This window comes from Ruoffia sp. FAM 20857, from assembly GCF_045528645.1.
GTDB lineage: Bacteria > Bacillota > Bacilli > Lactobacillales > Aerococcaceae > Ruoffia > Ruoffia halotolerans.
In genome coordinates, this window is the sequence record NZ_JBGQRB010000002.1 from 1 (window position 1) to 115,343 (window position 115,343).

104 protein-coding genes, 7 pseudogenes, 2 riboswitches and 1 other annotated feature (1 of these 114 running past the window's edge) are annotated in these 115,343 nt (G+C 37.9%); of the genes and pseudogenes, 39 read left to right on the top strand and 72 right to left on the bottom strand.

Going from position 1 to position 115,343, the window contains the following annotated elements; translation table 11 throughout:
• Nucleotides 1-151 (top strand): transposase (locus ACEN4N_RS00600; protein WP_138405300.1); only part of this gene is annotated, 151 nt, incomplete at its 5' end.
• Between the two features lie 407 nt (nucleotides 152-558).
• On the opposite strand, the gene ACEN4N_RS00605 is transcribed toward ACEN4N_RS00600, so the two are convergent.
• The 3 genes from ACEN4N_RS00605 to ACEN4N_RS00615 all read right to left on the bottom strand — a co-directional run bounded on the left by ACEN4N_RS00605 (nucleotide 559) and on the right by ACEN4N_RS00615 (nucleotide 3,648).
• Nucleotides 559-1,557, bottom strand: coding sequence for a D-2-hydroxyacid dehydrogenase (locus ACEN4N_RS00605; protein WP_407093485.1), 999 nt, complete (start codon nucleotides 1,555-1,557; stop codon nucleotides 559-561).
• A gap of 192 nt (nucleotides 1,558-1,749) precedes the next feature.
• Nucleotides 1,750-2,421, bottom strand: a complete 672-nt coding sequence (locus ACEN4N_RS00610) for a vancomycin high temperature exclusion protein (protein ID WP_407090438.1) — start codon at nucleotides 2,419-2,421, stop codon at nucleotides 1,750-1,752.
• A 186-nt stretch (nucleotides 2,422-2,607) separates the two neighbouring features.
• Entirely contained in the window at nucleotides 2,608-3,648 is a 1,041-nt protein-coding gene (locus ACEN4N_RS00615) for a branched-chain amino acid aminotransferase (RefSeq protein ID WP_407090437.1), read from the bottom strand.
• Nucleotides 3,649-3,867: 219 nt separating this feature from the next.
• Here ACEN4N_RS00615 and ACEN4N_RS00620 point away from each other — a divergent pair, with 219 nt between their 5' ends.
• Complete coding sequence (locus tag ACEN4N_RS00620; RefSeq protein ID WP_138404287.1) at nucleotides 3,868-4,536, top strand: hypothetical protein; 669 nt, start codon at nucleotides 3,868-3,870, stop codon at nucleotides 4,534-4,536.
• 55 nt (nucleotides 4,537-4,591) lie between these two features.
• Here ACEN4N_RS00620 and ACEN4N_RS00625 read toward each other — a convergent pair whose 3' ends face one another.
• The 4 genes and pseudogenes from ACEN4N_RS00625 to cls all read right to left on the bottom strand — a co-directional run bounded on the left by ACEN4N_RS00625 (nucleotide 4,592) and on the right by cls (nucleotide 9,923).
• Nucleotides 4,592-5,893 carry an RNA polymerase subunit sigma-54 gene (locus tag ACEN4N_RS00625; RefSeq protein WP_407093486.1) on the bottom strand — a complete coding sequence of 434 codons (1,302 nt, stop codon included), beginning with the start codon at nucleotides 5,891-5,893 and terminating at the stop codon, nucleotides 4,592-4,594.
• A 118-nt stretch (nucleotides 5,894-6,011) separates the two neighbouring features.
• Nucleotides 6,012-7,358 carry a polysaccharide deacetylase family protein gene (locus tag ACEN4N_RS00630; protein WP_407093487.1) on the bottom strand — a complete coding sequence of 449 codons (1,347 nt, stop codon included), beginning with the start codon at nucleotides 7,356-7,358 and terminating at the stop codon, nucleotides 6,012-6,014.
• 34 nt (nucleotides 7,359-7,392) lie between these two features.
• Nucleotides 7,393-8,336, bottom strand: a pseudogene (locus tag ACEN4N_RS00635) (neutral zinc metallopeptidase).
• Nucleotides 8,337-8,363: 27 nt separating this feature from the next.
• Nucleotides 8,364-9,923 (bottom strand): cardiolipin synthase, encoded by a 1,560-nt coding sequence (gene cls, locus ACEN4N_RS00640; RefSeq protein ID WP_407093488.1) that lies wholly within the window; start codon nucleotides 9,921-9,923, stop codon nucleotides 8,364-8,366.
• A 170-nt stretch (nucleotides 9,924-10,093) separates the two neighbouring features.
• Here cls and ACEN4N_RS00645 point away from each other — a divergent pair, with 170 nt between their 5' ends.
• Nucleotides 10,094-10,537, top strand: coding sequence for a YaiI/YqxD family protein (locus ACEN4N_RS00645; protein WP_407093539.1), 444 nt, complete (start codon nucleotides 10,094-10,096; stop codon nucleotides 10,535-10,537).
• A 77-nt stretch (nucleotides 10,538-10,614) separates the two neighbouring features.
• Here the strand turns inward: ACEN4N_RS00645 and ACEN4N_RS00650 are convergent, their stop codons facing one another.
• The 6 genes from ACEN4N_RS00650 to ACEN4N_RS00675 form a co-directional block, all read right to left on the bottom strand.
• The gene (locus tag ACEN4N_RS00650; RefSeq protein WP_380706379.1) at nucleotides 10,615-11,232 is read right to left on the bottom strand and encodes a hydrolase; all 618 of its coding nucleotides are present in this window, start codon (nucleotides 11,230-11,232) and stop codon (nucleotides 10,615-10,617) included.
• A gap of 308 nt (nucleotides 11,233-11,540) precedes the next feature.
• Nucleotides 11,541-11,903, bottom strand: a complete 363-nt coding sequence (locus tag ACEN4N_RS00655) for a metalloregulator ArsR/SmtB family transcription factor (protein ID WP_138404293.1) — start codon at nucleotides 11,901-11,903, stop codon at nucleotides 11,541-11,543.
• Nucleotides 11,904-11,953: 50 nt separating this feature from the next.
• Nucleotides 11,954-12,703 carry a CPBP family intramembrane glutamic endopeptidase gene (locus ACEN4N_RS00660; protein WP_407093489.1) on the bottom strand — a complete coding sequence of 250 codons (750 nt, stop codon included), beginning with the start codon at nucleotides 12,701-12,703 and terminating at the stop codon, nucleotides 11,954-11,956.
• Between the two features lie 9 nt (nucleotides 12,704-12,712).
• Entirely contained in the window at nucleotides 12,713-13,864 is a 1,152-nt protein-coding gene (locus ACEN4N_RS00665) for a hypothetical protein (protein ID WP_407093490.1), read from the bottom strand.
• A 26-nt stretch (nucleotides 13,865-13,890) separates the two neighbouring features.
• A complete protein-coding gene (locus tag ACEN4N_RS00670) occupies nucleotides 13,891-14,598 on the bottom strand; it encodes an HAD family hydrolase (protein ID WP_407093491.1) in 708 nt (235 codons plus the stop codon).
• 103 nt (nucleotides 14,599-14,701) lie between these two features.
• On the bottom strand, nucleotides 14,702-15,409 hold the full coding sequence (locus tag ACEN4N_RS00675; RefSeq protein WP_407093492.1) for a hypothetical protein: 708 nt from the start codon (nucleotides 15,407-15,409) through the stop codon (nucleotides 14,702-14,704).
• A gap of 211 nt (nucleotides 15,410-15,620) precedes the next feature.
• Here ACEN4N_RS00675 and ACEN4N_RS00680 point away from each other — a divergent pair, with 211 nt between their 5' ends.
• From ACEN4N_RS00680 to mgtA, 4 genes are all read left to right on the top strand, one after another.
• Nucleotides 15,621-16,349 carry a glucosamine-6-phosphate deaminase gene (locus tag ACEN4N_RS00680; protein WP_407093493.1) on the top strand — a complete coding sequence of 243 codons (729 nt, stop codon included), beginning with the start codon at nucleotides 15,621-15,623 and terminating at the stop codon, nucleotides 16,347-16,349.
• 14 nt (nucleotides 16,350-16,363) lie between these two features.
• Entirely contained in the window at nucleotides 16,364-17,176 is an 813-nt protein-coding gene (locus ACEN4N_RS00685) for a helix-turn-helix transcriptional regulator (RefSeq protein WP_407093494.1), read from the top strand.
• Between the two features lie 218 nt (nucleotides 17,177-17,394).
• Complete coding sequence (locus ACEN4N_RS00690) at nucleotides 17,395-18,204, top strand: helix-turn-helix domain-containing protein (protein ID WP_407093495.1); 810 nt, start codon at nucleotides 17,395-17,397, stop codon at nucleotides 18,202-18,204.
• A gap of 114 nt (nucleotides 18,205-18,318) precedes the next feature.
• Nucleotides 18,319-18,485, top strand: a riboswitch (M-box (ykoK) riboswitch).
• A gap of 242 nt (nucleotides 18,486-18,727) precedes the next feature.
• A complete protein-coding gene (mgtA, locus tag ACEN4N_RS00695; protein ID WP_407093496.1) occupies nucleotides 18,728-21,370 on the top strand; it encodes a magnesium-translocating P-type ATPase in 2,643 nt (880 codons plus the stop codon).
• A 90-nt stretch (nucleotides 21,371-21,460) separates the two neighbouring features.
• On the opposite strand, the gene ACEN4N_RS00700 is transcribed toward mgtA, so the two are convergent.
• From ACEN4N_RS00700 to ACEN4N_RS00740, 9 genes are all read right to left on the bottom strand, one after another.
• A complete protein-coding gene (locus tag ACEN4N_RS00700; RefSeq protein WP_407089621.1) occupies nucleotides 21,461-22,285 on the bottom strand; it encodes a helix-turn-helix domain-containing protein in 825 nt (274 codons plus the stop codon).
• Nucleotides 22,286-22,542: 257 nt separating this feature from the next.
• Complete coding sequence (locus ACEN4N_RS00705) at nucleotides 22,543-23,427, bottom strand: methyltransferase domain-containing protein (RefSeq protein WP_407089622.1); 885 nt, start codon at nucleotides 23,425-23,427, stop codon at nucleotides 22,543-22,545.
• Between the two features lie 97 nt (nucleotides 23,428-23,524).
• Nucleotides 23,525-24,877: a phosphoglucosamine mutase gene (gene glmM, locus ACEN4N_RS00710; RefSeq protein WP_407089623.1), complete on the bottom strand. Its 1,353-nt coding sequence runs from the start codon at nucleotides 24,875-24,877 to the stop codon at nucleotides 23,525-23,527.
• A gap of 27 nt (nucleotides 24,878-24,904) precedes the next feature.
• Complete coding sequence (locus tag ACEN4N_RS00715) at nucleotides 24,905-26,068, bottom strand: YbbR-like domain-containing protein (protein ID WP_407089624.1); 1,164 nt, start codon at nucleotides 26,066-26,068, stop codon at nucleotides 24,905-24,907.
• Nucleotides 26,068-26,898: a diadenylate cyclase CdaA gene (gene cdaA, locus ACEN4N_RS00720; protein ID WP_338490249.1), complete on the bottom strand. Its 831-nt coding sequence runs from the start codon at nucleotides 26,896-26,898 to the stop codon at nucleotides 26,068-26,070. Before cdaA ends, ACEN4N_RS00715 begins: the two co-directional genes overlap by 1 nt.
• 252 nt (nucleotides 26,899-27,150) lie before the next feature.
• Nucleotides 27,151-27,513, bottom strand: coding sequence for a hypothetical protein (locus ACEN4N_RS00725; RefSeq protein ID WP_407089625.1), 363 nt, complete (start codon nucleotides 27,511-27,513; stop codon nucleotides 27,151-27,153).
• 33 nt (nucleotides 27,514-27,546) lie between these two features.
• A complete protein-coding gene (locus ACEN4N_RS00730) occupies nucleotides 27,547-27,699 on the bottom strand; it encodes a hypothetical protein (protein ID WP_407093497.1) in 153 nt (50 codons plus the stop codon).
• A gap of 149 nt (nucleotides 27,700-27,848) precedes the next feature.
• A complete protein-coding gene (gene yidD / locus ACEN4N_RS00735; RefSeq protein WP_138404757.1) occupies nucleotides 27,849-28,121 on the bottom strand; it encodes a membrane protein insertion efficiency factor YidD in 273 nt (90 codons plus the stop codon).
• 15 nt (nucleotides 28,122-28,136) lie between these two features.
• A complete protein-coding gene (locus ACEN4N_RS00740) occupies nucleotides 28,137-28,739 on the bottom strand; it encodes a TVP38/TMEM64 family protein (RefSeq protein WP_407089626.1) in 603 nt (200 codons plus the stop codon).
• A gap of 113 nt (nucleotides 28,740-28,852) precedes the next feature.
• Here ACEN4N_RS00740 and ACEN4N_RS00745 point away from each other — a divergent pair, with 113 nt between their 5' ends.
• Nucleotides 28,853-29,929 carry a M24 family metallopeptidase gene (locus tag ACEN4N_RS00745; RefSeq protein ID WP_407089627.1) on the top strand — a complete coding sequence of 359 codons (1,077 nt, stop codon included), beginning with the start codon at nucleotides 28,853-28,855 and terminating at the stop codon, nucleotides 29,927-29,929.
• A gap of 45 nt (nucleotides 29,930-29,974) precedes the next feature.
• Here the strand turns inward: ACEN4N_RS00745 and ACEN4N_RS00750 are convergent, their stop codons facing one another.
• Together ACEN4N_RS00750 and ACEN4N_RS00755 are read right to left on the bottom strand one after the other, a co-directional pair.
• Entirely contained in the window at nucleotides 29,975-31,471 is a 1,497-nt protein-coding gene (locus ACEN4N_RS00750) for an amidase (RefSeq protein WP_407093498.1), read from the bottom strand.
• Nucleotides 31,472-31,534: 63 nt separating this feature from the next.
• On the bottom strand, nucleotides 31,535-32,344 hold the full coding sequence (locus ACEN4N_RS00755; RefSeq protein ID WP_407089629.1) for an aldo/keto reductase family protein: 810 nt from the start codon (nucleotides 32,342-32,344) through the stop codon (nucleotides 31,535-31,537).
• A 229-nt stretch (nucleotides 32,345-32,573) separates the two neighbouring features.
• Between ACEN4N_RS00755 and ACEN4N_RS00760 the strand changes: the two genes are divergently transcribed.
• On the top strand, nucleotides 32,574-36,008 hold the full coding sequence (locus ACEN4N_RS00760) for an LPXTG cell wall anchor domain-containing protein (protein ID WP_407093499.1): 3,435 nt from the start codon (nucleotides 32,574-32,576) through the stop codon (nucleotides 36,006-36,008).
• 256 nt (nucleotides 36,009-36,264) lie between these two features.
• On the opposite strand, the gene ACEN4N_RS00765 is transcribed toward ACEN4N_RS00760, so the two are convergent.
• Nucleotides 36,265-37,137: a helix-turn-helix domain-containing protein gene (locus tag ACEN4N_RS00765; protein WP_407093500.1), complete on the bottom strand. Its 873-nt coding sequence runs from the start codon at nucleotides 37,135-37,137 to the stop codon at nucleotides 36,265-36,267.
• 23 nt (nucleotides 37,138-37,160) lie between these two features.
• The gene (locus ACEN4N_RS00770) at nucleotides 37,161-37,703 is read right to left on the bottom strand and encodes a cysteine hydrolase family protein (protein ID WP_218930996.1); all 543 of its coding nucleotides are present in this window, start codon (nucleotides 37,701-37,703) and stop codon (nucleotides 37,161-37,163) included.
• 205 nt (nucleotides 37,704-37,908) lie between these two features.
• On the opposite strand from ACEN4N_RS00770, the gene ACEN4N_RS00775 reads away from it, so the two are divergent.
• A complete protein-coding gene (locus ACEN4N_RS00775) occupies nucleotides 37,909-39,606 on the top strand; it encodes an aryl-sulfate sulfotransferase (protein ID WP_407089632.1) in 1,698 nt (565 codons plus the stop codon).
• Between the two features lie 45 nt (nucleotides 39,607-39,651).
• Here ACEN4N_RS00775 and ACEN4N_RS00780 read toward each other — a convergent pair whose 3' ends face one another.
• Nucleotides 39,652-40,551, bottom strand: coding sequence for an acetamidase/formamidase family protein (locus ACEN4N_RS00780; protein WP_407089633.1), 900 nt, complete (start codon nucleotides 40,549-40,551; stop codon nucleotides 39,652-39,654).
• A gap of 237 nt (nucleotides 40,552-40,788) precedes the next feature.
• Here ACEN4N_RS00780 and ACEN4N_RS00785 point away from each other — a divergent pair, with 237 nt between their 5' ends.
• The gene (locus ACEN4N_RS00785) at nucleotides 40,789-41,412 is read left to right on the top strand and encodes a hypothetical protein (RefSeq protein ID WP_407089634.1); all 624 of its coding nucleotides are present in this window, start codon (nucleotides 40,789-40,791) and stop codon (nucleotides 41,410-41,412) included.
• Between the two features lie 108 nt (nucleotides 41,413-41,520).
• On the opposite strand, the gene ACEN4N_RS00790 is transcribed toward ACEN4N_RS00785, so the two are convergent.
• The 4 genes from ACEN4N_RS00790 to ACEN4N_RS00805 all read right to left on the bottom strand — a co-directional run bounded on the left by ACEN4N_RS00790 (nucleotide 41,521) and on the right by ACEN4N_RS00805 (nucleotide 45,279).
• A complete protein-coding gene (locus ACEN4N_RS00790; protein WP_407093501.1) occupies nucleotides 41,521-42,501 on the bottom strand; it encodes an ROK family glucokinase in 981 nt (326 codons plus the stop codon).
• 152 nt (nucleotides 42,502-42,653) lie between these two features.
• Nucleotides 42,654-43,220 (bottom strand): chromate transporter, encoded by a 567-nt coding sequence (locus ACEN4N_RS00795; RefSeq protein WP_338490283.1) that lies wholly within the window; start codon nucleotides 43,218-43,220, stop codon nucleotides 42,654-42,656.
• Entirely contained in the window at nucleotides 43,217-43,804 is a 588-nt protein-coding gene (locus ACEN4N_RS00800) for a chromate transporter (RefSeq protein ID WP_407093502.1), read from the bottom strand. The genes ACEN4N_RS00795 and ACEN4N_RS00800 overlap by 4 nt, the downstream gene beginning before the upstream one ends.
• Before the next feature lie 122 nt (nucleotides 43,805-43,926).
• The gene (locus tag ACEN4N_RS00805; RefSeq protein ID WP_407089638.1) at nucleotides 43,927-45,279 is read right to left on the bottom strand and encodes a LysM peptidoglycan-binding domain-containing protein; all 1,353 of its coding nucleotides are present in this window, start codon (nucleotides 45,277-45,279) and stop codon (nucleotides 43,927-43,929) included.
• A 228-nt stretch (nucleotides 45,280-45,507) separates the two neighbouring features.
• Nucleotides 45,508-45,610, top strand: a riboswitch (TPP riboswitch).
• 76 nt (nucleotides 45,611-45,686) lie between these two features.
• Between ACEN4N_RS00805 and thiW the strand changes: the two genes are divergently transcribed.
• From thiW to ACEN4N_RS00835, 6 genes and pseudogenes are all read left to right on the top strand, one after another.
• Nucleotides 45,687-46,217, top strand: coding sequence for an energy coupling factor transporter S component ThiW (gene thiW / locus ACEN4N_RS00810; RefSeq protein ID WP_407089639.1), 531 nt, complete (start codon nucleotides 45,687-45,689; stop codon nucleotides 46,215-46,217).
• A complete protein-coding gene (gene thiM / locus ACEN4N_RS00815) occupies nucleotides 46,204-47,025 on the top strand; it encodes a hydroxyethylthiazole kinase (protein WP_407089640.1) in 822 nt (273 codons plus the stop codon). Before thiW ends, thiM begins: the two co-directional genes overlap by 14 nt.
• Complete coding sequence (thiE, locus tag ACEN4N_RS00820; RefSeq protein WP_407089641.1) at nucleotides 47,015-47,650, top strand: thiamine phosphate synthase; 636 nt, start codon at nucleotides 47,015-47,017, stop codon at nucleotides 47,648-47,650. Before thiM ends, thiE begins: the two co-directional genes overlap by 11 nt.
• Nucleotides 47,651-47,663: 13 nt before the next feature.
• The gene (gene thiD, locus ACEN4N_RS00825; RefSeq protein WP_407089642.1) at nucleotides 47,664-48,482 is read left to right on the top strand and encodes a bifunctional hydroxymethylpyrimidine kinase/phosphomethylpyrimidine kinase; all 819 of its coding nucleotides are present in this window, start codon (nucleotides 47,664-47,666) and stop codon (nucleotides 48,480-48,482) included.
• A gap of 31 nt (nucleotides 48,483-48,513) precedes the next feature.
• A pseudogene (locus tag ACEN4N_RS00830) lies at nucleotides 48,514-48,828 on the top strand (RNA-binding protein).
• Between the two features lie 63 nt (nucleotides 48,829-48,891).
• Nucleotides 48,892-49,344, top strand: coding sequence for a hypothetical protein (locus ACEN4N_RS00835; protein WP_407093503.1), 453 nt, complete (start codon nucleotides 48,892-48,894; stop codon nucleotides 49,342-49,344).
• A 26-nt stretch (nucleotides 49,345-49,370) separates the two neighbouring features.
• On the opposite strand, the gene ACEN4N_RS00840 is transcribed toward ACEN4N_RS00835, so the two are convergent.
• Nucleotides 49,371-49,997 carry a TVP38/TMEM64 family protein gene (locus tag ACEN4N_RS00840; protein WP_407089645.1) on the bottom strand — a complete coding sequence of 209 codons (627 nt, stop codon included), beginning with the start codon at nucleotides 49,995-49,997 and terminating at the stop codon, nucleotides 49,371-49,373.
• A gap of 236 nt (nucleotides 49,998-50,233) precedes the next feature.
• Nucleotides 50,234-50,785, bottom strand: coding sequence for a 3'-5' exonuclease (locus tag ACEN4N_RS00845; protein WP_407089646.1), 552 nt, complete (start codon nucleotides 50,783-50,785; stop codon nucleotides 50,234-50,236).
• Between the two features lie 150 nt (nucleotides 50,786-50,935).
• Here ACEN4N_RS00845 and ACEN4N_RS00850 point away from each other — a divergent pair, with 150 nt between their 5' ends.
• The 4 genes from ACEN4N_RS00850 to ACEN4N_RS00865 all read left to right on the top strand — a co-directional run bounded on the left by ACEN4N_RS00850 (nucleotide 50,936) and on the right by ACEN4N_RS00865 (nucleotide 54,532).
• Nucleotides 50,936-52,360 carry a Y-family DNA polymerase gene (locus ACEN4N_RS00850; RefSeq protein WP_407089647.1) on the top strand — a complete coding sequence of 475 codons (1,425 nt, stop codon included), beginning with the start codon at nucleotides 50,936-50,938 and terminating at the stop codon, nucleotides 52,358-52,360.
• Nucleotides 52,357-52,725 (top strand): DUF2642 domain-containing protein, encoded by a 369-nt coding sequence (locus ACEN4N_RS00855; RefSeq protein WP_407089648.1) that lies wholly within the window; start codon nucleotides 52,357-52,359, stop codon nucleotides 52,723-52,725. Before ACEN4N_RS00850 ends, ACEN4N_RS00855 begins: the two co-directional genes overlap by 4 nt.
• Nucleotides 52,715-53,005 carry a DUF5960 family protein gene (locus tag ACEN4N_RS00860; protein ID WP_138404755.1) on the top strand — a complete coding sequence of 97 codons (291 nt, stop codon included), beginning with the start codon at nucleotides 52,715-52,717 and terminating at the stop codon, nucleotides 53,003-53,005. Before ACEN4N_RS00855 ends, ACEN4N_RS00860 begins: the two co-directional genes overlap by 11 nt.
• Nucleotides 53,006-53,422: 417 nt before the next feature.
• Nucleotides 53,423-54,532, top strand: coding sequence for an Ldh family oxidoreductase (locus tag ACEN4N_RS00865; RefSeq protein ID WP_338490316.1), 1,110 nt, complete (start codon nucleotides 53,423-53,425; stop codon nucleotides 54,530-54,532).
• Between the two features lie 37 nt (nucleotides 54,533-54,569).
• Here ACEN4N_RS00865 and aroD read toward each other — a convergent pair.
• From aroD to ACEN4N_RS00905, 8 genes and pseudogenes are all read right to left on the bottom strand, one after another.
• Nucleotides 54,570-55,318 (bottom strand): annotated as a pseudogene (gene aroD / locus ACEN4N_RS00870) (type I 3-dehydroquinate dehydratase).
• A 121-nt stretch (nucleotides 55,319-55,439) separates the two neighbouring features.
• Nucleotides 55,440-56,591, bottom strand: a complete 1,152-nt coding sequence (locus tag ACEN4N_RS00875) for an NADP-dependent malic enzyme (RefSeq protein ID WP_407093504.1) — start codon at nucleotides 56,589-56,591, stop codon at nucleotides 55,440-55,442.
• Nucleotides 56,592-56,627: 36 nt separating this feature from the next.
• Entirely contained in the window at nucleotides 56,628-56,879 is a 252-nt protein-coding gene (locus tag ACEN4N_RS00880; RefSeq protein WP_407093505.1) for a hypothetical protein, read from the bottom strand.
• Between the two features lie 882 nt (nucleotides 56,880-57,761).
• Nucleotides 57,762-59,114, bottom strand: coding sequence for a CHAP domain-containing protein (locus ACEN4N_RS00885; RefSeq protein ID WP_407089652.1), 1,353 nt, complete (start codon nucleotides 59,112-59,114; stop codon nucleotides 57,762-57,764).
• The gene (locus ACEN4N_RS00890; RefSeq protein WP_235956391.1) at nucleotides 59,089-59,319 is read right to left on the bottom strand and encodes a phage holin; all 231 of its coding nucleotides are present in this window, start codon (nucleotides 59,317-59,319) and stop codon (nucleotides 59,089-59,091) included. The genes ACEN4N_RS00885 and ACEN4N_RS00890 overlap by 26 nt, the downstream gene beginning before the upstream one ends.
• A complete protein-coding gene (locus ACEN4N_RS00895) occupies nucleotides 59,306-59,572 on the bottom strand; it encodes a hypothetical protein (protein WP_138405217.1) in 267 nt (88 codons plus the stop codon). Before ACEN4N_RS00895 ends, ACEN4N_RS00890 begins: the two co-directional genes overlap by 14 nt.
• Nucleotides 59,573-59,645: 73 nt before the next feature.
• A complete protein-coding gene (locus tag ACEN4N_RS00900) occupies nucleotides 59,646-59,873 on the bottom strand; it encodes a DUF2922 domain-containing protein (RefSeq protein WP_138405218.1) in 228 nt (75 codons plus the stop codon).
• 48 nt (nucleotides 59,874-59,921) lie between these two features.
• Nucleotides 59,922-60,122, bottom strand: coding sequence for a hypothetical protein (locus ACEN4N_RS00905; RefSeq protein WP_138405219.1), 201 nt, complete (start codon nucleotides 60,120-60,122; stop codon nucleotides 59,922-59,924).
• Nucleotides 60,123-60,346: 224 nt separating this feature from the next.
• Between ACEN4N_RS00905 and ACEN4N_RS00910 the strand changes: the two genes are divergently transcribed.
• The gene (locus tag ACEN4N_RS00910) at nucleotides 60,347-61,990 is read left to right on the top strand and encodes a peptide ABC transporter substrate-binding protein (RefSeq protein ID WP_407089653.1); all 1,644 of its coding nucleotides are present in this window, start codon (nucleotides 60,347-60,349) and stop codon (nucleotides 61,988-61,990) included.
• A 61-nt stretch (nucleotides 61,991-62,051) separates the two neighbouring features.
• On the opposite strand, the gene pepT is transcribed toward ACEN4N_RS00910, so the two are convergent.
• On the bottom strand, nucleotides 62,052-63,305 hold the full coding sequence (gene pepT / locus ACEN4N_RS00915; protein ID WP_407089671.1) for a peptidase T: 1,254 nt from the start codon (nucleotides 63,303-63,305) through the stop codon (nucleotides 62,052-62,054).
• 160 nt (nucleotides 63,306-63,465) lie between these two features.
• Nucleotides 63,466-63,697 (top strand) — a binding site (T-box leader).
• Nucleotides 63,698-64,185: 488 nt separating this feature from the next.
• On the opposite strand from pepT, the gene ACEN4N_RS00920 reads away from it, so the two are divergent.
• From ACEN4N_RS00920 to ACEN4N_RS00940, 5 genes are all read left to right on the top strand, one after another.
• Complete coding sequence (locus ACEN4N_RS00920; protein ID WP_407093506.1) at nucleotides 64,186-64,449, top strand: hypothetical protein; 264 nt, start codon at nucleotides 64,186-64,188, stop codon at nucleotides 64,447-64,449.
• A gap of 93 nt (nucleotides 64,450-64,542) precedes the next feature.
• Nucleotides 64,543-65,484: an ABC transporter permease gene (locus tag ACEN4N_RS00925; RefSeq protein WP_407093507.1), complete on the top strand. Its 942-nt coding sequence runs from the start codon at nucleotides 64,543-64,545 to the stop codon at nucleotides 65,482-65,484.
• A complete protein-coding gene (gene opp3C, locus ACEN4N_RS00930; RefSeq protein WP_407093508.1) occupies nucleotides 65,485-66,558 on the top strand; it encodes an oligopeptide ABC transporter permease in 1,074 nt (357 codons plus the stop codon).
• 8 nt (nucleotides 66,559-66,566) lie between these two features.
• Nucleotides 66,567-67,616 (top strand): ABC transporter ATP-binding protein, encoded by a 1,050-nt coding sequence (locus ACEN4N_RS00935; protein WP_407093509.1) that lies wholly within the window; start codon nucleotides 66,567-66,569, stop codon nucleotides 67,614-67,616.
• Nucleotides 67,613-68,518 carry an ABC transporter ATP-binding protein gene (locus tag ACEN4N_RS00940; protein WP_407093510.1) on the top strand — a complete coding sequence of 302 codons (906 nt, stop codon included), beginning with the start codon at nucleotides 67,613-67,615 and terminating at the stop codon, nucleotides 68,516-68,518. Before ACEN4N_RS00935 ends, ACEN4N_RS00940 begins: the two co-directional genes overlap by 4 nt.
• A gap of 111 nt (nucleotides 68,519-68,629) precedes the next feature.
• Here ACEN4N_RS00940 and ACEN4N_RS00945 read toward each other — a convergent pair whose 3' ends face one another.
• The 5 genes and pseudogenes from ACEN4N_RS00945 to ACEN4N_RS00965 form a co-directional block, all read right to left on the bottom strand.
• Nucleotides 68,630-70,360 (bottom strand): DUF1002 domain-containing protein, encoded by a 1,731-nt coding sequence (locus ACEN4N_RS00945; protein ID WP_407093511.1) that lies wholly within the window; start codon nucleotides 70,358-70,360, stop codon nucleotides 68,630-68,632.
• Nucleotides 70,361-70,535: 175 nt separating this feature from the next.
• Complete coding sequence (locus ACEN4N_RS00950) at nucleotides 70,536-70,874, bottom strand: nuclear transport factor 2 family protein (RefSeq protein WP_407093512.1); 339 nt, start codon at nucleotides 70,872-70,874, stop codon at nucleotides 70,536-70,538.
• A 2-nt stretch (nucleotides 70,875-70,876) separates the two neighbouring features.
• Nucleotides 70,877-71,296, bottom strand: a complete 420-nt coding sequence (locus ACEN4N_RS00955; RefSeq protein WP_407093513.1) for a nucleoside 2-deoxyribosyltransferase — start codon at nucleotides 71,294-71,296, stop codon at nucleotides 70,877-70,879.
• Nucleotides 71,297-71,535: 239 nt separating this feature from the next.
• Nucleotides 71,536-72,459: pseudogene (locus ACEN4N_RS00960) on the bottom strand (glucose PTS transporter subunit IIA); the annotation flags it as partial.
• A 409-nt stretch (nucleotides 72,460-72,868) separates the two neighbouring features.
• Nucleotides 72,869-73,078 (bottom strand): annotated as a pseudogene (locus ACEN4N_RS00965) (kinase); the annotation flags it as partial.
• 10 nt (nucleotides 73,079-73,088) lie between these two features.
• On the opposite strand from ACEN4N_RS00965, the gene ACEN4N_RS00970 reads away from it, so the two are divergent.
• On the top strand, nucleotides 73,089-73,409 hold the full coding sequence (locus ACEN4N_RS00970) for a hypothetical protein (RefSeq protein ID WP_407093514.1): 321 nt from the start codon (nucleotides 73,089-73,091) through the stop codon (nucleotides 73,407-73,409).
• Nucleotides 73,410-73,508: 99 nt separating this feature from the next.
• On the opposite strand, the gene ACEN4N_RS00975 is transcribed toward ACEN4N_RS00970, so the two are convergent.
• The 4 genes from ACEN4N_RS00975 to ACEN4N_RS00990 form a co-directional block, all read right to left on the bottom strand.
• Nucleotides 73,509-73,655, bottom strand: coding sequence for a hypothetical protein (locus tag ACEN4N_RS00975; protein WP_407093515.1), 147 nt, complete (start codon nucleotides 73,653-73,655; stop codon nucleotides 73,509-73,511).
• Nucleotides 73,656-73,820: 165 nt separating this feature from the next.
• Nucleotides 73,821-76,673 carry a DUF3427 domain-containing protein gene (locus tag ACEN4N_RS00980; protein WP_407093516.1) on the bottom strand — a complete coding sequence of 951 codons (2,853 nt, stop codon included), beginning with the start codon at nucleotides 76,671-76,673 and terminating at the stop codon, nucleotides 73,821-73,823.
• A 10-nt stretch (nucleotides 76,674-76,683) separates the two neighbouring features.
• Complete coding sequence (locus ACEN4N_RS00985) at nucleotides 76,684-77,085, bottom strand: (deoxy)nucleoside triphosphate pyrophosphohydrolase (protein ID WP_407093517.1); 402 nt, start codon at nucleotides 77,083-77,085, stop codon at nucleotides 76,684-76,686.
• Nucleotides 77,086-77,166: 81 nt separating this feature from the next.
• Nucleotides 77,167-77,808 carry a pentapeptide repeat-containing protein gene (locus tag ACEN4N_RS00990; RefSeq protein ID WP_407093518.1) on the bottom strand — a complete coding sequence of 214 codons (642 nt, stop codon included), beginning with the start codon at nucleotides 77,806-77,808 and terminating at the stop codon, nucleotides 77,167-77,169.
• A 136-nt stretch (nucleotides 77,809-77,944) separates the two neighbouring features.
• Between ACEN4N_RS00990 and ACEN4N_RS00995 the strand changes: the two genes are divergently transcribed.
• The gene (locus ACEN4N_RS00995; protein ID WP_407093519.1) at nucleotides 77,945-78,379 is read left to right on the top strand and encodes a GNAT family N-acetyltransferase; all 435 of its coding nucleotides are present in this window, start codon (nucleotides 77,945-77,947) and stop codon (nucleotides 78,377-78,379) included.
• A 139-nt stretch (nucleotides 78,380-78,518) separates the two neighbouring features.
• On the opposite strand, the gene ACEN4N_RS01000 is transcribed toward ACEN4N_RS00995, so the two are convergent.
• Both ACEN4N_RS01000 and ACEN4N_RS01005 read right to left on the bottom strand, forming a co-directional pair.
• Nucleotides 78,519-78,632: a transposase gene (locus ACEN4N_RS01000; RefSeq protein ID WP_407093520.1), complete on the bottom strand. Its 114-nt coding sequence runs from the start codon at nucleotides 78,630-78,632 to the stop codon at nucleotides 78,519-78,521.
• A 102-nt stretch (nucleotides 78,633-78,734) separates the two neighbouring features.
• Nucleotides 78,735-79,139 carry a hypothetical protein gene (locus tag ACEN4N_RS01005; RefSeq protein ID WP_407093521.1) on the bottom strand — a complete coding sequence of 135 codons (405 nt, stop codon included), beginning with the start codon at nucleotides 79,137-79,139 and terminating at the stop codon, nucleotides 78,735-78,737.
• A 1,054-nt stretch (nucleotides 79,140-80,193) separates the two neighbouring features.
• On the opposite strand from ACEN4N_RS01005, the gene glnA reads away from it, so the two are divergent.
• The 3 genes from glnA to ACEN4N_RS01020 all read left to right on the top strand — a co-directional run bounded on the left by glnA (nucleotide 80,194) and on the right by ACEN4N_RS01020 (nucleotide 83,937).
• Nucleotides 80,194-81,540, top strand: a complete 1,347-nt coding sequence (glnA, locus tag ACEN4N_RS01010; protein WP_407093522.1) for a type I glutamate--ammonia ligase — start codon at nucleotides 80,194-80,196, stop codon at nucleotides 81,538-81,540.
• Between the two features lie 289 nt (nucleotides 81,541-81,829).
• Nucleotides 81,830-82,705 carry a diaminopimelate epimerase gene (dapF, locus tag ACEN4N_RS01015; protein WP_407093523.1) on the top strand — a complete coding sequence of 292 codons (876 nt, stop codon included), beginning with the start codon at nucleotides 81,830-81,832 and terminating at the stop codon, nucleotides 82,703-82,705.
• Between the two features lie 11 nt (nucleotides 82,706-82,716).
• Nucleotides 82,717-83,937, top strand: a complete 1,221-nt coding sequence (locus tag ACEN4N_RS01020; protein WP_407093524.1) for an LL-diaminopimelate aminotransferase — start codon at nucleotides 82,717-82,719, stop codon at nucleotides 83,935-83,937.
• 433 nt (nucleotides 83,938-84,370) lie between these two features.
• Here ACEN4N_RS01020 and ACEN4N_RS01025 read toward each other — a convergent pair whose 3' ends face one another.
• The 18 genes and pseudogenes from ACEN4N_RS01025 to ACEN4N_RS01110 all read right to left on the bottom strand — a co-directional run.
• Nucleotides 84,371-85,111 (bottom strand): helix-turn-helix domain-containing protein, encoded by a 741-nt coding sequence (locus tag ACEN4N_RS01025; protein WP_407093525.1) that lies wholly within the window; start codon nucleotides 85,109-85,111, stop codon nucleotides 84,371-84,373.
• Between the two features lie 304 nt (nucleotides 85,112-85,415).
• On the bottom strand, nucleotides 85,416-86,789 hold the full coding sequence (locus ACEN4N_RS01030; protein ID WP_407093526.1) for an NAD-dependent succinate-semialdehyde dehydrogenase: 1,374 nt from the start codon (nucleotides 86,787-86,789) through the stop codon (nucleotides 85,416-85,418).
• Nucleotides 86,790-87,287: 498 nt separating this feature from the next.
• On the bottom strand, nucleotides 87,288-88,517 hold the full coding sequence (locus ACEN4N_RS01035) for a dihydrolipoamide acetyltransferase family protein (RefSeq protein ID WP_197105125.1): 1,230 nt from the start codon (nucleotides 88,515-88,517) through the stop codon (nucleotides 87,288-87,290).
• A gap of 13 nt (nucleotides 88,518-88,530) precedes the next feature.
• Complete coding sequence (locus tag ACEN4N_RS01040) at nucleotides 88,531-89,568, bottom strand: alpha-ketoacid dehydrogenase subunit beta (RefSeq protein WP_407093527.1); 1,038 nt, start codon at nucleotides 89,566-89,568, stop codon at nucleotides 88,531-88,533.
• A 26-nt stretch (nucleotides 89,569-89,594) separates the two neighbouring features.
• The gene (locus ACEN4N_RS01045) at nucleotides 89,595-90,665 is read right to left on the bottom strand and encodes a thiamine pyrophosphate-dependent dehydrogenase E1 component subunit alpha (protein ID WP_138405293.1); all 1,071 of its coding nucleotides are present in this window, start codon (nucleotides 90,663-90,665) and stop codon (nucleotides 89,595-89,597) included.
• A gap of 13 nt (nucleotides 90,666-90,678) precedes the next feature.
• Entirely contained in the window at nucleotides 90,679-92,022 is a 1,344-nt protein-coding gene (lpdA, locus tag ACEN4N_RS01050; protein ID WP_407093528.1) for a dihydrolipoyl dehydrogenase, read from the bottom strand.
• A gap of 35 nt (nucleotides 92,023-92,057) precedes the next feature.
• Nucleotides 92,058-94,655 (bottom strand): ATP-dependent Clp protease ATP-binding subunit, encoded by a 2,598-nt coding sequence (locus tag ACEN4N_RS01055; RefSeq protein WP_407093529.1) that lies wholly within the window; start codon nucleotides 94,653-94,655, stop codon nucleotides 92,058-92,060.
• A 234-nt stretch (nucleotides 94,656-94,889) separates the two neighbouring features.
• Nucleotides 94,890-96,692, bottom strand: a complete 1,803-nt coding sequence (locus ACEN4N_RS01060; protein WP_407090748.1) for a sigma-54-dependent Fis family transcriptional regulator — start codon at nucleotides 96,690-96,692, stop codon at nucleotides 94,890-94,892.
• Between the two features lie 93 nt (nucleotides 96,693-96,785).
• Nucleotides 96,786-98,174: an RNA polymerase factor sigma-54 gene (rpoN, locus tag ACEN4N_RS01065; RefSeq protein ID WP_407090749.1), complete on the bottom strand. Its 1,389-nt coding sequence runs from the start codon at nucleotides 98,172-98,174 to the stop codon at nucleotides 96,786-96,788.
• Nucleotides 98,175-98,541: 367 nt separating this feature from the next.
• Nucleotides 98,542-98,880 (bottom strand): hypothetical protein, encoded by a 339-nt coding sequence (locus tag ACEN4N_RS01070; protein WP_197105118.1) that lies wholly within the window; start codon nucleotides 98,878-98,880, stop codon nucleotides 98,542-98,544.
• Nucleotides 98,881-99,181: 301 nt separating this feature from the next.
• Entirely contained in the window at nucleotides 99,182-100,531 is a 1,350-nt protein-coding gene (locus tag ACEN4N_RS01075; RefSeq protein ID WP_407093530.1) for an FGGY family carbohydrate kinase, read from the bottom strand.
• A complete protein-coding gene (locus ACEN4N_RS01080) occupies nucleotides 100,528-101,421 on the bottom strand; it encodes an NADP-dependent phosphogluconate dehydrogenase (protein ID WP_407093531.1) in 894 nt (297 codons plus the stop codon). Before ACEN4N_RS01080 ends, ACEN4N_RS01075 begins: the two co-directional genes overlap by 4 nt.
• A gap of 10 nt (nucleotides 101,422-101,431) precedes the next feature.
• The gene (locus ACEN4N_RS01085; protein WP_407089812.1) at nucleotides 101,432-102,757 is read right to left on the bottom strand and encodes a 6-phospho-alpha-glucosidase; all 1,326 of its coding nucleotides are present in this window, start codon (nucleotides 102,755-102,757) and stop codon (nucleotides 101,432-101,434) included.
• A 26-nt stretch (nucleotides 102,758-102,783) separates the two neighbouring features.
• Nucleotides 102,784-104,400 carry a PTS transporter subunit EIIC gene (locus ACEN4N_RS01090; RefSeq protein WP_407093532.1) on the bottom strand — a complete coding sequence of 539 codons (1,617 nt, stop codon included), beginning with the start codon at nucleotides 104,398-104,400 and terminating at the stop codon, nucleotides 102,784-102,786.
• Nucleotides 104,401-104,513: 113 nt separating this feature from the next.
• Complete coding sequence (locus ACEN4N_RS01095) at nucleotides 104,514-105,245, bottom strand: MurR/RpiR family transcriptional regulator (RefSeq protein ID WP_407093533.1); 732 nt, start codon at nucleotides 105,243-105,245, stop codon at nucleotides 104,514-104,516.
• A gap of 512 nt (nucleotides 105,246-105,757) precedes the next feature.
• Nucleotides 105,758-106,197, bottom strand: a pseudogene (locus ACEN4N_RS01100) ((deoxy)nucleoside triphosphate pyrophosphohydrolase).
• A 177-nt stretch (nucleotides 106,198-106,374) separates the two neighbouring features.
• Entirely contained in the window at nucleotides 106,375-106,533 is a 159-nt protein-coding gene (locus tag ACEN4N_RS01105; protein WP_407093534.1) for a hypothetical protein, read from the bottom strand.
• A gap of 1 nt (nucleotide 106,534) precedes the next feature.
• Nucleotides 106,535-106,840: pseudogene (locus ACEN4N_RS01110) on the bottom strand (PTS sugar transporter subunit IIC); the annotation flags it as partial.
• Between the two features lie 87 nt (nucleotides 106,841-106,927).
• Here ACEN4N_RS01110 and ACEN4N_RS01115 point away from each other — a divergent pair.
• A complete protein-coding gene (locus ACEN4N_RS01115) occupies nucleotides 106,928-107,092 on the top strand; it encodes a hypothetical protein (protein ID WP_407089808.1) in 165 nt (54 codons plus the stop codon).
• A gap of 27 nt (nucleotides 107,093-107,119) precedes the next feature.
• Here ACEN4N_RS01115 and ACEN4N_RS01120 read toward each other — a convergent pair whose 3' ends face one another.
• Entirely contained in the window at nucleotides 107,120-109,036 is a 1,917-nt protein-coding gene (locus ACEN4N_RS01120) for a heavy metal translocating P-type ATPase (protein ID WP_407089807.1), read from the bottom strand.
• Between the two features lie 337 nt (nucleotides 109,037-109,373).
• Here ACEN4N_RS01120 and ACEN4N_RS01125 point away from each other — a divergent pair, with 337 nt between their 5' ends.
• From ACEN4N_RS01125 to ACEN4N_RS01150, 6 genes are all read left to right on the top strand, one after another.
• Nucleotides 109,374-110,213, top strand: coding sequence for an ABC transporter permease (locus ACEN4N_RS01125; protein ID WP_407089806.1), 840 nt, complete (start codon nucleotides 109,374-109,376; stop codon nucleotides 110,211-110,213).
• The gene (locus ACEN4N_RS01130) at nucleotides 110,206-110,985 is read left to right on the top strand and encodes an ABC transporter permease (protein ID WP_407089805.1); all 780 of its coding nucleotides are present in this window, start codon (nucleotides 110,206-110,208) and stop codon (nucleotides 110,983-110,985) included. Before ACEN4N_RS01125 ends, ACEN4N_RS01130 begins: the two co-directional genes overlap by 8 nt.
• A 19-nt stretch (nucleotides 110,986-111,004) precedes the next feature.
• The gene (locus tag ACEN4N_RS01135) at nucleotides 111,005-112,045 is read left to right on the top strand and encodes an ABC transporter ATP-binding protein (protein WP_407089804.1); all 1,041 of its coding nucleotides are present in this window, start codon (nucleotides 111,005-111,007) and stop codon (nucleotides 112,043-112,045) included.
• A gap of 24 nt (nucleotides 112,046-112,069) precedes the next feature.
• Nucleotides 112,070-113,137, top strand: a complete 1,068-nt coding sequence (locus tag ACEN4N_RS01140; protein ID WP_197103003.1) for a PotD/PotF family extracellular solute-binding protein — start codon at nucleotides 112,070-112,072, stop codon at nucleotides 113,135-113,137.
• Between the two features lie 79 nt (nucleotides 113,138-113,216).
• Complete coding sequence (locus tag ACEN4N_RS01145) at nucleotides 113,217-114,929, top strand: adenine deaminase C-terminal domain-containing protein (RefSeq protein WP_407093535.1); 1,713 nt, start codon at nucleotides 113,217-113,219, stop codon at nucleotides 114,927-114,929.
• A gap of 2 nt (nucleotides 114,930-114,931) precedes the next feature.
• A protein-coding gene (locus ACEN4N_RS01150) for an amidohydrolase (protein ID WP_407093536.1) crosses the window boundary here: on the top strand, nucleotides 114,932-115,343 show its beginning. 911 nt of this gene lie beyond the right edge of the window; 412 of the gene's 1,323 nt are visible here — the first part of the coding sequence; it begins with the start codon at nucleotides 114,932-114,934; the stop codon falls past the right edge of the window.

Consider the following 115,343-nt stretch of genomic DNA (forward strand, 5'->3'; position numbering starts at 1 on the left):
CGAAGGTATTAATAATAAAATTAAAGTATTGAAACGAACAGCCTACGGCTATCGAAATTACAGTCATTTTAGAGACCGTATTTTACTTATGACGCGATTATATGTCCCTCAGACAAATAAAAAAGATCAAGCAACAACCTATGCTGCTTGATCTTGATTAAAATGAGTCATCAACCCTATTTGACAAAGAGCCATAACAAAAAACCCCTGTCAGATTTGATTAAAATCTAACAGGGGTAAAGAACTTCTCTTATCCTCTATATAGGTGAACCTCTTTGATACACCCGCTTTAGATTTTAATCTTTCGATTAGTTATCTATGCGGGCATCATAATTGACAGCTCCTCATAGATACAAACGTTAACGTTTACGGTTTGTATCTATCGTTGTCAGATACAAACACTATCTAAAGTAGCTGTAAAAATATGATGATAATTGTATGCAAAGAAGTTTAGTCATCGAGAATGTTCCTTTCAGTACGTTTTTGTTGTATCTAATATAACTGACTCATTATTATAAGTCAACACATATTTCAATTTTATTTTAATCTTTTTATCATTTAATTCACACGATGTTGATCTGTCCCCGTTTTAATTACTTCTAAAGCTGAGTTTAATCCGCCTTCAACTAAATTTTGAACAGCAATATCTGTATAGTAAGCAATGTGTGGCGTGTAATGTATGTTTGGATGATTCAGAATTTGAAGGAAAACTTCATCTTTAATTGTCTTTCCTTCCCAATTTTGAGGAATAAACGGCCCTTCATCTTCATAAACATCTAAGGCAGCATTTTTAATTTGTCCACGATCAATCGCTTCAATTAAGTCTTGAGTCTTCACAATCTTACCGCGGGCTGCATTAATTAACGTTGTGCCCGGCTTCATCTGATTGAATAAATCATGGTTAAACTGATGATAATTGTCTTCAGTCAATGGCATGTGGATGGTCACAATATCAGCATCTTTGATCGCTGTTTGCAAGTCAGGTTGATAAACTACATGCTCTTTGAACTCTTCGTGTTCGACAATATCATACCCAACCACTTCAGCGCCAAAGCCATGTTTATATATTTTTGCGACTCTTGATCCAATTCGACCGACACCGATAACAGCTACTTTTAAGCTTTGAATCGAATGACTTCGAATGCTTGGCTCCCAGGTGAAGTTTTGTGACGCCACCCTTTGGTCGATTTCATCACTGTTTCGAATCAGACGCATGGCAGCGTAGACGGCAAACTCTGCGATTGATTCTGGAGAGTAACTTGGGACATTTGTAATGATGACATCATTGTCACTCGCTGCTTTTAAATCATACATTTCATAGCCGGCGCTTCTTTGAGCAATAACTGGAATTCCCAACTCTTTGAGCTTCGAGTAGACAGGCTCTACAATATCGGAAACTTGCATATTCGTTATCCCATCAAAGCCTTCTGCTAAGTGAACTGTCTCTGGCGTTATATATTCTGGTGTCATTTCGACACGAATCGAATGCGCCTTCGACCATTGCTCCATTACCTCTGCTTCTTCTGGTGTCACACCAAATGCGATGATTTTTGTCAAATGAATCTCTCCTTTTAATCTAAAAAAGCCCGTTCAGATTTAACTAAACGGACTTTCAAGTGATGTCGTTGAATCAATTTATGCACCGTTTATTCTTGTTGTCGCTAACCAAGATGGTATAAGATAAATTGTTAAATTCATATTACGCTATTATGTGACTTAAGTCAATTTATTTTTAATTGAATTCTCATTTTAATTTAATTCTTCTTTGCTGTCGGTTAAATCACCTGAGTGTTCGAGACTAAAGCCGAGATTCATCTCCGGTTGATCATCTTCATATCCTAGGTAAACAATCCCAAAATCCTTCAACCTAGCAAATACCTCTCTAAATTCGCGTTCAAAGCGAGTAGAATTTACTTCTTCAGCAGCTACCCCAAGCGCCTCACAGCCTAAGCCTTTAGCAAGTAGTAGAGCTCGCGGAAGGTGGTAACCTTGAGTGACAATCACAACTTGATCCACACCAATCACTTCTTTTAATCGGTATAAACTTGCATGTGTGGAATAACCTGCATGATCTAAATAAATTTGCTCACTTGGCACCCCTTTGTCGACTAGATATTGTTTCATAACGCCGACCTCATTGTAGTATTGGTCCGCATGATCTCCACTCATAATCAGCGGATTATCTGGATTCTCCAAATGAATTTCATATGCTTTATCTAAACGATTCGCTAATATTTGACTCGGGTATTCATTATTTACAACGCCCGCTCCAAGTACAAGGATTGGCACATCATCATTCATAGTTTGATTTATTTCGTTCGCATCGACGACATTCGAACTTGTTGAGAGAATAACAAACAAGTTAATTCCAATCACAGCTAGGGCAGCTAATGAAACAACGGTTAAAAGAAACTTGCCCACGCTTTTTATAATAAACCAAATAAAATTAACAATAGTAACGATCGATATTCCCTCCCTTGAAATTTGACTGTTTAGTATATTACCAATCATTTTTAAGGGGTTCAATATATAACCGTTATATTTAATAAATAATTATACTTTAATAAAAAAACTACACTATCAAACGATAGTGCAGCTTTAATAAACTTATTTAGTTACATCGACGGTTTGAACCCAGCCTTCAGGTGCTTCAACGTCACCCTTTTGAATTCCTACTAATTCAGCATAAAGTTGTTGGGTAATTTCCCCTACTTTAACACCGTCTGTATAAGTATACTCTTTATCACCATGCGTAATTGAACTGATTGGCGCAATGACCGCAGCTGTACCCATAGCTCCCGTTTCACTGAACTGGTCTAATTCATCCACATAAACATCGCCTTCGACAACTTCTAAGTCTAAACGGTTTTCTGCTAACCAAATTAACGAACGTTTCGTAATACTTGGTAGAATCGATGGCGATTTAGGTGTGACAAATTTATTATCTTTTGTAATACCGAAGAAATTCGCAGAACCAACTTCTTCAATCTTCGTATGAGTCGCTGGATCTAAATAAATCGCGTCACTATACCCTTGGTCCTTCGCAAGTTTTCCTGGTAAGTAACTACTTGCATAGTTTCCACCAACTTTTTGTGCTCCCGTTCCTCTTGGTGCCGCACGGTCAAAATCACTCACTAAGAATTTAGACGGCGCCATTCCACCTTTAAAATACGGTCCCACAGGCGTCACAAAAACAGTGAATAAATATTCTTTTGCAGGTTGAACCCCAACTGTATCGCCGATTCCAATTAATAATGGACGAATATATAAAGTCGCTCCACTTTCATAAGGAGGGACCCACTCTTCATTGGCACGTACAACTTCATGAATTGCGTTAATAAAATCTTCTTCTGGATACGCTGGCATTAGTAATTTTTCAGCTGAATCTATTAAACGTTGTGCATTTAATTCTGGACGGAATAATTGAATTTCGCCTGTTTTAGTGCGGTAAGCTTTCATTCCTTCAAAGGCTTGTTGTCCGTAATGAAGTGCTGTTGATGCTTCAGAGATGAAGACATTCTTTTCTGTTTCAATACGTCCTTCAGACCACTCGCCATCTTTATAATATGCACGGAATTTTTTTCCCGTATCAATATATCCGAAGCCTAACTCGACCCAATTAATCGTTTCTGGTGTTATCTTAGTCAAAACTCTCATCCTTCCAATAATAAAATCATAGTCATATACTACAACTTATTGATTAAAAAAGCTACAATTCTATGAGAAAAATATTTGAATTGTCTCATAATACTTTATTTATCCCTTATTTAACGTGTATTGCAATATACTTGTTATCTTTCTGTTATAGATTCATGTTACAATGCTTATACAATTTTACAAGAATATGCATGTCGAAAGGAAATATATATGAAGAAACTTTTACTACTCACTCTACTTTTCACTTTAAGTGGGTGTAGTTACTTTACGAGTGAACCTGAAAGTGTCACGACTCCAAATCAAGAAACGCAAACAGAAAGTCAAAGTGAGGAAGTTGCTCAAGAGGCAACTGAATCAACGCCAGCGAATAATACCTTTGACAATGTCTTTAACGAAACAGTTATTGGACAAGATCGCTACCCTGCGACAACGTTACCTGATTCAATTCCCATTAGTGACTTACGTGTAGCCATCGATGAGTTCTACACAGAAGCGATGCCAGAAGACGAAAAAGAAATGAATTATGAAAAAATAGATCCTGAAACGATCGAAACACTTCAAGAAACATTCAGTGAAAATGAAGTCTACGAGCCCCTTGATATTACCGTGGACCAAATTTCGCTTGAATTAGGTGGCGAAACAAATTATATCGCGCGTATCGTTGTTGGTATGCCTTATGAAGAAGCTGAGGATTTAATTGAGGAACATGATATTTTAGTCCTAAATGAAGCTCTCAGCCAATTAGAAAACCGTTTAGTACTCTTAGCTCATTACGATGGAGAGGCTGATACATTAACGCCGTATCATTTAAATAATAGTACAACGAGTATCTTCTCGCTCGCAGATTCTGAAGGCGAAACTTCTTCAGATTCTGAATAATAATTTATGACATAGTAAAAGCCCGTCACACTGTAAAAAGGTGACGGGCTTTTGTTTATTTACCTAAACTTTTACGGTAATTTTTAACAATTTGTTGGCCTACTATGATTTTATCTTCGAGTAAGATGCTTACGATTTCTTCATCCGTGAGCTCTCGATCAGAATCATCAATTATTTGGCTAATCGTATCTTTAATATAATTTGCAGACAGTCCATCACGTGTTAGTGAACGGGATGTATTAATAAAGTCTGTAAAGGCTGAAACTTGCTTGTTAAATTCGATATTCTTATTCGATGCAATATGGTACACAATCGGCTCAGGTAAGCGGGTTTCTTTCGCAATATCCTTCATCGATAACGTTGCCTTATATTCATCTTTCCCTAAGAAATAGCGTTTGTGGGCTTTAACCATACACATGACCACTTCTAAAATTAGTTGTTCGCGGATACGCAAGTTATCTGCTAAGCGTTGGTAGCCTTCTTCATGCGGCTCAATATAATTATTTAACTCTTCATCTTTTTTAGCTGCCATCTCATCAAAATAAGTCTGGTTAAAAGAAATTTTTGGATAGTATTGACGATTATAGCGTATTTGTAAGCCGTCGCCGACTGGCGTAACAGTTACATCCGGAATCAAGTTAATCTTGTCGACTTGATTAAATAAAGCAGCTGGGTTGGTGCGCAATGTATGGAAGTAATTTACACTTTCCATAATCTCTTCATTAGAAATTTGCGTCTGATCTTGAATCTCAGCGTAATCTTTATCACGTAACTCTTCGAAAAACACTTCTAATAAATAGTATGCTACATTTGGTGCATGTAAGTCCTGTTCCGTTTGTATCATCATCGACTCTTTTAAATCATAAGCCCCAATACCAGCAGGTTCCAATTGCTTAATTAATGTCACCGCATCTAATGTAACGATCACTGGCATATCAATTTTCTTAGCTAATTCTTCTACTGTATAAGGTAAATAGCCTCTTTCATCTAAGTATTCTATCGATTTAACCATCGCATCACGGATATCAGTATGGCGATATAATAATATTTGCTCAAACAAATACGTATCTAAACTTTGGGTACTTTCTTTTAATTCTTCGGCTTGTTTCGTACCTTCAAAACGCTTAAAAGCTGGGATTTGTTGTTCAATACTATACTCTAAATCGATAAAAGGATTATCTAAGATCGCATCTTCTAAATAATAAGTTAATTGCTCAGCATTTAAATCAAGTATATCTAATAATTGCGGATTACTCATAATAGCTGAATTTTTTAACCCTTCAAAGACTTTTACTGACTCATCCTCTTGAATGGTTACTTGATCTAATGGTTCTTTTTGAACGTCACGTTCTTTCATCTTATCACTCCTCTCACTTATCTTCTCTTTAATATTATAGATTATTAAAAGGCTTTCGTCTATTATATCAATGCAGCCGTTGTATTTTCACAACGGCTGCATTTAGAATATATATAGATTATTCCGCAAAGAAACGATGTTGGAAATCTAATTCCATCGGTGTCACGAATTCATACCCTTGTTCAATTAATTCAGGGACAAGGCGCGCCACTGCATCAACTGTATATTGCGCTGTATCATGCATCAGAACGAGCATATCATTTGATAAATTCGCCATCACATTCTGATAAATTAACTCTGCGTCTTGAAGTTCCCAGTCTAAGGAATCCACATTCCAAATAATTGACGTCATATCTGAAAGTAGACGAACAACCCGAGGACCTCCCGCACCAAATGGCATTCGGTATAAGGTTGGTGCAACGCCCGTTGCATCCACAATTGATTCTTGCGTCCATTCGATTTCCTGAATTACTTCTTCATCCGAAATCTGGCTGAAATCAGGATGTGAATAACTATGGTTCGCAATGATATGTCCTTCTTCAACTATGCGTCTTGCCATCTCAGGATGATCATCAACATAAGCCCCATAGACGAAGAATGTTGCTTTCACACCATTTTCTGCAAGTATCTCTAAGATTTGCGGGGTATATTCCATATTTGGTCCATCATCGAAAGTTAAAGCAATTTGAGGCGACGGATTGAGTGGTGTTCCTTTTAGTCGTTCACTCAGTACTGGGTTTGCGAAAATCGCATCCAAGGTTGGCTGCTCATAATTTCCGTAACTATGCCCGTTTATAATCGCCGCGACTAAATTATCCATTGATAGATGATATGACTCATAAGTTTGCGCCATATACGGCTGATCCGTAAAGTGACCTGCTTTATCGGTTAACTCATTAGCTAACTGAACAACTTCATATAAGTTACTACGAGTCACTGTTTCAATACTTGTAAAATTCTCCAGCTCACTTCTTAATGCATCCATCTCTTGTAATTTTCCAGGGGCTTGATTTAATAAATCATTGCCTTTAGCCACATATTCATTCTCTTCATCTGGTAAAGCACTTTGAGTTTGAGCAATTAAATCAGGCGTAACTCCTTCTCTAACTAAAGGGACTTCATCCATTAAAGGATTCCCTGCGAATACCGGTGATAAGGCTTCTAAGACTTCAAACTGCGTTTGAGCTTCGTCAACTGTATTATTTAATTCTTCTCTTGAGTCTGAAGGTAGCTTATTGGCAGATATTTCTGCTTGCTGAATCTCCTCTTGGGTGACATCGGATCTTAATACTTGATTATTTTGATCCTCAAACAAGATACTAATATCTTCTTGGGCTGCTTGTAATCTCTCTTCTTCTGACGGATAGAAAGCACTATATAAAACACCCAATACTAAAAACATCCCAAGTACCGATAATAATATTTTCCCAACATCTGATTTGATAAACTCTGATATAAATTTCATTACAACAAGTAGACCTACCTTCATTTTTTACTTTTTATTCATTCTCCAAATACGTATTAAATGTATCTCCGTGTTCAAAATCTCCATATTCAAAGCCGCGCATAAACCAAGCTTGACGTTGCTCTGCTGATCCGTGAGTGAAACTATCTGGTACAACCCGACCGGTTGCCCGTTCTTGAATCGTATCGTCTCCAACCGCAAAAGCTGCTTGTAGGGCTTCATTAATATCCCCGGATTCTAACAAGCCTTCTTCTTGAGCATATTTAGCCCAAACTCCGGCAAAGTAATCCGCTTGTAATTCTAAACGCACATTTAGTTCATTTGCTTCTGTCTCTGACAATGTTTGTCTCACTTCGTTATATTCATCCATCACACCAATTTCATTTTGGATATGATGACCAACCTCATGAGCAACAACATAGGCCATCGCAAAATCTCCTGGCGCCCCGTATTGTTGCGATAAATCACGCCAGAAAGATAAATCAATATAGACATTCGCATCGGCAGGGCAATAGAACGGACCTGCTTGAGAACTTCCAAAACCACAACCAGACGTTGCAGTCCCACCTTCATATATTACCATACCTGGCTCGTCATAAGTCATATTCTCAGTGGAAAATGACTCATTCCAAAAATCTTCTGTACTCGCTAATACAGAAGAGACAAAGTTAAACTCATCATCAGTGACGCCTGTCTCACTTTGTTGCGCCTCATTGTTCACTTGAATTTCATTTGTTGGTTGGTCATATTGTTGCCACCAAGCAAATCACCTAAGCCACCTAAGGCGCCTCCACCTAAAACGGAGAATAGAATGACAGCAAGGACAACCCACTTACCTTTACCGGGTATTAGAAACAACAAATTTAATAATCCCCCACCCATCGATGAGCGTGAGCCCCCTCGGTTACGACCTAAACCACCTGATTGACCACGACGATCTTGAACATTTTTACTACGACGTAAATCTTCCCATTTCATAATTGTTCCTCCATTTTTTTGGTTTTTTTAAACAAATGGTGCTATAAGTCGAAGAACTGCGTCCCAAACACTACCGACGAGACCCACTTGAATATCTTTCAACTGGATACGTCTAGATTTCGCTTGAGAATCTAGAAAATCTTTACTAATATCTTCAATCACTGGGTGATAATAAAATATCGTGCTTGTTTCAAAATGCAAATAAAGTGACCGGTAATCCAAATTAATCGTACCGACGGTTGCTACCTTGTCATCTGAAACAAACGTTTTTGCATGTAAAAAACCAGGGGTAAATTCATAAATTTTAATCCCAGCTTTCATTAACGGCCTGTAAAATGAACGCGTCAACCTAAATACCATCTTTTTGTCCGGAATGCCGGGTGTCATTAAGCGAACATCTACTCCGCGCTTAGCCGCTAATTGCATTGCTGTTTGCAATTCATATGAAATGACGAGATACGGTGTATAAATATACACATAATCTTGGGCATTATTTAAAATTTCACGGTAGACATTCTCCCCTACGGGTTCAACATCCAAAGGCGTATCTCCAAAAGGCTGAACGAAGCCCATCTCATTCATTGCTGCTTCATCTTCTTGTATTTCACGTGTTTCATTCATAATATGATCAATTCGAAATGGCTCATAGGATTCGTCCGTATAATAGAAAGAATTCCACATATTTAAGAATAAATTCGTTAAATTCCATGTCGCTGGACCTTGAATTCGAACCATATTATCTTTCCAATAACCAAAGCGTTCCTTCACATTAATATATTCATCCGCAATATTTAAACCACCCGTATAACCAATCTCACTATCAATAATGACAAATTTTCGATGGTCACGAGTATTATAGACCATTGAAATTAATGGCTTTACCGGATTAAACTTTAAGGCTTTAATACCTAACTCTTCAAGTTGCTCATCAAAATCTTTAGGTAGACGTGTAATAGATCCAAAATCATCATATAAGAACCGAACATCGACACCTTCTTTGGCCTTTTCCTTTAATACTTCAAAAATCGAATCAAACATTACGCCTGTTTCTACGATGAAAAACTCAATAAAAATTGTACTATTTGCTTGTTTCAAGTCATATATTAATGATGACATCACCGATTCTCCATTCGGAAAATACTTTGCGTCAGTATTTGTATACACCGGCAGGTGCGCATAATTGCTTATATATTGACTTAAAGCAGAAAGTCTTTTATCTTTCTTTTCTAAATATTCTTGCGCTGATGGAACCGATGTCATTTCTTTTGAATGCAGCTTTTGTAATAAATCCACGCTTCGACGCATCCAAATTATTGGTCGCTTGTTACCTATCATTAAGTATAAAATCCCACCAAATAACGGGAATAAAGTAATGACAATGATCCAACTCATTCGATATGCTGGACTCTCGTCTTTATTCACTAGATACAAGACCATGATAATTGATGCAAAAGTGAAAGCAAACTGAATATAAGCTGAATAAGAAACGATATTGTTCATAATGATAACAAACCACACAATCTGAACAATAAATGCCACTGCAAGAACACCCACACGTTCTAGCGTTGACTTTTTCTCTGGCTTCATTCTTTGTATCCCCTCCACAATACTTATTTTTAACTACTATTTATTATAGTAAATATTTTCTCATATGACTATTAATCTATAGTCCTATTTTAGTTTTTTGACTTTTTGTCCCTGATTTATCATAATACTCATATGAAATTAAACTATACACTTAAGAAAGGAGTTCCATTATCAAAATACTCATAGATGCAGATGCAAGTCCTGTTAAAAACGAAGTCATCCAACTAGCCGAACAATTTCATCTCGAAGTTGTCATCGTCTCTAGTATATCTCATTATACATTTGATACATATCCAGACTTTGTCAAAGTCATTTATGTAGAAACTGGTACCGATCGCGCTGACTTTAAAATCGTCCAACTTGCTCAGCCAAGCGACATCATCGTCACTCAAGATTACGGACTCGCATCATTATTATTGCCTAAGAAATGTCGCATCATTCACCACAAAAGTTATGAATATACCCAAGAAAATATCGATATGCTATTACATCGTCGACACTTTAGTGCGATGGAAAGACACAGCGGTATACGTACTAAAGGACCGAAAGCTTTTACAGATGCTGATCGCAAAAAGTTTTCACAATTTCTGTTACACATCATAGAAAACTCATAAGAATGCCTATTAAAATAGAGCCAAAAGGTTAAGTGATTCTCAACTCCCTGCTCAATGTAATAATTCTGATTTGTAATTTAGTTAGACTGCGAACGATAATTAACCATGACTTCTGCAAATATTTCAGCACTTGTCGGTGGTGTAAAGGTAATAGCATTCGCACCCGCTTCGATCGTTTCTTCAATTGATTCCTCAGTTGGCCCTCCGGTCGCAATGATTGGCACCATCGGTCCCACTTCATCACGGATTTGTTTAACCAAGGCTGCTGTATTGGCTCCTGCCGATACGTTCAGCATGTCTGCTCCAGCGTTTAGCTTCGTAATATAATCATCTTTGTCACTCGCAATTGTCGCAATCACAGGAATATCAATGCGTTTATTGATTTCTGTAATCACTTCTTTCTTCATCGGCGCATTGACAATGACACCATAAGCTCCCATTTGCTCAGCTTGAAAGGCAAGGTCTACACTTCTTTGACCGGTCGTTGTTCCACCACCCACTCCAAGGAAAACAGGCACTGAAGCTACGTCAACGATCGATTGCATAATAGTTAATTGTGGCGTAAATGGATAGACAGCAATCACGGATTGAGCATTACTGTTTTTGATAATCGCTACATCCGTTGTAAATAAAAGTGATTTAATCCGTTTTCCTAATATTTTCACTCCAGATGCTTTATAAATCGCATCGGGCATTTCAACAATTCTTGTTTTTAACTCTGCTTGAAATTCAGGAATATGCTTTTCTTTCTTTTCAGGTTGTTCAGAAACAACATCTGTTAAAATAATACGTTGTTCATTGTCTTCTGTTATTTCCGTTGTAACAGCTTGATAACTTGGTCCTGGCTGTTCAAATCGATCACTGTTAAATTTTTCTTCGTTTGTCATAATTCACACTCCTTAATAATACTTCTACCATTCTATACAAAAAAGACCACAAATTAAAGTTTTCTCACCTGCGGTTACCGAGAGTACTTTCTTTGCGGTCTTTTATAATTTTCCTATTAAACTTTTTCAGTCATCATCGAAATATCTTTCGCTACATCTAGTAAAGACATCACTTCTTCATTTTCTAAGGCATAAACAACACGTTTACCGTGTTTTTCTGACGTTATCACACCACTGTTACGTAATGTAATTAAGTGATGAGACGTCGTTGCGACTGACGCATCGATAAATCGTGAAATTTCATACACGCATAATTGCTTATAGTGCGCTAGGAGTTCTACGATTTTAATTCGATTTAAATCACCTAATACTTTAAATATATCAGCTTTACCTTCTACTATATTAGTGTCAATTATATTTTTAACGTTAGCCATTTCCAAATCTATGGCTTCGTCATTTAGGCATTCATATTGAGACATATTGTCACCTCTCATTTTACAAATATTATAATTTGGTTATCACCATAGAATTATAGCATTTGTATTGACATAAATCCAATGAAGTTTTGAATGATATGTAAAAGAATTGGATATTCAAGGCGTCTCGTATATAAATAAACAAAAGTAAACCCTGCAGATAATACAAAGTACACCATGAAATCAATCCAGTTAGCTGGACCATGTAACATCGTAAAGATGACTGCAGCCACAAATGCCCCAATGATTGGCATTAAAGAGAATGTATACTTCATGATTAATCCTCTTAAGATATACTCCTCAGTAATCGGCGTTAAAATAACGATATTAATAAACATTAAAATTGGGCTCATATTTTGAACTAAGGACTCGACCGCCGTTTGGTTTCCTGGTTGGACGTAATCCGGTGCCGCAATCATAGTAATTATATTAAGTAGCACTTGAAGTAAATAAATGAATACATATATTTTCAGTGCTGTGGCAATATTTTGCCAAGTAAAAGTTTTAAAATCAAAAAATTTAAAGCCTAAAAGCTTGCCTGTCACAATGATTAAAACTGTTAGACCAAGCGTCTGTAGAAAATACTCCATCGGTGCATGCGTCATTAAATTAAGTAAATTACCTTCTGTCAAAGTTTCAACAGTTAATTCAACTTCAGCATTTAGCGCACCTCTCCGAATGACCCATGTCTCAGCTAAGACCCGTACATAAAAGTAGGCAGCAATCAAAAGCGGGGCTTTCCACCAACTCCCTTTTACTTGATCAGACCACGGTCTCTTTAATTCATTCCATACACCTTGCATAATTTACCTCTATTCTTCAGTTGTCTCGAACAAATCCGGTGTGAGTGTTGCTTCTAGTTCATTGATTTCTTGAATAACATCAAAGCCTACAAATTCAGCGAACTCTTCATAGGAATAAACGATCTCATCTGTGAAATCAATGATCGTCCCCGCACTTTCAAGTAAGTATAATTCAATACCCGTCATTTGCTCCTCATCATTCATCGCAACAAGTCCCATGCCGAACACACCGTTCTCGTAGTCGACGTTCATCGTCCCTTCAATCGCCGTTGTCGCTCGATCGAAGAACTCAGATAACTCTGGGTATTCTTCCTGTTTCGCTTGCGCAATTTCATTGTAAAGTGCTCCAATGTCACCCGCAATCATGACTTGCTCGCCCATCTCGTTCGCTTCAAACGCATTGATGACTTCTTCATGACCCAACCACTCGATCGCAACTTCTGTTAAGAAATCTTCCACTCGAAACATTTCTAAATTGGCACTATTTAAACCACCTTCAGTCGAATCCAATTGCACAACTTTCCCTTGAAGTTCGTCATAGTTTTCTTGAGTGAAGACATAAAAATCTTCCACGACCGTCCCAGCATAAATTTGAGGCTGTGTATTCAAAGCATCGGCAGCATATTGAATTAAATCATCCACTGAAATATGTGCTTCTTGAATGGACTCACGGTCACTTCTTGAGAAGATGGCACTCGGTAAATAAGGAGGTCTTAATTGAGCGGTATAATATTTATCCCCGTCTTTTAATGAGTTTTGAGAGATTAAATCCATTTCCTCACCGACAACAACAAAACTAGCATATTCAACTGAACGTTGTTCTAATTGACTCACACCTTCTAAAAAGGCAAGCGGTGAAGAAGTATCCAAAGCTGATTCCATTGGTACTTCCTCAGTTTCTACAATACTTTCAACTTCCGAACTCTCTTCAGTTGATGCATCCTCTGTTGCCTCTTCTGATGTTTCTTCTGAAGTCTCCTCTACCGATTCATCAGAACTTTCTTGACTTTCTTCTTCAGCTGGAGCTTCCGATGTAGACTCTTGTCCCCACTCAACTGATTCGATGGGAGAGATATTTTCTGCAAAAGTAGTTATGACAGGTGAAGATAAACCGAATAAAAGCGCCAACACAAGGAGGCTAAGACTTTTTTTATTGTTCATTTACTTTATTCCTTTCTAAATGTCTTTTACTGAGCTGCATTAATAATATCTAACGTATCTAGCAATTCATCAAAGTGGCTAATAATATAATCCGCTTCTTTAAGATGCTCACGGTGACTTTCTTCAGTAGCTAAACCAATCGATGCATGTGTATGCTTTCCATACTCCATATCAACCGTTGAGTCGCCGACATAAATCATCTCATCTAAACGAATATCATATCGTCTGGCAATTTCGTGAAGAGCAGTTGGGTTTGGCTTTGGTCCAAAGTCATCGGCACCGCCAACAAATTCAAAGTATTGATCAATGTTTGCTAACTTTAACGTCTCCTCAGCAATCCGGCGATTATCATTGGTAACAACAGCTAATATATAATCATTTTTGAGGGCTTCCAGTGCATTCATTGCGCCGTCCATTACCAATACATGCTCACCGTGACCTTTGACATAGTCTAAATAAGTATCTTCTAAGATTTCTTCAATTTCAGAGACCGGCATATCCAAAATCTTACTAAATTCTCTAGCTTGGTCAATGATACTGCCCGCAGCATAAATTGAATTAGCCACAACCATATCACCTTCCACACCCATATGCTTTCTGAATGCTTCTTTGTCTTCATCATTCAAATCGGTTTTATCTAATAATAAGTTAGTCACATCGACACTTGGTTGGTCCCAAGTCTTTCCTAACTCTATTAATGTTCCATCTTTATCTAAAATAATTGCTTTAATCAATTGAAAGTCCTCCTAAAAGTTGTTAAATTCTCATTTATTGTATCATATTTGTATGCAAAAAAAGAATGCAAACAGCGTATGTTTACATTCTTCTAGATATAATTTAAATTTGTAATCTGAAAAAAATTACCTCATAGATATAAGACAACGGCATGAATGAACTTGACCAATACACCGGAACAAAGTCCGCACTAATTAAAGCTTTGGAAATCATCGGTATAGAATATCTTTGTCTTCTTCCAAATTCCACCATTATATTAGCAAATTGACGAAATGAAGTATTTGAGTTGTTACTGTTTGAAGCCATAACTGTATCAAATGGTAACGTGTTTGCTTCGTTTCCTTGAGTTGATTCGTCGCCTTCAGGTGTTTCATCCACACTTTCAGAAGAATCCATATCTCCAGGTGTTTCTATCGTTGAGGATTCTGGTCGACTGCTTGAGCTATTATCTCCTCCACTTGATTGTGAAGAGGATCCTACTTCTTCTCCGCTTTCTTGGCTTGAACCTGTTTCTTGGCTTGAACCTGGATTTGATGACTCTGGCGGTGTTTCTGATTCATCACTGCTCGATTCTTCAGGTTCAGATTCAATATTTTCAGGTGGATCTGGTGGAGGTGGTAACTCCCCTTCTTCACCATCTGCAATGGGTTGTTCAAAATCATCACGACCATCTTCTAAATAACTTCCTTCGTTTGAAGAGTTATCAATGGCTGCTACTTGAACTTGAGATGTTTGGCTACTTATAAAAATTAAAAGCAACAAAACAACTAAGCCCAAGAAGAAATTTTGCTTACGCTTATTACAATTCATAAGAGCCTCCTTTAGTTTAATTTTTCCTTAAAAGAAATATATCATAATATTTACTAAAGAAGGCGATTAACATACATTTGTAGCCATATCATAATAAATTTAATATAAATAGAAACTATTCTGTCACATTGCTGTAAAATACTAATAAGAACTTGCATAATATAGACGCTATAAAGTAAAATAAATTGTACAAATAACAAGGAGGATATACATGAATATTTTTGTATTTGAAACATCTCTAGAAGCATCACAATACGCTTATGATTTAGTCGCAAAAGCTTTAGAATCTGGCGCAAACACATTTGGTCTAGCTACAGGGTCGACACCTGAGGAATTATACTCAATTATCCGTGACTCTGATTTAGACTTTACTGACGCTAAAGCAGTAAACTTAGATGAATATTATGGTTTACCTGCTGATAACGATCAAAGCTATGCTTACTTCATGAAAAAACATTTATTTGATGCAAAACCATTTGCACAAACGCATATTCCTGATGGAACAGCAACTGATGTTGAGAAAGAAATTGAAGATTACAACATAATTTTAAGCGAGAATCCAGTTGATTTACAAATTTTAGGTATCGGTTCAAACGGGCATATTGGTTTCAACGAACCAGGTAGTCCTTTTGATTCAAAAACGCGTTTAGTTGATTTAACTGACGAAACAATCCAAACGAACAAACGTAACTTCGAATCAGAAGCAGACGTTCCTAAAAAAGCTTTCTCAATGGGGATTGGTTCTATCTTAGATTCTAAACAAATTATATTGATGGCTTTCGGAGAAAACAAAGCAAGAGCAGTTAAAGAGACTGTCCATGGTGAAGTTACTCCTGATGTTCCAGCAAGTGTCTTAAAAAACCACTCAAATACTGTCATCTTATTAGATAAAGCTGCAGCAAGCCAGTTAGATCCAAGTGACTACGAAGTTATTGGCTAATCTGTTCTTTTAAGATGAATAACACAAACGCACATAACCGAATAAATCCTTCGGACTCTCTCTATTACCCTTTTCGCATTCAATCAGATTCCCTTGCAGCAGGTAATTCAGTGTGTTACCCAGGCTTTGCAACTTATACTTTTCTATATGTTACGCAAGGAGCAGGAGAATTAACAACAAAATATGAGACCTTCAGTTTTGAAGGTCCTTTTTGCATACTTATCCCTAGACTCATCCCCTTTAACCTATCATCTGACGAACATTCTCCATTAGATTTACACATAATTGAATACACAGTGAACCAACGGGAGCAGGGTGAGAGAAATCTTGACCAATTTAAGATAGTCAATATAGATAATAATAGTCTAAAACATGCTGTAACACTCTTGTTAAATGAAATTAATTCCCCTTCGAGACATTTTAATGCTATAATGGAACATATTTTCAATTTAGTTATGATTTATGACAATATTAACACGACTCAAATGTATGATGGCCCTGAACACTTCCATATCAGCGAAAATGTTCGCCAAGCCCAGTATTTTATCGAACATAATTTTCACAAAAAAATCTCTGTCAAAGATGTTGCAGCGCAAACACAATTAAGTTCAGATTATTTTATTACTGTTTTTCATGATGAATTGGGCTTGACGCCCCATCAATATATCATTCGCTGTCGGATGAATCATTCACACTTTTTGTTAGAAAATACGCACAAATCAATACAAGATATCGCAAAAGAATGTGGTTATAAATCATCAAACCATTTTTCTACAAAATTCAAGGAATTTTTTGGGTATTCCCCACGAAATTTAAAAACAAAATAATACTTTTACAAAATATATTTATTTTATTTTATTTGTTGAAGTTAGCATGTTAATATTGTTTGTGAGTCAGGTCTTGAGTACGTTTTCGTAGTCATTAGCAAGATACTGATAAAAAAATCGTGAGAATTTAGTAAAAAACATTTATATTATTCATTATGTGTAATATAATGTATTTATAAAAATGATTACTCAATTTTTGAAAAAAGGAGGTTAGGTTTATGTATATATCAAATATTAATTCGTCTTCAATTAAATTACAGTCAATCGAAACTGAAAGTATTCCAACAACAGGTAAATCTATTACTGTTTTTTCAGAAAACAATTTAACATTATTATACATCCTTAAAGGTGCGGCAGATTTCAATGTAAATGATCGAGAAGGTCAAGTTAAGAAACGCGACATGATTTTACTTAATCCTGAAACAACATTGGAATTAACAACAATCCGTAAAGTTGAGTGGATTAAAATCACTTTGACTGGCATTTTATTTACTTCAAGCCTTGATATTGATTCAAAAAGCCAGATGTTCGTAACTGAAGATACATCACAATCAATTAAACGTTACTTAGATCTTGCTATCTTAGAACATACACATCGTTTCCGTGGAACAGAATTAATTCTTAAGAAATTACTTGAGTGTATTATGGTGCACGTGCTTAAGAATAGCGAGTTATCAATTAAAGATGCAAGTGTTCAAGTGAAGAATGATGAAATCGAACGTATTCAACAATACATTCGTAAAAATTATTCACAAAAAATCTCATTGGATGATTTATCAAATCACGTTGGAATCAACAAGTACTATTTAATTCGTCTATTTAAGCAAAAAACGGGTCTATCACCCATTGATTACTTAATTCATGTGCGTTTAGCCGAAGCTGAGAAGTTACTCGCTACTTCAAACATTACCATTTCTAAGATTTCTGATATGGTTGGTTTTCACTCACCATCTCATTTCTCAAAGACCTTTAAAGAGTCAAATCACTGTACACCCTCTGCTTTCCGTAAGAAGCACAGTACTGATTAAAACTAAATACAAATTTTAAAAGCATTCTGTCTAACAAAATAGATAGAATGCTTATTTTTTAAAATTAAATTTGCCTTTTTCTTCCTGCATGATATAGTTGAGTTTGGAAAATTTAATAAGATTTGTTAGGTGAGGCTCCTATACATACATAGGCTACTGCCCAAAAACGTCCAGAGACGCCAATGGGTATAACAGGAATTGTCGAAATAAGGCTTTTCATAATGTAGCTAACAGTTATTGTTTACGATGTATAGTGCTGAAACTCCACAAAGAATCCGTATAAATTTTTTTTTGTGCGTTTTTTTGTGTCCTCACTTGCATAAGTGAGGGCTTTTTCTATTTCTTATGAATTTCCAACGATTAATTAAAAAAAGGAGGGAAAACAAATGGACTCGTCCAGGATACAGAGATTTCAACTAAATATCGTCGATGCATCAGGTCGTGCCTATTTGTCGACTGTCATAATCTCCTGATGTCTCACACTTTTGAAGTCTCATTAATATTAATTAAGGAGGCAGTAACAATGAAAGACAATAAATTATTAAATTACTTTGACTTAGCAAGTCTAAGCATTCAAGATTTAATGAAACAATTAGGTATAAAACAAGAGGGCTTTACATATCCAGAAGCCGCAGATATTCAAAGTATTGATGGAAAGAATGAAATTAATTATGGTGCAGATAAACCCTTATGGAAAGTGTTTATTGATGCGTTCTCTTCTCCCTTTACACTCGTACTTATTGTACTGGCATGCATTTCATTTTTAACTGAGTATATTCTAGTCAATCCAGGCGAGAAAGATGCGACCAGTGCGGTCATTATCATTTTGCTAGTTTTACTTAGTGGCATGATGTCATTTATTCAATCTGTTCGGTCAAACCGTGCGGCTCAAGCTTTAAATCAATTAGTTGAAGTTACTTCAACGGTGAAACGCGAAGGAACGTTTAGAGAAATCCCAACAGAAGATATTGTCTTAGGTGACATTGTACACCTTTCAGCCGGGGATATGATTCCGTCAGATATTCGTTTAATCCAGACGAAAGACTTATTCATCTCTCAAACATCCCTGACTGGAGAAAGTTACCCGGTTGAAAAATTTGCGAACACGATTATTACAGAATCCGACTCTGAAACGAACTACGACACGTTAGCATATATGGGAAGCGAAGTTGTGAGCGGAACTGCTGAAGGTATTGTTGTACGAACTGCAAACAATACTCTATTCGGACAAATTGCTCAAGATCTCAATCAAGAACCGGTAAAAACTAGCTTTGATAAAGGAATCGAAAGCACATCTCAATTACTTATTCGCTTCATGATGGTCCTTGCTCCAACTGTCATTCTGATTAATGGCTTAACAAAAGATGATTGGTTACAAGCTTTACTTTTTGGAATTTCAGTTGCGGTTGGCCTCACCCCAGAAATGTTACCCATGATTGTCACTTCTAACTTAGTCAAAGGTGCAAGTACTATGGCAAAAAAAGGGACAGTCATTCGAAACCTAAACTCAATTCAGAATTTTGGAGCCATAGATGTTCTTTGTACTGATAAAACAGGAACACTTACTCAAGATAAAATCGTCCTACAATATCATCTCGATATTGACGGCAATGAGAATAAACGCGTTCTCCATCATGCATTTTTAAACAGTTATTACCAAACAGGTTTAAAAAACCTCATGGATGTTGCCGTTATTGAAGCAACCGAAAAAGAATTCGAGATTGAAACTTTTAACTATAAAAAAATCGATGAAATTCCCTTTGACTTTAATCGTCGACGCATGAGCGTAGTTGTCGAAGATTTAACTGGGAAAACGCAAATGATTACCAAAGGCGCTATAGAAGAAATGCTTTCAATTAGTCAATACGTTGAAATCAATGGTGAAGTCCAACCACTCACGGAAGAAGCAAAAGTAAATGTACTGAACACAGTGGATGATTTGAATTCTAATGGTTTACGTGTTCTTGGACTTTCACAAAAAACAAATCCTGCAGGAATTGGCGAACTGTCAGTTAAAGATGAGTCTGACATGGTTCTCATTGGGTTCCTAGCCTTTTTAGATCCTCCTAAAGAATCGACGAAGGAAGCTCTGAATGCTTTAAGAGATCATAATGTTAACGTGAAAATATTGACCGGTGACAATGCTTTAGTTACTCAAGCGATTTGTTCACAAGTTGGAATTAATGCGGAACATTACTTAACTGGTGACATCGTGAGTCAAATGAGCGAAAATCAATTAGCCGAAGCTGTCGAAACTTACAATGTCTTCGTAAAACTCAATCCAACACAAAAAGCAAAAATCGTTCGCTTATTACGAAAAAATGATCATGTTGTTGGTTTTTTAGGTGATGGAATCAATGACTCACCTGCTATGAGAGCAGCTGACGTCGGTATTTCTGTAGATAATGCCGTTGATATCGCCAAAGATTCTGCAGATGTTATTCTGTTAGAAAAAGATTTAATGATCCTTGAAAAAGGGATTATTCTAGGCCGAAAAGTGTTTGGAAATATAATGAAGTATATTAATGCGACAACGAGTTCTAACTTCGGAAATATGTTCTCAGTACTGATTGCAAGTATTTTTCTACCATTCTTACCTATGCTACCCATGCAACTCTTATTCTTAAACTTACTATATGACATCTCTTGTATGTCAATGCCTTGGGATAATGTAGATGAAGAATATTTAAAAGCACCAAAAAAATGGGAATCTTCTAGTATTCAACGATTCATGATTTGGTTTGGACCAACAAGTTCAATTTTTGATATTCTGAGTTTTGCTGTTTTATTCCTAATTATCTTACCGCAGTTTTTAGGTGGTAACTATTCTAGCCTAAATTCAGAAACACAAGAATTATTCATTGCTTTATTCCATTCGGGTTGGTTTGTTGTCTCTTTATGGACACAAACTCTAGTATTATATACATTACGCACTAAAAAGTTACCGTTCATTGAAAGTCGTCCATCAACGGTTATGACCTTTTTCACGTTGTTAGGAATTGTCATTGGGACGATTGTGCCATATACACAATTAGGAACTGCCTTAGACTTAACGGCGCTTCCAGATACTTTTTGGCTTCTGCTCTTAGGTATTGTTATTGCTTACTTAATTCTAGTCACTATCGTAAAGTACTACTATGTCAAACGATACGGTGAGCTATTATAATAATTTTTAACGAGTTCTTCGGGACTCGTTTTTATTTACAAAAAAACCTAAAGTATCGGCTTTACCTTACTTTAGGGAGTGTCTGTTATATTATGAAATACGTTTATTCATTTCTTTTGTATTTTTTTTACGATATTCAGACGGCGTACAATCATTCACTTCTTTAAATGATTTTGAGAAATAGGATGGCGAATGAAAACCGACATAATCCGCAATCTTAGAAACCGTATAATTTGATTCTGCTAATAGTTTTTCCGCTTCAGCTAAACGAACTTGAATGAGATAATCAATCGGCGACAAACCTGTCCGTTGCTTAAACACACGAATAAAGTAATACTTCTTCATGCAAATATGACTCGCTAGTTGGTCTAGCGTCAAACGCTTTGAATAATTCTCTCGAATAAAACGTTGAACTAATTGAATTTCATCGTCCTCAACTTGCACATTATCATCTTTAATCGTCAAATCTTTACTTCTTAATATATGTGCTACCACACATTCAATGAGTTTTTTAGTTATTAAAGCAGTCCCTTCAAACTCATTAGCATCTTCAACAAGCGCTAAATCTAGATAAGCTTTCATTTGGCGTGAGTCATCGTGAATGATATATAGCTGTTTAGTTGAGTCGATGTCGATGCTCGAAATAAATAAGATTCCTGATAAAGTAAATTTTATCCACTCCATCTTACGAAGTGGTTTGATTGTCAGTTTCATCCCAGGATTTAATATGATTAAATTTTCTTTTTTAAATTGCCCATTGCTTAACTTGGTTTCGTAATTTCCTCCACCTTTAATGATATAAAGCAATGTCACCTGATCTTCTGAATAAATAGTTATCGGTTGTTTTGTAGTCATTTCATCTTTATTTATTGCATGTAATTTGATTGATGATGAATTGATATTTGAAATGTACATAACTATCCCCACCCTTTTCTTTAAATATAAAAAAGTGATTTTAGTTTTTAGCACTTACTGATTGACATGTCTCTTCCTAAGTCAGAATCCCATAATGAAGCAAAATCTATCCTCTATTAGTATTTTATTAGCTAGGGTTGGAGCATATCTCACTCAATAAATGTCTCATCCTAATCACTACTGAATAGCGTATCATATTCTTGCAAAAATTTCCCCTTATAATGAACAAAATGTTGTCTAATTAGTGTTGGGGATAGTTAAATCTTACTATGTAATACGATTACATCCAAGGTAATGAAACCATCAAGCTTTGTCAGTAATGTTTGGTGTTCATCATCACTTAATTGCCAAGTCAATGGCGTCATAACGACTAAATCTTCCAACTGACTGTCCGTTAACTTTTGCGTCACCTTAATTTCTTTCATCTTGGCTTCTGGATAATGCGTTTTGAAGACCTCGATAACATCTTCATTAGAGTATGGGTGGATATTTCCAATTTCCATATCTATGAGAGCTTGTCTTATCTCTTGTAAATAACCTGAGTTAGGAATAATTTTGATGAGTTCCCCTTCCGGCTTTAAAATACGCTCAAATTCCGAGTAATTTGACGGTGAAAATATTGAAAAGACGATATCTATTTGATGATTAGCTACAGGTAACTCTGCCAAATCCGCAATCATCGATAACATATGCCCATTATAATCTGTGGCTGCTTGAATCGCACTTTTTGCTAAATCAATCCCTATCAAACTGTACTCATTCTCTTTAACTTGGCGACTCATCTGCCACAAGTGACTGCCTTCTCCACTTCCTGCATCAATGATTGAAATATCTTTTCCATGATGTTCACTCAGATACTCTCCAATGTATTCATGCAGAGGTCGATACATCTTTGTATTTAAAATAATTTCACGTCTTGAGTGAAACAAGGACGCATCATATTTTGTATTCGATGCTTTCTTTGCCATGAAAAAATAGCCTTGTTTCGCCATATCAAAACGGTGATCATTCTTGCACACCAAACTATGCGAGTCTAACTTTAAGGCTTCTTGGCAATGGATACAGCTTAAATTGACAGCTTGATGAGTGTTAAGCCAATGTACTGTTCGGTCTTTCTTATTTAATTCATTTAACTGCGTCATCACGACTTTGCCTCCCATTTTTTCTACTTTTTAGATGATTTGTCTTAAAACAAAAAAGTACTGAAGAAATGACTTCTTCAGTACTAAGTTTAATTGCTTACTCCATACCACGAATGTCGCGAATCACGTCTGCGATTTGATCTACGTAACGGTCAACACGCTCAGGTGTTGAAGCTTCCGCCATCACACGTAAGATTGGCTCCGTACCACTTGGACGTACTAAGATACGACCGTCGCCATCCATTTCTGCTTCAACTTTAGCGATGATTTCTTTCACTTCTGGCTCATCCATGACAGTGTGTTTGTCGTGAACACGAATATTCACTAATTTTTGTGGGAAGATGGTCACTTCACCCGCTAATTCTGATAATTTTTTACCAGTTTCACGCATAACAGCCATTAATTGAACGGCTGTTAATAACCCGTCACCCGTTGTATTGTAGTCTAACATCACAATGTGGCCTGATTGCTCTCCACCTAAAGTGTGGTTACCTTCTAGCATTGCTTCGACAACATATCGATCTCCAACTTTAGTTTTTAAAGCTGTCATGTTATTTTCTTCAACAGCTTTATGGAATCCAATGTTACTCATAACTGTTGATACAATTGTATCATTAGCTAAGCGTCCTTGAGATTGTAAATGTTTACCTAAGATAAACATAATCTTATCACCATCAACAATGGCACCTGTCTCATCAACTGCGATTAAACGGTCTCCGTCGCCATCTAAAGCAACTCCAAGGTCTGCACTTTTTTCTTTAACCATTTCTTGTAAAGCCTCAGGGTGAGTTGATCCGACTCCATTATTGATATTAATTCCGTCGGGACGGTCTCCCATTGTATAGAAATCAGTCTCTAAATCTGCGAATAATTGGTTTACTAATGGGGCTGTTGCACCATTGGCAGCATCCACACACACTTTCAAATCATTTAAATTCGCTGAGATGGTTGATTGTAAATATTGAATATATTTGATAGAACCTTCTGGGAAATCATCTGTCACTCCTAAGCCGTCTGCACTTGGGCGAGGTAGCTCATCAGCATCACTATCTAGTAATGCTTCGATTTCTGCTTCTTGATCATCAGATAGTTTAAATCCGTTACTTCCGAAGAATTTAATTCCATTGTCTTGTGCTGGATTGTGAGAAGCACTGATCATGACTCCGGCAGCTGCTCCTTGAGTTTTTGTTAAATAAGCCACTGCTGGTGTTGAGATGACACCTAAGCGCATAACTTCGATTCCGACAGATAATAATCCTGCTGTTAAAGCGTACTCTAATAATTCTCCAGAGATACGTGTATCGCGCGCAACTAGCACGCGTGGATGTTCAACGTCAGAGTGTTGAAGTAACACATACCCTCCATAACGACCTAATTTAAAAGCTAATTCAGGTGTTAATTCACTATTTGCTACACCTCTGACACCATCTGTTCCAAAATATTTACCCATTATTGATTAATCTCCTAACTTTTCCTATTAGTTATTTCCAGATTCGTCCTCGACATCTTGCGATTCTACAACGGCTGACTCATTACTTTCAGTCGTGTTTCCTTCATCTCCATTCTCAGATTCGGGTCCGTTACTTTCTTCATTTTCTTCATTTTCTTCATTTTCTTCATTTTCTTCATTTTCTTCGCTTGTCTCATTGGTTTCTTCAGAGCTTTGCTCCTCGTTCTCACTTGAAGCGATTGGTGTGATGCGTACTTCGATTTGGACATCGCCACCATTTATCACAGTCATACCTTCAGGCACTTGTAATTCACCCATGATGGTTGTTGATTCTGTTAAACCACTGACATCAGCAACTACGCCAACTGTGTCAACATTCGGTTGACTCCCTTGAATTACCAAGCTCTGAGGCGTAGTAATCGTATATTCATACGTATACATCGCTTGGTCTTCCCCAAAAGGGATGATATGCATACCTACTTCACTTTGAGGTTGTACTACTTCAACTTTTGCTTCGATTTCCGAGACATTTGAATTCACATCTAGTACTTCACCATTGGCATTCACGATTTGTAAAACATATGATCCACTGAAGCTTCTATTGGCTGGTTGTGGATTGGTAATCGTAATATAAACTCGGTCAATTTGTTGAATCGTTTCGACGTCACCAGTTAATTGTATTTCTTGAGGATTTAATGACACACTTTCCACATTAAAGCCGTCCTGAATGGCGTTCGGATCTATTTCATATTCAATTTCAGCCGTAATTTCTTCCAACTGTGATATTTTAACATATCTTCTCGATGGTGTAACTTGGTAATCGACAGTATCCGGTAAATCAGAAACGATAAACTGGATCTGTTGCGTTCCAGACGGGATATCTGTTAAATCTTCCGTTTGGACAGTAATTTCTTTTTCTAATACTTGGTTAATGACATTACGTGGTCCAGTTAATCGTACTTGAACTGATTCTGGTAAGCCACTAATGAACGTATTTTCTGGTATCTCTCCAACGGTCACCGGGACATTATCAATTGTTTCGGTTACGTTAATACTAGCAAACTGTTGGTTTGCTGCACTTTGAAAGACGAAAGCATTGTTCTCTGATGCGACAAAAATGTACAAGAAAATGGCAATAATCAGAGAAAAGAGTCTCACGGCCCATTTATTCTCAAATAGTCCTCTATTCATTATTTATCACCTCTTTGTAAACTGTCATTAAGAAAGTCACGAATGACTTGCAATATATCTTTCGAATCCTCTTCATCTACAAACAAGTATTCTTCAAGTATGTTTCTAAATTCATTTCGGTCAAGTGCGCGGTTCATCTTATCACCTTTTACTACACTAATATCTCCAGTTTCTTCTGATACGATGACTGTTACTGCATCAGAAACTTCACTTAAACCAATGGCAGCACGATGCCTCGTTCCTAACTCTTTTGGTATTAACGTACTGTCTGATAGTGGAAGATAACATGAAGCGGCTGCGATTTGATAATCTCTAATAATCACTGCTCCGTCATGTAAAGGTGTATTGGGGATGAATATGTTAATTAACAATTGATTTGTTATTTCTGCGTCAAGTGGTATCCCGGTTGAAATATAATCCCCCAAGCCATCTTGACCTTCAATTGAAATCAAGGCACCAATTTTCCTTTTAGACATATATTGGACTGATTTCTCGATATCATTTATTAACTTCTCACTTGGATTATTCTTACTCTTACGGTTCTTAAACAAGTCACGACCTAATATTTCAAGTGCGCGTCTCAGTTCCGGTTGGAATAGAATAATCATCGCAACAACACCCCAAGATAGTACCTGCCCTAATAGCCAATCCACTGTCTGAAGTCCTGCAAGTGAACTCGCACTTTTGGCAATAAGGAAGATTCCTACCCCTTTTAAAAGGTTCATCATCTGAGTTCCACGAGCATACATTAATAAGCGATAAATTAAATACCAGACTAATAAAATATCAAGTATTCGAATTATTGGCTGATTCGCCATAAACTGATCCATAAAATCTAACACCTTGTCACCTTCTTTCTAATCACTCTCTGATATTATAGCATATCAAACTTTCATACTTAATATTTTGAAGCAGAAAATTTAAAATGATTTTCTGAGATGGGGAAGTTGTGGTGTTTGGATTGGATTGGTGGGGGTAGTTGGGTTATCGGGACTCGTCATGCGGTGACATGGGAAATTAGACGGCTAACGGGGCACGTCTTACAATGACCCGTCCCGTTAGCCAATTTACCAGTATTAAAATTACTTTGTTTTAGAATTTTTAAACGGAAACTCAACATTCCCGAACACATATTCAAAAGAACTATTTTTATTTGCATAGGTTACGTACCTTCCGCTATACATTTCCCCTAAATACTTACTAAGTGTGCGTGCGATATACTTTTTACTCACTTGGTCATCAAGAAACACTTCACATTCACTCACAGTGAGCGGTTCTTTGTAACGAATCATTCCATATTCACATAAAGTACGAACGACCGATTTCTTTTTGGCTTCATGATGGCCACATTGCTTACAGATAACTTTATACATTGTTTGCGTTATATCAAAACTGTGACATCTAGCACATTTTATACCTCGTTTCATTTGGTTGATATCTTTCATCGATTTAGGTATAGGTGGGTAAGGCTTTTCAATTTAAAATTCATTCAGAATTCGTTCTTTTAAAGCGATTGGCGAGATATTAGCTAACGGTAAATTTTGTTGATCACGGGCAATTCCTTTAATCCATCCATATTGACTTGAAACTGATCCATTTCTTTTTGAGTTAAACCTTCTTGGTAATAGCACTCTTCTTGTTGCTTAAGTTATAAATTTTTCTGTAACATCATTTTCTCCCTTTCTATAATTAGTTCCATATATAGATAGAAGAAAATAACTGTTTTCATTTTTTTATTTTAGAATAATTAAAAAACCTACGAGCATTTGTTGCTAGTAGGTTAATCTTCTGGATGTGGTGGGTCGCCGTATTTTCGAAAATACTGACGCTTCAATGTAAAGTGTTCCGGAACGTGATCAATGCCACCTTCTGCAAATGGGTGACAGCGACAAATTCGAGCCACGCCCATCGTCGTCCCCTTCACCGCGCCATGCTTTTCAACGGCTTCAATCATATAACTGGAACAAGTTGGGTAATAACGGCAACTTGATGGAAGTCCGGGTGAGATAAATTTTTGGTAAAATCTCACAGGTTTAATAATAATATTTTTAATGTTCTTCACCTTCTATTAACTAAAATAATCAAAAACAACTTGGATAAAATTCGATGTGAAATACGTATAAATAAAAACCGATACAGGTCGATAGGCAATGACCATCCCAATAAACTGTTTAAACCGCATATTGGACACCCCAGCAATCATACAAAAGATATCATCTGGGAAGATTGGCGCGAGAAAGCCAATCCGAAGTAGGCGTTTAAAACGATGGCCATGATTCATAATTCCCATATACTTTATATAATCATCGTCTGAAATAAAAGCCCGTATTACTGCGTGACCGAAACGCGCGCCAATCACAAAGTTAATCGACGAACCAATAATCATTCCCATAGTATTGAACAGAAATCCCCACAGATGCCCAAAAAGTAAATCCCCAATAACATTGGTCAGTCCTAAAGGAATAATCGGGTAAACTATTTGACTAATTTGAACTAAAATAAAGATAATCGGCGCCATAAAGCCTAATCTCCTCAATAAATCAGAAAAGCCGCCGTCTGGTTGGAAATATTCGGATTGGCTAATGTAGATTGAACCGACAATTGTAATAATAACACCAATGACTGTCGTGAAGCGAATGATGCGCCGCTTCGTTTCAATAGTTAGTTTCATACACGTACTCCTAAAATATTTTGGGGGTGAGTTGATTCTTTCATCTACTTAAAATGCATTGTATACTCTATAATATATTGTAACGCAATCAAATCTTTAAGTGGAGGGATTTTTTGGAAAAATTAAAACAACTTGTAAAAGGAATGAATAAACATGACATTAGTAACATGATTATTACAGATACATACAGTATTCGCTATTTAATCGGTTATTATACACAACCAGGTGAACGGTTATTAGCTTTCATCGCTACCGCAGCTGGTAAACATTATTTAGTGCTAAATAACTTATTCCCACGTGCTGATGAAAATGATGATTATTCAGTCATTTATTATCAAGATGGCGAAGCGATTATGGAACAAATTGCTGAAATCTTAACGGATGGTGTAACGAGTATCGATAAAGTATGGCCAAGTCACTTCTTACTTGAATTAATGGGTATCAAGAAAGACTTACAACCAACCAATGCTTCTTATATCTTAGACGATATCCGAGCAATTAAATCAGATGGAGAAATTGATATCATGCGTGAAGCTTCTCTGTTAAATGATCAAGTCATGGAAAAATTAATCGACTCTTTAACTACTGGTAAAACAGAAGCTGAATACGCTGAAGAATTAGCTCGGTACTATAAAGAATCCGGTCATTCGGGATTTTCATTTGAGCCTATTGTTGGTTACGGACCAAACGGTGCCGATCCTCATCACACAACCGACGATTCATTACCAAACGTTGGAGACCCAGTCGTTCTTGATATTGGCGGGATGTATAAAGGTTATGCTTCAGATATGACTCGAACAGTATTCTATGGTGAACCAAGTGAAGAAGCTATGGAAGTATATGATATTGTTCGCCAAGCAAATCTAGCGGGAATAGCTGCGGTTAAACCTGGTGTTCCGTTAAGTAGTATAGATTTAGCAGCACGTAAAGTGATTAACGATGCTGGTTACGGTGAATACTTTACACACCGTTTAGGACATTTCATCGGTCAAGAAGCGCATGAAGCTGGTGATGTATCACAATACAATGATGAATTAACTAAGGTAGGACAGGTATTCTCAATTGAACCTGGTGTTTATTTACCAGGTAAATTCGGTGTTCGAATTGAAGATTTAGTCGTTGTTACTGAAGATGGTTGTGAAGTTTTAAACCACGTGACAAAAGAACCTCTTATCGTCGAAGTTAATTAATCACAAAAAACTAGGATGGTCTGGAATGACCGCCCTAGTTTTTTATTATAAAGTATCTACAATTGAAGTATCTAAGTATCCAGCATCTTCTAATTGCTTAGACAGTTGAAGTAGTAAGTACTCTCCACCTTTTCGTGTTGAAAATTGAGCACCTAACGGTAACCCATTATCTAGTTTATGCACTGGTAAACTAATTGCAGGTTGACCGGTTAGATTCATTTGCTGAGTAAACGGTGTCCATGCTAAACTTTCTGCAAACATTTCCCAAACTAGATGTTGTTGCTGCTGAACATCAAACTGTTCAATATTCCTTAAGTCATTCAACAGTTTATCCCCCTTAGCAAAAGCTGTATGTAGAGGTGCTGGTCCGTTTGTTGCTGGCATTAACAGTAAATCATATTCCTTGAAGAAGGCTTCAGATACAGCGGTTATGTCATCCCAATAAGATAAAACTTCAGAATACTCTACTCCGCTAATATTTAAACCTAACTGATAAATTGCCCAACTCATTAATTCCATGTCATCTTGTGTCATTGGTCTGTTTAATACCTGTTCAAACCTTTTAAGCATCGAAGCAGTCTCAACACCATTTACATTATAGTACGTTTGCATTGCTTTAACACCATCGATTTCAGGCTCTGCTTCAACTAATGTATGTCCTAATGATTCTAATATACGAATTGTTTCTTGCATTAAACTTTGTGCTTCCTTTGTCATTGGTTCTCCGATTGGTGTATTCATTGAATATGCAATACGAAGTGGTTGCTCTAAATCTACTAGTAACTCATGTGGTATTCGCGGTAATATAAAAGGGGCTTCAAACTGTTCGGACTGCATCCATTTTAGTAATGTCCATGTATCTCGAACTGATTTAGTCAATGCAAAATTCACGGACGCCCCTTGCCAGCTTCGGTAATCGCTTGGTCCAACCGGTATGCGTCCACGACTTGTTTTTAAACCGATTAAACCACTAAAAGATGCAGGAATTCGAATAGAGCCTCCTCCATCACTCGCCGTGACGATGGGAACAATTCCTGCTTTCAATGCTGCCGCCCCTCCACCACTAGATCCTCCAGGGTTTCGTTTTAAATCTAAAGGTGAATTTACATGACCTGTCCACTCAGAATCACTGACATTCTTAAAACCAAATTCTGGAACATTCGTCCTACCGACAACAATAAAGCCAGCAGATTCAATACTCTTGGTAAAATTGTCTGTTTGTGTCGCTTCAAATTGTTCCATTAAACGGGCTCCGCTTGTTGATTTTTGTCCTGTTTGATTTTGTCCTAAATCTTTTAATAGGATGGGGACACCGAAGAATGGGGGTAAATCTCCATAGCTTCCGGTGTCTAACTGTTCAAAGTAGTGATCAAATCGATTAGCTATACTCCGTGCAAATTCATATTGCTTGTGTACAACGGCATTCAATGTATCGTTCCACTCTTCAATATTTTGAATGGCTTTTTCCACTAATTCTGTCGCCGTTGTTTCACCACTTTTTATTAATTTTGCATAGTAAGTTGCATCTTCTTTAAATAACATCTCATATCTCCTTAAGTATATATAAAAACACCACTTCCCTCTTTCAATAGAAGTGGCTTGCTGTTATAGGTTGTAAATTTCTTGCTTCTCTTCTTCAGTTAATTCAAAATCGAACACTTCTAAGTTTGATTTTTGACGATCAAAGTTGTGTGATTTTGGAATGACAATGACTTCGCGGTCAATTTGGAAATTCAAGACAACTTGTGCCCAAGATTTTCCGTATTTTTCACCGATAGCATTTAGTCGTTCCCGATTAGCATCACTTACACCAGATAAAGGTGACCACGCTTCTGCGAATAACTCATGTTCGCGTCCAAATTCAATCACATCATGATTCCATTCTCCAGGATGAGATTTAATTTGGTTAACTGTCGGTTTAATCGTTGCATTATCTAATATTAATTGTAATTGATCTTTAGAGAAGTTCGATACTCCGATAGATTTTAAAATGCCAGCTTTCGCATGTTTCTCTAACACTTTCCAAGTCGCAACCATTTCTTCATCATTATCCCAAGGATGGTGAATTAAATATAAATCAATATAATCTGTTTGGAATGCCTCTAAAGAGTATTTCACAGCTTCATCAATTGTTGCTTCATCTTTCGTATACTCTGGTTTACCAGGTAATTTTGAAGTTATAAAAAATTCTTCACGAGGAACATCTGATTCTGTGATAGCTTTTCCAATTACTGCTTCATTGCGATAAGAAATAGCCGTATCGAAATGTCTGTATCCATTAGTAATTGCTGATTGTAATTCAGTTGTATCAAAATTAATGTCCGCTGAATAGTCATTATTTACTTTACCAAATGTGTTTGTACCGCTTCCGATAATTGGAATCTGCTTATTATTGTTTAATGTGATCCAGTTCATTTTACTTACACTCCCTTTAATAATATCTTTGACAAGTGTATCAGAATATCAGCTACCGTCCTACTGAAGTGCTTTCGAAGGATTTATCAAAACTTTCTTACTTTCTAATCTTTGAATATTTAATGATTTTTCATTGATTTATTGTAGTTTTATTGACTGATTTTTTACAAAGTTTTATATTTAATTGTATGAGTGTTATAATATAGTTATAAACAAGGAGGAGTTCTTTATGAAAAGTAAACGCTTACGTTATGCAATTTCTATGGCCCTCACAAGTCTTTTGGTCGCAACTCAAGTTACCCCCTTAGCCCTAGCTCAAACGGAAAGTGTTCCGCCTGAATCTGAGTCAGTTCAACAACAGCAAGAAGCAACTTATCCCGTTGGCGTTGAAGTCCGCAATATAGAAGGCACTCGTACTGAACAGGTTGGTATTAGTTTAACCGATGAAGAAGGTGATATTTATGATGGTGGTTACAATGAAAACTCTCAATGGTTAACAGGTAGTTCTTTACCAGAAGGTCAATATTATATTGAATTGACACCCCCTGAAGGAACAACGAGTCAAATTAATAACACGGCTCCACAATTTGCTGTAGCTACAGAGACACCAAATGTATACTCAATCGATGTAAATGAAGAAAACCTAGATGGCTTATCCGCTGTATACGGTGCATTCGAGCTCGTTAACGAAACGGTTAGTGAAACTTACCGCGTCGGAGCAGAAGTCCGTGGTTTAGATGGTACTCGTACAAGCGATGTTGGAATTACTGTATATGATGAAAATAGTACGGTATACGAAGGTGGATATAATGAATATGCACAATGGTTAACAACGAATGAATTACCTGAAGGGTTGTATTACATTGAATTGACAACTCCAGAAGGAACAATGAGTCAAATTAGTACAACTACAAATCAATCAGCTGTTCCAACAGAAACACCAAATCTTTATACAATTGAATTGAATGAAGAAACTTTAGGAAACTTAACTTCTGTATATGGCGCATTTGAATTAATTGAAACCGCTCCTGTTGAACAAACATTCCGATTAGGCGCTGAAGTGCGTGGATTAGATGGAAGACGTACAAGCGATGTTGGAATTACCGTTTGGGATGCCAATGAAATGTACTATGATGGAACTTACAACGAATATCTACAATGGTTAACTAATGATGAATTACCTGAAGGTGAGTACTTTATTACATTGACACCACCGGAAGGTTTCTCAACTGAACTTAACTTAAGCACTGATCAATATGCGATGGAGACGGATACCCCGAATGTTTATTCACTTTTCTTAAGTGAAGATAATTTAGGTAGTAGCTCAGCCATTTATGCTGCATTTAATTTAGTCGAAGCTCCGGCTGAAACATACCAATTAGGTGTGGAAGTGCGTGGATTAGACGGTACTAGAACCGATGAAGTAGGAATTACTGTTGCTGATGTTGATGGCGTTACATTTGAAGGTGCTTATAATGAGTATCTACAATGGCTAACAACTGAAGGATTACTTGCTGGTCAGTATACAATCACTTTAGATACTCCAGAAGATACTGTTTCAACTATCAATGATACTACGAATCAATTTGCAATCCCTGCTGATGAGACTAATGTTTATAATATCATTTTAAACGAAGAGAACTTAAGTAGTAGCTCAGCCATTTACGGCGCGTTTAACTTAGTCGAAGCTCCGGCTGAAATATACCAATTAGGTGTAGAAGTGCGTGGATTAGATGGTACTAGAACTGATGAAGTAGGAATTACTGTTGCTGATGTTGATGGCGTTACATTTGAAGGTGTTTATAATGAGTATCTACAATGGCTAACAACTGAAGGATTACTTGCTGGTCAGTATACAATCACTTTAGATACTCCAGAAGGTACTGTTTCAACTATCAATGATACTACGAATCAATTTGCAATCCCTGCTGATGAGACTAATGTTTATAATATCATTTTAAACGAAGAGAACTTAGGTAGTAGCTCAGCCATTTACGGCGCGTTTAACTTAGTCGAAGCTCCGGCTGAAACATACCAATTAGGTGTGGAAGTGCGTGGATTAGACGGTACTAGATCCGATGAAGCAGGAATTACTGTGACGGATGCTGATGGTGTTGTATTTGAAGGTGAGTATAACGAGTACTTACAATGGTTAACGAGTGAAGAATTAACTGAAGGTACTTATACAATCACTTTAGACACGCCGGCAGGTACTGTCTCTGAAATTAATGATACGACAAACCAATATGCAGTCGCTACTGATGAAGATGATGTTTATACAATAGAATTAAACGAAGATAATTTAGGTAGTAGTTCTGCAGTATATGGCGCATTTAATCTAGTTGAAGCTCCAGCTGAAACATACCAATTAGGTGTGGAAGTGCGTGGATTAGACGGTACTAGATCCGATGAAGCTGGAATTACTGTGACGGATGCTGATGGTGTTGTATTTGAAGGTGAGTATAACGAGTACTTACAATGGTTAACGAGTGAAGAATTATCTGAAGGTAATTATACAATTACTTTAGACACGCCAGAAGGTACTGTCTCTGAAATTAATGACACGACAAACCAATATGCAGTCGCTACTGATGAAGATGACGTTTATACAATTGAATTAAACGACGAAAATCTTGGTAGTAGTTCTGCGGTATACGGTGCATTTAGACTTGTCGAAGCACCAGTTCCAAACCCTGATACATTTACTTTAGGTGTGGAAGTGCGTGGATTAAACGATCAACGGACTGACGAAGTCGGAGTGACTGTAACAAATAATGATGGTGACGAGTTTACTGGGTCGTATAATGAATACTTACAGTGGTTAACAGATGATGAATTGCCTGAAGGTACTTATATAATCAGTTTAGACACACCAGTAGGTACAGTCTCTGAAATCAATGATACGACAGATCAATATGCAGTCGCTACTGATGAAGACGATGTTTATACAATTGAATTAAACGACGAAAATCTTGGTAGTAGCTCAGCAATATACGGTGCAGTTAGCCTTGTCGAAGTACCAGTTCCAAACCCTGATACATTTACTTTAGGTGTGGAAGTTCGTGGATTAGACGATCGTCGTACTGATGAAGTGGGAGTTACTGTAACAAATAATGATGGTGACGAGTTTACTGGTTCATATAATGAATACTTACAATGGTTAACAGACGAAGAGTTGCCTGAAGGTACTTATATAATCACTTTAGACACACCAGCAGGTACAGTCTCTAAAATCAATGATACGACAGATCAATATGCAGTCGCTACTGATGAAGATGACGTTTATACAATTGAATTAAACGACGAAAATCTAGGTAGTAGTTCTGCAATATACGGTGCATTTAGATTGATCGAATCGGATGAAAATGGTGGTGGCGGTTCTGAGAGTTCTGATGAGTCAAGTGACGAATCAAGTGATGAATCTAGCGACGAATCTGACGGATCAGAAAGTTCTGACGAATCTAGCGATGATGAATCTGACGACGAATCAAATGGTTCAGATGAGTCAGATGATGAATCGGATGACGATGGAAACGTCATTGTAGACCAAGATGACGACATCTTACCAACAACTGGTGAAAGTAATACAATGATTATTACTGTTGTTGCTATCGGTTTACTAGCCGTTGGTGGACTTCTACTTTACCGTAGAAAACGTAGTTAATCTTGTATATAAATAACCATTAGAAAAAGAGCCTGCGGACATCATGTTCGCAGGCTCTTCTTTGTCCCCTGCAACCTTCATATAGTTGAGGCTTAAAATTTCAAAGTTTTTCGTGTAATATGGTTCCTGCGTAGATATTCTCCTTATGTTTTTGGATGGTACTTTAAATATAACGAATATCTGCGTCTTTTAGAAGACACAAAAATAGGGTTGATGACATTTCATTTTTTGTCATCAGCCCTTTTTTAGTTCAAAATTATTTAATCTCAGATGAGGTGTCTCCAATTGATTCGTCAGACTCTTTTTTCATTTTTTCTCTTTCAAAATAAACTAAACCAACGCCTATACCGATTAATATTAACACGCCTAAGACATTCCAAACGGTAAATAATGGGATATTAAACTGCATACTGATGACTAAATTAATTATAATCACAACCGGTACTAAACCAAAGGCTGCAACTGCTAAGAAACGCCATGAAGAAAGATGCATTCTTTTATAAATAAAGTATAACGCCCAAAGATAGATTAGAGAGACGAGAGTAATTGGAATAGCTACATTCACCAGTATATTATTCGCACTGATCACTAAGTTTAATAAGAATAAATATGGAATAATCAACACACTAAAAGCGATTAAACTAGACATGATTGGGGTGGTTAAACGGAAGAATAAAGGAAGTATAATTCCCCAAGCAAAAACTATTGAAACCGATGCAATACCTGACCAAGTAATCGTGCTAACACTAAGAAAATCAATGATTAAACATGCCACGATAACAAATGCTAAGACTCCGGTAATCGCGATTAACCACTCCCTTCGAGTGTGTTTAAACTGTTCACTCATATTATTATTCGCATACTCTAAGACGTTTTGAGTGACATCATGTTCTGAAGGTGCTGATTCATCGAGTGAATAACGTTCGCCACGTAATAATTCATTGACTGTGACGCCATAGAAATCTGCTACTGGCTGAACTTGGTCCATCTCTGGTAATTTACTACCATCTTCCCATTTGGCTAAATCTTCTTCACTCACATTAATTGCTTCTGCCACTTCAGTGGTCGACAATCCTTTGTCCCGACGTAATTCCAGTAAAAAATTTCCCATTCTTTCTCGTTCAAGCATTGTATATGTCTCCCTTCCTTACCCTAGTCAATAACTTCTGTATGAAAGCAACGTGTCATATGCTCTAGCATCACTTCGCCTAAATCAGTGAATGTTGCTACACCGCGGCGATGTGTCAGTGTTTTAAAGCCTTCAGCATCTGCTCCTCCAATTGTTTGGAATACACAAATATCAGTCGTAACTCCGACTACATGTACCGTATCAACATCTAAATTACGCAAGGTTTCTGCTAATTCCGTTTCAAAAAATGAATTATAATTTTGTTTAGGAAAGTAATGAACATTCTTATGTTCTTGATTCGCCTGGAACCAATCTTTTAACTCTCCATACAATTCCTGTCCCGGTGTATTTACCACATTATGCACTGGCCACAGGTCAAAGTGAGGATCATTTGGTTCGTGAGCATCCATCGCAACTACAACTTGTTTGTTAGCGCTTAAAAAATCATCCGCTAAGTTTCTGATATAAGGTACAATTTCTTGACCTGGCTTCCCTACAGTCAATCCTCCGTCATCAGCAACAAAATCATAACTCATATCTACAATTATTAAGGCCTCTTTAGTCATATTATACGGCTCCTTTGCTTTTTCTTTATTATCCCATACTCCAGGTCAAATTTAAAAGTATATATCCTTTCATACCAATAATTGTACGATATATTTTTTGTACTTAACGAAAAATTATATTTTGTATTTTCAATATTTTTTCTCACATGGTAACATAGAGTTAACTAGTAAGTTTGTTGCCATTTATAATAAATAGGAGGTTTCTATGCGACTTAAAACTCTTTATAATGACTCTCTTCCACGGATGCTGATACTTTTTACATTTTTTATTTTTGTCATGACGCCTGCGACTATTTTCGCTGAAAACAATGATGACACCGAAAATATTGACATTCGACTTTATCAGGATAGTACGACTACAGTTTATGATTTTGTCTTACCTGATTCAGAATTTATCGCACGCAATTTTAATCATACAGATCCAGACATACAAACTCAGTATGATGCTGCTGTTCAAAAGTTAAAATCGATGCATAATTTCTCTTTTGAGGATCCTCTTTTTATCTTAAACCCTTACGGTACAGTCACAAATGGTCTATATATTAATTTTAATCATCATAATGACGACGCTACAGTTAATTATACAATTACAACTGAAGGTCATAAGAATGACCACATTTTCCAAAGAACTTTAAAAAATGCGAGTGAAGATTCTGAATCGTTCGAATCACAGATTATTGGACTCGTCCCTGGTGAAGAGAATCATATTGAATTAGAATGGGTGGATAATTCGAACGAGGTGATTGATACATTATCTTTTAACATTCAGATGCCTAAAACATCTTCTTTCTATCCAAGTTACTTATCAACTCAAGATGGGGACAGCACAAGACAATTATCTGATGGACTATTCTATTTAGTAGGCACTTCACAATTTAATGGCTTTACGTATTTCTTTGATAATGAAGGCGTTCTTAGAGCTGAAATTGACACAAATTCATACCGCTTTGATAATTTATTATTCCACGAGGATTATATTATTATGGCAAATACGAGTACACAACTTATTGCCATGAATTCTTTGGGGCAAATTACACAGTACTATGATATGCCTGGCTATAACATGCATCATGATTTCATTATAGGACAAGAGGATGAAGTGTTGATACTTGCCTCTTTAAACGATAGAAAGTCGATTCGTCGAGAAGATATTATCTTATCGCTTGATTTGAATTCAGGTCAGATCAAAGAGTTACTAGATTTAAAAGATGTGTTTGGTGACTATATGCAAGTGACGGCCCCTTCATATAATCAAGATGGTGATGCCACAGATTTAGATTGGATCCACATTAATTCGATAGAAAAAGTCGACGAAGACGCTGTTCTGTTAAGTTCTCGTGAAACTTCAACAATAATTAAAGTTAGCAATCTTTATACAGATCCAAAAGTAGATTATCTCATTGGTCCAGAACCAGTTTGGACGGGAACTGACTACAGCAATTTACTATTATCACAAAAAGGAACATTCCCGCTTCACGGTGGCCAGCATTCATTGAATCTTTCTAGAACGTCAATTCAAAGTGATGGTGAATATTATGTTACATTCTTTAATAATAATTATTGGCGTTACTTAACACGTCCTGATTATATGGGTCACATTGAAGAGCACAATAGTCGCAACTTCGAGCCTAACCCTGATGAGCTTTCTTATATGTATAAATATTTAATCGATGAAAGTGAAGGAACCTTTGAACTTATTCAATCATTCCCTGTTCCTTATTCGTCAATTGTAAGTAACGTTGATCCCTTATCAAATGGGAACTATGCTATTAACAGTGGTAAAGCTAACGTGTTTAGCGAGTACGATTCAAAAGGCAACTTAATTCGTTCATATCATTATGTGAGCGAAAACTTTGCGTATAGAACATTTAAAGACAACTTTACTGACTTCTGGTTTCAATAAAATAAACGGTCTCCTTTTCAAACAGGAGACCATTTTTGTTTGCTTTTATTTAAAGTTTTTAGCTAATTCTACGAATTCCTTCAGTATTCCAACACGCATAGATGCGTCCGGATTAACCGTTTGACAAGTAGTTAAGTCTGCTTTAATCGTCATTAACATCCCAGCTTGGTTAAAAGTGAGTCCCGCTTCTTTCATTAAGAATTCAACCATATGGTCATTTGCTATTACAATGGCTTCATCAGTAGTTTTACCATAACCATATGTGTAAAAGGCTTCATCAGTTTCAACTAGTGGAACTGAATGTGGGTAATCCTTCATGACTTCAACAGTGACATGCGCTTCACCGCCTGCTTCAACGCCACAACCCCAAACTTCACCATCACCCATAGAGGCATGCATATCACCAATCGCAAGTAAGGCTCCTTCTGTATAAACTGGTAAATACACTACTGACCCTTCTGCAATCATCGTATTATCCATATTCCCACCATGAGGTCCTGGTGTCCCTGTTGTAATGCCTTCATCAGCATTAGCTGTTCCAATCACACCGATCATTTTATTTAGTGGGAATTCAACACTTTGAAATTCAAAAGTACCTTTATCTTCATGTATTGGACAAATCACTGTTTGTTCTTCCTCAATTCCCTTGCTGAACAGTTTATTTAGTCCAGGTGCTGAAACAACGACACCATAATCATTCAACTTAATCGCATTAATCGTTACTTTTAGTACATCCCCTGGCTGTGCTCCTTCAATGTATAACGGACCCGTTGCAGGGTTTACTTTATTAAAGTCAATTTCACTAATAACATCTGCTTCTGTTTTAATTGTATCTGAGAAGCAATCCTTCGTTTCGAATATCACTTGGTCTTCGCTTTTAATAGTTCCAACGGCTTGATTCTCTTTATCCATACTATAAATTACATTGTCTTTTGAAATTCTCATATTTATCCACCTTTCAAAATCATTATTATCCATATCATAGCAGACTCTAATCAAAATGACAGAAAAGACCCTGCGGTGACAGTGAATAATCATTAACCACCCTATTTTACCACTTTAAACACCTTTACTCTTGAATAATTCAATATTTTAATCAAATAATTTACTTTTTACCATTGCCTTTAAACGATTTATGGCTTAATCTTAAGTATATAAGAATATCACTAAGGAGAGAAAATCATGAGTGAATTAATCACTGTCAAACAATTAGCAGATAAGTTGGGTGTTCCTAAAAGTAAAGTATCCTACCAAAGTCGGAAACTAGATGATAGTCTCATTCTTCAACAAAATGGCACTAATTACTTAACTGAACGTGCACAGTTATTAATTACTCAAGCTATACACGACTTGATGAATCCGCCTACGGCTGAAGATGTCGAAAAAAAAGCTGCTGAAGAAGTAAATATTGATACAGAAACTGTTGAATCGAATGAATCTGAACAAACTGAACAGGCTGATCAAACTAATTCTAAGCAGTCTGAGCAAACCGACGAAACTAACCCAGAAACAGAAGAAGACGAAGAACAAGACTCTTTATCTAAAGAAACGAGTCAAGAAATGTTGGATTTACTATATGAGTGGATTGATAATCTAGACGATCAAATTGAAGTAAACCAAGAGCAATTAGAAGTGTATCATGATCAATTAAGAGCTAAAGATGAGCAAATTGATAAATTAACGCAATTATTAAATCAATCTCAACAGTTACAGTTACAACAGCAACAGCAGCAATTAAAACTTGTTGAAGACATTGAGTTTGAAAAGAGCTTGACTTGGTGGCAAAAACTTTTTGGCAAGAAATAACCCCTGTACAAAGTGTTTAAACACTTTATACAGGCACTTATATTCATTATTCTGTAAAATAAGCCCTGACTTCCAAGGAAATCAGGGCTTATTTTTTGTTATGCAATTTTATCCGACTAATTTACCATCATTCACTAACTCAGCTGCTCCTAAAACTGCTGCATCATTACCTAATGATGCAATAACTATTTCAGTCTTTCCTTTAAGTGCTGGGAAGATATAGTTATCGCAATGTCTTGCGACTAATTCACGTAGATACTCTCCCGCTTGCGCTACCCCTCCACCTAAAACAATTTTAGATGGGTTTAACATGTTCACAATATGTGAACAACCTAAGCCGAGGTACTCACCAAACTGTTCAATTACATGTTTAGCAAACACATCATGTTGTTCTGAGGCTTCAAAGATATCTTTGGCACTCAGTTCATCGCCATTATCGATACGTTGTTTGATTCCAGAGTCTCCACTATATTCTTCAGAATACTCTCGTGTTAGATTCATTAAACCAGTAGCTGAAGCTAATGCTTCTAAACAGCCAATTTTTCCACAAGTACAAGCAATACCACTATCTTTATCAATCGTCATGTGGCCAATTTCACCTGCTGCTCCTGAATTTCCGTGAACGATTTGACTATCAACAATAATACCGCCACCTACACCTGTTCCTAAAGTTACCATCACAACATCGGAAGCATTATCTCCTGATCCATGACGTTGTTCACCTAAAGCAGCAATATTAGCATCATTATCCAAGTAGAATGGTAATTTAAAGGCTTCGATAAATTGTTCTCCGACATTTTGAGTCTCCACCCAGTTTAAATTATACGCGCCTGTTACTGTTAAATCGATATGATTAACCGTTCCAGGACTTCCCATACCAATACCTAAAAAGTCTTCTGTTGTTAATTGATATAAATCCATTCTTTCTTGTATTGATTCAATCAGATTCGGAACAATTGCCTTCCCACCATTTAAAACCACTGTATTTACCGACCATTTTTGGAGTATTTCTCCATTTGTCGATACAATAGCTAATTTTGCTGATGTACCCCCTAAGTCAATTGCGATAATTTTATCTTTCGTCGTCATCATTACTCCTCCATCTTTAACTGATATATTTCACTCACTAAATAATTCTCTAGAATGATAATGCTTACTTTATTATTGTATCAAAATTTCCTTGAATAACCACTCTATAGAAAAGAATAATTACTTTTTTTTTCAAAATTAGTCTTTGCCAACTAAAATGCTCCAATGATAACTGACGCAATCACATTTAATACACCTGCAAGTAACATGACTTTTACTGGATCTACTCTCCATTTCATAAGTAAGAAAAGACAGATTCCGAAGATGATAACCGCTGTGATCTTAATCGTCTCAATGCCCATCACTTCAGTTCCCCAAAAAGATGTCACTAAAATTGAAACACCTGCCGTTGCAATCATAGCGACGACTGCGGGACGAAGTGCTCTAAGCACATATTGTAAAACATCCATCTGACGGTATTTCATATATAAAAAAGCCAAAATCGTCACCAATATAACTGAGGGAAAAACTGAACCAAGTGTCGCAGCAACTGCCCCAAAGACACCCGCAATTTGAGTTCCCACAAAGGTAGCTGAGTTAATCGCAATCGGTCCCGGCGTCATCTGAGAAATGGTAATTAAATCTGTGAATTCTTGTAAAGTCAGCCATTGATGTGAGTCAACAATTTCTGCTTGAATTAAAGGTAAAGCCGCGTATCCTCCTCCAAAACTGAAAGCACCCACTTTTAAAAAGCTGACAAATAATTGCCAATAAATCATTGAGTCATACCTCCTTTATTGCGGTTAAAGAAAAATTGAATTAATCCAATACTAGCTGCCACTAGAATAATTAACATCACATTGACATTGAAAATATAATTAGCAATAAAGGCGATAAACATCGTTGCAATAAGGAGTGGACTTTTTGCGTTGGTCACTTGTTGCCCCATTCCAATCACCACAGCTGTGATTACGGCACCAACACCCGCTTGCATCCCCTCAAGCATTAAAGCGATGAAAGTATTTTCCCGGAAAGCATCATAAAATAATGCAATGAGAGATATAATCGCGAATGGAGGAATGATCGTTGCGATTACAGCGGTTAATACTCCAAGCATCCCAGCTAATTTATAACCAACAACGATGGCTCCATTCACGGCAATCGCACCTGGAGCTGATTGTGCAATCGCGACTAAATCTAACATCTCATCTTCATCGATCCAGCCATAATCATCTACAAACCTTTTTTTCATTAGAGTGATAATGACATAGCCACCCCCAAAGGTAAAGCCACTTAACATTAAGGTTGATAAGAATAATTGCTTTAATATTTGCCCTTTTGATTGATTTTCATTTATCTTCATATAATTCTCCTTCAATCATCTTTGTAGTTATCATATTAGCTTAAACAGAATAAAATGTGAATTAAATGATTTTAGACAACAAAAAGCTAAAGTGAATATATCACTCTAGCTTTAGTTTATTCTTAGTATGCTGGGTTGAATGAAACGTGAACATGGTCATAATGGTTGGCAGTGATACTTCCACGGTCTTCCATCGCTGTCCATTGTTGGTTCCAATCTCCATAAATTTGTTGTTCCCAAATAACGTATGAGATATCATTTTCTGCCATACTATTGATTGAGTAATTAGCAATGTCATCTCCCACTTGAGATCCAACAGGTACCATAAAGTCAACGGCTAATCCTGCACCGTGATCTTGTGCGTCACCTGGACGGTAAAGGCTGAATGAATCAGTACCATAGATTGCTGCAACTTCTTCTTTATAAGTTGCTACATGTGGTTGTAAGCCAGCGTTTTCAGGGTTAGCTGCCGGGTCTGTTGCTGGTTCTTCATAAACAGGCTCCTCGTAAACAGGCTCTTCATAGACTGGTTCTTCAGGTTCTTCGTATACTGGTTCGTCAACTACTGGTGTTTCTTCTTCTACTGGTTCCCAAGCTTGACTGTTTTCGTCAACAGTTAAATCAGTTTCGTAAGTTGGCTCTTCATAAACAGGTGCCTCAACTGGGACTTCCTCTACAGGAGCCGCTTCGATAGGCGTTTCCTCAATTGGAGCTTCTTCTACTGGTACTTCTTCTACTGGTACTTCTCCGTAAACAGGTTCTTCGTAAACAGGTTCTTCGTAAACAGGTGCCGTTTCAGCTGGAACTTCTGTCGCTGGTGCTTCTGTATAAGCGGCCGCTTCGACAACTGGAGCTTCTTCAACAACTTCTGTTTCAACAGGTGCTTCTTCAACCAGCGCTTCTACCGCTGGCTCTTCTTCTACCCATGCTGGAACTTCTTCAATAATTGTATTTGATGGTGCAGCACCACCTGCTGATGATTCCGTTTCTGTTTCTGAAACTGTTTCTTCAGGAACAATAACTTCTTCAACAACTTCTGTTTCTGTTTCAGCTTCAGGCATTGCTTCTGGAGCAACTTCTTCTACTTCTGGAATATCTGATAAGTTGACTGGAATACTTACTTCTAAAGTATCTCCATTTGGTGCATCAACTGTTAAGTTGCTTGCGCGGTCATTCGCATCATATTGAGCTGTTAAAACTGTCTCAGGGAAGATTAAGTCAACATCTTCAATATTATTAATTTCTGCTAAATAACGTGATTCAATATTCATCGCTTCAGAAATGACACTCAATGTATCTCCGTATTTTACTGTATAAGATAATTCATTTTCTTCAGTCACAACGATTTCTTCAAGCACTTCTTCTAACTGGCGAGCTTGCCATGTAATATCTGAATCAATCGCCATTGCGATTGGGCCATGTGACATCAATGCTAAGATTGATGATCCAAGCCATAATTTCTTTTTAAAGTTCATATATAAGTTCACCTTTTTTTAATTTATTTTTTTGACATGAACTACTTTAGCATAGTCAATTCTGGAAGCCAATGACATTTCAGCCATTTAAATGAACTGTATTTTGTCTGTAACATAACATTTGCGTGTACATTTGATTGTAACAATTGACCCTATTCTAATAGCTTTTTGTTTGCATACGTTTGCAACCAACCTTACACTGTTGTACAATACTCCATAGATTACAACATTAAAAATACGGGGAGCTTTTGAAAGTAGAGCTGAGAGGAATGTAATATTCGACCCGCTGAACCTGGCTGCTTGCAGTGTAGGGATCATAATTTGCCTTAAAAGCGATTGGCGGAGATGACCTATACTGGATATCTCTGCCTTTTTGTCTATTTAAATAAATTTAGAGGAGTGAGAATTTGAAAACATTAAAAACACAAAAACTTGTCTTAGCTGGTATCCTATCTGGACTAGCCGTCATTGGAAGCTTAATTTCTTTCCCAATTCTAGGCTCGCGAGCGTCACCGATTCAACATATTATTAATATGATTTGCGCAGTGCTTTTAGGACCTAGTTATGGCGTTGCTGTCGCTTTTATTGCTAGTCTATTACGAAATTTATTCGGTTTAGGTACGATTATGGCCTTTCCCGGAAGCATGATTGGTGCCTTTTTATGTGGCATCATCTTTAGCAAAACAAAGAATCTTTTTCTCACTAGCCTGGGTGAAATAGTTGGAACCGGAATTCTAGGTGGGCTTGTCGCATGGCCACTCGCGATTTTATTTTTAGGAGAAAGTGTTGGAACGCTAGCCTTTTACGCTTACGTAATTCCTTTTCTTATTTCCACGATTACTGGAACAATCATTGCCGTTGGAATTATTAACATACTTAAACGAAATAATCGCCTCACCTGGCTAGAAAGAAGTGACCGATCAAATGATAGAGATTAATCATTTATGGGGAAAAGTTCGAGAAGCCCATCCACTTGTGCATACGATTAGTAATCTAGTTAGTGCCAATGACTGTGCTAACTTACTCCTTGCTGTGGGGGCAAGCCCAATCATGGCGAGCGCCATCCAAGAGATGGAAGATATTACCCGAATTAGTCAAGCAACAGTTTTAAACTTAGGCACACCCAATGATTCAAAATACGCTACTTGTACCAAAGCCGGCGTATATGCAAATAAATATGCCCATCCTGTGATTGTCGATCCCGTCGGCATTGGGGCGAGCCTTTATCGAAAAGAAAAAGTCACACAACTTTTAAAAGAAGTTCAACCAACCATTATTAGAGCCAATGTTGGAGAAGTCCAAAGTTTGTTAGGGTCTAAAAGCCAAGCACGAGGCGTTGATAGTTTCGCTCAATCCCATTCTGATGATGGACAATCAGATGCCGTCGTCTTAGCCCAACAGTTGGATTGTGTTGTCTTGATGACTGGAAAAGATGACTTTGTTACCAACGGTACTCACTCTTACTTAATCGAAGGAGGTAGCTCAATTCTCACCAAAGTTACCGGAACAGGTGATATGCTTTCTGTCCTATGTGGCGCTCTATCCGATGTGACTGACCCGCTAACAGCTGCGCTTAGCGCTTCCTATAGTTGGAAAGTCATAGGTAAACTGGTTAAAGAAAGTTCCGCAGGTTTGGGTCAAGCACACAGACAACTCTTCGATTATGCTAGTCAAATTGAACAAATTACCAAAATTCAACATACCGTGACGATTCACGAATCAGGAGGCCGTAAACATGTCAATTAAACCTGAACAACTCACCTTATATGCCATTACAGACCGAACTTGGTTAAATGGTGCTACCTTAGAAGACCATGTCAAAGAAGCTCTCGAGGGGGGCGCAACGATTTTACAGCTTCGAGAAAAGACTCTTTCTGAAGCAGAGTTTCTTGAACAAGCTAAACGATTAAAACCTTTATGTCAGTCTTACAATGTCCCATTAATTATCAATGATCGCGTGGATATTGCCCTTGAAGCTGATGCTGATGGCGTTCACGTAGGTCAAAACGATATGCAAGCCAGTCAAGTCCGCGAAAAATTAGGCCCAAATAAGTTACTCGGTGTATCTTGCCGAACGGTTGAACATGCTTTAGCCGCTCAAGAGCATGGTGCTGATTACATCGGCGTTGGAGCTATGTTTCCCACTCAAACAAAGACTGATACTGAGCCCGTTTCAATTGAAACACTTAAAGCCATTTGTCAATCAGTAAACATTCCCGTTGTTGCTATTGGTGGCGTTACATTATCGAATGTTTCTCAGTTACAAGATACTGATATTGCAGGTATTGTCGCCATCAGTGCGATTTTTGCTCAAGATGATATTCAAGAAGCGGCACACAATTTAAAAGAAGCAGTTTCAAACTTACTTTAAGGAGGTAACATGTATGAAAACTGTATTAACCATTGCCGGAAGCGATTCGAGTGGAGGCGCTGGCATTCAAGCAGACTTAAAGACGATGATTAGTCATGGGGTTTATGGCATGAGTGCGATTACTGCTTTAACTGCTCAAAATACTTTAGGTGTCACTGATGTCTTAGAATCAACGCCCGAATTTTTAGCTGCCCAGCTTGATGCTGTGTTCACAGATATTTACCCCGATGCGGTTAAAATTGGAATGGTCTCAAGTGCGCCGTTAATTAAAGTCATTGCGGATAAATTAAATGAGTACGACGTGCCTTTAGTCGTAGTAGATCCTGTCATGGTGGCAACCAGTGGTTCTACTTTGATGGAATCCGACGCTACCGAGACGTTGAAACAAGAATTACTCCCTATCGCGACTGTTCTCACACCAAATATCGCGGAAGCTGAAGCATTATCTGGCCTTAAAATTAAAACCCATGACGACATGGTCGCAGCTGCAAAACATATTGGCGATACTTATCATTGTGCTGTCCTTTGTAAAGGTGGACACCGTCAAACGGATGCCAATGATGTTCTATATCATGAAGGAAAGGTTCATTGGTTCGAGAGCGAACGCGTGGATAATCCAAATGCCCATGGAACAGGTTGTACTCTAGCAAGTGCTATCGCCTCTAACTTAGCGAAAGATTTTGATTTAATTACTTCTATTGAACGCTCAAAAGCCTATTTAACGGATGCATTAAGAGCAGGACTTGATTTAGGTAAAGGGTCTGGGCCTTTAGACCACGGCTTTGATATCCATTCTAAATACAGTGAGATGAATAATCATGACCATATATAAGATGAAATTAAACTCAGAACCTTTTGATATGATTAAACAGGGACAAAAAACGATTGAACTCCGTCTAAATGATGAAAAGCGTCGCTAAGTTCAAGTTGGTGCTCAAGTTGTATTTGAGCACTTAAATGATTTAACACAAACAATTCAGGAGGATGTAATTGCTTTACATCCGTTCCCTTCTTTCGTGGAACTATATCAGGCTCTTCCTTTACTAAAATGTGGCTATACTTCTAATAATGTGGAGGCTGCTTCTCCAGAAGATATGGAAGCTCATTATTCATTAGAGCAACAAGCGCACTATGGTGTTCTTGGGATTGAAATTAGTTTGCCTGATCATTTTTCTTAACCTTGCTCAGCTTCTATATATTTTCTGTTATAATATCTAAACAAAGGAGTTGTTTGCTTTTCCATGTTAACGATCATTATTTTAATTTTAATCGCCCTCTTGGGCTACACCCTTTTTCATCAATTCAATGCTTTTCGCCAGATACAAATTCGCGAGAATCATCAGCGATTATTTTATGCAACGCCTGTGATTATTGCGATTGTATTTCTAGAGGTTGGATTCGAATTTGGTGAGACTTTTATTCAATACGGCTTACTTATTTTAATCGCTATTAATTTTGTTGCGATTCCTTTTACGTCAGGCCTTTCAAAAGATTTTATCTATTATAAGTCTAATAAAAGAGGCATCGCCGGTTTGATTCCTAAAAGTAAAGCTTTAACCGACGTTATCGGGAGTCAGATTGAAAAAGAGGATGATTATTTTACTGTTGATTTGTCTTTTGAAAAGGAGATTATCAGTTTACGTTTTTCAATTGAACAATTTGACGCTGTACATCAAATAATTTCACGTACATAAAAAGCCAGGCACTCGCCTGGCTTCTTTTATGAGAATAAATTTGAGAGTAAACCTAAGAAATTGTGCACCCCGGCCATAAATAAAAACATCGTGACCGGTTTAAATATCAATTGGATGATGACCATTCGCTTGTAAGTCAAATCACTTAAGCCACTGATCATGATGAATAACTCATCCGGCAATCCTGGTACTACAAGCACCACCGCAAGTATCCACTCAATGTAATAACCTCTATCTAAATAACTCAAACCTTTTTCAACTAATTTTTCATCTAAAAAAGCATATAAAATTGGCTGCCCGAAGCGTTTCGCCAACCAAAATAATATCAATGACCCGAGAAAATTCGCTGAAAACGCCAAAATAAAGCCCAGTAGTGGCCCAAATGCGGCATAAGCAATCACACTCCCGAGCCCGCCGGGAACGATTGGATACACGGTATTGATGATAGATAGAAGGAAAAAGACAATTGGTGCGAATGCCCCAGTTCTCTCGAGTCTTTCTTGAAGAATTTCTGGATGATTAAATAAATCAATTTTGAAAAAATAGGCAAATATGATGAACGTAATCACCGCTCCGACAATGGCTCCCCACTTTAACACTTGCTTATTTCTTTTGAAAAACATAATATCTTTTGACAGTGGTGCCATATCCATAAAACCTACCCTCTCTGATTGAAACAAATCGTCTTTTATTAACTTTACAGTATTATATTTATAGCTAAACTTCATAGGGCTAAAGGACCAAATTTTATCATCCGCCCAATAAAAAAAGAGAGTCACGCTCTCTTTTCGCTATAATAAACATATCATAAATCATCAGATATTTTTAGGGTGAATTCGGAAAAAAATGGCCAGCCGGGTATGGATGGCGGGAGGTTGGGTTTTCGTTTCTACAATCTATAAAACTGCTTCACATTTCCTACTTTCAACAAATCCTCAACAGTCTGCGTCTTCGAGTACATCGTTAAAGCGTGGATGACATAAGCAGCGGCTCGCGCATCTTCTAGAGCATTATGATGATTAAATTCAAATTTTATTTGCTGGCATAATGATTTCAAACTAAAACTTGAGAGCTTTCCGCGCCATAAATTACGGGCCAGCTGACAAGAGTCAAAATAATTCATACCTAACTCTGGGAGACTGAATTTTTCATTGGCTGATCGAATCACACCTCGGTCAAATTGAGTATGACTCACAACTGGTGCTTCTCCTACAAATTCTTGAAATCGCCCAATCACTTCATCATATGCTGGTTTTCCTTGAACTTGTTCGGGTGTTATTCCGTGAATACGAATATTGTTCGGTGCAAAAGAAGTCAGTGGATCAATTAATTCGTAAAAATGCTTAACCATAATTCCGTCGACAACTTTTACTGCCCCAAGTGAACAAGCTGACCAGCGCTGACCGTTGGCTGTTTCAAAGTCAAATGCAACATATTCCATTGAATAACCCCTTCCTTATAATCTTAATCTCCATATCAGTATATACACTTCTTACCTCTCGTCAAGTCACAGTTTTTAAAATATTCCACTTGCTTATACGAACGTTTGTTCGTATAATGGACTCAAGGTTTTATCAAAAGGAGGATTATAATGGGAAACATTCAGTATGATAAAGAGCCTAAATCTGACATAGCTTTCATTGATATGAAATCCTTTTATGCCAGCGTTGAGTGCGTGGAACGTGGCCTCCACCCCCTCTATACTTCTTTATGTGTGATGAGTCGAGCCGATAATGCAAACGGTTTGATTCTCGCCTCTTCACCAACGTTTAAGAAAGTTTTCGGTAAGGAGAATGTGGGGAGAAGCTATGATTTACCCTTTAATATTCAGACTCGGCGATTCAATTACTATGTTGCCAAACGTCAAAATTTACCCACAAATCGAGAATATGTTCGCTTTATTGAGAGTTGGGCACGAAAAACACTCATCGTTCCTCCAAGAATGAGCTTATATATTGAGAAAAATATGATTATTCATGACATTCTTCAAAATTATGCCCCTAAGGAGGAAATTCTGCCCTACTCTATTGATGAAAGTTTCATTGATCTAACACGTTCGCTAGATTATTTTACTAAGCAAAAAAATATCTCTCGCCGTGCTAAACTCGATGGGATTTCTGAACAGATTCAACGAGAAATCTGGAAAGCAACCGGTGTTTTTTCAACAGTCGGTATGAGTAATGCGAACCCACTTCTTGCTAAATTAGCACTAGATAATGAAGCAAAATATACACCAAACATGCGTGCTAATTGGTCTTATGAAGATGTTGAAACGAAAGTCTGGAACATTAAAAAACTCACTGACTTTTGGGGAATCGGACGGCGAACAGCCATTCGTCTTGAACGAATGAAAATTTACTCTATTAGAGATTTAGCTAACAGTAACCCTGAACTACTCAAACAAGAGTTTGGCGTTATTGGTCTGCAACTCTGGTTTCATGCTAATGGAGTGGATGAAAGTGATGTGCGTTACCCTTATAAAGCCAAATCCACAGGTTTAGGTAACTCGCAAGTTCTGCACAAGGATTACTATAAGCAATCCGACATCGAACTCGTCTTAAGCGAAATGGCTGAGCAAGTAGCTATCCGTTTGCGTAAAGCTCATAAAAAGACAACCAGTGTGGCAATATCTATTGGCTTCTCTCACACTGCTGAACGATCATCCATTCATGTTCAAAGAAAAGTCGACCCCACTCAAAATACAAAAGTGCTCATCGGTCATGTCATCAGTCTTTTTCGTTCAAAATATAATGGCGGTGCCGTTCGAAATATCGCTGTTCGCTATAATAATTTTGTTGATGAGAAATATGCTTTTATATCTTTATTTGATAATTTTGAACAAGTTGAGAAAGAAGAAACCCTTGAAAAAACAATTGATGATGTTCGTGAACGATTTGGCTTCTTGTCCGTGCAACGTGCAACTGTACTTAAAGAAAACTCCAGAAGTAAAGCGCGTAGTCAACTTATCGGTGGCCATGCGGCAGGTGGCGCTGGTGGCTTGGATGGGTTAGCATGACAGTTGATCGAAGCTATCTTCCTTACCGTTCTGCTCGGAATTACCAAGACCGGAAGATGGCTAAATGGATGGGCTTTTTCCTATCAGAACACACCACCGCGCTCACAACTGAAGCCGAGACGATTGATTTTAGCCAATCGCTCCCTTTAGGAGAGAAACTTCTCTTACTCAACCAATTATACTTGCAAAAGCTATCTGGTATTTTTCAAATCATACAGGACGAAAAGTCTAAAGAAATACGCGGGAAAATCGATTCCGTACAAGCAGATCAAGTTGGTATACAAAGTGAGAATGCCCACTACTTTATATCTATTAAACACATCATATCAATCAAATTAGAGGAGGAATTGGACGATGGATTCTAGAAACATACAGAATAGTAGTGTTCAATTCGATTATTTTAGTGAGAATTTTATGCGATTTGAACAAGATTTTAATGCTTATTCAAATTTGGTCGTCCCTTTAACATTTATGGTCGATGACATTCTTTTTACTATGAATGAGTCACAAACCAATTACTTTAAGCTCCCCGCAATGAAAGCAAAAGATAATAAAAATCATTACTTTATCTTCAGAGTGAAAATGCAAGAAAGCAATTCGCAAGTCCGCATTTATGAATATATTCGACACACCTCATCCTTTTAAATGTCACTTTAATGTAGCTCATCTTCTCATAAAAAATATAAGCGACAAAGTATCTTATTATCTTGATACTTTGTCGCTTTTGTTGTGCTTTTCGGGGGTTGGGTCGGGAAGCTGCGGTGATTCACCAGCTCGGGTGGACGAGCTGGTGGAGTTGGCCTGGATTCGCTAGCTCAGATGCGCGAACTGGCGAAGTTGTCTTGGATTCGCTAGCTCAGGTGGGCGAGCTGGCGAAGTTCTCTTGCATTCGCTAGCTCAGGTGAGGGAGCTGGCGTATCCTCTGTTTCTACATTTATAATTTTTTTGCACCTTTTATAAATATTTTTTATAAATTCCTTGTTATTTAAACCTGAATATGCTAATTTTAAAGTGCCAGGAAACGCTTACAAAGCCAGTTAAAATTACTAGGAGGAATAGAAAATGGGTCAAACTTTTACTGTTGAATGGGATTGGGTAACAAAGTTTGTCAAAGATGTCTTTATGGCTTATGGGATTCCAGAAGAAGATGCGGATATTTGTACTGATGTGCTGCTTGCGTCTGACCGCAAAGGGATTGAATCTCATGGGGTAAATCGATTTAAGCCAATTTATCTTGATCGAATTAAGGCAGGAATTCAACATCCGGAGACGAATTTTGAAGTTGTTCGTGAAACTCCAACAACAGCGGTTGTGGACGGACATGATGGGATGGGACAAGTGATTGGGTATAAAGCCATGCAGATGGCGATTGATAAAGCGAAAGAGTTTGGAATGGGTATGGTTGCGGTTCGAAACTCAACTCACTACGGAATTGCGGGTTATTACACAGATATGGCCGCAAAAGCAGGTTGTATCGGCATGACCGGAACAAATGCGCGCCCTTCGATTGCGCCTACTTTCGGTGTAGAAAATATGTTAGGAACTAACCCACTCACACTCGGTTTCCCAACCGATGAGGATTTTCCATTTTCATTAGATTGTGCGACTTCAATTAGTCAACGTGGAAAGATTGAATATTACGCACGTATTGGTCAAGATACACCTGCAGGAATGGTGATTGGTCGTGACGGAAAAGCAATGACTGACTCGCCTGAAATTCTAGAAGCGTTAGTTAATGGTCAAGCAGCGCTAGCACCACTTGGGGGTATCGGTGAAGAACTCGCTGGATATAAAGGTTATGGTTATGCAACTTTTGTAGAAGTATTATCAGCTGCCCTACAACAAGGTAACTTCTTACATATGTTATCAGGCATTGGGAAAAATGGCGAGAAACAGAAGTTCCATCTAGGACATTTCTTTATTGCTATTGATACCGAAGCTTTCGTTGGTTTAGACAGCTTCAAGAAGACAGCTGGAGATATCTTAAGAGCTTTAAGAAATTCAGAAGTGGCGCCAGGCGAAGAACGCATTTATACTGCCGGTGAAAAAGAACACCTCGTGTGGTTAGAACGCAAAGATACCGGCCTCCCTCTAAATGAAGGGGTGCAACAAGAAATGATTACTATTCGTGATGAACTAGGCTGGACAGATTACAAACTACCATTTGAATAAGCATTAAAGAAGGGGAGCAATCCATGCTCCCTTCTTTTTATAAACTCAAATTCTTTAAAGCGACTGCTAAATCTTCAACAGCCATTTGACCGGGAGCAGATGCTTTTCCTAAAGAACCGAAAGTTGCTGCAGAGCCAAATGCTTCGCCAGCAAGGCGACTAACCATTCCTAAATTACCCATAGACATTGTTATCAATGGAACATTAGCAAATTGCTGACGCCGATGAGTGGCTTTTAAAAGCGTTAAAACATCTTCTGGCGTTTGTGGCATAACAGCTATCTTGCAAATATCTGCCCCTTTACTTTCCATCAACTCAAGACGACGAATAATCTCTTCCTCTGGAGGTGTTCGTTCAAAGTCATGATTACTTAGCACCACATAAATCCCTTGACTGCGACACTCTTGAATAAGATCGTCTAACTTTTCTTCTGGATAAATAACTCAATATCTAATAAATCAACGTGTCCTTCATTAATAATTTCTTGATAAAGGGCAACATATTGCTCATAAGATAGCTCGCGTTCCCCACCTTCTTCAAAAGTACGGAAGGTAATTAACAACGACTTATTCACCAGTTGTTTGACAACTTTAGAAAGTTCGCTCACTGCACCCGCCTTTTCCACATCTTCATAAAAATCAATGCGCCATTCCACTAAATCGCCTGATGACTTACTTGCCTCTTTTGCAGCTTGAATAACCTCAGCCTGAGTTTTACCAACAATCGGTACAATTATTTTAGGTCTCCCTTGACCAATGGTTACATTATCTATCGTCACTCGCTTCATCTTCTGACCTCGCTTACTTGATGTAATTATCTCTACGTTTGATAATAGCTTATAAAGAAGTAAAAGGCTAAAAAAACCAATGAATCTTCATGAGACCCATTGGTTTTTAATGTTAAAATTATTATTTAGTCGCATTGCGAACACTATCCGCAACAACCTCAGCTACTTTAGGGTTAAAGGCATTCGGGATGATATTCTCCACACTTAATTCTGCCTCCGGAATCACACTCGCGATTCCTTGAGCGGCAGCAATTTGCATTTCATCTGTAATGTCACTTGCGCGTGCATCTAAAGCTCCACGGAAAATACCAGGGAAAGCTAGAACGTTATTAATTTGGTTAGGGAAATCGCTACGCCCCGTTGCGACGATAAATGCGCCACCTTCCTTCGCTTCATCCGGCATGATTTCTGGTGTTGGGTTCGCCATCGCGAAGATAATCGGCTTTTCACTCATTGTTGCAATCCATTCTTTCTTCAACACGCCTGGCGCTGACACACCAATGAAAACATCCGCATCTTTCACAGCTTCTTGTAAATCCCCTTTCAAGTTATCAGGGTTTGTTAAACTAGCTAAGTCTTTGTGCCGCTCATCTAAAGCAGGATCATCTAAAGCAATCATACCATCGATATCACAGACGATAACATTTTTAGCACCTGCGGCTAACATTTTCTTAGCAATTGCCGTTCCGGCAGATCCACCACCATTGATAATGATTTTTGCTGACTCGATTTTCTTATCAGCAACTTTCAATGCATTGTATAAAGCACCTAATACGACAATCGCTGTCCCATGTTGGTCATCGTGGAATACTGGGATATCCAATTCTTCTTTCAAACGTCTTTCAATTTCAAAACAACGCGGTGCAGAAATATCTTCTAAGTTAATTCCACCAAAAGAAGGAGCAATTGCTTTAACATGTGAGATAATCTCTTCAACATCTTGTGTATCTAATGAAATTGGAACAGCGTCCACATCTGCGAACGCTTTGAACAAAGCTGCTTTCCCTTCCATCACTGGAATCGCAGCTTCAGGTCCAATATTTCCTAGTCCTAATACAGCTGATCCATCAGTGACAACTGCGACTAAATTACGTTTCGTTGTATATTTATAGACATCTTCTTTATTCTCCGCAATCGCTGAACTAACTGCCGCCACACCTGGTGTATATGCTACGGATAATTCTTCCATATTTGTAATGGATACTTTAGGATTAACCTCAATCTTCCCGCCTAGTTCCTCGCTTAATCTAAGTGCTTCTTTCCTTACGTCCATGTATCTTGCTTCCTTTCTATGATTGAACTCTACTCATTACCACTCTGCATTCTCAAGTTCCCACTCTGTCCAAGGATATGGTGCTACTAAAATCTCCTCGCCTGTTTCAGGATGTGTGACTGTTATCACAGTTGTTGTTAAATTATTTTGATGCCTAAAACCCTCCACATGAAAATACCCATTACTATCAGCTACGGCATTTTCCATAGTTGTAGCATAACCATTTACATGTGTTACTTTCACTTCAGCATTCGGGTAAGTATAACCTTCGACATATCCTTGATCCACAAAATATCTTTCAAGCGTTAAGTAGCCTGACACATGTTCGGTGCTATTGGACGATACTGGTAAATACCTAATTCCATCCCATACATATTCAGACCATTCTCATTTAAGTCTCTAATTGTCGGTGAGATTGATCTCCAGCTATTCCGTAATCATAACTCTTATAAGATTTCACTGTTATTGTTGCTAGGGCCTCTGCTTCTTGTTTACTCACATATGCCTCAACTTACTCAAATGTATAATTCTATGTACCTTCCTTATAAAGTCGAATTGCTTCTTCTCGCTGCTCTTCAAGTGACTGAGTATGCCCAACTTCTCCCGCAAAAATTAAAAAATAAATGCCAATATCAATTTCATCAATCTCTTAATCATTGCTACTGTCTATTATGTGTTTTAGTATAAATATATTATATAGTTTTATTATAGCATGTTAGGAAGCGCTTTAATAAATTAAATGCAAAAAGAACACAGAAACTAATTTAACTTAGCTTACCGTGTTCTTATGAAACCTTTCAATAACGAGCTTAATCTACTAGAACTTTTGACCGGCTGTTTCCTCCGATGATCCATCATTACTAAATCCATCGGCATCAATGCTTTTCTTAGTAGCTTATGTGATATACCCATCTACTCCGCCCCCTCTTTAGTCGTCAAATTCCTTAAAACTTGTGACTTCTTGAAATCATTGAAATGATTCTCTAAACTCATTATATGCTTTATCAAACCGCTTACAATTTTATTGTCCCAACATTCTCATGATTCATAGAAATAAGACACTCACAAGCAAAAAACGATCCTTGTCCCATCAATTAAATTTCATTTAAATGCGAAATTATCTTAAATAAAAAAACTTCCCGCAATCGCGAGAAGTTCTTCCTATTTCAATTAAGCACTCAACACATCTGACTCTAATAGCCAACCTAACACGGTCCCATTATCCGCTAATAGAAAAGCTTTTTGCATTACTTCTTTCGTTTCTAATACATCAAAAGCCTTGCCTTTGACCCAAGTCGCTATCCGCTCACCGGTCTGCCAAGTGGTCGCATCGGTCGATACAATCACTTTCTCATTTCCTTCACTTCCAGCAAACCAGTCTGCATCTAGCTTCTTCAAGACGCCCGGATTGGCTTTATCTATCCCAACTCTTCTTGCTTCCATGCGTTCTAAGTACTTCGTGTATCCTAAAGCAGCATAGTCGTACTTAGATCCACCAACCTGAAATAAGCCTTTGACTGCATCCTTGAAATTCCTCTGGCCACTCACTTTATATATCCCACCGGGTCGCAGTAAATATATCCAGTCTTCAAAGAAATCCTCCTCCGATGCATAGCGAAGATAGTAACCACCTTCGCTCTTAGGACGTGGACTGCCCTTCGTTTTCTTAATATCAGGATTGCCAATATAGTTGACTGACCAGGTCATCCCGCCCCAATTTTGATCTAATTTTGCGACATTGGACTGACCCCAAACCCCTTCAAAATGCAACATAACAATAAGTAGACTGGGTAAAATTTGATACTGCTTTGATAAGGCGAGTAACTTATCTAGATGTGCCTTCGATAACTGAGCATCTTGATATATTAGAGCAGCTTCTGACACAACTACAGTCGGCGTCTGAATTTTATCTACAAAGATTTGATTGACCTTACTCTGCACATGGTTAAAGTCATAACCCGCAGCAGCGAGTTGAGCCATTCTTGCTTGGCCGACACCCCATTTTCCTGCGATAACTTCTTGAACCAACTCATCAATGGTCTTCTTCACTTCACCGACCACTTGATACTTCGGTCTAGCGTAGCCCATAATGCGCTTATCATTCCATTGAAAAGTATTCCGCTTCACTTTGGCTTGGCTATTGCCTTCAATGGTCTTCACTTGGTTATGCTCAACCGACTCCACAAACCCAATGTGATCAGCCCAACCATTCCCATCCCAATCAAAAGTAATAATGTCACCCGCTTTAGGGAACTGTCTTCCTAACCAAATCCCTTTCGCTTTGAAGATGTTGATATGACGTTGGACACCACACTCTCGCCCAATCAAATCACTCATCCCAGCCTGATCGGAAACAACCGTTACAAACACGTCACACCAATCATCAGTCAACTTGACCTGATACCCCATCGGGATGGGACGTATTGAATTATAGGCTGCAATTAAATTATTGAAAGTGTTCGTCCCCTCACTCACACCAATATAACTTTGTGCGACTTTAAGCAACGACTGTACTGTGGCCATTCCCGTCACCTCCATTGTAATATTTACTTGAAATTTGTAAGATCGTCCCGAGAAAAACGGCGAATAAGTTAATGGTCGAAACGAGTATTTCCACATCCGCATAGCTATACAACTCTCCCAAACCTTGGAAAAGTACCGCCACAGCTGGTAAAACCACTAAGACAAACCACTTCAGTAAATCATACGTTCGATTAGTTAAACGCATAAGAGGTCAGCTCCTTTACTTGATTCGACAACGATATCTGTTCCATCTCTAAGGTATGAAGCTTCATATCATGGTTATTGACCCGTTGGGTTAAATCACTTAAACCATGTTTATTCGCTTCCAGCTCTGTTTGCATCGTATCTAGGCGGTTAATTAAATTTTGAATCGAAGTAATTAAACGAATCATCTTGGAGATGAGCGTTATTACCGTAATCATTGCCCCAGCCAAACTACCTAATTCAATCACAGACATGCCTTTTCCTCCTTTTTCGCAAAAAAATAAGCCTCGCTAATAACTATAGCGAGGCGTTGGGGGTGCGCTGCGATTAAGCAGCGTAAATGTCTTCAACCGTACGACGAACGTAGCGAGCTCCTACTGCTTGCGCGTAAGCATCACCATTCTCATTAACAAAGATTTCAGCGCCAGCAATTGCGTCCAATGCTGCTTGAGCCTCTTGTGCTGTTAGGCCCAACTTAGGGTTACGAAGTGTGACCTTTTTGTTTGATCCTGCTTCGTCTTTGAATAACAATTCTAAATTATTTGTTTCTTCCATTGTGTATACCACCCTTCTTTTCACTTAAGCATCTTTATCTGACACTATTTACGCAAACGCGAATGTGTGAACCGCTTCTACCGTTGCGATTGGCTCCTCAATCACACTTTGCAGTGCATTGCGAACAGCCTCAACATCCTCTACTGGCGCATCCTGAGTTAAATCATTCAACGTCACCGTTGTCTTCTTCTCCGTCACCGGATTAATCGCAGTAAGCTTTAAGCTTGCTGATAGGAATTCTTTGTTCATCGTACCCCTCCTCGTTTTTGTTTGTAAGTAAAACTACTTACACCCCTATAAACGTATTTTTTAGAAAAAGTGTCACCCCTATTTTGGGAAATGTTAAAAATCCCTCAAACTTATTTATTTATCATTCTTCTAATTATTTATTAATTGTAATCTTTATCATTGACTTATTATTAGAAAGTGCTAAATTGAAAGAAATATTATTTAGAAAAGGATGAGTGTTGAGAATGAAATTAAAAAGGAAAGTTGTATCTCTTTTTGTTAGTGCTTTGGCCTTAGGTAGCGTGTTTTCTAGTGTTCCTGTTTCTGCTCAAGATGCACCAGAGGTGGATCCTTCTGTTGAACAAACATTAAGTATCGCAACTAATGGAGAATTATCGACTTTAGATAGTGCATTATACAATGATGTCCCTACATCAGATATGATCGGTCAAATCAATGAAGGGCTGTACCGCGTAACAACGGGGAGTGAAGTTGAATTAGGTCAAGCTGAGGATGTTAATGTTAGTGATGATGGTCTCGTTTATACATTCACACTAAGAGATGGATTAACTTGGAGTAATGGAGATCCTCTCACGGCGCATGACTTTGTGTATAGTTACCAACGTTTGGTTGATCCTAATTCAGGTTCAGTTGCTTCAACGACGGTTGAAATCTTTAAAAATGCTGCAAGTATCCGAAACGGTGACATGGAACTGGATGAATTGGGCGTCGTAGCCTTAGATGATTTAACACTAGAAATTACACTTGAATATCCAGCGCCTTACTTACCAAAGCTGCTAACAGGAAGTCGATTCTTACCAGTTAGCAAAGCTTTCGTAGAAGAAGTGGGTAGTAGCTATGCTACTTCGTCAGAAAACCTTGTAAGTAATGGACCCTTCACATTAGAAAACTGGAACGGTTCAAACCTCGAATGGAATCTAGTGAAAAATCCTAACTACTGGGATGCTGATAATGTTTACTTAGAAGATGTTCTTGTTCAAGTAGTGAAAGAAACAGGTACGGGAGCTGATTTATTTGATGCGCAACAACTCGACTATGCTGTCTTAACAGATGACTTTGTACAACAATATGCTGGAAGTGACTTTTTCTACTCCGTACCTAAATCTACTGTTGGATATCTAAGTTATAATACAACTAGAGAAGCTACTGGTAACGCGAATATCCGTCGTGCTTTGTCACAAGCATTCGATAAAGAATTATATGCAGAATCGGTTATTCAAGATGGTTCAACACCATTAAATGGTTTAGTACCTGTCGGATTTGATGTGAGTGAAGACGGGGTTGATTTCCGTGATGAGCAAGGAGATATCTTAGTTTATGATGTCGAACAAGCTCAAGCAGATTGGCAAGCGGGACTTGATGAGTTAGGTGTGGATTCATTAGAACTTGAATTATTAACATCAGATGTTGACCTATCAGGTCGTACGGCTGAATATTTACAAGCTCAATTACAAGAAAACTTACCTGGTTTAACATTAACAATTCGTAGTGTCCCATTACAAAACCGTATTGAATTCCAAAGAAATCTAGAATTTGATATCTTCTATGGAACGTGGGCACCTGATTACCAAGATGCAATTAACTTTATTGAACAATATCGCACGGATGGCGGAATCAACTTTGCTGAATATTCAAATGAAGAGTACGATGCTCTCGTAGAAGCAGCACAGGTTGAATACGCAACTGATTCTCAACAACGTCGTGAAGCATTGCTAGAAGCTGAACGCATTGGTGTTGCAGAAGATGCAGTCACTGCACCGATTTACCAAGCTTCATCGTCATACTTACTAGATCCACGTGTTCAAAACTTTGAAGTCTATCCATTTGGTCGTACAATTAACTTACGTACAACTTATGTTACTGAATAACATGCCACAATAAAAGGTCGAACAAGGAGCTTAGCGCTCTTTGTTCGACCTTTTTTCTTGTTTAGATGTGATAAACCACTGGTTGTTCTTGGACGAGTTCAATTATAGATAGTATGACATCACTCGCTAATTTCATTCTTTCCACGGTAACAAATTCGTATTGCCCATGAGAATTCTCAGACCCTTTAAATAAATTAGGTGTCGCAATGCCTTTAAAAGCGAGATGACTCCCGTCTGTTCCACCACGCATAGGGTTAATTCTCGGTGTCACACCAACTGCTGCGTAAGCTTGCTTCGCTAAATCAAATGATCTTGAATCATTTTTTATTATATTTCCCATATTTGCATATTGATTTGTAATCACACATGATATTCTTGGATAAGCATAAGTAGCGTTTTGTTCATCGACCCATTTCTTGATTTGTGCTTTTCGCTCTTCGAACTTATCAAAGTCATGATCGCGAATATTATAAATCGCAGTCACTGAGTTTAAGTCCCCAGTTTGACCTCCTAACATATAGTATCCTTCATAACCACTAGTAGTTTCAGGAGTTTCATTCGCTGGGATTTTTTGGTAAAACTTCGCTGCTTCCGCTAATGGATTTACCATGACATCTTTAGCTGCCCCTGGGTGAACACTCGTACCAGTAAAAGTTAAAACCGCTTGCGCCGCATTAAATGTTTCATAATCGAGTTGCCCAGTTCGTCCTCCATCAATGGTATAAGCAAATTCAACGGGCCATTTTTCTGCAATGAAGCGACTTGCGCCAATCCCAATCTCCTCATCCGGTCCAAATGCTACCCAAATATCTCCATGAGGAATCTCAGGATTCTCGATAAGATGTTTCATCACCTCAACAATTGATGCCATTCCTGCTTTACAATCCGCTCCTAATAAAGTTGTCCCATCCGTTGTCACTAATGTTTCGCCAACATAATCTTTTAAATTAGGAAATTCTTTGACGGTCATCACAATATCTAACTCTTTGTTTAAGACAACATCTTTCCCATCATAATTGTAATGAACTTGTGGGTTTACATTCTCAGATGGGAAGTCAGCTGTATCTATGTGAGCCATAAAACCAATTGCTGGAATATCTTCGTCTGGTTGGTTGCTAGATACTTTAGCTGTGACGAAACCATCACGTTCATCATAGAATACCTCCTCTAGCCCTAATAAATTCAATTCGTTCTCAAGCTTCAAAGCAAATTCGACTTGTTCTGGTGATGAAGGGATCATATGTTTATTGGCTGGGTTACTTCGTGTATTAAACCGAGCGTATCGGATAAATCGTTCAAGTATTGTTGAGTACATCATAGTCCTTCTTTCTTTTCGTAATATAATTAAGATGTATTATAAAAGAACAAATATATATTGCAACTTTTATTAAAAATAACTGAATAAAATTAAAAACAAAAGCAGAACTATTGACTAACGCTTTTATAATTAGTACTATATCATTAATATTCCATGAGGAAATGCGACGAAGAGAAGAGTAATTTACTTAATTAACTTTATTAGAGAGTCTGGCTGGTGAAAACAGATAGTTAAAAGTGAATGAAGATGAACTTGGAGCATTCGAATGATTCAAATTAAATCGACGGGTGCGCCCGATAACGCGCAAAGTATTCATTGATACTTATTGAGCGATTACTTGTGAAAGTAATTCGGAACCTGGGTGGTAACACGATAAATTCGTCCCTTCTGTTAGATTATTTCTGACAGAAGGGACTTTTTTCATCGAAAGAGGTGATGGCTTTGGATGAAAAGACACTTGAAATTATTCTTGAGTACCAGGCTGATTACTTTCCAAAGTTATTTTTAGCGACTCGCTTCTTGCCTGTGAAGAGGTTGGATCGGTGTAAACTTGGAATGGGCTTTTGTCAAAAATGATAATTATTAGGACGCTGAAAATGTATACCTTGATGTAGCTCACATATCTGTGATAAAAGAAATCGGAACTGGGATTGACTGATTCGAAGTTAGTGAACAGGAAGTGATATTCTTCATACCCTTCCAATAGCAAAGATTGGTTACTTAGGTTTCAATACAGCTCGTGAAAACACGGGCAACATTGCTTTAAGACGTGCGATTTCTCAAGCCTTCGATAAAGAACTTTATAATTAATCGGATTGGAATACTGCCAAAGAAGAACTAGAATTTGATACAATAGACTTAGAACTACTTGTCTCTGATGATGACCTGTCGAGAAGAACTTATTCGTTCAGCTAAATATGACTTCGTAAATGACTTAGATGGCCGTTGGGAAACTTTAATTGAAGCTGAAACACTAAGTATTAAAGAAGAAGCAGCTGTAGCTCCGATTTACCAAAGAGCCAATCCTTTCTTACTTACTCCAGAAGTAAAAGGTTTGAGAGTGTTACCTTTGGGTCGAAGTTATGATTTACGTCAAGTATATATATTTCTGCTCAGTAGTTCAACGGAATTACGTCGCTAGTTCTTAAGATGTTGCTAGTGTAGTCAATTGTCAAATTGTATCATGATCGTATACCGATTCATGACACAGTTATATAATAGAAAGAGGTTTAGAATGACACAATATTTTCGTTATATATTACGAAGAGTTGCATTAATGGCAGTTACATTATTTATTATTATTTCTGTAACTTTTTTATTGGTGCAATTTTTACCAGGGTCACCTTTTGCCAACGAAGAATTATTAACTGAGACTCAACTTGCCTTATTATATGAAAAGTATGGATTAAACGAACCCATTCATATTCAATACTTTAATTATATAAGGAATGTACTCAAAGGAGACTTCGGTGTTTCCTTCCAGTTCAATAATATCCCTGTGACACAAATTCTTGCAGATAGAGCCGGACCTTCGATTCAGTTAGGACTCCAAGCGATGGTGCTTGGAACAATTGTGGGAACCATTCTGGGTATTATCGCAGCAGTTAAACAAAACACTTGGATTGATACATTAACTTCAACGGTTGCTATTGGTGGACGATCTGTGCCAAACTTTGTCTTTGCTGTATTACTTCAATTCATCTTTGCCGTTGTCTTAGAATGGCTACCGATCGCTTTTTGGCGCGATGGCTTCTTATCGAGCATCCTGCCGACGATTGCTTTAGCAATCTCACCGACGGCTGAAGCTGCCCGGTTCATTCGTACGGAGATGATTGAAGTGCTTAATAGTGATTACATTGAACTCGCCAAAGCCAAAGGGTTTTCAAAAATATATATTATCAGTAAACACGCGCTAAGAAATGCAATTATTCCTTTATTAACTATCTTAGGACCGGTAACTGCTAGTTTAATGACTGGATCACTCGTTATTGAGAATATCTTCTCCATTCCTGGAATTGGAGAACAGTTCACAAAATCGATTCTAGTGAACGATTATCCAACTATTATGGGTGTGACAATCATGTATTCAGTTATTCTTGTTGTCATTATCCTCATTGTAGATATTCTTTACGGATTGATCGATCCTAAGATGCGTGTTACACAAGGAGGTAAGTAAATGTCACATACAGAGATTCCTAATACAAACTATAATCAAAAAATTGTAGAACGCACAAAAGATATAGACGACTCACTATTTACAACAAAAGTTCAATTAGAATCTGATCGGAATGAGGAAATTGTCGCTCCTACACTAAACTTCCTCCAAGATTCTTGGCGTCGTCTCAAAAAGAATAAAGGCGCGATGATTTCATTCTTTGTTATTTCTTTGATTATCATTATCGCTGTGTTTGCACCCTTCTTTGCGCCACATGATCCAAATGCGCAAAACCCTGCATGGTCAAATTTACCACCAAAAATTCCTGGTTTAGAAGGGTTTAGTTGGTTCAATGGAACGTCTGTAAACCGTGGGGGTGCATTAATTGATAGTTATGACCAATCTGGTGTACCTGAAGGAGTTTATTATTATCTTGGAACTGACAGTTTAGGTCGAGACCTATTGTCTCGCATCATCTTCGGGACACGGATTTCTTTAATCGTTGCCTTCGCAGCAGCGCTAATAAACTTAATATTCGGAATTGCATACGGTATGATTTCTGGATGGATGGGCGGACGCGTGGATAACCTCATGCAACGAGTGCTTGAAATTCTATCAGGTGTTCCTAACTTAGTTATTGTCGTACTCATGCTTTTAGTTATGAATCCCGGTTTGGTTTCGATTATTATTACCATTGCTTTAACCAGTTGGATTACGATGTCTCGGGTTGTGCGAGCTCAAACAATTCGACTCAAGCAACAGGAATATGTTTTAGCTGCACAAGTGTTAGGTCAACCCACTATTAAGATTATGTTCAAACATATCTTACCAAATATGATGGGCTTGATTATCGTACAAGTCATGTTTGCCTTACCGTCAGCAATATTCTTTGAAGCCTTTTTAAGCTTCATTGGTATCGGAATTCCAGCGCCTAACGCATCCCTTGGAACTCTTATTAATGACGGTTACAAGACTTTCCGATTCTTACCTCATCTCATGTGGTATCCAGCAGCAGTGATTTCGATTATTATGCTTTCATTTAACCTTTTAGCTGATGGTTTAAGAGATGCATTCGATCCGAAAATGAAAGAATAGGTGATATTTTGAAAGAAGAAGTATTAACAGTAAAAGACTTAGCCATTAGTTTCCAAACTTTTTCTGGGAAATTACAAGCAATCAGAGGCTTGTCTTTTAATCTTTATCAAGGAGAAACCTTAGCCATTGTTGGTGAATCGGGATCAGGTAAGACTGTAACGGCTCGCTCAATTATAGGACTATTAAGCAAAAATTCGATGATTGAAAGTGGCCAGGTTATCTTCAAAAATAATGACTTATTAAAGTATACAAACAAGCAAATGGAAGCAATTCGTGGAAATCAAATTGCGATGATTTTCCAAGATCCTATGACCGCTTTGAATCCAACACTTTCAATCGGAAGACAAATTACGGAAGTGCTTGAGAAGAAAAGAAAGATGAGCCGTAAAGATGCGGTGGATGAAGCGATCAATCTCTTAGATTTATGTGGTTTAGTCAATCCTAAAGAACGAATGAAGCAATATCCACATGAGTTTTCTGGAGGACAGAGACAAAGAATCGTTATTGCGATTGCCCTTGCGGGAGACCCTGAGATATTAATCGCAGATGAACCCACCACAGCACTCGATGTAACCATTCAAGCTCAAATTATTGAACTACTTAAAAAAATTCAAAAAGAGAAACAAATGACTATTATCTTTATTACACATGACTTAGGTGTCGTCGCCAATGTGGCTGACCGAGTTGCCGTAATGTATGCAGGTAAGATTGTTGAAATTGGATCGGTCGATGATATTTACTATCATCCGCAGCACCCTTATACTTGGGGCTTATTAAACTCAATGCCAACCCCAGATTCAAAAGGAAGCTTGTATGCCATACCTGGAACACCTCCGGACTTATTAAATCCACCTGAAGGAGATGCTTTTGCCTTTCGGAATGAATACTCATTGGCCATTGATTTTGTTAAACAACCACCCTTATTCGAAGTAAGACAGGGACATTACGCTGCAACTTGGCTCTTGCATCCAAAGGCGCCAGCAATTACAGTGCCGGAACCCATTCAAAAACGCCATGAACACTTTGAATTGAAACTAAAGAGAGGGGAGATTCAATGACAGACAAGCCAATAAAGAAACAACCTCTTGTTCAGATTAAACAGTTAAAACAATACTATAATGAAGGTACTCGTAATGAAGTCAAAGCGGTCGACGGTGTCAGCTTTGATATCTACCGCGGTGAAACATTTGGTTTAGTTGGTGAATCAGGCAGTGGTAAATCAACAATTGGGCGTGCCATTGTTAATTTATATCAACCAACTGATGGGGATATTATCTTTGATGGTAAGTCATGGACCGAAAGACAAACCACTCAAAGTAAATTAGCCTTCAATAAAGAAGTTCAGATGATCTTCCAAGACCCCTACGCATCACTTAACCCGCGTATGAAGGTTAACGATATTATTGCGGAAGGCTTGGATGTACACAATCTAGTAGGAAACAAGAAGGAACGGTCTGAACGTGTCTATGAATTACTTGAGGCCGTAGGTTTAAACAAAGACCATGCTACGCGATATCCTTATGAGTTCTCTGGCGGACAGCGTCAAAGAATTGGTATTGCTCGGGCCTTAGCCGTTGAACCAACCTTCATCGTCTGTGATGAACCGATTTCTGCTTTAGACGTTTCAATCCAAGCACAAATTATTAACTTGCTAGAGGAGTTACAAGTCAAACATAACTTAACTTACTTATTCATTGCCCATGATTTATCAATGGTAAAGTACTTTAGTGACCGAATCGGTATGATGTACCAAGGAAAAATTGTTGAAGTCGCGGACGCTGATACTTTGTATGATCATCCGAAGCATCCTTATACACAAAGTTTGCTATCAGCCATCCCATTACCAGATCCAGATTATGAAAAAGAACGTCAACGAATTATTTATAAACCAGATGAAGCGTTCTATAATCCTGAGAATCAATTAATTGAGACAGAACCTAATCATTGGGTGTATCAGTGATTTGAAGGATTAATAACATATAAAATTAAAACCATCCCGCTAAATTCACGTAACATGAATTTAGCGGGATAGTTTTATATATCATAATTAAAGTTAGAAGCTTTAATTGCTTTATTCCACTACCTCATCAATCACTGCAGTATATAAAGCGAAGTCTTCATCTGAAACATCGCCACCCATTTGAAGTAATATATCTCCTTTTGAATAAGTATGAGAATATAGCATAGCTGCTTCCTTCCCTAAATCATCATACACAGCTTTCATTGTTTGAAGATCATTCTCATCTCTCACTAAAAATAACCTTCCATAATTGAATTGGTCAATACTTCCATCTTCATTTTCAAAAACAAACTCAGCAAATTGTGCTCCAAAACTAACAGCTTCTTCAGCTAGTAATGGCGCAATTCCATAATCATTACGCGTCATAATTTTAGGTTCCATAACATTAAGTCCCGAATCATAAAATGCTTGAAGAATTTCTACAAGTTCTTCATTCTCCACGCTTTCTGCAAATTCACTAGATACACCGTTTTCTACATCAGCTGCTTGATCTTCTGGGGTTGATGGCTCGCTTCCATCTAAAGGTATTACAACCGGCGGTTTCCCATAGGCCCTCATATCCATTAGTTCTAGTTCCATGTCCTCTAAATTTGCTGCGCCATTAAATCCAAAGCTCTGTTTAACATCTGCTTGGCGATTGGATGAAACCATCGTCTGAAAATCATCGTTTAAAAAGTAATCATCTGCTTTTTGACCGTTAACATATAACGCAAAATCATATCCCGCGGAAGTTTCAGTCTCTCCAGTATTTGTCACTGAATAATGAACTGTAAATACATTATCATAATTTTCAGTGACATAATCTACTCTTTCGTCCGTTAAATACATATCGGTAATTTCGACTTGAATTTCACCATGGTTATAAACTTGGTTAATTGATTCGTATTGTCTCATTGCTTCTTCTAGGGCTGCCCTTGTGTCAGGGTTTTTAGATACTGATGATTTAGAAAAAGCAACACCGTGATCTAGTAGTAAAGATTGTACATTTTCGCTATATTGATAATTGTAATCAGCTAGAATTTCGCTAAGTATTTCATTAACTTCTTGTAAAGTTAATGCTTCCTTACCTTCTACTGCATGAACAATAGCCAAATTGTAGCGAGTAACTAACTGGGACACTTCTCTTTCCGACATATTTGTTTCACTTAATAATACTTCTTCTATTTGGATAAGGTTCTCAGCGGTTTGAATATCTTCTGCATCTAAACTATAACCAGCTTGATCAAATATTTCATATACACCACCTAAAGCACCTTCACCTGTTACTGCGATAACAGATGCAATTTTTATATCTGCATTCGTTGCTCCTGCCGTAATTGCTGCATTTTGATAAGCTGATTCAGATACTACGGTAATGTTCTCTGGTGTTAATATTTCAACATTAACTCCCGAACCACTTTCTGGCATATCGACCATTACACTTGAGTAAACATCTGTTGATTCATTTGAACCGTCACTGATAAGTTCATTTAAAGCAACACCATCAATTTTTATTAAGTTAGATTGATCATTGCTCTCCATTCCAAAGAGTGCTAATAGCTGACTAATCTGCTCATCTGAATTTGAATTACCTACAGCAACTCTTTTCTCCAGTTGCGCTACATTTGTTCCTTCTACCGGATCACCTTCGCCATCATTCTGTGTTTCTTCAAGTTGATTACGTAATTCTTCTAACTCTGCTTCTTTCTGAGCAATTTCACTTTCAATATCCTCTTGTGCATATACACCAACAACATTTGATAACACCAACATGCTACTTAAGACGAGAAACATTTTTTTCATCCGTGCACCTCTTTTCAAATTATAAAACAAGTATGTTTATAAATTAATTTTATCACATATTCATATTTAGTACATATGGATATTCAAAATATAATTAGAGTGTTATTAATCATATATTTTAAATTCCAAATAAAAAAGGATTGATAACAATATAGCTTTGTTATCAATCCTTTTCTTAAACCGGCACACAATATGATTCTATCTCAATCAATTGATGCTCTTCATTAAATGTGTAAATATCACATGCATCAATTCGCGACACAACACCATTATTATCAAAGATACCTGATCCTGTTATAATCACTTGATTCCCACTCTCAATGAGCTTAAACACGGTAAAATCTGTCTCAATTGAATCGAAATAATCCCGACTCTGCTGACAACGTTCCATGACATCTTCTCTACCTTGCGTTGTACTTTCTCCAACGACATGCCACTTTATGTCTTCAGAAAGAAAGGTATAAGCTGACTCAAATTCACCTACTGAAAAGTCACGTGCAATTTTGTCTATCATTGTTATTCTTCCTTCCCTAATTGTGCTTCAAGAATTCCAATAGCATCTTCAATCTCTTCGTAATAATAAATACTATCAAAATAATCTGTCCCAGCGATCATCGCAGACAATTGACTCTGATTTGTTCGATGTATAATTATAACTGGTTTGCCAATATGTTCAGCGTAAGCCAACTCATATCCGACTCCTAAACTAGGGTTAGTCGTCTCAGCCACCATAACATCCCACTCTTCAATCCACTGAATATCGCGGTCACGAATGGCTTTATTGGTCCGTTCAACTTCCCCAGAGGCAATTATACTATCGTCACCAATATGTTCGGTTAACACCTCGTGGTTATCAGACAAATAAGCAATCAATTGCTTGTAAATAGAAATATCCGCCCTACCTCCACGAATAGATGCTGCAAAATACACTTTCATGACTGTAACCTCCCTAGGTTTTTCATCGTTATTGTAGCATTAATAGGTGATGACACAAAAAGAAAACCACTGATAAATGCTATTAATAAGGGATATTTTAGGTTAAATATCTCCTATTAACATATAAAAAAAGTTCAGACAGTATTTTATAACTGCCTGAACTTAATTATTTTGATTATTAGTTATTTTTGTAAAAAAATCTAAACTAATTGATGAATTCTACTTGAGTTAATTTTACTTTAATTATTTAAATTTACTGTATTAATCAATTCGCCTTTCTGATGATTTCCTTCCAATTCATCTACTCCGATAACCGATTGAACTCGATCCATATTTGTAACTACAACAATAATCGGTGTTTCTTTTCCTTGTCCTTCAATATAATCTAAGTCCATTTTTGCAATTAATGTGTCAGGTCCAACTTTATCCCCTTCTTCAACAAAAACACTAAATCCTTGTCCATTTAAGTCTACGGTATTGATTCCCATATGAACTAGAACTTCTATGCCAGTGTCTGTTTTGATTCCAATGGCATGTTTTGTTGGAAATATTGTTGAAATTGTACCATCTACTGGAGAGAATACTTCACCTTCCAATGATTGGAAAGCAAACCCATCCCCCATCATTTTTGATGAAAATATTTCATCCGAAACATCTTCTAATGGCATATATACTCCATTTGAAACAGAATATAACTCAATTTTATTCACTGTGTTTTCATTATCAGTGTTTGTATCTGAATCACTGCTTTCGACACTAGGGATTAAAACATACGTAATTACATATGATGAGATAAGTGCGATAAGAATTCCTAACACTGCGAATATAAAGTATTCACCTATATAAGCAGGTAAACTAAAAATACTTGATAGAATATAGCCATAAATTCTCACACCGAAAAAACTAATAAAAGCAGATGCTAAAGAACTACCTATTGTAGCTGCAATAAATGCTTTTTTGTATTTTGAAAGTATCCCGAACAATGCTGGTTCAGTGATTCCTAAGAGTCCTGAGACTGCTGAAGATAATACGAGTGATTTCTCTTCTTTTGATCTTACCTTAGTATAAACTGCAGCTGTTGCTCCAGTAATAGCCATGTTAGCCATAAACATCATAGGCATTAACATGTCGTATCCTTGATTAGCAAAGTTTTGTAAAGCAATTAAAACATTCAATAAGGTTAGCTCAGTTAGACTTTGCGAACTTAGTTGATAAGTTCAACCACTGCAAGGGTTGAGAAAGGGAATGCTATTCTTAAAATTCAGATACTTAAACACATAGCTGAGCGAAGTGGTGTGAAGCTAACCATGAGTTTTGGGTGATTATCAAAATGAGTATAGAACGAAACCCAAAAAGTTAGATTATTACATAACTATTTCGAGATTCTATAAATATAATCAGCTATTGATTTGAACTCTATTTGGTTCATTTTCAAAAAACACATATCTCTTAATGGAGAGATCATTAATACGAATCCAACAAATGGTTTTAACGTTTCCAATCTGAACCCATCAATAAATTAAAATAAGCAACAAAGCAAGATAAGAGCTATCTAGCTTTGTTGCTTATTAATCATAATTTTTCCAAATAATTAAACAGTTCATTAAAATCTACTTTTGAAAAATCTGTAACATCAAATTCGAATAGATCACCTAATTGAAATTCATTATACTTTCTATCAGAGATAATTTGTCGAAATTCTTCTTTTGATATGAGCGCATCTGCTTCTAATCGATTCGTCAATATATCTCCATAGTGATATTTATTCATAATTAAACTTAGGAGGCTGAATTTGTACACTTTTTATCCGGTTATTATATATAATTTTCTAGGTGAAAAAGAAAAATATCTCTTTTATCCACCCGATTTTGAATCAATTGCTATAACCTCTGAAAATCTCAAAAAAGGTTTTGAAGATATTAAAAAGAGATTAGAAGTAAAATATTGCCTTTATTCAACTGCTAACATAGTACATCCGTTACTGAGTGACTTTAAAAAACTATGTCAATTTAAGAACGGTCCAACAATAGTATTGAATTTAATAGATGAACTTTTCAATTCACAAGTAACACAAGTTACGGAAGTGGGGATAAGAAATTACCCTACAAACTAGCGGTACCCCACCTAACCATATGAATATAAATAATAATACTTAAATAATTAGCCCGAACCTTTATACTGTCCGGGCTGGTTATAATTTAACTCTATTTAATTACTCCTGAATCTCATCTATTTCAACGATATCTGCCCTATGAATCAACGGCGTCCAATCTTCCTCCCATGCCTTTTCTTGAACATCGTCCCAACTCGCATCATCATCAACTTCAATCACATACTCATACTCTGACGTAACCCACACACGATACCTCTTCACAACAAACACCCTTTCCAATTAAATACATATGCTACAGCTAATCATAGTTTAAGCGGCTATATAACTAATTAGAAGGGTGTTAAATACTTTGCAGCACTACCTTAAGGTTGTTGCAGCAATTGTCATATTAAATAATTAGAAGGATTATCTTTACCTCAAATACTTAAACAATCGACTTTCAATCGGCTCTTTAAACTTCAACTCCATCTCAACGACGCTCTTACTCTTGCCGTCCCCAGTAGGTTTCTCAAGTTGATGAATGGTGTTTACTTTTGGTTGAACTTCACCCAAGTAGTAGAAGTCTAATCCTTCATCGTCGGATTTCTTCACGAAGACATGAATTGCCCAATCTTTTGGATTTTGCATAATTTGAATCTCAGGTGAACTAAGCTTACGGCCGGCTTTACTAACCCAATGCATAGTTGACTCATCCAACAAGGCATCCTCATAAGCAATCTCCGCGCCTTGGAAATCCTCACCTTTATCCAATGTTACAAAGATAACGAATATTTTTCCTTCATCATCACGAACATAACCACCTATGTTCTGGTCTACAATTTGTTCTTTCCAACCTAACAGTCTAATCGTATCTCGGCGGTAGTATTTTTGATACCTTGTTAACGGTGACGACTGGTCGAATTCCTTACTTAATAGCCAAGCTGTTTTTAACACGTCTTTTGCATGATCAGCAAAGTAATCAACTTTCAACGCTTCAATGAATGCTTGCGTGAATTTAATCGTTTCACCCTCAATTTTAATGAGTTCCGCCCCTTTATACGCCATCTTCAAAGTTCCGGTATAAAAGTCTAATGACAACGTTTTGATTACTGAATCTACCGTTCTTTGTGAATAATCCAAGTTAAATTGTTTAAATAATTGAACAATTTCTACTCGTGTCATCATGTATGAATTACTTTCCATTAAGGCTTTCATTAAAACAATTTCATGTTGACGCTTGCCAGGGAGAATTTCTTTCGATAAAAACTTTAACATCTTATTATCTATAACAGAAAGAACTTGATCACTATCTTTCATTTTTTTTAAGAAGTCATGGTAATTATCCGAACGATTCATAATAATTAACGGATCTAATGTATTTGATTCTTTGAAATCCGACAAATTCGGCATACGATTTAAACGTTCTTTTAACTTCGTATAGGCCTTTCTTAGTTCAGCGATTGTATCTAATTTTGCTAGATCAATTGAAGCAAATATCCGATCTTTAGCTACTTGCTCAAAGTTAATGGATGAAAGGCCAGTAATATAACTTGTCTCAAACGTATCCCGGCGTAAATTATCTTTATTCCCAGAGATATCCCCGGACAAGGCCATTGGAATCATGTAATTATTCTTATAATTGCCGATAAAATCAACTATTGTCACAAACTCCTTAGACTTGTGTTTACGTAGGCCTCGTCCCATTTGTTGAATAAAGATAATACTAGATTGGGTATTACGTAACATGACAACTTGATTCACCATAGGAATATCAATCCCTTCGTTGAATATGTCGACAGTAAAGATATACTCAATCTCTCCCGCTTCCAAACGTTGTATCTCATATTCTCGATCCTCAATCGAATGGTCGCCCGTTAAGTGAGAGGATGGAATACCCAAACGATTAAATTGCTCGGCCAATAACTCTGCTTCATTCTTGCGACTACAAAATACTAAACCACGCACTTTATTATGTGATACTCCATAATAATCTAGCTTCTCAATGAGGAATTTCACTCGATCTTCTAGTACAAGATGCTTCAAGTCTGTTACTTCAGAAATGACTTCGCCATCTTTTTCATAATCAGTCACCCCAAAATAATGAAAGGGACTCAATAAGTCCTCCTCTAATGCTTCTTGCAGACGAATCTCATACGCGATATTATAATCAAATAATTCATAAATATTGATTTTATCTGTTCGCTCAGGGGTCGCTGTAACACCTAGTAGAAATTGCGGTTCAAAGTAATTGATTGTCTTAATGTAAGAATTGGCCCCGGCCTTATGGACTTCATCAATGAGTATATAATCAAATTCATCCGGTTCGAATAGTTGGTGGTACTCTAGTTTTGAGATCGTTTGTATCGTCGCAAAAAGGTATTTTGCATTAATGTCTTTTCGATTACCGGATAGTATTCCATAATCTCCGCTACTTCCGCCGATTACTCTTTGAAAAGAACGCATCGCATCTTTTAAGATTTGTTCCCGATGAACAATGAATAACATCTTGTTTGGTCTTGCATTCAATACATCAAAGGCAGCTAAGTACGTTTTACCCGTACCTGTTGCTGAAATGACAAGTCCTCTTTGTTCTCCAGACTCTCGCAAAGCCTTCAAACTAGACAGTGCTGCTTCTTGCATTCGATTAGGTACAATATAGTTTTCTTTCAGTGGCGGATCGTTGATTACCGACAAATCGGTAATCTCTTCAACTATATAATTCTCTCTATACTCTGTTACCCATTCCTGTGTTAGAGGTATCGCTTGTTCCCACTGCTCCTCCAAATGCATCTTCATCTGGTGAATTATTTCTCCATGGTTATAAGAAGTTAATCTCACATTCCATTCGTAGTTGAGCTTCAGTGCGCTCATTGTTAAGTTTGAACTACCTATAATGAAAGAATGATAATCTTGATGCTCAAATAAATAACCTTTCGCATGAAAACCACGTTTTTCAGATAATCTTACTTCCAAGTTGGGTATCTTCATTAATGATTCAAAGACATCGGGATGATTAAATTGTAAGTAAGTCGACGTGATTAGGCGCCCTTTTACTCCTCTTTGGTTTAAATCATTTAAATAAGTCTTAATTGCGTTCAGCCCATCTTGAGTGACAAAAGCAATTGAGAAAATGAATGATACACATTTCTCAGTCTCATCTTGTAAATTATTCAACAAAAATTCTTTTTTCTCAGGTTGATTAATAATTAACTTTGGATCATATTGCGAGCCAATTTCTTTTCGATTGATAAAGGCTTTTCTAAGTGATTGTTCTAATAGGTCCATCTTAAATACCTCAACTTAGATCAAGTTGGCTTAGTTTTTCAACAGCTGGTATATCTGCTGGTGCCCAATCTAATGCTTTAATCTCGTTAGGGGCGAGCCATTTAATAGCAACATGTTCAGTCAATACTGGTTCACCAAGTTCCAAATGACAGATAAATGTTGTTAAGTTAACAGTCCCAAAATCATAGTTATATCTTGTTACATCAAAGATCTCGTTACTCACTACTACTTCAATTTTTAATTCTTCAATCAATTCTCTATGAAGTGCTTCTTGAGGCGTCTCACCTTGCTCAATCTTTCCGCCAGGAAACTCCCATAAATAAGGTAAGGATTTCTCTCCTCCCCGTTGAGCGCATAATATCTTTCCTTCTTTTATTAGAATAGCTCCCACAACATCAATATTTTTGTTCATTTTTTCACCTTAACCTTAACTATTTTTATACCATTTTACTATATGATTATTCTTATTGCTGAAATATTTCTATGATTTCCCCTACACCACTTCTACCCCCATCAACCCAACCAAGCCTAAGGCTTGTTCTCTGGACACTTGGCAGCCTTTCAAGTCTTCGATGGCGACTCGGATTGAGTCAAAGTTTGATGTGCTAAGGTTGATGCCTTTTAAAGGTGTATGATCAAAGGTAATGTCATTGAGTTCACACTCTTCAAAGTTGACTTGCTTTAGTTTACATTCAAAGAAGGCTGCTTCTTGAAGTGACGACTCTTGAAAGTAGACTCGCACTAACTTTGAATCCGCGAATGTAGATAAGTTTAAGATTGCCTCTTGGAATAGTGTGTCACCTAACATGGTTTCAGAGAACTGAGTTCCGAGTAACTTACAATTTTCAAACTCTACTCGGTGAATGGATGCTTGGCTTAGATTTACATTCGAGAAGTCACAGCCGATAAAGCGCACATCAGTCAGATCTGCATCACTTAAATCCATATCGTTGAATATACCGTCACGAATGACGCAATTATATAATCGCACTTGTTCCACCTGAACGGTTGTAAAGTCAGGTTCATTCAAATCATAGCCATCTAGTTCTAAGATATAATCGTGGGGTTGGTATAAGTCTTTTAACTCTTTTTCTTCTATATCCGCTTGTATTACTGGTCGTTTAATTCGCATCATCTCGCACCCTTCTTTTTACTTATGGCTATTGTAGCATAGGCTCTATCTTTTTCTCATCCTTCTTTGATTATCAATTGCGACTCTTTGCGTATTCTGTTAGACTTTTTCTTATTAGTCATTTAAAGGAGGTCACCCGATGCTTATAAATTTAGTAGACAAGGATCCTGATGTAATAAAGGCTGTCGCTGATTTGTGGTTAATTGTGAATTTGGAAGTGCATGATTTTGTTGACCCAGCCTATTGGACCAGTCATTATGATGATGTGCTTTCAGCTTTTCATGAGGCGAATATGGTGCTTTATCAAGAAGACAACCGACTGTTAGGCTTTATTGGTATGACGGGAGACTATATTGCGGGTATTTCTATTGAGAAGGAGAGTCGCCACAAAGGCATAGGAAGCCTGTTGTTGACTTATTTAAAAAGCCAACACAAATCTTTGACACTTTCTGTTTATTCACGCAATTCGCAGGCGATACAATTTTATAAAAGGCATGGTTTTCAATTTATTGAGGAGTGCTTAGATGAAGAAACTCACGAGAAAGAATGGCTAATGACCTGGACAGCAACTTAGATTATCAAAGCCCCCAACCAAACTCAATATGAACTGCCCCCTGTCAAGTAGACAAGTAAATAATAAAAATGGTTAAGGCGAATCTTTAGATTCGTCTTTTCTTTATATAGGTTTGGATGCCCATCCATTTCATTAAGTGCTAGACACACTTATGATTAACGGCGGCTTGTTGGAAGTGATTTAAATAAATAGTCATACGACGATAGCCATAAATTCCATTAAATGTTCCATGTGCTTCTTGAATGAATGCCATTAATTTTTTTAAGCGCAATTCTGTATGTGATGGTTGACGTTTTAACTATTTATAAAAGCTCGATTGGCTCACTTTTAATGCTTGGCACAGCCAGTTTACTTTTTAGGCTTTTTCTTCGTAAGTCGTTTTTTTCCCTTTCATCAGATACACCTCTGGCTTTGAATTGTAGGATTGAGACTCCCCACCATTAGTATACTTAAGAATCCAGCTACGAATCGTTTTCCCAGATGGAATATTATATTTAATTGCCAGTTCATAGATGGATATCTTATCGATCAGATGTTCTTGTGCCACTTGTTCTCTAAATTCCGATAAATAGTGTTGATTCTCATTCGGTGGTTGAAGGCTATCAATGCCATGTTGTTGATAGAGCCTCACTTCAAATAAAAAGTATGTATTCTCATACTGTAGTCCTAAATTCTTCAACATAGGAAAAGTCATACCCTCTAAATATTGAAGAATATAAAATTCCAGTTCAGCCACTGTATGCTTCATATTTGAGTACATAAAAAATCCCCCTAAAGTAGTTTACTTTTTTAAGTGTCTACTTTAGAGGGAGCATATCATAAACTCTTCATATAATTTAATCACCTTTTAGGCACTATAAATCTGCTCTCTTCCCACTTCGACTTAATTCCACAAAGAATCTTTAGGCCAAGCAATAGACCGCTCATATTCTTGTGTTCCTTTAGAATATCGAATCTTCGAAGTTTTCGACGGCGAGCGATCAAAACATTTAATACTTACCTTGTGATGTACCTTAAAATACAGGTTCCTACTTCTCGAAAGATGACCTCACCTTTTTCATCTAGCTCCATTGTATAAGTGGACAAGACCTTTTATTACAAGAATAGTTGGTTGAATACAATACGCCAATGAAAAAGGTTAGAGAAGTATCACTAATTTTATAAGAAGCATTCACTCTCTTATACTCAACTTTAGATAAAACAAGTGCACCAAATTCAACTCCAGTAAATCTCCGGTGTAAGCGAAGATTTAAAACTGTCTTCATTTTCTACAATTGGATTTATTTCTAGGATATTTACGTGCACTCCTACTCATAATAAGCACTCCTTTAATCTGATAACCAAGGTACACGTTAATTACATATTAACAAAAAACTAAATATCTTCATTGCGCATCATCCAATATCCCAAAATCTTCTTCAACCACCTTATAAATATCGACTTACCAATCTAGTCTGCATAAGCTAATCCATACCTTACCCCCATCTTCTGACAATTTTATATCCTTTTAACAAAAAAACTTTTTTTCTCCTTAATTTTATTATTTTCAATCCTTACACTTGTAATTAGTTGAGGCAATTAATGATTAGTTTTATGCGATTTATCAATTAATTTTCTCAATTAAATACACCTATGTTTTTTGTTATATTATATAACGATGTTATCCTAATTTTGGTTAACATTATCAAAACAGCCTTTTTTCGCGTTATATTTTATAACACCATCCGTCATAACTGACTTGTTTTGTGTATTTTTTATGGATATAATCTAACAATACTAAATAATATTATTAATATTTTATTGGAGGGTTTTATATGACGACGACTTGGACAAAAGAACGAATTATGGCAGATGCGAAAGAAAATAATGTAAAATTTATCCGCTTAATGTTTACCGACATCTTAGGCACGATAAAAAACGTAGAAATTCCTCTGTCTCAATTAAGTAAAGCTTTAGACAACAATATGACCTTTGATGGTTCATCAATAGAAGGCTTTGTACGAATCGAAGAGAGTGATATGTACTTGGTACCTGACTTACAAACTTGGCTGATTTTTGATTGGAATATTGCAAGCGATGATACTAAGCGCATTGCTCGTCTGATCTGTGACGTTGAGTCATCATCTCGTGAGCTATTCTCAGGGGATCCTAGAAGCAACTTGAAACGTGTTCTGGAAGAGATGGAAGAACTCGGCTTCTCTGACTTTTACTTAGGCCCCGAAGCAGAGTTTTTCTTATTCAAGTTAGATGAAGAAGGGAATCCAACGATGACATTGAATGATCACGGTGGTTACTTTGACTTAGCGCCGACAGATTTGGCGGAGAACTGTCGCCGTGATATTGTTCTAGAACTAGAAGCTCTTGGCTTCGAGATTGAAGCTAGTCATCACGAAGTGGCCGATGGGCAACATGAGATCGACTGGAAATACGCTGATGCGGTGACGGCTTGCGATAATATTCAAACTTTCAAGCTCATTGTTAAGACCGTAGCTCGACGCCATCATCTTCATGCTACGTTTATGCCGAAACCGCTTTTTGGCATCAATGGTTCTGGTATGCACTTTAATATGTCACTCTTTACTGAAAGTGGTAATTCTTTCTACGATGAAAGTACGCGGTCTGGCTTATCTAAGACAGCCAAGCATTTTATTGCAGGTCTGATGGAGTACGCACCGGCCTTTACTGCCGTCTGCAACCCAACCGTGAACTCCTATAAACGACTGGTCCCTGGCTACGAGGCCCCAGTCTATGTGGCTTGGAGCGAGAAAAATCGCTCCCCATTAATTCGTATTCCAGCAGCTCGTGGCAACTCAACCCGTGTTGAATTAAGGAGTGTCGATCCATCGGCCAATCCTTATCTTGCTCTAGCGACGATTCTTAGCGCTGGATTAAAAGGTATTAGAGAAGAACTCGAAGCACCGGCTCCGGTTGATTGCAACATCTACAGCATGACCGCTCGCGAGCGTCTTGACCAAGGGATTACAAGCTTGCCGGGTTCATTACAAGAAGCCATACATGAATTGAAAGCTTCAGACCCAATCTTGGATGCTTTAGGGCCTCATATCTCTACTAGCTTTATTAAAGCCAAAACAAAAGAGTACGAGGAATATGCCAAATATGTCTCACCATGGGAAATTGAACAATATTTTACTAATTATTAAAACATGATTAGTAATTAGTTGACGTCAATTAGTATCAATGTTACTCTATAAAAAAGGTTTTGTGCGAGGCGCGGTTGACATGAGGACTTATGGGTCTGGAGGGATATCGCCGAAACGAATTATCGTTGGTTAGTCATCATAATAGGTGGCTAACTGTTCAACTTAACTGCCAGTTAAGCTGATTGTGCAAGCAATTACCGGGCAAAAGTATACCACTCTTCTACTGGAAGGATCATGGACTTTTGTTCGTGGTCCTATTTTTTATTCACTAAATTAAGGAGAGAGTGTTATGACAAAATTAACAAATAAAAAGGCCATTCCCTTTACAAAAATGGAAGGAATTGGCAATGACTATGTTTATATTAATGACTTAAAGGAAGAGATTGAAGATCTAGCAGAATTAGCAATTCAAGTAAGTGAACGACACTTTGGCATTGGTAGTGATGGTCTCATCGTGCTTCGCCCATCTAATAAGGCAGATTTCCAGATGCGGATGTTCAACCTAGATGGCAGCGAAGGTCGGATGTGCGGCAATGGCATCCGTTGTTTAGCCAAATTTATCTACGATAATGGCCTTTGGGATCAAGAATCGATTGAGATTGAGACACTAAGTGGCGTCAAAACCGTCCAGCTCATTTTCAATGATCAAGGTGAAGTCACAGGAGCTCGGGTCAATATGGGCCAAGCAATTATCGACACGGCCTTGATTCCAATTACGGCAGAGGAAGACCAATGGATTAATCAGGCCATTACAATCGCCGGACAAGCTTATCCAGTGACTGGTGTATCGATGGGGAACCCTCATCTCGTTATCTTTCAAGAAAATATCAAAGACTTGGACTTACAAGCACTTGGACCTCGCTTTGAATATGACACGCGCTTTCCTGAACAAATCAATACCGAATTTGCCCACGTTCACAACCGGCAAGAAATTAGCATGCGCGTGTGGGAACGTGGGAGTGGCGAGACTTTGGCTTGCGGAACCGGCGCCTGTGCGGTTGCGGTCGCCGGGGTGTTGAATGGCCTTACTGAAGAGACGGTTAAGTTGAACCTCTTAGGGGGAACACTCACAATCACATGGGATCGGAGCGACACAGGGCATGTTTATATGGAAGGCCCTGCCCGCACTTCATTCACTGGTCACTACTTTCCACAAGTACATTAGGAGGATTTATCATGCAAGCAAATCATAATTATTCAAGAATTTCTGACAGTTACTTATTCTCAACCATTGCTCAAAAAATTGACACTTACACTCAACTAAACCCTGACAAAGAGATTATTCGTTTAGGCATCGGGGATGTGACCCAACCCCTTGTTCCAGGAATCATTCAAGCCCTCCATCAAGCGGTGGATGAACAAGCTTCTACTGATACTTTTCGTGGATATGGCCCTGAAGGCGGTTATGACTTTCTGAGAGAGGCAATAGCCCAACATGATTATCAAGAAGTTGGCCTGTCAATGGATAGCAGTGAAGTCTTTGTATCAGACGGCGCCAAAAGTGATATCGCCAACTTGCAAGAATTATTCGCACTCGATAGCATCATCGCCATGGGAGACCCTATCTACCCTGTCTACATCGACAGCAATGTACTCACAGGTCGCTTGGGCGAATGGAATGAAGAGCTTGGTCAATGGAGTGAGCTTGTCTATTTAGAAAGTCATGCGGAAAATCACTTCCGACCTGCCCTCCCTACTGAGAAAGTTGATGTCATTTACTTATGCTACCCCAATAACCCGACTGGGATGACTCTAACGAAAGATGAACTGCAACAATGGGTCGATTTTGCCTTAGAAAATGAAAGTTTAATCCTCTTCGATGCAGCTTATGAAGCTTATATTCAAGAAGACGGTATTCCTCATTCCATCTATGAATGTGAAGGTGCCGAGCGTTGTGCGATTGAGGTCCGTAGTTTCTCTAAGAAAGCCGGTTTTACTGGCTTACGTTTGGGATACTCCGTCGTTCCAAAAGCACTGACTTTCCAAAATATGAATTTGAACCAAATGTGGCACCGCCGTCATTCGACCAAATTCAATGGCGTCCCTTACATCATCCAAAGAGCCGGTTGGGCTTGTTACCAAGAACCTGCCAGGACACAAATCGAGGAAAATATTAGCTATTATATGGAAAATGCTCGAATGATCAAGGAAGGTTTGAAAGAAGTAGGTGCAACCGTTTATGGTGGCGACAATGCACCTTATATTTGGCTTAAAACGCCAGTTGGTGTCTCATCCTGGGAATTCTTCGATCAGTTATTGGAAAAAGTTCAAGTAGTGGGAACCCCAGGGGTAGGATTTGGACCAAGCGGTGAAGGATACTTTAGACTGACCGCCTTCAATACCCGCGCTAAAACTGCAATAGCGATTGAGAGATTGCAGAAGTATTATAGTGAGTAGGGTTTAGAGAGTGTAGGCGATTTTGTTAGTAGATTAAATTTTGATATAATGATACCCCCAAAGGTTAGATTTTAGTCTTACTTTGGTTCTTTGTCAAATAGTGTTGGTGAATATTTAAGGCGATAGATTTAGTTCTATCGTCTTATTTTTTGATGTAAGTTATTTCGCGATCTGTTGGATTGGAGGATATTCTTTTATAGAGCCCCTTCGTCACAAAAATACAATGGGCGTACAGATTCAGCATTAAGTTGTTGAAGTTGGGTTGAGATTAAAATACGACACCTTAAGTGACCGTAATTGCGATAACCTTAGTCAGATCGTTTGATTATCTAGATTTTATTTACGGTGCCTTCCACAACGCTATTCGAGAGTGTATAAGTTAAGCTGTTTTTAATATCTAACGCGTAGGAAGTTAAGGTTCGAAACGCTGTTCTCACCTTGTGTGGGAATACCTATCCATGGTGATGGTTTTTACCTGCCGCCGTTCTTCCAGTGAGAGCCGTAAGAAATAAGCCCTTAAATACAGTTGAGTTCGGCCTTCAAGGATCTCCACCATTTGATGTGTCGCGTTATTCATTAACAGACACGACATTGCCCCAGGAACATTTTTAACCGATTTAAATTCATCGATCGTCAAGTGGGACGGTAAGCAACTGGATTTAGGATTTAGGTTGTCCCCATAGGTTTTTAATTGACGGATGACCGTTGTAGTTGAAACATTCAGGTGTTGGGCGATGAAGGTCATGGACTGCATCTGAGCTAATTCTTCAAGGATGACATACTTCACCGCATTAGAAATAAAACAATGCCGACGAGTTAAGGGAGTGACGGCCACTGTGGTCCGACGGCAATGTTTACACAAATAGCGTTGTTTCTTTAACTTTAAATAGACAGGTTGAAAGTTGTATTGTCCCAATAAAACAACGGAATTCATCGTACCGTTTCGAATGATATCGTGACTACTTTGATTTAGACAGCCACAATGAGAACAGGCTTGAGGCAGATGATCGAGATCCCCGTCACCGTGAGGACTTTTCGATGGGTCACCTTCACATCCAGGGACGTCGATTGAGCCGATGGCGGTAGAATGTAAGTAAGCCATGTTGATTTCCTTACTTATGTGTTTGGTCGTACTTACATCATAGCGGAAATCACTGGCTTTTTGTGTATACAAAAATAGTGCGGGTGATTTCTCACCAACACTAAAAAATATAAAACCAAAAAAACAACCTCACACTAAAAAGCATAAGGTCGTTCTGATTGGATGTAAGGACTGATTTCTAAGATCTATTCACTATTTAGTACGACATGGGAAACGATATGATTAATTAAATTGTGCCAAATTTCTACAAAAAGTAGTCTTTTGAAGAATTATTTGGTATGCCTATTATTCTACTGATGTCTCTCTAAATAGTACTTGATTAAAAGTAGGGATAGGACCTGGTTTACAAGTCCTATCCATTATATTACAAGGTATTTTATTGTTTAGGTGTATAAATTAAATGTTCATTTAAGAAAGCAGTAAAGCCTAATTCACTTAATTCGCGACCATAACCTGAGTTTTTAACGCCACCGAATGGCAATTCTGGCAGTGAGGTCCAACCGGAGTTCATAAAGGACATCCCTGTCTCCACTTTTTCGGCAACTTTGCGAGCATGGTCTAAATCCTCACCATAAACTGAACCACCAAGCCCATAACTAGAATCGTTGGCTAACTCTACCGCCTCATCTTCATCTTTAACTTTATGAACGATAGCTACGGGACCAAAGATTTCTTGATTAAAGATTGGGTTGTCTTTTGTAATATCAGTCAATATCGTTTGCATTACAAAGTTACCTGGATGGTCAATCGGCTCGTTACCATAAACCACTTTTGCTCCATTATCAACTGCTAATTGAATTTTTTCTAAGACCTCTTCCTTCGCTTTTGCTGATGATAGTGGGGCTAAGGTTGTTTCTGGATCCATTGGATCTCCCCATTTAGCTCCTTTGAAGCTTTCAACTAATATCTTTAAGAATGCATCGTAATTTTTCTCTGTCACGATGAAACGTTTAGAAGAAGTACACACTTGCCCGGCATTATTCAAACGTAAGCCTGGTAGTAATTCTTTTAGGCCATCTAAGTTCGCATCATCCAAGACGATAAATGCATCATTACCACCAAGTTCTAAGGTCGATTTCTTCAAGTTACGCCCGGCAATCTCAGCAATCGTTGCTCCCCCACGTTCAGAACCTGTTAGACAAACACCTGAAACTCGTGGATCAGCAATCACTTTAGCAACTTGATCATAATCTGCGAATAAGTTCTTGTAGGCTCCTTCTTGCCCGCCAGCTTCTTTTACTAAATCTTCAAAAGCTTGAGCAGATCCTGGACAGATGGAAGCATGCTTAAGAACCATTGGGTTACCTGCTACATAGTTTGGTGCGAATACGCGCATAATTTGGTAGTAAGGGAAGTTCCATGGCTCCACTGCCATAATCACCCCTGTTGCTTGGCGCACGACATAAGCGTCTCCTGTATCTGTTTCAAAAGGAATTGGTTTCAGGAATTCGTCAGCCTTATCAGCATAGTATTCTGCAATGGAAGCAGATAATTCGACTTCACCCTTAGCTTCTTCGAATAATTTACCCATATCTTTTGTCATAATCTCAGCGTATTTATCGATATCACGACGTAAAATTTCAGCTACTTTATATAAGACCGCTTTTCTATCTTCTAATTGCCCCTCTTTGCGCCATTGTTTGTATAACCTGTGACCATTCTCTAGATGTTTCTCAATCTCTTGATCCGAAATATTTTCGTATGTCTTCAAAACCTCGTTAGTAAAGGGATACTTTGTTTGATATGCCATAAAATAATTCCTCCTTAGAATAATATATATTTTTATTATAACACAAATGATAGCGCTTGCTAGTATTTGGCTCCTAACTCACTATGTTAATTTATAATCACCTATAAATTTATATAATTCATTGTAAGAGGTTTCATTAATAATTCTAAAACGAATAATATTTTTTTATGCTATCAATCTCTAAATTAAAATCCGTTATAATACATCCATTGCCACATGTCACTACTCCCGTTACAATCCGAAATAACTCCCTCTTTAATATATTTGTAAATTAGAAGATGGGGCGTCGTAAAGCGCCGCCACGGACCAAACTGTCTAAAGTAGTAAGTCATTTCGTACCTAATTACTCAAACCTCTTCAATATCGAAACCCTATCAAGCATTGAGAAAACTATTAAAATCCATGGATACCTCACAATCCTCATTCAATCAAAAAGCAACAGAACTAACAAAATTGGGCTAGTTCTGTTGCTTTCTTTACGCTTATTCTCTTTTATTTTTATAACATCAATCTGTATGGGTCATTAAGGTATTCAGATACTGTCTCTAAGAAACGAGAGGCTGGTGCGCCATCAATAATTTGATGATCATAGGTTAAGCTTAATGGTAATTTTTGATGAACGGTGACGGTTCCTTCAGTGTCTAACGCAAGTTCATCGCTTAAAGTACCTACTCCGAGTATTGCTACTTCTGGCAGATTAATGATTGGAGTAAAGTACTCAATATTAGCACCACCTAGATTCGTAATAGTGAATGTTGATCCTGAATATAAGTCTCCTGGTAAGCTACCATTTCGAGCTTGTGAAGCAACGCTTGCGATGGTAGAACCAAGTTGAGATAAAGTCATTTGATCTGCCTCTCGAATGACTGGAACAACAAGGCCTTCTTCGATGTCTGTTGCCATACCAATATGAATAGCTTCTTGTACTTCATGGATTCCATTATGATACCAAGCATTCAATTCTCTGTTTTCTTGTAAGGCTAATATCACCGCTCTTGTCACTAAAGTATTAATCGATAATTCACCTTTATTTAGTGGACGAGAGACTTTTTCTTTTATCTCTTTGCGGAAAGCCATTAAGTTGGTTATATCGACTTTTCTGTGGTTTGTTACTTGAGCTGTTGTTTGAACACTTTCCATCATTCGTTGTGCAATCGTCTTACGCATCCCACTTAAGCCAATACCCCATGTAGCGGTATCCTTACTTTGAACACTTGATACGACTTTTTCACTTGGTACATATCTATCAATATCTAGACGCGTAATACGATGATTGCCACCCGTTCCGTTAACATCCGAGAGATCAATCCCCTTCTCTTCAGCCATCTTACGAGCAAGAGGTGTTGCAAAGATTCGCTCACCATCGCTTCCTTGATTACGTGGTTTACTGCTCGTCTCTTCTTTCGTTGAAGCACTTGAAACTTCTTCAGATGCTTCTTCTGGAACATCTGGAACATCCTTATCCTGTTCGTCTGATGCTACTTCTTCACCTTCTTCACCTACAATAGCTATAACTTCTTTAATGGGTAGAACATCCCCTTCTTGTACATTGATTTTCAATATAGTACCACTGACGGGTGATTCTACAGGACTTGATAATTTTTCAGAACTTATCTCTGCAATCACATCTCCTGTGTTTATTGCATCTCCTTCATTGAAATACAGTGTTTCAATGGTCCCTTCTGTCATCGTTAAGCCCAAGGTAGGCATTACAATATTTTTTGCCATTTATACTCCCCCCTTATGCTCTTGCTTTGAGATCATCGATTAATTCAGCTGCTTCTGTTAATACTTTTTCCGCATCTGGTAGATAAAGTGCTTCTAGATTTGTTGCGAACGGTGTAGGTGTATTTGGTGCACAGATGGTTTTGATAGGGCCATCAAGATAATCAAAAGCTTTCTGTCCTACAACCGATGCAATATCTATAGCTGTATTGTTATGAGGGTTTGCTTCATCAATAACAATTAAACGATTTGTTTTCTTAACAGATTCAATGACCGTTTCTTGATCCCAAGGTGCTACTGTCCGTAAATCAATAACTTCAACAGATACTCCATCTTTTTCGAGAGTCTCAGCCACATTTAAAGCCACATATAACATCTTTCCAATGGTTACAATCGTTAAGTCTTCACCTTCACGAACGACATTTGCTTTTCCAATCTCAACAGTATAATATTCTTCTGGCACTTCTCCTTTGAGTCCATATAGAGTTTTATCTTCAAAGAATACGACTGTATTGTTATCTTCAATCGAAGCTAAGAGTAAGCCTTTCGCATCATAGGCTGTCGCTGGGACCACACACTTGATACCTGGAATCGATCCTATCATTCCATAATAAGACCCTGAGTGTTGTGCTGCGGCTGAAGCTCCGGCACCATGGTTTGTTCGAACAGTCATTGGAACAGTGGCTTTGCCTCCAAACATATAACGCATTTTTGAAGCTTGTCCTAATAATGAGTCAAAAGAAAAACCAATAAAATCATTAAACATTAACTCTGGAACAGGTCTTAAGCCAGTTGCTGCCATTCCAACAGCTGCACCCATATATCCCATCTCGGATAGCGGGGTATCAATCACTCGATCTAAGCCATATTTTGGTCCTAAACCTTTCGTAACTCCAAATACCCCTCCCCAAGCATCTTCATTCTGCTCTTCCAAGTGAGGGACTGCGGTTCCTCCGTGAATATCTTCTCCTAACAGAATAACATTCTCATCTTTTTCCATTGCTTGGTCTAAAGCCTCGTTAATTGCATTCATAAAGTTAATTTGTCTGGTCATTGTATTGTCTCCTTTCTGTGTTTGGGTTACTCAGCAAAAACATCTTCATATAAAGATTCAGGTCTTGGTTGTGGACTCTCTTCTGCAAACTTAATAGCAGCTTCGATATCAGCTTCTGATTGCGACCGAATGTCATCAAGTTCTTCCAGTGTGAGCAGTCCATGTTCCACTGCATAATCTCTAAATATATCCAGAGGATCCGTGTCCGCTAATCGTTTTTCAAAGCCATCTTCTTTGTTTTTATAATTTTGTTCATCACCTTCAAAGTGACCATAATTACGGAATGTAACACATTCAATTAAAGCAGGGCCTTCTCCTTTACGAGCGCGTTCAATATATTCTCCTGCTACTTCATATACAGCCATTAAGTCCTTACCATCTACACGAACACCTGGCATATCATAAGCTGCCGCTCTTTCAGCTATCGTATCCGAAGCCGATGCATACCACTGTGGTGTTGACTCAGCAAAGAAGTTATTCTCACAAACAAAGATAATAGGTAAATTCCAGATTGAAGCCATGTTTAAACACTCGTGGAATAACCCTTCGTTAGAAGCCCCATCTCCAAAGAAACAAACTGCTACATTGTCTTCTTTTTTATATTTGATTTTCATTCCTGCACCAGTTGCCAGACCGAATCCTGCACCAACCATTCCGTTAGCACCTAGAATCCCTTTATCCACATCGGCAATGTGCATTGATCCTCCTTTACCTTTACCTAAACCAGTCTCTTTACCAAAGATTTCTGCCATCATACCGTTGAGATCGCCGCCTTTAGCAATACAATGACCATGACCACGGTGAGTAGAAGTAATATAATCATCATCTGTCAAGTGAGCGCAAATACCCGTCGCAACAGCTTCCTCCCCAGCATATAAGTGCACAAATCCTGGAATTATCCCTTGTGCGAAGAATCGTCTCACATTGTCTTCAAAATTCCGGATATTTTCCATTGTCTGATACATGTCTTTCGCTTTATCTGCAGTCACAGCCTCCGCGGCAGCTTTGGTTGATGTCCGAATCTCTAGTTGTACCAAATCTTTTAACGCCGTTTCGCTACGTCCTTCTAATTGTGGAATTGATTTTTCTTTAACCATTATTTCTTCCTCCTTATATTTCTCTTACAATCACTTTAGCAACATCTTGAACAAGTTCAGAAACTGTTGGATGTGAGTAAACCGTTGAGGCTAGTTCATAGATCGTACCTTCTGCTTCTACTAGTGTGAGTACTTGATGTAATATTTCTGTCGCCTCTGGACCACAAATAATTGCTCCAAGAATCTCGCCATATTTACGTTCGACTATTAACTTAATAAAACCCTCTGTCTGATCGACTGCAATTGCACGACCATTAAAGCCGAATGGCAATTGAGATATTACAACGTCATAACCTTGCACTTTAGCTTCTTCTTCAGAAAGACCGAAGGTCGCCACTTCAGGATGTGTAAAGAGTGATCTAGGAACGTGACAATTGAGGAGCGGACGTTCTTTCATCTTATTCATCGCCCGAACAGCTTTAATTCCTTCTGTACTGGCTGAATGAGCTAGTGTATAGCCACCAATCACGTCACCAACAGCGTAGACATGGGGTTTCGATGTTTGATAATATTCATCCACTGCTATAAACTTACCTTGCTCATCAAATTCAAGATTCATCGCTTGAGCTAAGTCTATATTCGGTTTACGCCCGGTTGCGATGAGTAATCGATCATAGGTATATTGCTTATCACCTTCCAGTTCAACGGTGTTATTTGTAACGTTTTTAATAACCACTTCCGTTTCGACTGTCATCCGGTTCTTTAACTTCTGCTTAATGATTTTTCTTGCATCTTCGTCTTCTGTGAGTAGAATGTCTTTGGCAACTTCAAGCATGGTCACCTCAACACCCAGTGCTTCCATTGCAAAGGCCAATTCAACTGCAATGACGCCACCGCCAATAATCACTAACTTCTCTGGTAATACTTCCATTGAGAAGAAGGTATCTGTCGTTAGATACGGTTGTGAACTTAACCCAGGTATCGGTGGTATAAATGGTTGACTTCCTGTTGCTAACAACACATCTTCATAAGTGATTTTTTCGCCATTGACTTCAAATGTATTATTTGAGATATAAATTGCCTCCCCTTCAATAAAATCAATATTTAATGATTTAAATGTAGAGTGAATCCCTTTTTGTAAACTTGCGATGACTTTATTTTTTCGCTCGTATAGTTGAGTAAAGTCCACGCCACTCAACTCCACCTGCATACCATTTTGTTGTGCTTTACTTATGGAATCAATCCAGTGAGCATGCTCTAAATAAGCTTTACTCGGGATACAGCCAACATTCAAGCATGTTCCTCCAATAGCTTGGCGCTCAATTACCGCGACACTCTTACCCAAACGAGCTGCTTCTTCCGCTGCAACATAACCACCTGGACCCGCACCAATGACCAATACATCATAATGCTTCAAATTACTTTGCCTCCTTTTTTAAAACGCTTTCAAAACTATTCATTTTCTTTCTCCAAATAACTAAACCTTAATTGACCGTTATTAAGCTTTACGAATGCCCAAGTATCTGAGATAATGTCTTGTTTTATTAATTCCCTGGCTAGAGGCGTTTCCAATTGATCAACGATAAATCGTTGAAGAGGCCTCGCACCAAGTGTTGGATCATAACCATTTTCTGCAATCCAGCCTTTCACTTCTTCAGATACAACTAAATCAATCCGATAACGATGTAAACGCTGAGCTAAATCAGCAATCATTAAGTCAACTATGCTGTACATATCATCCAAGGTCAGTGGATTAAATAATAATATATTATCAATTCGATTTAGAAACTCGGGTCGGAAATGATGTTTCAGTTCATCTTTGACTTCATTTTGAACTTTTTCGGATATTTCCTTATCTCGCTCTAACCCTTCGAGCAACTTCAGTGATCCGATATTACTCGTCATAATTAGGATTGTATTTTTAAAGTCAATCGTTCTCCCCTGTGAATCCGTTAATCGCCCTTCATCTAGAACTTGTAAGAGAATATTGAACACATCTGGATGAGCTTTTTCTATTTCATCGAATAAGACTACGGAATAGAGTCGGTGCCTTACTGCTTCTGTTAGCTGTCCCCCTTCTTCATAGCCTATATAACCTGGAGGTGGTCCCACTAATTTGGCTACAGCATGCTTCTCCATAAATTCTGACATATCCAAGCGAACCATCTCTAGCTCACTACCGAACAAGACATCTGCCAGTGATTTAGCAAGTTGAGTCTTTCCTACGCCGGTAGGACCTAAGAATAAGAATGAGCCGATTGGATGGTTTGGATCTTGAACGCCCGCTCTAGACCGGATGATAGCTTGAGCCACCTTGTCTACAGCTTGATCTTGGCCAACAACACGTTGCTTAATAATTTGATCTAATTGCAATAGCCGTTGTCGTTCATTTTCCATAACCCCTTGGACTTTAATCCCTGTTAGTTTCTCAACAATTTCTGCAATATCTGACTCTTCCACTGTATGTCGAATGAGATATAATTCATCGATATTTGCTAGTCGTTGTTCTTCTAAGGCTTCTATCTTTCTATTAATATTAGGAAGAAGTAGTTGAGTAATCTGTACGTACTCGTCTAATTCACCTTTTAGCTGAGCTTCTTTAGCTAATTTTAATTGATAGATTTTATCTTCATTCAATTCTTGTAACTGTTCAATGATCTTTTGTTCAACTTCCCAATGCTTTATTTTCTGATCTAACCGAGCGTTTAATTGATCTAAGTTACGACTTAAGTCTTCTTCAACGCTTTCTGTAAAGCCCTGTTCTTGTTTTAGTTTTTCGATCTTGACTTGAGTGATCTCATCTTTTAATGTTTGGATTTGTGCCGGCATACTCTTTATCCGAATATGTCGAACAGCACTTGCCTCGTCCATCAAGTCAATGGCCTTATCCGGCAGGAATCGATCGGTCATGTAACGATTCGAGAGATTCACAGCGGCTATGACGGCATCTTCAGTAATCTCAACTCCATGATATACTTCATAACTGTCCTTCACGCCCGATAATATATCGATTGCTTCATCAAGAGTTGGCTCTGAAACAAGAATTCGTTGGAAACGCCGTTCTAAGGCTTTGTCTTTTTCAATATTCTCCCGATATTCATCTTGAGTCGTTGCTCCTATACAGCGAAGCTCACCCCGAGCTAACATTGGCTTGAGAATATTTCCTGCATCCATCGAACCTTCGGTCTTACCTGCCCCTACAATCGTATGAATTTCATCAATGAACAAAATAATTTTATCATTTGAATCTCGGACATCATTTAGAACTGCTTTTAACCGTTCTTCAAATTCACCTCGATATTTAGCACCTGCAACAAGTGAGCTCATGTCTAAGTTATAAACGACTTTGTCCTTCAAGTTATCAGGAACGAGTCCTTGCTCAATCTTTTGTACCAGTCCTTCGACAATCGCTGTCTTACCTACACCAGGCAGCCCGATTAAAATAGCATTATTTTTTGCTTTTCTTGACAAGACACGAATAATTTCTTCAATTTCTTGCTCCCGTCCAATAATCTTATCAAGCTTACCTTGTTGGTACCGTTCATTTAAGTTTGTTGAATACTGATCCAATGCGTGATATACCATCTCTTGGTTCTCAGAAGTTGCTCGTTTCCCCTTACGAACCCGATTCAGTTTTTCTAATATAAGATCACGATCTATATCATTTTTTAATAAGAATGCTGTGATTGGATTATAGTTTTGATTCATCAATGCCAGAATAAAATGCTCAGAACTACAGATCTCATCGCGCAATTCCTTCGCTTCTTCTTTTGCACTTTCAATTAAACGATCGTACCTCGGCGTCTGCTGTTGAGCGAATTGACTATCACTCCCTCGACTCACAGGTAACTTATCCAATTCCTGATTAATGAGTTGTACCATCTCATTAATATCAATCTCTAGTGATTCATAGAAATCAAATACAAAATGTTTAGGTTGCATCCAGACTGACCATAGATGAGGGATATCAACTTGAATCTGTTGTCTTTCTTTAGCAAGCGTCTGCGCATCGCTAAATGCTTGAATTACATTATTAGTAAATTCATTCATTCAGTCCAGACTCCTTTCCGTTAATGTATTATTGCGTATAATTTTTGCTTTATCATCGCTCCTTTAATGATGTTTCCTCTCTACTTAATATATAGCAATTTCCGTGCCAACTTTTGAAAAGGCGATATAAACTACGTTGACTCATTGAATAAAATACTTTATGTAACAAGGTGCAACAATTTGTTTCAATTGGTGTATCCTGTGTCCTATGTGGAACAAGGTGAAACAGTTTATCTATATTACATCTAATTGGTATTTCTTAATCTTGCGATAGAGGGTAGTTCGTGACATATTCAAAGCTTTCGCAGCGTGACTCTTATGATAATTATATTCTTCAAGTGTTTGAAGAATTTTTTCTGCTTCATTTTTAGGTTGTATATTTTTTTCTTGTTCTATTTTCACCCTAAGGTTACTTGGTGCTTGTGGAGCACTAAAGGTGGTCATTTCAATTAACTCTTTGATGACAGGCAAGCTAGGTTGTTCGATAGGATAGAACATATACAACCGTTCAAGAAAATTGTTAAACTCTCGAATATTCCCATACCAAGGATAGTGTTTCGTTATGTCGAATAATTCTCTCTTCCACGTAATTTGCCACTTTTTCTTCTGGCAGAATGATTCAATTAATGGAAGTAAATCTTCTGTTCGTTGACGTAAAGGTGGTATTTGAAGTGGAATGACATAGAGTCGGTAGTATAAATCTTCTCTAAAGCGACCTTCACAAACGGCAGTTTTCAAATCCTGATTAGTTACTGTCACAATTCGAAAATCAACCGTGTAAGATTTATTGCTACCAATCGGTGTCACCTGTTTTTCTTCAATCGCACGTAGTAATGCGGCTTGCATTTTTAAAGACATACTGTCCACTTCGTCTAAGAAGAGTGTGCCTCCTTCTGCTTGTTGCATCTTACCGCTATAGCCTTCCTTGCTCGCTCCGGTAAATGCCCCAGCCGCATACCCAAACAACTCACTTTCTAGTAAGTTTTCACTAATTGAACCACAATTTAGACTAATTAATGGTCCATCCTTATATGGACTATTATAGTGAATCGTTTTGGCAATAATCTCCTTACCAGAACCTGATTCACCTCGTATATGAACGGGTACAGTACCCTCAGCCGCCTTATAAACTTTCTCTAAAAAATTCTGATAAGCCTTATTCTCTGATAGTACACCTGGATAATATTTTCTTTCTGTATGATTATTGGTATAGAATTGATACTTATAACCAATCAGCTCCTGATCATACAAAAGGGACTCAACATTATACAGACCGTCATATTGATGACAAAAAGCTTCAATATCAATACCTAGAGATAGTTGCTTATACCTTTCCATTTCAGTAGGAAAGTAAACCACTTGCTTGTGCTCATTGCAAAGCACGCTATGATTATCAGTACCTACTACATAAGTCATTAAAGCTTGCTGCTGCTTGATTCGACGTTGGAATAAACGGTTCATGACTCGCTCAGCAATTAACTGTGTAACACTTTGGTGTTCAATATGATTATTCTTATAGGTGGAAATATCTAATATGCCTACTAGATGATCCCCATCAAATATGGGACATGCAAAACAACTCCATTCATGCGATGCAACTGCATAGTGCTCAAAACGAGATACCTTTTGACTCATCCTTTTTGATATAGCGAGTGATATCGCATTTGTTCCCACATCGAGCTCGTTCCACCGACTCCCCTCAAAGAAGCCAATATTATTTGCTTGATCAATCGCTCTAGCGTTCCCTTGCCTCCAAATAATATAGCCTTCTGCATCGGTTAAGATAAACAATGATTCACTTTGATTTAAAATTTTAGATATCTTGATAATCTCTTCTTCAACTAAATCAATTAATAGTTTATGACGCTTCTGTTTCATTGATAATTGGTCATAACGTAATACTGTATTACTAACCATTTGAAACGGATTTAAATCCTTTTTGCGACATACTTCCCATGAATTAGCTATTTTATCCGGTAATGCATCAGGATTAATTACTTTTTTAATGACAAACTCTTTCCACAATAATTCGTTCAACGTTCATCACCCCTCAGTTATATTATAACTTGCTCTCATAAGTAAGTGAAGCGCTTTCTTTAAATTATAAAAAATATTCATAACTCTTTTCCATTACTTAATCCTTCTTTTTGTTGTGGATAAGATGCCTAATTCCTTGCGATATTTATTAACCGTACGACGTGAGATCGCGTAACCTCTCTCATGAAGAATATCCGCTAGTTTCTGATCTGATAAGGGATGTTGCTTGTCTTCTTGATTAATTAACTTTTGAATTTCTTTTAATATAAATTGTTGACTTAACTCTTCACCTGATTCTGACTGAACTGATGATGTTGTAAAGAGTTTTCGCAATTCAAATGTACCAAAATCAGTATAAAAATACTTACCTTGAATAGTACGACTTACTGTGGAAGGACTAAGGTCACATCTTTCAGCTATTTGTTTAATCGTTAATGGAGACACTTGATGCCCTTTTGAATTGAAAAAAAGCGCTTGTGCTTCAATAATTGCTTGTGTAACTTGAACGAGTGTCACTTCTCTACGTTTCAAACTATACGAGACAGCTCTCACTTGCTGTCGCTTGTCCTTGATAAATTCTTTCAAATCAGTATCATCAATGGCTTTCATTTCTTGATAATATGTATCATTAAAACTTAATTTCGGTAAGTTTTGAAAATTATAAGATACTTCGTATCCCTCTTCTTTCTGTTGAATAAATACATCTGGTTCAATATATTGTGTTTCCTCACTATAAAAGTAAACCGCAGGCGTTATCGCTAAGGTTTGATAATAAGCGACTGTCTCTAATATATCCTCAATAGAAACATTTAAATGATTAGATATCGTTTGGTATTCACGATTGACTAACTCATTAAAGTATATTTCTAAAACAACGTAAGCTATCTCTGGAGCTGATGGGTCGTGTTCAGTTTGAAGCATCCATAATTCCCTCAAATCACGCGCACCAACACCAACGGGTTCTAATTGTTGAAGTAAAGTGATCGCATCGAGTAACTCAATCGTATCACACTCTAGAATCAATTGTAACGCTTCGTCTGACTTGCTAAGAAAGCCATGTTCATCGAATTCATCCACTAGCCTAATCATCAGATCTCGCAAACGGGTCTTGCGATAACACATGATTTGGTCTATTAAATTAGTTCGAAAGGATTGTTGTCTCTGATCCTCTAGTTGATTTATCATTGCTTGGTGATTATCTTGCCTATCTGATGAGTTAACCATGTTACCATATGAATCATACTGACTAACACCATCTTCAATCAGAATATTATCGAATCCTAACGAATTAATCTCTAACATATCTCGTGTATCTTCAACAACCATGAAGGGATTCTCTTGTGATATATCCATCAATAATTGACTTAAATCTTCACGAGCTGTTTGAAGGATTCTTAACGCTTGTAACTGGTCAAAACTCATTTGTTGACGTTGCTTTTGCATTAATTCAGTATTTAATGATGTACCTCTTTCCCGTTTCATATTCTCATTCCCCCATACTTGATACTTTATTATACCATATCTGTATCATTACTCATTAGTCGTAATAGATAACGCTAATAATGTTATTTGGTTAAGATTTAAAGTGGTAGATGGGAGCGTTGTGAGAGGTGATGCCAAGCTCCGAATCAATAAAAACGGTGCGTCGTAAGGTGTCACCACGCTCTGGTTTAGTGGATTCAGTCTATCGCGAAGAGCTGCCACGCTCCGCTTAGTTGAATATCGACTCACGCATCCCAACAAAGTTGTGATAAAACTATATACTTGAATATTAATCTAGAATTTCCAAAACAAAAACACCTACAAGCTATCTCAACTCGTAGATGTTCCTCTAAAAATATATATTTCATCACCACTCAGCATTCTTATGCTCCCATCCAGTCCATGGGTATGGCGTAACGAAAATAACTTCTCTCATTTCTGGATGTTCAACAGCATCGTAAGTTTGATAGTGATTATCATATCCCCGAACCGTTAAATAAAAATAACCATCCCCATCAGCTTGAACTGTCTCCCAGTAACCATTACCCAAACCTACAGTAGCAATGATCGTAACCGTTGCATATGGGTATGTATAACCTTCTATATAGTCTTGATTGAGAAAATAACGCTCTAGCGTTAAGAAGCCTGACTTATGCGCAAGCGCTGTTAGCCGGTATTCATAAACGTCTAGTGCATCTTGATACATAAGATTCCCATTCTCATTAAAGACATTGACCTCACAATATTACCTAGTATGACTTTCAAATTTGGATTGCTTTAGGTAAAATAGCCGTTTGAGTTGGCCGATCCTTCATTAACATGGATTGATTACCCGAATTCATAGTCCCAGTCCATACCTCAAACGTGTAGAGTGGGTTCATATATCCTGAGATGATACCCTCTCTGTAAATAACGGGTTCAAAAGCAATCGTTTCATAAAAAACCCCCGAAATTAACCTGAGTCTCTGGGGTTTTATGTGATAGTCAAAGCTAAATCTAACTCTCAACTAAATCAATACGTTTTCCATATATTTCTTAAACATCGCATCATAGTCTTTGTCAAACTGCGGTTCAACAATCCGATATTCTCTGAGTAATTCCATCTCTTTAACAGCCGCAATACTTCCCAGTGTTTCTGCATTTTCTATCAGTGGAATGTATAATTTATAGCCTAAGATATCGGCAATTAATTGTGGGAATGCTTCGAGCTTTGTAATTCCTCCCACTAAACCAATGGCGTTAAAATCAGCAAGTTCTTCCAAGATACTCACATTGTGCTTAATATTAAACAACATTCCTAGAATAACCGAGAATAATACAGATTCTCTCGAACTTGTTCGTGTTAAAGCCAGTAAGTTTCCTGTTGCCGCCTCATCCCAAGTAGGTGCTCGCTCACCGTTTAAATACGGTACAAAGATACTTTCTGTATGCGGCCGTTTGGCTGCAATTGCATCCAACTCTTCAAAACTACTATTGAAGACTTTATTGGTCCAAGATAGAACATCTGCTCCATTGTTACTAGGTAAACCAAGTAAATATTTATTTTCCTTAATATTATAGGCAAAGTTTTGGTATTGATCGTTTAATTGGGCCTCTGAATGAATGACACGCACAGCATGGCTAGTGCCAATCGATAATACGGCCAGTTCATCCAAGTCACTAAATACGTAATTCGATGAGATGCCATCAGACGTTCCAATCGTGACCGTCACCTCCGCATCAAAAAGTAAAGGTAAAGCTGGTCGATTATAATCGACCGCTTCAATTCGTGGAAGATGATTAATACCCAGGCCAATCTCACTTAACGACCTATCATCCCAAGTCAACTCCGTCAAATTCAACAATCCACTGCTGGAGGCATTACTTACATCAAGTACCCATTCCCCTGTCAATCGGTGGAATAATATATCTTTTAATGATCCAACCCGCTTGTCTTTTTGATATATACTCAATAATTTATAATACGGATTCATGCTATGATTCGGCGTTCCAGTCCGGTAATATTGTTCTACTAATATTTCAGGACTCAACTGTTTAATCATCTCAGCCCCGCGAGTATCAGCCCAAGTTACCAAAGCTCCAAAGAGGGTATCATCTTGATTGATTAATTGAACACTATGCATTGCAGTTGTCAGAATGATTTCCAAGTTGCTAATGGCATTTCTTGATATCAAATCTTTCAAGCCAGCTCTAATATTTCCCCAAATTTCTTCCAAATCCATCTCAAATAGTGAGTCCGTTTTGTAGATAGTTAAGTGAGGCGCTATAACTGTATCGATGACTTCATATGTAGCATTAAATAAATTAATCTTGATATTCGTAGTTCCTACATCGATACTCGCAATGAATTTACTCAATATTCCTTATGCCCACCAAAGTTGAATCTCATGGCAGATAGCACTTGATTTGAGAAGGGCACCTCTTTCAAGGACGCGTTACGCTTCATTAATGATAAAGAAATGACAGGGGTAGGAACTTCCTCCTGTAGGGCTTCACTTACCATCCATTTTGCTTCACCAGATGCATGAACTTTCTGATTAAATTGGGCTAAGTCTTCATCTCTAGTTAACTCTTCATGAATATTATCCATTAAAGCTGACTCAATAATTGATCCATAACGCCAATTATTGGTGACACGACTTAAATCAAAGTCATAGTGACTCTGACTATGTAATAGTTCTAAGCCTTCAGCGATCGCTTGCATCATGCCATATTCAATCCCGTTATGAACCATCTTTAAGTAATGCCCACTTCCTGGTTGGGGGTAAAATTCAAAGCCGCCTGGTACGCAAAGTGAGGCTAATAAATCAAGTAATGCTTGGTCCGTCTCAGCTTGGCCACCTAACATCATACAAGCCCCATTCAGTGCCCCTTCAACACCACCCGATAGCCCACAATCATAGTACTTAATCCCTAAATCACGCAGTGCTTCAAAATTATCAATCGAATCTTTATAGAATGAATTCGAAAAATCAATAATCGCATCATCTTTTTTCAGAAGACTCGACAGTTCATAAATCGTTGCTTTCGTTGGTCCACCTGCTGGTAGAAGTAGAAATACTAAATTTTTCGTATCTTGAACTGATTTTAAGTCATTGATACTACTTAAGTAGTTTAGACGTTCATCAGAATAAATGTCAGAAATTAACGGATTCACATCGAATCCGTTAATTGTCTGACCTTGCTTATTCAATTGTTTAGCAAGCGATAACCCCATCTTGCCTAATCCAATAATTGTTATTTCCATAAAGACCACCTTAGTTTAATTCTGGCCAGAAATCACCATTGGCAACAATTAAATCATCTAATACTTCACGTGCTTTTGTTGCACTTGGTATCGTTCTAGATAATGTATAAGCTTGCCACACTTTTTGATAACTTCCTTCAATAAACCCTTCAACTAATAGTTTTTCCGATGAAGCCTGTTGGAACATTAGCGCTTGTTCGAACATTGGAATCTTTCCTTGAGCTAATGGCTCTGGTCCTTTTGAACCAATAATACATGGAACTTCAACCATGACATCATCTGGGAAGTTGGCAATCGCCCCATTATTTTCAACAATCATAATCATTCGCTCATGAGTATTGAATGCGATCGCTCGCGCTAAATCCACAATAAAAGATGCGTGACTATCAATATGGAAGCCATTTTCTTTAGCTGTTCCGGCAGCAATAATCCCTTTTGCTGTATCAAAGACATCTTTTTCACGTCCAGCCATTACTTCGTTTGCACGGGTGAATTCTGGATTAGAATGTTCAACCATTTCATCTGGGAACAGATAATATTGTAGGTATGTATTTGGCAAGAAGCGTGGCTCAACAGCGAATAAATCACGTGCTTTTTTATGTGTCTCTTGCCAGCTTGGGTCAGTATGTTGCGTATCAATCTCTACTTGGTTCAAGTATCCATTCTCTTTTACATAGGCTTTAACTTGTTCTGTGTAATCCGTTCCATCTTTTCCACGGATTGATGTCCACCAACCAAAGTGGTTTAAACCAAAGTAATCTACTTCTAATTCGTCTGGTGTCATGCCTAAGATCTGAGACATACGGCGTAACGTACCAACTGGCATATCACAAATATTTAAGACTTTAGATTCCGGCTTTAAGACGCGGCACGCTTCTGCTACGATTGATGCTGGGTTGGAGTAGTTTAACATCCAGCAATCTGGTGCATATTCTTCCATTAGATCGATTAATTCAATCATGCCACCAATACTTCGCATACCGTAAGCCATTCCACCCGGTCCACATGTTTCTTGCCCGATTAAGTCATGCTTTAACGGTATTTTTTCATCTTGTTCACGCATTGCATATTTCCCTACTCGTATGTGTGCCATACAGAAATCCATACCGGTGAAAGCTTTCTCTGGATCTGTCGTATAAGCGAAATCAATATCTGGTGCTTCTTCTTTTAACATAATATCAATCGCTTCACCTAAAATCGCTTGACGCGCTTCATCATTATCATATAGATACAATCTTTCTAAGGGGAAGCGGTCGATATTTTCAAGTAACATTTTAACAATACCTGGCGTAAATGTACTTCCGCCTCCTGCAATAACAACTGAGAATTTCTTCATAATTTAATGACGTCCTTTCCTAATGACTAATCTTTTGAACTGAAGCCTAATACTTCATCAACTGACTTTCTAATTGATCCAACTTGAACTCCGTATACTACTTGAACATTGTTCCCTTTGACAACAACTCCACTCGCTTGAGTTTCATTTTTCAACCCAGCTTCATCAACAAGTTCAGGATCTTTTAATACCGTTCGAAGTCTTGAATAACAATTCGTGACTGATTCGATATTATCTTTTCCACCTAACAACTCAACAACAGTAACTCCGATGCTTCCACGTTCTTGAGTAGCGACATCTACATCATCTTCATGGCTAAGGTTCGTTTGCTTATCTAAATAATCTTTTTTTGAATATAATCTTGTCTCTGCTCCCTCAGTCTCACGTCCGATTGTCTTCAAGTCCATAATTTTAATTAAGAGTCTAAAGACAACAAAGTAGATGACAAAGAACACAAGTCCAACCAAGATATACATTGGCCAGCCCGTTTTTTCAATTCCTAAAGGTACGTTCATTAATAAGAAATCAATAAAACCATTAGGACCAATTGAACGGACATTGAATATGTTTAATACAACCATACTTAAGCCACTTAAAGCCGCATGCACAACATATAAAATGGGTGCGATAAACATGAATGAAAATTCAATTGGTTCAGTAACTCCAGCAATAAATGAAGTAAAGGCTGCCGGAATAAGAATAGCTTTCGCACGTTGTTTCTTATCTGGATCTGCTGTAACGTACATTGCCAGACACGCTCCGATTAGACCAAACATCTTCGAAATACCACGCGCGTCCCAGATAACACTTTCAGATAATTGACGAATTGACGGTTCAACCATCTCAGCATAATAAATATTACGAGAACCCTCGAATACAGCTTCCCCAATTACTTCAGTCCCACCAAGTGATGAATATAAGAATGGTGTATAAACTAAGTGGTGTAAGCCTGTTGGGATAAGTAATCTTTCAAGAGCACCATATACGAACAGTCCAAAGTTACCAGCATGTTGAATCCACCCACCAAGTGAATTGATACCACTTTGGAAGAACGGCCAGATGTAAGTCATCACAATCGCAAAAATAACTACAACGGGAATTAAGACTATAAATGCAAAACGTGTTCCACCATAAATATTAAAAGCATTATTGAATTCAATATCTGCATACTTGTTGAATACATATGCGATGATGACACCAAGTAGGATCCCAGCGAATACACCCATGTCTAAAACTTGAACCCCTAGAACGACACTCTGTCCAGTTCCTCTTAAAGCTTCTGGATCAGCTAATGTTCCGTTAAGTTCCATAAATTTGTTCATAGCGTTAATGAAAACTAAAAATGCTAACATTGCAGTGAAACCAGCTTCACCTTTTTTATTATCAGCTAAACCAACCGCAATTCCGACACAGAATATGATACCTAAATTCTGTAGAATTGTTACTAATGATCCGGATATAATCGTTCCAAATCCGACGGTGTATGGATTATCTAGAAATGGTACCACCTCTAGTAAATTTGGATTCGTAAAGATATTCCCAATCGCAATCAACAAACCAGCTATCGGTAGAATCAAGACGGGAATGAACATCGCTTTTGAAAAACGTTGCATGACATCCATTATACTTTGCCCTTTGTTCATACATGAACCTCCTTTTTGTTTGTAAAAATACTCTACCATCAAAACGCTTTCATTAACATAGGAAAGGGCTTCTTAGGAATTTTTTCCAAAAAAAAGAAAAGTTTTTCTATAATTTAGAAAGACTTTTCAATAAGATACTCTAAATAGAGTAATAACATCGAATAAAATTGGGTGGAGTTAATATTATTTCGATCCAAAAACTGATTGTCATCAATCGTAAAAGCAATATCTGATAGATTTGCGAGTGAATTATCACTGGAGTGGGTAAATGAAATAACACCTATACCTTTCTCTTTCGCAATCTCAGCTTTAGTATTCACGAGATCTGTTTCGCCACTTTTTGAAACACATATAATATCTGAAATACGATGTAAATTATTGAGAAATAAAGCATTTGTATCCGCTCCATTAGAGTAATAAACCAGCTCGCCTTGCCCAAGTATTTTCTTATATAAATACTCTCCGATAATCCCTGAATATCCTGTTCCAATAATGTAAAGTGAACGGTCATCTTTTTTTGTCCGCTCGACAAAATCTAGTAAATTTTTTTCATTTTGTATAAATATCTTCTGAATACTCGTTGATAAGTCACCAATATAAGTATCCACTTCGCCGTCCACCGTCTTAACTTGCTGACGACTCAAGTGATAAATCATATCTGTAAATCCATCGAATCCAAGCTTCTTAGCTAATCGAAAAATTGTCGACTTAGAAGTAAACGTTTCGTCCGCTAACTTTTGAATCGTCAAATCTTTTAACATAGTCTGATTATTGTCGATGTACTTCAGGACAGTATTTTCAATATCGGTAAATTTTTTGTTCGTTGTATAATAATTATGTTTCAATATGGTATCCTTTCTAAAATGTAGTAGTTTATGATTCCGTTCATTTCATCTGTCTTTATTATACATCTAATTAGTTACTGCACCAAAAGGTACTTTGATATTAATTTACAGGTATTTTGAGAAAAATATTCTTATTATTGGCATTAATTCGTTTTATTTTATTTTACAAGGTAAGTTAACCATAAGTACCTATAGAAAAACCACAGTTTATCAGCTGTGGTTTTCTATCTCTACTAATTCTTCGCATCCCTCTCCGACAATAATCGTAAGCCGTTTAAAATAACTAAGAAGGTTGACCCTTCATGGAACACAACGCCCATTGGCAAGTCGAGCGCACCAATAATATTTAATATGACGAACATTACAATCACTGAGATTGAGAAAATGAATGATACACATTTCTCAGTCTCATCCTGTAAATAATTCAACAAAAATTCTTTTTTCTCAAGTTGATTAATAATTAACTTTGGATCATATTGCGAGCCAATTTCTTTTCGATTGATAAAGCTTTTCTAAGTGATTGTTCTAATAGGTCCATCTTGAATACCTAAACTTAGATCAAGTTGGCTTAGTTTTTCAACAGCTGGTATATCTGCTGGTGCCCAATTTAATGCTTTAATCTCTTTAGAGGCGAGCCATTTAATAGCAACATGTTCAGTCAATACTAGTTCACCAAGTTCCAAATGACAGATAAATGTTGTTAAGTTAACAGTCCAAAATCATAGGTATAACTTGCTACATCAAAGATCTCGTCACTCACTACTACTTCGATTTTTAATTCTTCAATCAATTCTCTATGAAGTGCTTCTTGAGGCGTCTCACCTTGCTCAATCTTTCCGACAGGAAATTCCCATAAATAAGGTAAGGATCTCTCTCCTCCCCGTTGAGCGCATAATATCTTTCCTTCTTTTATTAGAATAGCTCCTACCACATTAATTATCTTAGTATCCACTCACCTTATCCTTACTATTATAATGTTAATTTGCATCATTGTACTTATCATTCTATATGAAAGCGAGGAATGTATGAAGGTCGTTTTGGAATTTGGTGATAGTTTTATAGCCCAAAAAACTACCCCCGTCGAATCTCAACAGGAAGAACTCTATCAAATTTCAACTAAAACTAACTTCTAACGTCTTTTCCGACTATCCTTCCGTATCAAGTACCACCCCAAACCAATGAAGGCTAAGCCACTGACAGTACTTGCATACATATTAGGTACCGTCGGACTCAATGAGATCAGGACAAATCCTAATGCAACAAGCAGTAATTGCCACTTTGCATTCATCTTAATTCACCGTATCAGACTCAGTGTCTTCTTCGATTCGAACTCTATTGGCCGCCAAGACAAATGGTACGTAGATAAAGGAGGCAACCACTATGTTAAAGAGAGATAGTAAGGCCGCTTCAATGCTACCACCCGTCGCTAGATATGCATATAATCCTGGTGGGGTAATCCGAGGAACTGCTAACAATACGGGCGGTACCCAACCCCATGATGTTGCGAAGTAAGCGATTGTTGCCAGAACAGGTGGTGTAATTAACCATGGAATCGCAAACTGTGGATTCAATACAATTGGCATCCCGTAAGCAATTTTTATCGTTAGTTTTTTATTATAGTTTGAAAGCATTATAGATTTTGCTAAATGATTAACCCTGATTGATTATTGAAGAGAAAATGAGTGAAGGATTGGATTTGGCTTCGTAATGATGCACGAAGACAAATACGAAACAAATACCGGCCTGGTGGTATCCCACCAAGCCAAATACCTGCCCACGAATCATCGCCAGATCTCCTTTACTCTCTATTATACTCAACAGCTCCAAAAAAAGAACTACCAAAATAAATTAGTAGATCCTTCATACAAAAATATTTAAAAACTCTTCAACATTCGTAAGGCATTCAAGATCACGAGAATCGTACTTCCTTCATGCATCACCACGCCTAGGCCAATATCCATCTTACCTAAGAAGTTCAACGTTACTAAGGTGACCACTACAATCATCGAGAAGATAATGTTTTGCCATGTAATCTTATTCATCTTTTTCGTCAATCGATGCGCGTAGGCAAGTTTACTTAAGTCATTTTGCATCAGAACCAGATCCGCAACGTCCATCGCGACATCGGTTCCCTCACCCATCGCAATCCCAACATCAGCGGTAACCAAGGCCGGCGCATCATTGACGCCATCGCCCAACATCGCTGTGAGACCGTACCGCTCTTGTTGGTCTTTGACAATCGAAGCTTTATCTTCTGGCATCACATTCGCTTGAACCTCATCAACGCCAACTTTTCGACCAATCGCCTCGCCCGTTAGCTGAGCGTCTCCAGTGATCATTGTCGTATGAATGCCCGCCTCTTTAAAGTACGCCACCGCACTTTGCGCAGCTTCATTAGGTACATCCATCAAGGCAATCAGTCCAATCACCCAATCTTCGCGCCCGATATACACCACTGTCTTTCCTTCTTGAGCTAATCGTTCTTTGAGTTGATTATACTCTGGGCTAACCTTATCAAAGGAAGTTGGTTTACCAATCCGATAATGCTGATTGTTGTAAGTTGCCGACAAGCCTTGTCCTACAATGTTCTCTACCTCTAAAGACAAAGTGCCCGATCCTGGGAAATGCTTAATAATCGCTGACGCTAATGGATGATTCGATTGCTTCTCCATCGATACAACAACATCAATTAATTCTGCTTCATCAAGCTCCTCGTCATATTCAAAGTCGGTCACTTCCGGTTTCCCGTGAGTTAATGTCCCTGTCTTATCAAAGGAAACAGCCTTAAGATCCGCTAACTTGGATAAATATTCCCCACCTTTAACTAGAACACCTTTTCTAGACAGATTCGATATCGTAGCTAACGTCGTTGGAATCGCACTGGCGGCGAGTGCACAAGGTGACACCGCAATGAGATACACCATCCCACGGTACCAACTCATCTCCCAAGTCCAATCAAAGACGAAGGGCCCTGACAAGATGACAAAGGGGAATAAGAATAAAACAAATGAAACGTATTTAGGCTCCAGACGTTGAATCAAGGTCGCTGTCTTCGTGAGACTACTTTGCGATTCATTCACCATCTCCAGAATTTTAGCAAAAACCGTCTCAGAGCTATCTTTTGTCACTTGCATTGTAAAACTACCCGATTCATTCATCGTACTCGCAAATACTTCATCACCGACCGTTTTTTCTTTAGGAATACTCTCACCGTTAATCGATGATTCATCCACTGAACTCGTTCCTTGAAGAATAATACCGTCGGTCGGAATTTGATCGCCATTTAATACTTGTAATGTATCGCCCACTTTGACCTCTTCAACGGAAACTAAGTGTGTCTCACCATTTTCAAGCACTAACCGTGCCTCAGTGGGGTTCATCTCAAGTAAATTCGTAATTTCCTTCTTACTTTTCCCATCGACATAACTTTCTAAGAAATGTGCTCCGGCAAAGATGACAATTAATAAGGCACCCTCTTCACTATTGCCAATGAGAACAGCACCCAAAGTAGCGAGCGCCATCAAGAAATGAATGTTAGGCATGAAGCGTTTCAACTTCAAAGTATTAGAGATGGTGTCGCCAACACCTTCCATAATGACATGGTAACCTGCCGTTACGATTGATGCCAAGAAAGCGCTAGTAGCAAGTAAGTTATTATTTGTAAATTCGAAATAGAGCCCCACAAAGAAAGCAATTAACCCGATAAAATACAAGACAACCGGTAATTTACCATGATGTTGATGTTCATGCTCAGTGTGAGCCTCGTGATTATGTTCTTTTATTTGATTCATCACTGCCAACTCCTTTACGTTAAGTGTAATGATTACGCTTCATATGAAAAATAAATCATATGTTAGTTATATAATACATGAACATTCACTGATATAGCAAGTGGAATGAGGTCTTAGTTTTCTCTAAGATTCCAAGACAACTAAGCCCATCCAATCCGATGGCTGTCAATATGAAACTAACATTTGATAAAAGTAAATTCTCTCTGGCTTACTCTTTATCTAAAACACGAACATTCATCATTTTAGCTCTTTTGATTATTCGTCATCTATTGTCATATTCTCCCTAGAAGTTATACTCTTTCAGTAGAGTATTTTACTTTTTAAGGAGGAATTATTTTTGTCTTCTAAACACATCCCGTACATTGTGATTACACCGGGATTCATATTGTTAGTTGTCTTTCTAGTCATGCCTTTGTTATCCATTATTTGGCCGACATTTTATGATGGCGCTTTTACCTTTGAATCCTATGCGTCATTTTTCTCAAGTAGTTTCAATTTGAGTATTCTATGGCGGACCGTTAAGCTGTCTTTAATCGTCACCTTATTCACAATTATCTTAGGTTTGCCAACGGCTTATTACATCTCTCGCACAGGCAAGAAGTGGCGTTCGCTCTTGATGGGCTTCGTTCTCTTTCCATTATTAACGAATTCTGTTGTGAGAAGTTTTGCTTGGATTAATATTTTAGGTACAAATGGGATTGTGAATCAATTCTTACTGAATACTGGGCTGATCTCGCAACCATTGAAGTTATTGTACACAGAGTTTGCGATTGTGATTGGTTCAATCTATCTTTTCTTGCCATTAATGATTACGACTTTAGTGGGAATTTTAGAGAACATTGATACTGAAATGATTGAAGCAGCTGAGACACTGGGAGCGAATCCGCTTGTTGCCTTCGTTAAAATAATCTGGCCCTTAAGTATTCCTGGTGTCATTGTGGGAAGTATCTTAGTGTTCACTGGGACCTTTACCGCTTATACGACGCCACAATTACTAGGTGGGAATCAGAATATGATGATGTCAACTTTCCTCTATCAACAAGCAATGTCTTTAGGTAATTGGCAAAGTGCTGGCGTGATTGCTTTGATTATGATTGTCACAACGATCCTTGTCATGAATGTCTTTAATGCCATTGCGAATATGGTTGACCGTAGAGGAGGCGATCTTAATGCGTAAACAATTTGGCTTGAAACTCTTTGTCATTCCTGTTTTTCTATTTCTATTTATTCCCTTATTCATTATCATTGTGACCTCTTTTGGTGAGAAGCCAACGATTCAATTCCCGATTGAAGGTTTTACCTTAGATTGGTATGCGAATGTCTTTACAACGGGTGGCTTTCTAACGAGCTTTTGGTTGAGCTTGCGTATTTCATTTCTGGCGACGCTCTTAGCCTTAATTATTGGTGTCCCCGCTGCTTATGCCTTGTCGCGTTATGAATTTCCCGGTCGTACACGGTTGAAGAGTTTCTTCCTGTCCCCGACGATTATTCCTGGGGTGGTTGTTGGTTTTGCTTTGTTTCAGTTTATTGTGATTCGGATGCAAATTCCAATTTTCATTGGTTTGCTTTTAGGACATTTCTTAATTAGCTTGCCTTACATTATTCGCGTCGTGGGTTCAAGTTTAGAGCAATTAGATATGTCCCTTGAAGAAGCAAGTTGGACTTTAGGTTGTACACGTTTGGAAGCCTTCTTTAAGATCGTTTTACCTAATATTACTTCAGGTATTTACGCTGCTTTTATGTTGGCCTTTATTAATTCATTCAACAACATACCGGTGTCACAATTTTTAACGGGCCCGGGCTTTACAGCCTTACCTACGAACTTAATGGGTTATATCGAATATAACTATGATCCAACAGTTTCGGCATTATCTGTTCTGTTAATGCTACTGACAATTATCTTAATGATTATTATTGAGAAGACTTTAGGTCTCGCTTCAATATCTTAATAAGGAGGACGCCAATACAATGGCTTTTGTTAATTTGAATGACATTCGCGTCAGTTATGACGGGAAGACAGATATATTAAAAGATTTAAACCTCTCCATCGAAAACGGAGAACTTGTGTCACTGCTCGGTCCATCGGGTTGTGGAAAGACAACAACTTTGCGTGTCATTGCTGGATTAATTGATCCTAATGATGGGCAGTTTACAGTGGATAACGAAGATTTGACTGCTACACCCGTACATAAACGCCAATTCGGAATGGTCTTCCAGTCTTACGCCCTGTTCCCGCATTTAACGATTTTTGAAAATGTGGCCTTCGGTTTAAAAATGCAAAAAGTAGACAAACAGACGATTAAAGAAAAAGTCACTGCCATGCTTGAAGTGACTGGCTTAGCTGACTTTGCTGACCGTTATCCTAAACAGTTATCCGGTGGGCAAAGACAACGGGTTGCTTTAGCTCGCGCTTTAGTTATTGAGCCGAAGTTATTATTACTAGATGAGCCTTTGAGTAACTTAGACGCTAAATTACGTGTCTCTATGCGTATGGAAATCAAACGAATTCAAAGACAATTAGGTATTACAACTGTCTTTGTTACCCATGATCAAGAAGAGTGTTTCTCAATCTCAGATAAAGTAGCTGTTATGAACAACGGAGTCATTGAACAATACGCAACACCTGAGGAGATTTATCATTCTCCTAAAACAGAGTTCGTTGCTCGTTTTATTGGCTTTGAGAATTTTATTAATCTTACAAAACAAGCAAGCGGCGCTTACGTTACTGATAACGGTACCGCGATTCATACAACTCAAGCGGACTTAGACCGAGCAGAAGTGAAGGCAACAATTCGCCCAGATGATATTCTAATCATTGACCATACAATTTCTGAAGAGAATACAATTGTTGGTAAGATTTTAGTTCGGACATTCTTAGGTAAAAGTTACCAATACGAAGTGGAGACTCCGGTTGGTAAGTTAATTGTCAATGATGACTCACAAACTCTGTATCAAAGTGGCGATCAAGTTACTCTTTATCTAACACCAGAAAAATTAATTTTAGTTTAAAACATTCTTAAAGGAGAATATATAATGAAAATTATTAAAACATCTGTATTAGCTTTAACATCAGTTATGGTCCTTGCGGCTTGTGGTAATTCAGACACGGCTTCTACTTCAGACACAGCATCTGCTCAAGATAATGGTGAATTAATTGTCTCGACGTTTGCGATTTCAGAAGATGTGATTCAATCTGACGTCTTTGCTCCATTTACTGAAGCAGAAGGCATTAATATTACGCACGAAGTTGGGAATTCAAGCGAACGCTTTACAAAATTACAAAACAACCCACACTCAACCATTGACGTCATTGAACTATCTCAAAACAACGCAGCTTCAGGGGTTGCGGAAGGAATGTTCGAGCCTTTAGACGAAGAAAAAGTACCGAATTTAGCTTTATTAGTAGACGGTGCCCAAGATGCTGTGGATTCAGCTGGAGCGCCTTATACAATGAATAGTATCGGAATTATCTACAATGAAGAAGCGGCTGGCATGACTATCGATGAGTGGTCTGATTTATGGGATCCTGCTTTAGAAGGTAAGATTTCGATTCCAGATATTACAACAACGTTTGGTCCAGCGATGTTACACGTTGCAAGTGATCACGCAGGTGTTGATATTACAACTGATAATGGTGAAGCGGCTTTCCAAGCTTTAACAGACTTAAAACCAAACATTACAAAAACTTATACAAAATCATCTGACTTAGCGAACCTTTTCCAATCTGGTGAAATTGTTGCAGCCGTTGTTGGTGACTTTGCTTACCCAATTATTTCTGAAGCAAACCCAGATGTGCAATTCATTGTCCCTGAATCTGGAACTTACGCAAACTTTAATACTTTAAACGTCGTTGCTTCTTCAGAAAATAAAGAAGCGGCTTATGCTTTCATTAACTGGAAACTTAGTGAAGAATTACAAACACAAACAGCCAGCTCATTAAACGAAGCTCCAACAAATGCGGACGTTGAATTAGACGAAGAAACAGCTGCTAATAAAACTTACGGTGACGTTGCTCAACGCGCCAAAGCCATTGACTTTACTTTTGTTAACGAGAACTTAGACGAGTGGATTAACACTTGGAATGAATTGATGAACCAATAGTCTTTAGCTCACTTTTGAAAAGATGAAATTTCGGGGAGTCACCTGAAGTTTCATCTTTTTCTCATTGTTCTTGAAAGGATTGAATAAATTGATTGATTTACTCATTGAAAATGGGCAAGTATTTAATGCCTTCTTAAAATGCTTTGAAAGAAAAAATATCGCGATTATTAACGACCGTTTCTACTATATTAAAGAGACTGATTTGCGTTATTTAAATCCGAAAGAGATTGTGGATGCCTCGGATAAATTTATTGTTCCAGGTTTGATTGATATTCACATGCATATTGAAAGCTCGATGATTCCCCCATCAACCTTCTCTGGAGCTGCCCTGTCTCATGGAGTGACAACAGTGGTTGCGGACTCTCATGAGATCGCGAACGTCTTTGGCATTGAAGGTATCTATGCGTTTATGGCACAAGACACGGTAATGGATATCTTCTACGCGATTCCTTCATCGGTTCCGTCGACGGTTCCCGAACGCGAAACAACTGGTGGAATGATCGGTGTCGCTGAAGTGACGGAGTTATTGGAACATCCAAAAGTAATTGCTTTAGGCGAAGCCATGAACTTTAAAGGCATCACTTCAGAGCCAGATTCACTGATTCAAAATATTCTACAAACAGTGCAGACGAACAAGCCTTTCATGCCTCTCGAAGGCCATATTCCTCGCGTTGAATGTGAGGACTTAGCTAAGTTTATGTATGCCGGTTTAAACGCCGACCATACCCACCAATCCCCTGAATCGATTCTAGAAAAGATTGGGAGCGGGATATTTATTGAGTTGCAAAAGAAATCACTAACAAAAGAGAATATTGCGGTAATTAATGAACATCAGCTCTTTGAACATGTCGCTTTAATTACTGATGATATTATGCCTGATGACTTGTTAGAGGGACATTTGAACGCCAACTTGCGTCTTGGTATTCAGGAAGGCTTAGACCCGGTCGATGCCATTTATATGAGTACATACACGCCGGCGCGCCGGATGGGCTTTCAAGACCGTGGTGCCATTGCGAGTGGGTTAAAAGCGGACTTTATTCTGTTGAATGATTTGGATACTTTCGAGATTGACTGCGTTTATAAAGATGGCCGTTTAGTTCATCGAGCCGGTGATGCCTTGGCTTTTGATCAAGAGGCTTTAGACTTTCCAAGCCACTTCTATTCGTCTGTTAACTGTGCTGAACTCACCCTCGATGATTTACGAATTCCGGTGCGTGAAGATGTGTCTGAAGTGATGTGTAATGTGATTCAAATTCAATCTGTCGGGACCTTTACCGAACATGTGAAGCGAACGGTTAAAGTGAAGAATGGCTATTTGGATTGGGAAGCTAGCGGCTTGTCATTAATTATTGTTCAAGAACGATATGGGAAAAATAGACAAGTTGGTTATGGGCTCGTAGAAGGCGCATTGAGTGACAAAGGTGCTGTCGCAACGACTTGGGCACATGATCATCATAATTTAATGGTCATGGGAACATCAAGTGAAGATATCTTACAGGCGCAACGCGAAGTTTTACGTCTGAATGGGGCTTATGTTGTTGCGCAAGGCGGAGAAGTTGTCGCAACTTGTCCTCTGCCGATTGGTGGAATCATAAGCGATAAAGCATTACCTGAGATTGGTCGCGATTTAAAAGCGGTGCGCCAGGCCATGATTCATTTAGGATATGACAATACAAATGAAATTATGTCTTTTTCTACGCTATCTCTTCCAGTGTCGCCTCAAATTAAAATCACAGACTTTGGTATGATGGATGTACATACACATCAACTGATTCCATTAATGGAGGATTAAGCATGAAAACATTAATCAAAAACATTCATTTAATTACCTTGGACGCACAATTTACACAATTCGAAGACGCCTTTTTAACGATTGACGGTACGCAAATTGTGGGCTTTGGCGACGCTAGTCAAGCTCCTTCTGAGGCGGATTTCGATACAGTGATAGACGGAAATGGTGCCATAGCTATGCCAGGTATGGTGAATACCCACACGCATGTAGGAATGATTCCTTTTAGATCGCTTGGAGACGACACACCCGACCGGTTAACGCGCTTCTTATTTCCTTTAGAGCATGAATGCATGACGAAGGAATTAGCCTACCACAGTGCTAAATATGCCATTGCAGAAATGCAACTTGCTGGAGTGACAACTTTTTTTGATATGTATTATTTTGAAGAAGAAATTGCAGTAGCAACAGATGAAA

What these genes read in the sequence shown, in the direction of transcription:
- ACEN4N_RS00620 (WP_138404287.1), top strand. Translation starts at nt 3,868, where the DNA reads ATGAAGAAACTTTTACTACTCACTCTACTTTTCACTTTAAGTGGGTGT.
- ACEN4N_RS00625 (WP_407093486.1), bottom strand. Translation starts at nt 5,893, where the DNA reads ATGAAAGAACGTGACGTTCAAAAAGAACCATTAGATCAAGTAACCATT.
- ACEN4N_RS00630 (WP_407093487.1), bottom strand. Translation starts at nt 7,358, where the DNA reads ATGAAATTTATATCAGAGTTTATCAAATCAGATGTTGGGAAAATATTA.
- cls (WP_407093488.1), bottom strand. Translation starts at nt 9,923, where the DNA reads ATGAAGCCAGAGAAAAAGTCAACGCTAGAACGTGTGGGTGTTCTTGCA.
- ACEN4N_RS00650 (WP_380706379.1), bottom strand. Translation starts at nt 11,232, where the DNA reads ATGCCCGATGCGATTTATAAAGCATCTGGAGTGAAAATATTAGGAAAA.
- ACEN4N_RS00655 (WP_138404293.1), bottom strand. Translation starts at nt 11,903, where the DNA reads ATGTCTCAATATGAATGCCTAAATGACGAAGCCATAGATTTGGAAATG.
- ACEN4N_RS00660 (WP_407093489.1), bottom strand. Translation starts at nt 12,703, where the DNA reads ATGCAAGGTGTATGGAATGAATTAAAGAGACCGTGGTCTGATCAAGTA.
- ACEN4N_RS00665 (WP_407093490.1), bottom strand. Translation starts at nt 13,864, where the DNA reads ATGAACAATAAAAAAAGTCTTAGCCTCCTTGTGTTGGCGCTTTTATTC.
- ACEN4N_RS00675 (WP_407093492.1), bottom strand. Translation starts at nt 15,409, where the DNA reads ATGAATTGTAATAAGCGTAAGCAAAATTTCTTCTTGGGCTTAGTTGTT.
- ACEN4N_RS00680 (WP_407093493.1), top strand. Translation starts at nt 15,621, where the DNA reads ATGAATATTTTTGTATTTGAAACATCTCTAGAAGCATCACAATACGCT.
- ACEN4N_RS00685 (WP_407093494.1), top strand. Translation starts at nt 16,364, where the DNA reads ATGAATAACACAAACGCACATAACCGAATAAATCCTTCGGACTCTCTC.
- ACEN4N_RS00690 (WP_407093495.1), top strand. Translation starts at nt 17,395, where the DNA reads ATGTATATATCAAATATTAATTCGTCTTCAATTAAATTACAGTCAATC.
- mgtA (WP_407093496.1), top strand. Translation starts at nt 18,728, where the DNA reads ATGAAAGACAATAAATTATTAAATTACTTTGACTTAGCAAGTCTAAGC.
- ACEN4N_RS00700 (WP_407089621.1), bottom strand. Translation starts at nt 22,285, where the DNA reads ATGTACATTTCAAATATCAATTCATCATCAATCAAATTACATGCAATA.
- ACEN4N_RS00705 (WP_407089622.1), bottom strand. Translation starts at nt 23,427, where the DNA reads ATGACGCAGTTAAATGAATTAAATAAGAAAGACCGAACAGTACATTGG.
- glmM (WP_407089623.1), bottom strand. Translation starts at nt 24,877, where the DNA reads ATGGGTAAATATTTTGGAACAGATGGTGTCAGAGGTGTAGCAAATAGT.
- ACEN4N_RS00715 (WP_407089624.1), bottom strand. Translation starts at nt 26,068, where the DNA reads ATGAATAGAGGACTATTTGAGAATAAATGGGCCGTGAGACTCTTTTCT.
- cdaA (WP_338490249.1), bottom strand. Translation starts at nt 26,898, where the DNA reads ATGGATCAGTTTATGGCGAATCAGCCAATAATTCGAATACTTGATATT.
- ACEN4N_RS00725 (WP_407089625.1), bottom strand. Translation starts at nt 27,513, where the DNA reads ATGAAAGATATCAACCAAATGAAACGAGGTATAAAATGTGCTAGATGT.
- ACEN4N_RS00740 (WP_407089626.1), bottom strand. Translation starts at nt 28,739, where the DNA reads ATGAAACTAACTATTGAAACGAAGCGGCGCATCATTCGCTTCACGACA.
- ACEN4N_RS00750 (WP_407093498.1), bottom strand. Translation starts at nt 31,471, where the DNA reads ATGTTATTTAAAGAAGATGCAACTTACTATGCAAAATTAATAAAAAGT.
- ACEN4N_RS00755 (WP_407089629.1), bottom strand. Translation starts at nt 32,344, where the DNA reads ATGAACTGGATCACATTAAACAATAATAAGCAGATTCCAATTATCGGA.
- ACEN4N_RS00760 (WP_407093499.1), top strand. Translation starts at nt 32,574, where the DNA reads ATGAAAAGTAAACGCTTACGTTATGCAATTTCTATGGCCCTCACAAGT.
- ACEN4N_RS00765 (WP_407093500.1), bottom strand. Translation starts at nt 37,137, where the DNA reads ATGCTTGAACGAGAAAGAATGGGAAATTTTTTACTGGAATTACGTCGG.
- ACEN4N_RS00770 (WP_218930996.1), bottom strand. Translation starts at nt 37,703, where the DNA reads ATGACTAAAGAGGCCTTAATAATTGTAGATATGAGTTATGATTTTGTT.
- ACEN4N_RS00775 (WP_407089632.1), top strand. Translation starts at nt 37,909, where the DNA reads ATGCGACTTAAAACTCTTTATAATGACTCTCTTCCACGGATGCTGATA.
- ACEN4N_RS00780 (WP_407089633.1), bottom strand. Translation starts at nt 40,551, where the DNA reads ATGAGAATTTCAAAAGACAATGTAATTTATAGTATGGATAAAGAGAAT.
- ACEN4N_RS00785 (WP_407089634.1), top strand. Translation starts at nt 40,789, where the DNA reads ATGAGTGAATTAATCACTGTCAAACAATTAGCAGATAAGTTGGGTGTT.
- ACEN4N_RS00790 (WP_407093501.1), bottom strand. Translation starts at nt 42,501, where the DNA reads ATGACGACGAAAGATAAAATTATCGCAATTGACTTAGGGGGTACATCA.
- ACEN4N_RS00795 (WP_338490283.1), bottom strand. Translation starts at nt 43,220, where the DNA reads ATGATTTATTGGCAATTATTTGTCAGCTTTTTAAAAGTGGGTGCTTTC.
- ACEN4N_RS00800 (WP_407093502.1), bottom strand. Translation starts at nt 43,804, where the DNA reads ATGAAGATAAATGAAAATCAATCAAAAGGGCAAATATTAAAGCAATTA.
- ACEN4N_RS00805 (WP_407089638.1), bottom strand. Translation starts at nt 45,279, where the DNA reads ATGAACTTTAAAAAGAAATTATGGCTTGGATCATCAATCTTAGCATTG.
- thiM (WP_407089640.1), top strand. Translation starts at nt 46,204, where the DNA reads ATGATAGAGATTAATCATTTATGGGGAAAAGTTCGAGAAGCCCATCCA.
- thiE (WP_407089641.1), top strand. Translation starts at nt 47,015, where the DNA reads ATGTCAATTAAACCTGAACAACTCACCTTATATGCCATTACAGACCGA.
- thiD (WP_407089642.1), top strand. Translation starts at nt 47,664, where the DNA reads ATGAAAACTGTATTAACCATTGCCGGAAGCGATTCGAGTGGAGGCGCT.
- ACEN4N_RS00835 (WP_407093503.1), top strand. Translation starts at nt 48,892, where the DNA reads ATGTTAACGATCATTATTTTAATTTTAATCGCCCTCTTGGGCTACACC.
- ACEN4N_RS00840 (WP_407089645.1), bottom strand. Translation starts at nt 49,997, where the DNA reads ATGGATATGGCACCACTGTCAAAAGATATTATGTTTTTCAAAAGAAAT.
- ACEN4N_RS00845 (WP_407089646.1), bottom strand. Translation starts at nt 50,785, where the DNA reads ATGGAATATGTTGCATTTGACTTTGAAACAGCCAACGGTCAGCGCTGG.
- ACEN4N_RS00850 (WP_407089647.1), top strand. Translation starts at nt 50,936, where the DNA reads ATGGGAAACATTCAGTATGATAAAGAGCCTAAATCTGACATAGCTTTC.
- ACEN4N_RS00855 (WP_407089648.1), top strand. Translation starts at nt 52,357, where the DNA reads ATGACAGTTGATCGAAGCTATCTTCCTTACCGTTCTGCTCGGAATTAC.
- ACEN4N_RS00860 (WP_138404755.1), top strand. Translation starts at nt 52,715, where the DNA reads ATGGATTCTAGAAACATACAGAATAGTAGTGTTCAATTCGATTATTTT.
- ACEN4N_RS00865 (WP_338490316.1), top strand. Translation starts at nt 53,423, where the DNA reads ATGGGTCAAACTTTTACTGTTGAATGGGATTGGGTAACAAAGTTTGTC.
- ACEN4N_RS00875 (WP_407093504.1), bottom strand. Translation starts at nt 56,591, where the DNA reads ATGGACGTAAGGAAAGAAGCACTTAGATTAAGCGAGGAACTAGGCGGG.
- ACEN4N_RS00885 (WP_407089652.1), bottom strand. Translation starts at nt 59,114, where the DNA reads ATGGCCACAGTACAGTCGTTGCTTAAAGTCGCACAAAGTTATATTGGT.
- ACEN4N_RS00890 (WP_235956391.1), bottom strand. Translation starts at nt 59,319, where the DNA reads ATGCGTTTAACTAATCGAACGTATGATTTACTGAAGTGGTTTGTCTTA.
- ACEN4N_RS00895 (WP_138405217.1), bottom strand. Translation starts at nt 59,572, where the DNA reads ATGTCTGTGATTGAATTAGGTAGTTTGGCTGGGGCAATGATTACGGTA.
- ACEN4N_RS00900 (WP_138405218.1), bottom strand. Translation starts at nt 59,873, where the DNA reads ATGGAAGAAACAAATAATTTAGAATTGTTATTCAAAGACGAAGCAGGA.
- ACEN4N_RS00905 (WP_138405219.1), bottom strand. Translation starts at nt 60,122, where the DNA reads ATGAACAAAGAATTCCTATCAGCAAGCTTAAAGCTTACTGCGATTAAT.
- ACEN4N_RS00910 (WP_407089653.1), top strand. Translation starts at nt 60,347, where the DNA reads ATGAAATTAAAAAGGAAAGTTGTATCTCTTTTTGTTAGTGCTTTGGCC.
- pepT (WP_407089671.1), bottom strand. Translation starts at nt 63,305, where the DNA reads ATGTACTCAACAATACTTGAACGATTTATCCGATACGCTCGGTTTAAT.
- ACEN4N_RS00920 (WP_407093506.1), top strand. Translation starts at nt 64,186, where the DNA reads ATGATGACCTGTCGAGAAGAACTTATTCGTTCAGCTAAATATGACTTC.
- ACEN4N_RS00925 (WP_407093507.1), top strand. Translation starts at nt 64,543, where the DNA reads ATGACACAATATTTTCGTTATATATTACGAAGAGTTGCATTAATGGCA.
- opp3C (WP_407093508.1), top strand. Translation starts at nt 65,485, where the DNA reads ATGTCACATACAGAGATTCCTAATACAAACTATAATCAAAAAATTGTA.
- ACEN4N_RS00940 (WP_407093510.1), top strand. Translation starts at nt 67,613, where the DNA reads ATGACAGACAAGCCAATAAAGAAACAACCTCTTGTTCAGATTAAACAG.
- ACEN4N_RS00945 (WP_407093511.1), bottom strand. Translation starts at nt 70,360, where the DNA reads ATGAAAAAAATGTTTCTCGTCTTAAGTAGCATGTTGGTGTTATCAAAT.
- ACEN4N_RS00950 (WP_407093512.1), bottom strand. Translation starts at nt 70,874, where the DNA reads ATGATAGACAAAATTGCACGTGACTTTTCAGTAGGTGAATTTGAGTCA.
- ACEN4N_RS00955 (WP_407093513.1), bottom strand. Translation starts at nt 71,296, where the DNA reads ATGAAAGTGTATTTTGCAGCATCTATTCGTGGAGGTAGGGCGGATATT.
- ACEN4N_RS00980 (WP_407093516.1), bottom strand. Translation starts at nt 76,673, where the DNA reads ATGGACCTATTAGAACAATCACTTAGAAAAGCCTTTATCAATCGAAAA.
- ACEN4N_RS00985 (WP_407093517.1), bottom strand. Translation starts at nt 77,085, where the DNA reads ATGAACAAAAATATTGATGTTGTGGGAGCTATTCTAATAAAAGAAGGA.
- ACEN4N_RS00990 (WP_407093518.1), bottom strand. Translation starts at nt 77,808, where the DNA reads ATGATGCGAATTAAACGACCAGTAATACAAGCGGATATAGAAGAAAAA.
- ACEN4N_RS00995 (WP_407093519.1), top strand. Translation starts at nt 77,945, where the DNA reads ATGCTTATAAATTTAGTAGACAAGGATCCTGATGTAATAAAGGCTGTC.
- ACEN4N_RS01000 (WP_407093520.1), bottom strand. Translation starts at nt 78,632, where the DNA reads ATGGCATTCATTCAAGAAGCACATGGAACATTTAATGGAATTTATGGC.
- ACEN4N_RS01005 (WP_407093521.1), bottom strand. Translation starts at nt 79,139, where the DNA reads ATGTACTCAAATATGAAGCATACAGTGGCTGAACTGGAATTTTATATT.
- glnA (WP_407093522.1), top strand. Translation starts at nt 80,194, where the DNA reads ATGACGACGACTTGGACAAAAGAACGAATTATGGCAGATGCGAAAGAA.
- dapF (WP_407093523.1), top strand. Translation starts at nt 81,830, where the DNA reads ATGACAAAATTAACAAATAAAAAGGCCATTCCCTTTACAAAAATGGAA.
- ACEN4N_RS01020 (WP_407093524.1), top strand. Translation starts at nt 82,717, where the DNA reads ATGCAAGCAAATCATAATTATTCAAGAATTTCTGACAGTTACTTATTC.
- ACEN4N_RS01030 (WP_407093526.1), bottom strand. Translation starts at nt 86,789, where the DNA reads ATGGCATATCAAACAAAGTATCCCTTTACTAACGAGGTTTTGAAGACA.
- ACEN4N_RS01035 (WP_197105125.1), bottom strand. Translation starts at nt 88,517, where the DNA reads ATGGCAAAAAATATTGTAATGCCTACCTTGGGCTTAACGATGACAGAA.
- ACEN4N_RS01040 (WP_407093527.1), bottom strand. Translation starts at nt 89,568, where the DNA reads ATGACCAGACAAATTAACTTTATGAATGCAATTAACGAGGCTTTAGAC.
- ACEN4N_RS01045 (WP_138405293.1), bottom strand. Translation starts at nt 90,665, where the DNA reads ATGGTTAAAGAAAAATCAATTCCACAATTAGAAGGACGTAGCGAAACG.
- ACEN4N_RS01055 (WP_407093529.1), bottom strand. Translation starts at nt 94,655, where the DNA reads ATGAATGAATTTACTAATAATGTAATTCAAGCATTTAGCGATGCGCAG.
- rpoN (WP_407090749.1), bottom strand. Translation starts at nt 98,174, where the DNA reads ATGAAACGGGAAAGAGGTACATCATTAAATACTGAATTAATGCAAAAG.
- ACEN4N_RS01070 (WP_197105118.1), bottom strand. Translation starts at nt 98,880, where the DNA reads ATGTATCAAGATGCACTAGACGTTTATGAATACCGGCTAACAGCGCTT.
- ACEN4N_RS01080 (WP_407093531.1), bottom strand. Translation starts at nt 101,421, where the DNA reads ATGGAAATAACAATTATTGGATTAGGCAAGATGGGGTTATCGCTTGCT.
- ACEN4N_RS01085 (WP_407089812.1), bottom strand. Translation starts at nt 102,757, where the DNA reads ATGAAGAAATTCTCAGTTGTTATTGCAGGAGGCGGAAGTACATTTACG.
- ACEN4N_RS01090 (WP_407093532.1), bottom strand. Translation starts at nt 104,400, where the DNA reads ATGAACAAAGGGCAAAGTATAATGGATGTCATGCAACGTTTTTCAAAA.
- ACEN4N_RS01105 (WP_407093534.1), bottom strand. Translation starts at nt 106,533, where the DNA reads ATGAATGCAAAGTGGCAATTACTGCTTGTTGCATTAGGATTTGTCCTG.
- ACEN4N_RS01120 (WP_407089807.1), bottom strand. Translation starts at nt 109,036, where the DNA reads ATGAATCAAATAAAAGAACATAATCACGAGGCTCACACTGAGCATGAA.
- ACEN4N_RS01130 (WP_407089805.1), top strand. Translation starts at nt 110,206, where the DNA reads ATGCGTAAACAATTTGGCTTGAAACTCTTTGTCATTCCTGTTTTTCTA.
- ACEN4N_RS01135 (WP_407089804.1), top strand. Translation starts at nt 111,005, where the DNA reads ATGGCTTTTGTTAATTTGAATGACATTCGCGTCAGTTATGACGGGAAG.
- ACEN4N_RS01140 (WP_197103003.1), top strand. Translation starts at nt 112,070, where the DNA reads ATGAAAATTATTAAAACATCTGTATTAGCTTTAACATCAGTTATGGTC.